Source organism: Companilactobacillus allii (assembly GCF_001971585.1).
GTDB classification, from domain to species: Bacteria; Bacillota; Bacilli; order Lactobacillales; family Lactobacillaceae; genus Companilactobacillus; species Companilactobacillus allii.
The window spans coordinates 1,614,802-1,728,192 of sequence record NZ_CP019323.1; the positions used below are offsets into that span (position 1 = coordinate 1,614,802).

At 34.2% G+C, this 113,391-nt stretch carries 144 protein-coding genes, 4 tRNA genes and 2 other annotated features (2 of these 150 cut by a window edge); of the genes, 133 read left to right on the top strand and 15 right to left on the bottom strand.

Annotated features, from left to right (window positions below; translation table 11 throughout):
* The 3 genes from BTM29_RS07765 to BTM29_RS07775 all read right to left on the bottom strand — a co-directional run.
* Positions 1-5 carry the 5' portion of a hypothetical protein gene (locus tag BTM29_RS07765; protein WP_076615743.1) on the bottom strand. The gene continues 1,072 nt to the left of window position 1, outside the view, so only the first 5 of its 1,077 coding nucleotides appear in the window; its start codon is at positions 3-5; its stop codon lies beyond the left edge, outside the window.
* A 64-nt stretch (positions 6-69) separates the two neighbouring features.
* Positions 70-468, bottom strand: coding sequence for a M48 family metalloprotease (locus BTM29_RS07770; protein WP_076615746.1), 399 nt, complete (start codon positions 466-468; stop codon positions 70-72).
* 3 nt (positions 469-471) lie between these two features.
* Positions 472-804 carry a helix-turn-helix domain-containing protein gene (locus BTM29_RS07775; protein ID WP_076615749.1) on the bottom strand — a complete coding sequence of 111 codons (333 nt, stop codon included), beginning with the start codon at positions 802-804 and terminating at the stop codon, positions 472-474.
* Positions 805-1,215: 411 nt separating this feature from the next.
* Between BTM29_RS07775 and BTM29_RS07780 the strand changes: the two genes are divergently transcribed.
* The 3 genes from BTM29_RS07780 to BTM29_RS12810 are packed head-to-tail and all read left to right on the top strand — an operon-like array spanning position 1,216 to position 2,385.
* Positions 1,216-1,419: a helix-turn-helix domain-containing protein gene (locus BTM29_RS07780; protein ID WP_076615752.1), complete on the top strand. Its 204-nt coding sequence runs from the start codon at positions 1,216-1,218 to the stop codon at positions 1,417-1,419.
* A gap of 18 nt (positions 1,420-1,437) precedes the next feature.
* Complete coding sequence (locus tag BTM29_RS07785; RefSeq protein WP_076615755.1) at positions 1,438-2,220, top strand: phage antirepressor; 783 nt, start codon at positions 1,438-1,440, stop codon at positions 2,218-2,220.
* 3 nt (positions 2,221-2,223) lie between these two features.
* On the top strand, positions 2,224-2,385 hold the full coding sequence (locus BTM29_RS12810; RefSeq protein ID WP_157886445.1) for a hypothetical protein: 162 nt from the start codon (positions 2,224-2,226) through the stop codon (positions 2,383-2,385).
* Here the strand turns inward: BTM29_RS12810 and BTM29_RS12815 are convergent.
* Positions 2,377-2,535: a hypothetical protein gene (locus tag BTM29_RS12815; RefSeq protein WP_157886446.1), complete on the bottom strand. Its 159-nt coding sequence runs from the start codon at positions 2,533-2,535 to the stop codon at positions 2,377-2,379. The genes BTM29_RS12810 and BTM29_RS12815 overlap by 9 nt on opposite strands.
* Before the next feature lie 64 nt (positions 2,536-2,599).
* On the opposite strand from BTM29_RS12815, the gene BTM29_RS07790 reads away from it, so the two are divergent.
* Together BTM29_RS07790 and BTM29_RS13075 are read left to right on the top strand one after the other, a co-directional pair.
* A complete protein-coding gene (locus tag BTM29_RS07790) occupies positions 2,600-2,860 on the top strand; it encodes a MerR family transcriptional regulator (protein ID WP_076615759.1) in 261 nt (86 codons plus the stop codon).
* 24 nt (positions 2,861-2,884) lie between these two features.
* Positions 2,885-3,010 (top strand): hypothetical protein, encoded by a 126-nt coding sequence (locus tag BTM29_RS13075; RefSeq protein ID WP_257787684.1) that lies wholly within the window; start codon positions 2,885-2,887, stop codon positions 3,008-3,010.
* A 107-nt stretch (positions 3,011-3,117) separates the two neighbouring features.
* Here the strand turns inward: BTM29_RS13075 and BTM29_RS07795 are convergent, their stop codons facing one another.
* Positions 3,118-3,753, bottom strand: coding sequence for a hypothetical protein (locus BTM29_RS07795; protein WP_076615762.1), 636 nt, complete (start codon positions 3,751-3,753; stop codon positions 3,118-3,120).
* A gap of 145 nt (positions 3,754-3,898) precedes the next feature.
* On the opposite strand from BTM29_RS07795, the gene BTM29_RS07800 reads away from it, so the two are divergent.
* The 55 genes from BTM29_RS07800 (at position 3,899) to BTM29_RS08055 (ending at position 39,923) form a co-directional block, all read left to right on the top strand.
* Positions 3,899-4,156, top strand: coding sequence for a hypothetical protein (locus BTM29_RS07800; RefSeq protein ID WP_125673037.1), 258 nt, complete (start codon positions 3,899-3,901; stop codon positions 4,154-4,156).
* 12 nt (positions 4,157-4,168) lie between these two features.
* Positions 4,169-4,384, top strand: coding sequence for a hypothetical protein (locus BTM29_RS07805; protein WP_076615770.1), 216 nt, complete (start codon positions 4,169-4,171; stop codon positions 4,382-4,384).
* Positions 4,385-4,864: a siphovirus Gp157 family protein gene (locus BTM29_RS07810; protein ID WP_076615774.1), complete on the top strand. Its 480-nt coding sequence runs from the start codon at positions 4,385-4,387 to the stop codon at positions 4,862-4,864. It begins immediately after the preceding gene.
* Complete coding sequence (locus tag BTM29_RS07815) at positions 4,836-5,372, top strand: NUMOD4 domain-containing protein (RefSeq protein WP_083685954.1); 537 nt, start codon at positions 4,836-4,838, stop codon at positions 5,370-5,372. Before BTM29_RS07810 ends, BTM29_RS07815 begins: the two co-directional genes overlap by 29 nt.
* A 122-nt stretch (positions 5,373-5,494) precedes the next feature.
* On the top strand, positions 5,495-6,748 hold the full coding sequence (locus BTM29_RS07820; protein WP_076615778.1) for a DEAD/DEAH box helicase: 1,254 nt from the start codon (positions 5,495-5,497) through the stop codon (positions 6,746-6,748).
* On the top strand, positions 6,745-6,990 hold the full coding sequence (locus BTM29_RS07825) for a hypothetical protein (protein ID WP_076615781.1): 246 nt from the start codon (positions 6,745-6,747) through the stop codon (positions 6,988-6,990). Before BTM29_RS07820 ends, BTM29_RS07825 begins: the two co-directional genes overlap by 4 nt.
* Entirely contained in the window at positions 6,990-7,757 is a 768-nt protein-coding gene (locus BTM29_RS07830) for an AAA family ATPase (RefSeq protein WP_076615784.1), read from the top strand. The genes BTM29_RS07825 and BTM29_RS07830 overlap by 1 nt, the downstream gene beginning before the upstream one ends.
* Before the next feature lie 2 nt (positions 7,758-7,759).
* Positions 7,760-8,323: a DUF669 domain-containing protein gene (locus tag BTM29_RS07835; RefSeq protein ID WP_076615787.1), complete on the top strand. Its 564-nt coding sequence runs from the start codon at positions 7,760-7,762 to the stop codon at positions 8,321-8,323.
* A 66-nt stretch (positions 8,324-8,389) separates the two neighbouring features.
* Positions 8,390-9,187, top strand: a complete 798-nt coding sequence (locus BTM29_RS07840) for a bifunctional DNA primase/polymerase (protein ID WP_076615790.1) — start codon at positions 8,390-8,392, stop codon at positions 9,185-9,187.
* The gene (locus BTM29_RS07845; protein WP_076615794.1) at positions 9,184-10,443 is read left to right on the top strand and encodes a virulence-associated E family protein; all 1,260 of its coding nucleotides are present in this window, start codon (positions 9,184-9,186) and stop codon (positions 10,441-10,443) included. The genes BTM29_RS07840 and BTM29_RS07845 overlap by 4 nt, the downstream gene beginning before the upstream one ends.
* A 281-nt stretch (positions 10,444-10,724) precedes the next feature.
* Complete coding sequence (locus tag BTM29_RS07850) at positions 10,725-11,060, top strand: VRR-NUC domain-containing protein (protein WP_076615797.1); 336 nt, start codon at positions 10,725-10,727, stop codon at positions 11,058-11,060.
* Complete coding sequence (locus BTM29_RS07855; protein ID WP_076615800.1) at positions 11,047-11,238, top strand: hypothetical protein; 192 nt, start codon at positions 11,047-11,049, stop codon at positions 11,236-11,238. Before BTM29_RS07850 ends, BTM29_RS07855 begins: the two co-directional genes overlap by 14 nt.
* 62 nt (positions 11,239-11,300) lie before the next feature.
* Positions 11,301-11,732, top strand: coding sequence for a hypothetical protein (locus tag BTM29_RS07860; RefSeq protein WP_076615803.1), 432 nt, complete (start codon positions 11,301-11,303; stop codon positions 11,730-11,732).
* 70 nt (positions 11,733-11,802) lie between these two features.
* Positions 11,803-12,213, top strand: a complete 411-nt coding sequence (locus tag BTM29_RS07865) for a hypothetical protein (protein WP_076615806.1) — start codon at positions 11,803-11,805, stop codon at positions 12,211-12,213.
* The gene (locus tag BTM29_RS07870; protein ID WP_076615808.1) at positions 12,213-12,629 is read left to right on the top strand and encodes a hypothetical protein; all 417 of its coding nucleotides are present in this window, start codon (positions 12,213-12,215) and stop codon (positions 12,627-12,629) included. The genes BTM29_RS07865 and BTM29_RS07870 overlap by 1 nt, the downstream gene beginning before the upstream one ends.
* 2 nt (positions 12,630-12,631) lie before the next feature.
* Entirely contained in the window at positions 12,632-12,832 is a 201-nt protein-coding gene (locus BTM29_RS07875) for a hypothetical protein (RefSeq protein WP_076615811.1), read from the top strand.
* An 88-nt stretch (positions 12,833-12,920) separates the two neighbouring features.
* Positions 12,921-13,340 (top strand): ArpU family phage packaging/lysis transcriptional regulator, encoded by a 420-nt coding sequence (locus BTM29_RS07880; RefSeq protein ID WP_076615814.1) that lies wholly within the window; start codon positions 12,921-12,923, stop codon positions 13,338-13,340.
* Positions 13,341-13,694: 354 nt separating this feature from the next.
* Positions 13,695-13,766 (top strand) — tRNA-Ile (locus BTM29_RS07885).
* Positions 13,767-13,995: 229 nt separating this feature from the next.
* Positions 13,996-14,069 (top strand) — tRNA-OTHER (locus BTM29_RS12820).
* An 80-nt stretch (positions 14,070-14,149) separates the two neighbouring features.
* Positions 14,150-14,359, top strand: a complete 210-nt coding sequence (locus BTM29_RS07890) for a hypothetical protein (protein WP_076615816.1) — start codon at positions 14,150-14,152, stop codon at positions 14,357-14,359.
* Positions 14,360-14,373: 14 nt separating this feature from the next.
* Positions 14,374-14,751, top strand: coding sequence for a hypothetical protein (locus BTM29_RS07895; protein WP_056950744.1), 378 nt, complete (start codon positions 14,374-14,376; stop codon positions 14,749-14,751).
* On the top strand, positions 14,738-15,250 hold the full coding sequence (locus BTM29_RS07900) for an HNH endonuclease (RefSeq protein ID WP_076618830.1): 513 nt from the start codon (positions 14,738-14,740) through the stop codon (positions 15,248-15,250). Before BTM29_RS07895 ends, BTM29_RS07900 begins: the two co-directional genes overlap by 14 nt.
* Positions 15,251-15,346: 96 nt before the next feature.
* The gene (locus tag BTM29_RS07905) at positions 15,347-15,838 is read left to right on the top strand and encodes a phage terminase small subunit P27 family (protein WP_076615819.1); all 492 of its coding nucleotides are present in this window, start codon (positions 15,347-15,349) and stop codon (positions 15,836-15,838) included.
* The gene (locus BTM29_RS07910) at positions 15,839-17,713 is read left to right on the top strand and encodes a terminase large subunit (RefSeq protein ID WP_083685957.1); all 1,875 of its coding nucleotides are present in this window, start codon (positions 15,839-15,841) and stop codon (positions 17,711-17,713) included.
* A 12-nt stretch (positions 17,714-17,725) separates the two neighbouring features.
* Complete coding sequence (locus tag BTM29_RS07915; protein ID WP_054642048.1) at positions 17,726-17,920, top strand: hypothetical protein; 195 nt, start codon at positions 17,726-17,728, stop codon at positions 17,918-17,920.
* Positions 17,921-17,948: 28 nt separating this feature from the next.
* The gene (locus BTM29_RS07920) at positions 17,949-19,154 is read left to right on the top strand and encodes a phage portal protein (protein ID WP_076615820.1); all 1,206 of its coding nucleotides are present in this window, start codon (positions 17,949-17,951) and stop codon (positions 19,152-19,154) included.
* The gene (locus tag BTM29_RS07925) at positions 19,117-19,722 is read left to right on the top strand and encodes an HK97 family phage prohead protease (protein ID WP_076615822.1); all 606 of its coding nucleotides are present in this window, start codon (positions 19,117-19,119) and stop codon (positions 19,720-19,722) included. The genes BTM29_RS07920 and BTM29_RS07925 overlap by 38 nt, the downstream gene beginning before the upstream one ends.
* Complete coding sequence (locus BTM29_RS07930) at positions 19,712-20,938, top strand: phage major capsid protein (protein WP_057892382.1); 1,227 nt, start codon at positions 19,712-19,714, stop codon at positions 20,936-20,938. Before BTM29_RS07925 ends, BTM29_RS07930 begins: the two co-directional genes overlap by 11 nt.
* A 2-nt stretch (positions 20,939-20,940) precedes the next feature.
* Positions 20,941-21,297, top strand: coding sequence for a head-tail connector protein (locus BTM29_RS07935; protein ID WP_076615824.1), 357 nt, complete (start codon positions 20,941-20,943; stop codon positions 21,295-21,297).
* Positions 21,272-21,625, top strand: coding sequence for a phage head completion protein (locus BTM29_RS07940; RefSeq protein ID WP_076615827.1), 354 nt, complete (start codon positions 21,272-21,274; stop codon positions 21,623-21,625). The genes BTM29_RS07935 and BTM29_RS07940 overlap by 26 nt, the downstream gene beginning before the upstream one ends.
* On the top strand, positions 21,612-22,046 hold the full coding sequence (locus BTM29_RS07945; RefSeq protein WP_076615829.1) for an HK97 gp10 family phage protein: 435 nt from the start codon (positions 21,612-21,614) through the stop codon (positions 22,044-22,046). Before BTM29_RS07940 ends, BTM29_RS07945 begins: the two co-directional genes overlap by 14 nt.
* Position 22,047: 1 nt before the next feature.
* Positions 22,048-22,413, top strand: a complete 366-nt coding sequence (locus tag BTM29_RS07950) for a DUF806 family protein (protein WP_076615832.1) — start codon at positions 22,048-22,050, stop codon at positions 22,411-22,413.
* Positions 22,414-23,052 (top strand): major tail protein, encoded by a 639-nt coding sequence (locus BTM29_RS07955; protein WP_076615835.1) that lies wholly within the window; start codon positions 22,414-22,416, stop codon positions 23,050-23,052. It abuts the gene before it with no gap.
* Between the two features lie 17 nt (positions 23,053-23,069).
* Positions 23,070-23,483, top strand: a complete 414-nt coding sequence (locus BTM29_RS07960) for a phage tail tube assembly chaperone (RefSeq protein ID WP_076615837.1) — start codon at positions 23,070-23,072, stop codon at positions 23,481-23,483.
* Between the two features lie 47 nt (positions 23,484-23,530).
* A complete protein-coding gene (locus tag BTM29_RS12825) occupies positions 23,531-23,707 on the top strand; it encodes a hypothetical protein (protein WP_156314048.1) in 177 nt (58 codons plus the stop codon).
* A 3-nt stretch (positions 23,708-23,710) separates the two neighbouring features.
* The gene (locus BTM29_RS07965; RefSeq protein ID WP_076615839.1) at positions 23,711-29,038 is read left to right on the top strand and encodes a phage tail tape measure protein; all 5,328 of its coding nucleotides are present in this window, start codon (positions 23,711-23,713) and stop codon (positions 29,036-29,038) included.
* The gene (locus tag BTM29_RS07970; protein WP_076615841.1) at positions 29,031-29,888 is read left to right on the top strand and encodes a phage tail domain-containing protein; all 858 of its coding nucleotides are present in this window, start codon (positions 29,031-29,033) and stop codon (positions 29,886-29,888) included. Before BTM29_RS07965 ends, BTM29_RS07970 begins: the two co-directional genes overlap by 8 nt.
* Positions 29,885-31,213, top strand: coding sequence for a prophage endopeptidase tail family protein (locus BTM29_RS07975; RefSeq protein ID WP_076615843.1), 1,329 nt, complete (start codon positions 29,885-29,887; stop codon positions 31,211-31,213). Before BTM29_RS07970 ends, BTM29_RS07975 begins: the two co-directional genes overlap by 4 nt.
* A complete protein-coding gene (locus BTM29_RS07980) occupies positions 31,206-32,129 on the top strand; it encodes a phage tail protein (protein ID WP_076615846.1) in 924 nt (307 codons plus the stop codon). The genes BTM29_RS07975 and BTM29_RS07980 overlap by 8 nt, the downstream gene beginning before the upstream one ends.
* Positions 32,126-32,464 carry a hypothetical protein gene (locus BTM29_RS07985; protein ID WP_076615848.1) on the top strand — a complete coding sequence of 113 codons (339 nt, stop codon included), beginning with the start codon at positions 32,126-32,128 and terminating at the stop codon, positions 32,462-32,464. Before BTM29_RS07980 ends, BTM29_RS07985 begins: the two co-directional genes overlap by 4 nt.
* Positions 32,465-32,468: 4 nt before the next feature.
* Positions 32,469-33,029 carry a hypothetical protein gene (locus BTM29_RS07990; RefSeq protein WP_076615851.1) on the top strand — a complete coding sequence of 187 codons (561 nt, stop codon included), beginning with the start codon at positions 32,469-32,471 and terminating at the stop codon, positions 33,027-33,029.
* A 15-nt stretch (positions 33,030-33,044) separates the two neighbouring features.
* Positions 33,045-33,824: a BppU family phage baseplate upper protein gene (locus BTM29_RS07995; RefSeq protein WP_076615853.1), complete on the top strand. Its 780-nt coding sequence runs from the start codon at positions 33,045-33,047 to the stop codon at positions 33,822-33,824.
* The gene (locus BTM29_RS08000; RefSeq protein ID WP_076615856.1) at positions 33,824-35,041 is read left to right on the top strand and encodes a hypothetical protein; all 1,218 of its coding nucleotides are present in this window, start codon (positions 33,824-33,826) and stop codon (positions 35,039-35,041) included. Before BTM29_RS07995 ends, BTM29_RS08000 begins: the two co-directional genes overlap by 1 nt.
* Positions 35,042-35,053: 12 nt before the next feature.
* Positions 35,054-35,533, top strand: coding sequence for a hypothetical protein (locus BTM29_RS08005; protein ID WP_076615859.1), 480 nt, complete (start codon positions 35,054-35,056; stop codon positions 35,531-35,533).
* Between the two features lie 25 nt (positions 35,534-35,558).
* Entirely contained in the window at positions 35,559-35,840 is a 282-nt protein-coding gene (locus BTM29_RS08010) for a flagellar hook assembly protein FlgD (RefSeq protein ID WP_076615862.1), read from the top strand.
* Positions 35,841-35,905: 65 nt separating this feature from the next.
* Entirely contained in the window at positions 35,906-36,046 is a 141-nt protein-coding gene (locus BTM29_RS08015; protein ID WP_083685959.1) for an XkdX family protein, read from the top strand.
* 50 nt (positions 36,047-36,096) lie between these two features.
* Positions 36,097-36,399: a hypothetical protein gene (locus tag BTM29_RS08020; protein WP_076615865.1), complete on the top strand. Its 303-nt coding sequence runs from the start codon at positions 36,097-36,099 to the stop codon at positions 36,397-36,399.
* Positions 36,396-36,608 (top strand): phage holin, encoded by a 213-nt coding sequence (locus BTM29_RS08025; protein WP_076615868.1) that lies wholly within the window; start codon positions 36,396-36,398, stop codon positions 36,606-36,608. The genes BTM29_RS08020 and BTM29_RS08025 overlap by 4 nt, the downstream gene beginning before the upstream one ends.
* The gene (locus tag BTM29_RS08030; RefSeq protein ID WP_076615871.1) at positions 36,608-37,648 is read left to right on the top strand and encodes a GH25 family lysozyme; all 1,041 of its coding nucleotides are present in this window, start codon (positions 36,608-36,610) and stop codon (positions 37,646-37,648) included. Before BTM29_RS08025 ends, BTM29_RS08030 begins: the two co-directional genes overlap by 1 nt.
* Before the next feature lie 102 nt (positions 37,649-37,750).
* Positions 37,751-38,011, top strand: coding sequence for a hypothetical protein (locus tag BTM29_RS08035; protein WP_076615874.1), 261 nt, complete (start codon positions 37,751-37,753; stop codon positions 38,009-38,011).
* 62 nt (positions 38,012-38,073) lie between these two features.
* A complete protein-coding gene (locus BTM29_RS08040; RefSeq protein ID WP_076615877.1) occupies positions 38,074-38,775 on the top strand; it encodes a Fic family protein in 702 nt (233 codons plus the stop codon).
* A gap of 1 nt (position 38,776) precedes the next feature.
* Positions 38,777-38,905: a hypothetical protein gene (locus tag BTM29_RS13080; protein WP_257787685.1), complete on the top strand. Its 129-nt coding sequence runs from the start codon at positions 38,777-38,779 to the stop codon at positions 38,903-38,905.
* A gap of 138 nt (positions 38,906-39,043) precedes the next feature.
* A complete protein-coding gene (locus tag BTM29_RS08045; RefSeq protein WP_076615880.1) occupies positions 39,044-39,418 on the top strand; it encodes a hypothetical protein in 375 nt (124 codons plus the stop codon).
* An 11-nt stretch (positions 39,419-39,429) separates the two neighbouring features.
* Positions 39,430-39,609 (top strand): hypothetical protein, encoded by a 180-nt coding sequence (locus tag BTM29_RS08050; protein WP_076615882.1) that lies wholly within the window; start codon positions 39,430-39,432, stop codon positions 39,607-39,609.
* 95 nt (positions 39,610-39,704) lie between these two features.
* Positions 39,705-39,923, top strand: coding sequence for a hypothetical protein (locus BTM29_RS08055; protein ID WP_192844188.1), 219 nt, complete (start codon positions 39,705-39,707; stop codon positions 39,921-39,923).
* Positions 39,924-40,314: 391 nt separating this feature from the next.
* Here the strand turns inward: BTM29_RS08055 and BTM29_RS08060 are convergent.
* A tRNA-Gly gene (locus BTM29_RS08060) sits at positions 40,315-40,385 on the bottom strand.
* Positions 40,386-40,551: 166 nt separating this feature from the next.
* On the opposite strand from BTM29_RS08060, the gene BTM29_RS08065 reads away from it, so the two are divergent.
* The 7 genes from BTM29_RS08065 to BTM29_RS08095 all read left to right on the top strand — a co-directional run bounded on the left by BTM29_RS08065 (position 40,552) and on the right by BTM29_RS08095 (position 47,997).
* Entirely contained in the window at positions 40,552-41,025 is a 474-nt protein-coding gene (locus BTM29_RS08065) for a hypothetical protein (RefSeq protein ID WP_076615886.1), read from the top strand.
* Between the two features lie 243 nt (positions 41,026-41,268).
* Entirely contained in the window at positions 41,269-41,469 is a 201-nt protein-coding gene (locus tag BTM29_RS08070) for a cold-shock protein (RefSeq protein ID WP_025024889.1), read from the top strand.
* A 388-nt stretch (positions 41,470-41,857) separates the two neighbouring features.
* Positions 41,858-43,087 carry an arginine deiminase gene (gene arcA, locus BTM29_RS08075; protein WP_076615889.1) on the top strand — a complete coding sequence of 410 codons (1,230 nt, stop codon included), beginning with the start codon at positions 41,858-41,860 and terminating at the stop codon, positions 43,085-43,087.
* A 27-nt stretch (positions 43,088-43,114) separates the two neighbouring features.
* A complete protein-coding gene (gene argF / locus BTM29_RS08080; protein WP_076615892.1) occupies positions 43,115-44,152 on the top strand; it encodes an ornithine carbamoyltransferase in 1,038 nt (345 codons plus the stop codon).
* A 22-nt stretch (positions 44,153-44,174) separates the two neighbouring features.
* A complete protein-coding gene (gene arcC / locus BTM29_RS08085; RefSeq protein WP_076615895.1) occupies positions 44,175-45,116 on the top strand; it encodes a carbamate kinase in 942 nt (313 codons plus the stop codon).
* Positions 45,117-45,370: 254 nt separating this feature from the next.
* On the top strand, positions 45,371-47,065 hold the full coding sequence (gene argS, locus BTM29_RS08090) for an arginine--tRNA ligase (protein WP_076615898.1): 1,695 nt from the start codon (positions 45,371-45,373) through the stop codon (positions 47,063-47,065).
* Between the two features lie 44 nt (positions 47,066-47,109).
* Positions 47,110-47,997 (top strand): prenyltransferase, encoded by an 888-nt coding sequence (locus tag BTM29_RS08095; RefSeq protein ID WP_125673038.1) that lies wholly within the window; start codon positions 47,110-47,112, stop codon positions 47,995-47,997.
* Between the two features lie 163 nt (positions 47,998-48,160).
* Here the strand turns inward: BTM29_RS08095 and BTM29_RS08100 are convergent, their stop codons facing one another.
* Positions 48,161-49,051, bottom strand: a complete 891-nt coding sequence (locus BTM29_RS08100; protein WP_076615904.1) for an RluA family pseudouridine synthase — start codon at positions 49,049-49,051, stop codon at positions 48,161-48,163.
* 88 nt (positions 49,052-49,139) lie between these two features.
* Here BTM29_RS08100 and BTM29_RS08105 point away from each other — a divergent pair, with 88 nt between their 5' ends.
* From BTM29_RS08105 to BTM29_RS08125, 5 genes are all read left to right on the top strand, one after another.
* Entirely contained in the window at positions 49,140-51,221 is a 2,082-nt protein-coding gene (locus BTM29_RS08105; RefSeq protein WP_076615907.1) for a PBP1A family penicillin-binding protein, read from the top strand.
* Positions 51,222-51,230: 9 nt separating this feature from the next.
* Positions 51,231-51,572 carry a YlbF family regulator gene (locus tag BTM29_RS08110; RefSeq protein ID WP_076615910.1) on the top strand — a complete coding sequence of 114 codons (342 nt, stop codon included), beginning with the start codon at positions 51,231-51,233 and terminating at the stop codon, positions 51,570-51,572.
* An 80-nt stretch (positions 51,573-51,652) separates the two neighbouring features.
* Positions 51,653-52,813 (top strand): metallophosphoesterase family protein, encoded by a 1,161-nt coding sequence (locus tag BTM29_RS08115; protein WP_076615913.1) that lies wholly within the window; start codon positions 51,653-51,655, stop codon positions 52,811-52,813.
* A 2-nt stretch (positions 52,814-52,815) separates the two neighbouring features.
* Positions 52,816-55,263 carry an ATP-binding protein gene (locus BTM29_RS08120; RefSeq protein WP_076615916.1) on the top strand — a complete coding sequence of 816 codons (2,448 nt, stop codon included), beginning with the start codon at positions 52,816-52,818 and terminating at the stop codon, positions 55,261-55,263.
* Positions 55,263-56,198, top strand: coding sequence for a 3'-5' exoribonuclease YhaM family protein (locus tag BTM29_RS08125; protein WP_076615918.1), 936 nt, complete (start codon positions 55,263-55,265; stop codon positions 56,196-56,198). Before BTM29_RS08120 ends, BTM29_RS08125 begins: the two co-directional genes overlap by 1 nt.
* Before the next feature lie 62 nt (positions 56,199-56,260).
* On the opposite strand, the gene BTM29_RS08130 is transcribed toward BTM29_RS08125, so the two are convergent.
* From BTM29_RS08130 to BTM29_RS08140, 3 genes are all read right to left on the bottom strand, one after another.
* A complete protein-coding gene (locus tag BTM29_RS08130) occupies positions 56,261-57,148 on the bottom strand; it encodes a peptidylprolyl isomerase PrsA (protein WP_076618835.1) in 888 nt (295 codons plus the stop codon).
* Positions 57,149-57,262: 114 nt separating this feature from the next.
* Positions 57,263-57,562: a hypothetical protein gene (locus tag BTM29_RS08135; protein ID WP_076615920.1), complete on the bottom strand. Its 300-nt coding sequence runs from the start codon at positions 57,560-57,562 to the stop codon at positions 57,263-57,265.
* A gap of 1 nt (position 57,563) precedes the next feature.
* Positions 57,564-57,992, bottom strand: a complete 429-nt coding sequence (locus tag BTM29_RS08140; RefSeq protein ID WP_076615923.1) for an HIT family protein — start codon at positions 57,990-57,992, stop codon at positions 57,564-57,566.
* An 87-nt stretch (positions 57,993-58,079) separates the two neighbouring features.
* Between BTM29_RS08140 and BTM29_RS08145 the strand changes: the two genes are divergently transcribed.
* The 3 genes from BTM29_RS08145 to trmB are packed head-to-tail and all read left to right on the top strand — an operon-like array spanning position 58,080 to position 60,687.
* Positions 58,080-58,811 (top strand): ABC transporter ATP-binding protein, encoded by a 732-nt coding sequence (locus BTM29_RS08145; protein WP_076615925.1) that lies wholly within the window; start codon positions 58,080-58,082, stop codon positions 58,809-58,811.
* Complete coding sequence (locus BTM29_RS08150; RefSeq protein WP_076615928.1) at positions 58,811-60,037, top strand: ABC transporter permease; 1,227 nt, start codon at positions 58,811-58,813, stop codon at positions 60,035-60,037. Before BTM29_RS08145 ends, BTM29_RS08150 begins: the two co-directional genes overlap by 1 nt.
* A gap of 5 nt (positions 60,038-60,042) precedes the next feature.
* The gene (trmB, locus tag BTM29_RS08155) at positions 60,043-60,687 is read left to right on the top strand and encodes a tRNA (guanosine(46)-N7)-methyltransferase TrmB (protein WP_076615930.1); all 645 of its coding nucleotides are present in this window, start codon (positions 60,043-60,045) and stop codon (positions 60,685-60,687) included.
* A gap of 11 nt (positions 60,688-60,698) precedes the next feature.
* Here trmB and BTM29_RS08160 read toward each other — a convergent pair whose 3' ends face one another.
* Positions 60,699-61,013 (bottom strand): hypothetical protein, encoded by a 315-nt coding sequence (locus BTM29_RS08160; RefSeq protein ID WP_076615932.1) that lies wholly within the window; start codon positions 61,011-61,013, stop codon positions 60,699-60,701.
* Positions 61,014-61,145: 132 nt separating this feature from the next.
* Between BTM29_RS08160 and BTM29_RS08165 the strand changes: the two genes are divergently transcribed.
* The 26 genes from BTM29_RS08165 (at position 61,146) to BTM29_RS08290 (ending at position 85,533) form a co-directional block, all read left to right on the top strand.
* The gene (locus BTM29_RS08165) at positions 61,146-61,472 is read left to right on the top strand and encodes a thioredoxin family protein (protein WP_076615933.1); all 327 of its coding nucleotides are present in this window, start codon (positions 61,146-61,148) and stop codon (positions 61,470-61,472) included.
* Positions 61,473-61,489: 17 nt separating this feature from the next.
* The gene (gene ytpR, locus BTM29_RS08170) at positions 61,490-62,122 is read left to right on the top strand and encodes a YtpR family tRNA-binding protein (RefSeq protein WP_076615936.1); all 633 of its coding nucleotides are present in this window, start codon (positions 61,490-61,492) and stop codon (positions 62,120-62,122) included.
* Between the two features lie 8 nt (positions 62,123-62,130).
* Positions 62,131-63,465 (top strand): UDP-N-acetylmuramate--L-alanine ligase, encoded by a 1,335-nt coding sequence (gene murC, locus BTM29_RS08175; RefSeq protein ID WP_076615938.1) that lies wholly within the window; start codon positions 62,131-62,133, stop codon positions 63,463-63,465.
* A gap of 96 nt (positions 63,466-63,561) precedes the next feature.
* Positions 63,562-64,965 carry an MFS transporter gene (locus tag BTM29_RS08180; RefSeq protein WP_076615942.1) on the top strand — a complete coding sequence of 468 codons (1,404 nt, stop codon included), beginning with the start codon at positions 63,562-63,564 and terminating at the stop codon, positions 64,963-64,965.
* Between the two features lie 148 nt (positions 64,966-65,113).
* Positions 65,114-67,771 (top strand): DNA polymerase I, encoded by a 2,658-nt coding sequence (gene polA, locus BTM29_RS08185; protein ID WP_076615945.1) that lies wholly within the window; start codon positions 65,114-65,116, stop codon positions 67,769-67,771.
* A gap of 20 nt (positions 67,772-67,791) precedes the next feature.
* Positions 67,792-68,631: a DNA-formamidopyrimidine glycosylase gene (mutM, locus tag BTM29_RS08190; protein ID WP_225972246.1), complete on the top strand. Its 840-nt coding sequence runs from the start codon at positions 67,792-67,794 to the stop codon at positions 68,629-68,631.
* Positions 68,628-69,221: a dephospho-CoA kinase gene (gene coaE / locus BTM29_RS08195; RefSeq protein ID WP_076615952.1), complete on the top strand. Its 594-nt coding sequence runs from the start codon at positions 68,628-68,630 to the stop codon at positions 69,219-69,221. The genes mutM and coaE overlap by 4 nt, the downstream gene beginning before the upstream one ends.
* A 21-nt stretch (positions 69,222-69,242) precedes the next feature.
* Positions 69,243-69,728 (top strand): transcriptional regulator NrdR, encoded by a 486-nt coding sequence (gene nrdR / locus BTM29_RS08200; RefSeq protein WP_076615955.1) that lies wholly within the window; start codon positions 69,243-69,245, stop codon positions 69,726-69,728.
* Positions 69,729-69,739: 11 nt separating this feature from the next.
* Positions 69,740-71,122, top strand: coding sequence for a DnaD domain protein (locus BTM29_RS08205; protein ID WP_076615958.1), 1,383 nt, complete (start codon positions 69,740-69,742; stop codon positions 71,120-71,122).
* Positions 71,123-71,124: 2 nt separating this feature from the next.
* The gene (gene dnaI / locus BTM29_RS08210) at positions 71,125-72,030 is read left to right on the top strand and encodes a primosomal protein DnaI (RefSeq protein WP_076615961.1); all 906 of its coding nucleotides are present in this window, start codon (positions 71,125-71,127) and stop codon (positions 72,028-72,030) included.
* A 290-nt stretch (positions 72,031-72,320) separates the two neighbouring features.
* Positions 72,321-74,267: a threonine--tRNA ligase gene (thrS, locus tag BTM29_RS08215; protein ID WP_076615963.1), complete on the top strand. Its 1,947-nt coding sequence runs from the start codon at positions 72,321-72,323 to the stop codon at positions 74,265-74,267.
* A 54-nt stretch (positions 74,268-74,321) separates the two neighbouring features.
* Positions 74,322-74,429 (top strand) — a sequence feature (ribosomal protein L20 leader region).
* Between the two features lie 26 nt (positions 74,430-74,455).
* Positions 74,456-74,986, top strand: a complete 531-nt coding sequence (infC, locus tag BTM29_RS08220; protein WP_076615966.1) for a translation initiation factor IF-3 — start codon at positions 74,456-74,458, stop codon at positions 74,984-74,986.
* A 14-nt stretch (positions 74,987-75,000) separates the two neighbouring features.
* A complete protein-coding gene (gene rpmI, locus BTM29_RS08225) occupies positions 75,001-75,198 on the top strand; it encodes a 50S ribosomal protein L35 (protein WP_025024860.1) in 198 nt (65 codons plus the stop codon).
* A gap of 36 nt (positions 75,199-75,234) precedes the next feature.
* Positions 75,235-75,591 (top strand): 50S ribosomal protein L20, encoded by a 357-nt coding sequence (rplT, locus tag BTM29_RS08230; RefSeq protein WP_076615968.1) that lies wholly within the window; start codon positions 75,235-75,237, stop codon positions 75,589-75,591.
* 321 nt (positions 75,592-75,912) lie between these two features.
* The gene (locus BTM29_RS08235; protein WP_076615971.1) at positions 75,913-76,440 is read left to right on the top strand and encodes a YqeG family HAD IIIA-type phosphatase; all 528 of its coding nucleotides are present in this window, start codon (positions 75,913-75,915) and stop codon (positions 76,438-76,440) included.
* On the top strand, positions 76,427-77,554 hold the full coding sequence (gene yqeH, locus BTM29_RS08240) for a ribosome biogenesis GTPase YqeH (protein ID WP_076615974.1): 1,128 nt from the start codon (positions 76,427-76,429) through the stop codon (positions 77,552-77,554). The genes BTM29_RS08235 and yqeH overlap by 14 nt, the downstream gene beginning before the upstream one ends.
* A gap of 9 nt (positions 77,555-77,563) precedes the next feature.
* A complete protein-coding gene (locus BTM29_RS08245; protein WP_076615977.1) occupies positions 77,564-77,878 on the top strand; it encodes a YhbY family RNA-binding protein in 315 nt (104 codons plus the stop codon).
* A gap of 27 nt (positions 77,879-77,905) precedes the next feature.
* Positions 77,906-78,544: a nicotinate-nucleotide adenylyltransferase gene (locus BTM29_RS08250; protein WP_076615979.1), complete on the top strand. Its 639-nt coding sequence runs from the start codon at positions 77,906-77,908 to the stop codon at positions 78,542-78,544.
* The gene (yqeK, locus tag BTM29_RS08255; RefSeq protein ID WP_076615982.1) at positions 78,537-79,133 is read left to right on the top strand and encodes a bis(5'-nucleosyl)-tetraphosphatase (symmetrical) YqeK; all 597 of its coding nucleotides are present in this window, start codon (positions 78,537-78,539) and stop codon (positions 79,131-79,133) included. Before BTM29_RS08250 ends, yqeK begins: the two co-directional genes overlap by 8 nt.
* Positions 79,134-79,144: 11 nt before the next feature.
* Entirely contained in the window at positions 79,145-79,510 is a 366-nt protein-coding gene (rsfS, locus tag BTM29_RS08260; protein ID WP_076615984.1) for a ribosome silencing factor, read from the top strand.
* Positions 79,500-80,228, top strand: a complete 729-nt coding sequence (locus BTM29_RS08265) for a class I SAM-dependent DNA methyltransferase (protein ID WP_076615987.1) — start codon at positions 79,500-79,502, stop codon at positions 80,226-80,228. Before rsfS ends, BTM29_RS08265 begins: the two co-directional genes overlap by 11 nt.
* Positions 80,229-80,236: 8 nt before the next feature.
* Positions 80,237-81,340, top strand: a complete 1,104-nt coding sequence (locus BTM29_RS08270; RefSeq protein ID WP_076615990.1) for a nucleotidyltransferase — start codon at positions 80,237-80,239, stop codon at positions 81,338-81,340.
* A complete protein-coding gene (locus BTM29_RS08275) occupies positions 81,340-81,897 on the top strand; it encodes a YceD family protein (RefSeq protein ID WP_076615993.1) in 558 nt (185 codons plus the stop codon). Before BTM29_RS08270 ends, BTM29_RS08275 begins: the two co-directional genes overlap by 1 nt.
* A gap of 71 nt (positions 81,898-81,968) precedes the next feature.
* Entirely contained in the window at positions 81,969-83,390 is a 1,422-nt protein-coding gene (gndA, locus tag BTM29_RS08280) for an NADP-dependent phosphogluconate dehydrogenase (protein ID WP_076615996.1), read from the top strand.
* Between the two features lie 344 nt (positions 83,391-83,734).
* A complete protein-coding gene (locus BTM29_RS08285; RefSeq protein WP_076615999.1) occupies positions 83,735-84,421 on the top strand; it encodes a response regulator transcription factor in 687 nt (228 codons plus the stop codon).
* 29 nt (positions 84,422-84,450) lie between these two features.
* Positions 84,451-85,533 carry a sensor histidine kinase gene (locus BTM29_RS08290; RefSeq protein ID WP_225972190.1) on the top strand — a complete coding sequence of 361 codons (1,083 nt, stop codon included), beginning with the start codon at positions 84,451-84,453 and terminating at the stop codon, positions 85,531-85,533.
* A 31-nt stretch (positions 85,534-85,564) separates the two neighbouring features.
* Here the strand turns inward: BTM29_RS08290 and yidC are convergent, their stop codons facing one another.
* Both yidC and BTM29_RS08300 read right to left on the bottom strand, forming a co-directional pair.
* On the bottom strand, positions 85,565-86,575 hold the full coding sequence (gene yidC / locus BTM29_RS08295) for a membrane protein insertase YidC (RefSeq protein WP_076616005.1): 1,011 nt from the start codon (positions 86,573-86,575) through the stop codon (positions 85,565-85,567).
* A gap of 60 nt (positions 86,576-86,635) precedes the next feature.
* Positions 86,636-86,944: an acylphosphatase gene (locus BTM29_RS08300; RefSeq protein ID WP_225972191.1), complete on the bottom strand. Its 309-nt coding sequence runs from the start codon at positions 86,942-86,944 to the stop codon at positions 86,636-86,638.
* Positions 86,945-86,974: 30 nt separating this feature from the next.
* On the opposite strand from BTM29_RS08300, the gene BTM29_RS08305 reads away from it, so the two are divergent.
* From BTM29_RS08305 to BTM29_RS08365, 13 genes are all read left to right on the top strand, one after another.
* Positions 86,975-87,736, top strand: a complete 762-nt coding sequence (locus BTM29_RS08305; protein WP_076616011.1) for a TrmH family RNA methyltransferase — start codon at positions 86,975-86,977, stop codon at positions 87,734-87,736.
* A 279-nt stretch (positions 87,737-88,015) separates the two neighbouring features.
* Positions 88,016-89,062, top strand: coding sequence for a phenylalanine--tRNA ligase subunit alpha (pheS, locus tag BTM29_RS08310; RefSeq protein ID WP_076616013.1), 1,047 nt, complete (start codon positions 88,016-88,018; stop codon positions 89,060-89,062).
* 4 nt (positions 89,063-89,066) lie between these two features.
* Positions 89,067-91,475 carry a phenylalanine--tRNA ligase subunit beta gene (pheT, locus tag BTM29_RS08315; protein ID WP_076616016.1) on the top strand — a complete coding sequence of 803 codons (2,409 nt, stop codon included), beginning with the start codon at positions 89,067-89,069 and terminating at the stop codon, positions 91,473-91,475.
* 54 nt (positions 91,476-91,529) lie between these two features.
* Complete coding sequence (mltG, locus tag BTM29_RS08320) at positions 91,530-92,678, top strand: endolytic transglycosylase MltG (protein ID WP_076616019.1); 1,149 nt, start codon at positions 91,530-91,532, stop codon at positions 92,676-92,678.
* 105 nt (positions 92,679-92,783) lie between these two features.
* Positions 92,784-93,260 carry a transcription elongation factor GreA gene (gene greA, locus BTM29_RS08325; RefSeq protein WP_076616022.1) on the top strand — a complete coding sequence of 159 codons (477 nt, stop codon included), beginning with the start codon at positions 92,784-92,786 and terminating at the stop codon, positions 93,258-93,260.
* Positions 93,261-93,311: 51 nt separating this feature from the next.
* Positions 93,312-93,608 carry a HesB/YadR/YfhF family protein gene (locus BTM29_RS08330; RefSeq protein WP_076616025.1) on the top strand — a complete coding sequence of 99 codons (297 nt, stop codon included), beginning with the start codon at positions 93,312-93,314 and terminating at the stop codon, positions 93,606-93,608.
* A gap of 40 nt (positions 93,609-93,648) precedes the next feature.
* Positions 93,649-95,748: a peptidoglycan D,D-transpeptidase FtsI family protein gene (locus BTM29_RS08335; protein WP_076618838.1), complete on the top strand. Its 2,100-nt coding sequence runs from the start codon at positions 93,649-93,651 to the stop codon at positions 95,746-95,748.
* Positions 95,749-95,837: 89 nt separating this feature from the next.
* The gene (rpmG, locus tag BTM29_RS08340) at positions 95,838-95,987 is read left to right on the top strand and encodes a 50S ribosomal protein L33 (RefSeq protein ID WP_076616028.1); all 150 of its coding nucleotides are present in this window, start codon (positions 95,838-95,840) and stop codon (positions 95,985-95,987) included.
* A 48-nt stretch (positions 95,988-96,035) separates the two neighbouring features.
* Positions 96,036-96,593, top strand: coding sequence for a 5-formyltetrahydrofolate cyclo-ligase (locus BTM29_RS08345; RefSeq protein ID WP_076616031.1), 558 nt, complete (start codon positions 96,036-96,038; stop codon positions 96,591-96,593).
* Position 96,594: 1 nt separating this feature from the next.
* Entirely contained in the window at positions 96,595-97,269 is a 675-nt protein-coding gene (locus tag BTM29_RS08350; protein WP_076616034.1) for a rhomboid family intramembrane serine protease, read from the top strand.
* A complete protein-coding gene (locus BTM29_RS08355; protein WP_076616037.1) occupies positions 97,262-97,492 on the top strand; it encodes a YqgQ family protein in 231 nt (76 codons plus the stop codon). The genes BTM29_RS08350 and BTM29_RS08355 overlap by 8 nt, the downstream gene beginning before the upstream one ends.
* Complete coding sequence (locus tag BTM29_RS08360; RefSeq protein WP_076616040.1) at positions 97,489-98,451, top strand: ROK family glucokinase; 963 nt, start codon at positions 97,489-97,491, stop codon at positions 98,449-98,451. The genes BTM29_RS08355 and BTM29_RS08360 overlap by 4 nt, the downstream gene beginning before the upstream one ends.
* Positions 98,452-98,462: 11 nt before the next feature.
* Complete coding sequence (locus BTM29_RS08365; protein WP_076616044.1) at positions 98,463-98,867, top strand: rhodanese-like domain-containing protein; 405 nt, start codon at positions 98,463-98,465, stop codon at positions 98,865-98,867.
* A 74-nt stretch (positions 98,868-98,941) separates the two neighbouring features.
* Here BTM29_RS08365 and BTM29_RS08370 read toward each other — a convergent pair whose 3' ends face one another.
* Positions 98,942-99,136, bottom strand: coding sequence for a DUF3042 family protein (locus BTM29_RS08370; protein WP_076616047.1), 195 nt, complete (start codon positions 99,134-99,136; stop codon positions 98,942-98,944).
* A gap of 86 nt (positions 99,137-99,222) precedes the next feature.
* Between BTM29_RS08370 and miaA the strand changes: the two genes are divergently transcribed.
* The 4 genes from miaA to BTM29_RS08390 all read left to right on the top strand — a co-directional run bounded on the left by miaA (position 99,223) and on the right by BTM29_RS08390 (position 101,929).
* Positions 99,223-100,149, top strand: a complete 927-nt coding sequence (miaA, locus tag BTM29_RS08375; RefSeq protein ID WP_076616051.1) for a tRNA (adenosine(37)-N6)-dimethylallyltransferase MiaA — start codon at positions 99,223-99,225, stop codon at positions 100,147-100,149.
* The gene (locus tag BTM29_RS08380; RefSeq protein ID WP_076616054.1) at positions 100,142-101,395 is read left to right on the top strand and encodes a methionine gamma-lyase family protein; all 1,254 of its coding nucleotides are present in this window, start codon (positions 100,142-100,144) and stop codon (positions 101,393-101,395) included. Before miaA ends, BTM29_RS08380 begins: the two co-directional genes overlap by 8 nt.
* A 56-nt stretch (positions 101,396-101,451) precedes the next feature.
* On the top strand, positions 101,452-101,721 hold the full coding sequence (locus BTM29_RS08385; RefSeq protein WP_076616057.1) for a hypothetical protein: 270 nt from the start codon (positions 101,452-101,454) through the stop codon (positions 101,719-101,721).
* 134 nt (positions 101,722-101,855) lie between these two features.
* A tRNA-Arg gene (locus tag BTM29_RS08390) sits at positions 101,856-101,929 on the top strand.
* Positions 101,930-102,179: 250 nt separating this feature from the next.
* On the opposite strand, the gene BTM29_RS13085 is transcribed toward BTM29_RS08390, so the two are convergent.
* Positions 102,180-102,308, bottom strand: a complete 129-nt coding sequence (locus BTM29_RS13085; protein WP_257787686.1) for a hypothetical protein — start codon at positions 102,306-102,308, stop codon at positions 102,180-102,182.
* Positions 102,309-102,683: 375 nt separating this feature from the next.
* Between BTM29_RS13085 and BTM29_RS08395 the strand changes: the two genes are divergently transcribed.
* The 15 genes from BTM29_RS08395 to recN form a co-directional block, all read left to right on the top strand.
* Entirely contained in the window at positions 102,684-104,063 is a 1,380-nt protein-coding gene (locus BTM29_RS08395) for a carboxylesterase family protein (protein WP_076616060.1), read from the top strand.
* Between the two features lie 153 nt (positions 104,064-104,216).
* On the top strand, positions 104,217-104,480 hold the full coding sequence (locus BTM29_RS08400) for a hypothetical protein (RefSeq protein ID WP_076616063.1): 264 nt from the start codon (positions 104,217-104,219) through the stop codon (positions 104,478-104,480).
* A gap of 88 nt (positions 104,481-104,568) precedes the next feature.
* A complete protein-coding gene (locus tag BTM29_RS08405) occupies positions 104,569-106,149 on the top strand; it encodes a glycosyltransferase family protein (RefSeq protein WP_076616066.1) in 1,581 nt (526 codons plus the stop codon).
* 44 nt (positions 106,150-106,193) lie between these two features.
* Positions 106,194-106,260 (top strand) — a sequence feature (ribosomal protein L21 leader region).
* Between the two features lie 10 nt (positions 106,261-106,270).
* Complete coding sequence (gene rplU, locus BTM29_RS08410; RefSeq protein WP_076616069.1) at positions 106,271-106,582, top strand: 50S ribosomal protein L21; 312 nt, start codon at positions 106,271-106,273, stop codon at positions 106,580-106,582.
* A 2-nt stretch (positions 106,583-106,584) separates the two neighbouring features.
* The gene (locus BTM29_RS08415; protein ID WP_076616072.1) at positions 106,585-106,929 is read left to right on the top strand and encodes a ribosomal-processing cysteine protease Prp; all 345 of its coding nucleotides are present in this window, start codon (positions 106,585-106,587) and stop codon (positions 106,927-106,929) included.
* A 13-nt stretch (positions 106,930-106,942) separates the two neighbouring features.
* A complete protein-coding gene (gene rpmA, locus BTM29_RS08420; RefSeq protein ID WP_076616075.1) occupies positions 106,943-107,215 on the top strand; it encodes a 50S ribosomal protein L27 in 273 nt (90 codons plus the stop codon).
* A 138-nt stretch (positions 107,216-107,353) separates the two neighbouring features.
* Complete coding sequence (efp, locus tag BTM29_RS08425; protein ID WP_076616078.1) at positions 107,354-107,917, top strand: elongation factor P; 564 nt, start codon at positions 107,354-107,356, stop codon at positions 107,915-107,917.
* Between the two features lie 23 nt (positions 107,918-107,940).
* On the top strand, positions 107,941-108,360 hold the full coding sequence (locus BTM29_RS08430) for an Asp23/Gls24 family envelope stress response protein (RefSeq protein ID WP_076616081.1): 420 nt from the start codon (positions 107,941-107,943) through the stop codon (positions 108,358-108,360).
* Between the two features lie 5 nt (positions 108,361-108,365).
* The gene (nusB, locus tag BTM29_RS08435) at positions 108,366-108,773 is read left to right on the top strand and encodes a transcription antitermination factor NusB (protein WP_225972192.1); all 408 of its coding nucleotides are present in this window, start codon (positions 108,366-108,368) and stop codon (positions 108,771-108,773) included.
* A gap of 44 nt (positions 108,774-108,817) precedes the next feature.
* Positions 108,818-109,681 carry a bifunctional 5,10-methylenetetrahydrofolate dehydrogenase/5,10-methenyltetrahydrofolate cyclohydrolase gene (locus BTM29_RS08440; RefSeq protein ID WP_076616084.1) on the top strand — a complete coding sequence of 288 codons (864 nt, stop codon included), beginning with the start codon at positions 108,818-108,820 and terminating at the stop codon, positions 109,679-109,681.
* The gene (gene xseA / locus BTM29_RS08445) at positions 109,668-111,032 is read left to right on the top strand and encodes an exodeoxyribonuclease VII large subunit (RefSeq protein ID WP_076616087.1); all 1,365 of its coding nucleotides are present in this window, start codon (positions 109,668-109,670) and stop codon (positions 111,030-111,032) included. Before BTM29_RS08440 ends, xseA begins: the two co-directional genes overlap by 14 nt.
* Positions 111,019-111,258, top strand: coding sequence for an exodeoxyribonuclease VII small subunit (locus tag BTM29_RS08450; protein ID WP_076616089.1), 240 nt, complete (start codon positions 111,019-111,021; stop codon positions 111,256-111,258). Before xseA ends, BTM29_RS08450 begins: the two co-directional genes overlap by 14 nt.
* 2 nt (positions 111,259-111,260) lie before the next feature.
* On the top strand, positions 111,261-112,109 hold the full coding sequence (locus tag BTM29_RS08455; RefSeq protein ID WP_083685963.1) for a polyprenyl synthetase family protein: 849 nt from the start codon (positions 111,261-111,263) through the stop codon (positions 112,107-112,109).
* 27 nt (positions 112,110-112,136) lie between these two features.
* A complete protein-coding gene (locus tag BTM29_RS08460) occupies positions 112,137-112,964 on the top strand; it encodes a TlyA family RNA methyltransferase (protein WP_076616091.1) in 828 nt (275 codons plus the stop codon).
* A 10-nt stretch (positions 112,965-112,974) separates the two neighbouring features.
* On the top strand, positions 112,975-113,391 hold the start of the coding sequence (gene recN, locus BTM29_RS08465; RefSeq protein WP_076616094.1) for a DNA repair protein RecN. 1,281 nt of this gene lie beyond the right edge of the window; only the first 417 of its 1,698 coding nucleotides appear in the window; its start codon is at positions 112,975-112,977; the stop codon falls past the right edge of the window.

The window sequence follows — 113,391 nt, forward strand, 5'->3', positions numbered from 1 at the left end:
TCCATTAACTTTTCCCCCATAAATATATATTTAATCAGTATAAGTATATCAGAAGGGATGTATTAAAAATCACATTACAGCCATTTTTCTTTTGGCAATATATTCATATTTTAATGGAATACAGAATTGCTGAATGAACATAATATAGCTATTGAAGTGGATATCATAATCTTTACAATATTGTAGTAGTAAATCTATGGCTACTTTATTAGCAGCACTTTCAGCATTAATTTTTCCCACACTAGACTTGTCATACATATAGCAAGAATCACCATTAAGCATATGACCAATCTCATGAGCTACCACCATTGGTAGTTCCTCTTGCTTGTACCAATTCGTATTAATAAACATCATGTTACGTTCTGGTATAGCTAAGGAAGGCCAATCAGAATCTATTCCATTAAGTAATTCGAATCCTATGTGATGATCTAATGCGTAATTCAGTAAGTAAGTTGTAACATCACTCATATATTATTTTCCCCCATCTAAGATACGTCTAATCATTTCTAATTCCTCTGGTGGTATTTCTCTACCACCATAGCTCATGATAGTGTAGTCATCTTGCATAGCATCTTTAATATCTACTTTTTTAGACTTAGCGTTAATAGTAGAATTATCGCCAGCTAGGTCATTATATGAAACTCCAAGTATTTCAGCAATTTTTGTTAAAGTCTCTAATGAGGGATTTTTTCCTTTATTATATTGATAAATCATATTTTTACTTAATCCGGCTTTAAGTGCCACATCTTGAAGGTTCATATTTCTTTTTTTTGCATATTTTTTTATGTTCTCATACACCGTCATAGCAATGGTTCCTCCTATTTTAAATAGGATGAATTTACACCTATGGAATAAAAACGTTGCATATTTTTACACCTGTGGTATTATTAATTCATCAAGTAATTGAGCGACAGAAACAAACGACCACCGATACAATGCTTTGGCGAGAATTGCGGTAGTAATAGGGTTTAAATTGCTTATTTAATATGCCTTAATATTACACCAGCACTGTTATTTTGGCAATAACTTGATGAAAAAATAACAGTAAAGGAGGTAGGAAATATGGATGATCAAAAGTATTGGTTTTTATTAGGAATATCTACCATTCTTTCAATATTTGCTCTGGTGTTAGGCATTCTGCAGTTGATAGGTTAACTTCATAAGGTTCGAATATATGGAATAACCAAATTATAACAATAGAAAGGAGTTGATTACATGCCAGAACAACAATTCGCAAAGGTAGCACATGATATTGAACGATCAATTAAGGTCGCATTGCTTAATCGAGATATGACTCAAAAAGAGTTAGCTGAATTGATTCATGCTAATCCACAACAACTAAATAGAGCCATTAAAGGTGACATGACACCTAAGTCACGTGAACTACGTGAACAAGTAGCACGAGTTTTAAATCTATAAAAAAGAGGGGAGTAAGTAATGAACAACTTACAGGAATTTAATTTTAAAGGAAACAATGTACGAACAGTGCAAATTGATAATGAACCATATTTTGTTGGTAATGACGTTGCAAATGTTCTTGGATATTCCAGAAGTAGAAAAGCTATTCAAGATCATGTGGATAATGATGATAAATGTGACGTCCCAATTCAGGACGCCATAGGTAGAAATCAGAATACAACAGTCATCAATGAATCAGGTCTTTACAGTTTGATTCTTTCAAGTAAGTTACCAACAGCTAAGGAATTCAAACATTGGGTAACGTCAGAAGTTCTACCGTCAATCAGAAAGCATGGCGCTTATCTAACTGATTCAGCAATTGAGAATACGCTAACTGATCCAGATTATTTGATTAGATTAGCTACACAACTTAAGACAGAACGTGAAGGTAGATTGATTGCGGAGAAACAAGCTAAGGAAATGAAACCTAAAGCAATTTTTGCAGATTCAGTGACAACAAGTAATTCAACAATTTTGGTTGGTGAATTAGCAAAGATACTAAAGGGCAACGGTGTGGAGATTGGTCAAAACAGATTGTTTAAATGGTTACGTGAAAATGGCTATTTAATAAAGCGTCACGGTGCTGACTACAATTCTCCAACACAAAAATCAATGGATATGGGATTATTCAAGATTAAAGAATCCAGTCATGTAAATGGCAATGGTGTAACCGTTGTTACTAAGACACCTAAAGTAACTGGCAGAGGCCAACAATACTTCATTAACAAGTTTTTAAATATAAATGTCTTATTGGAGGTGTAACACATGGACAAATTCAATTATGTAAAAGAACTTTGGTACTTAGATTCTAAAGCTGAAATTAAAACGAGCTTACAGGAACGTCATCTGACATTCGAGCAAGCTCAAGTAGTTCTTGAAGACACTATTAGAGATTTAAACAACGAGTCAAAGTCAAGACTACTTTAAATCTGGATAATGGCCTTCAAATTGATCTAATGAATGTTTATAGGCTTCTTCAAAAATATCAAGCTTAACTGGGTCGTGTTCTTCATTGCTAGAAATTACAGCGGCTTGTGCAAAAGCCATTGCCATTTGATGTTCACGTTCAGAAACCATATTCTTTTCGCCTCGAATGTATGTGGAATAACTAAATTATACCAGCATAAAGGAAGTGAATTACATGCAAACAAGACCGATTGAAATACTACTAAGTGAACAACAGTTAACAGGTATTCAGAATCAAATTTATTCAAAAGTTTCAGAAGCAGTTGAGCAATCAAGCCAATCAAAAACTTGGATGAAACAATCAGATTTACCTAAATATCTGCCTATTTCAGATAACACAATTCGAGAACATTTGAAAGACCTGCCGTTCCATGTCGTAGGTGGCACAAAGTTTTACAACAAAAATGAAGTAGATCAATTTCTATTAACAAAATAAAAACAAGCGTGGGAGCAAAGTTTTATGAGAAGCATATCAATACCAGCTATCGTGTGGGTGCCAGTGGCAGTTTGGTTCGTTACATACGAGCTGACTAAATTTCATGGTATTAAAGGTTGGCTGAAAGAAAATACAGACTTTTATATGTAAGGAGGGATGTTATGAATGCATTAAAAAAAGCCATTACAGGAATACATGAGTGGCTTAGAGATTTCGATTTTGACTGGGAAGTAGTGGGAATGATCCTACAAGGAATATCAGTACTTTGCTGGATCTATATTGCTTTCTTCGGCAGCAATTAGGGTTTTACGGTAATCTTTTAATTTCTTGTTCTTGATAACGGTATCGGCATAATCAATTTTAACTTTAAATTTAAATTTTTTATATGGTGTTTTTATTATCACACGTTCTTTTCTCGTCTTATGAGTATCACTTTTTTTATCCTTATAAAAAAAATAAAGTAGTGAAAGATTTACAACATCATAGCAATCTAATCTAATTGGAAACTTATGTTTAGCACTAGGTATTAAAAGAAGCAATGGTTGACCCTTAAATTCTTTAGAAGGATTTTTAAATATTAATTCATCATTCAATTTAAATCCCTTTTTTAATTCAATGCTTTCAATAGTTATAGGGAGGTTTCTTTCATTCTTAATTACCAATGAAATAGCAACTAAATCTGTAGACTTTGCAATGCTTTCGGAAGAAGTAATTGGGTTAGACTCAACAATTAATTTTGAACTGTTAGCCCAATATGAATCAAAAACTTTATCTTTTTCACAACCTAGTTTCGGTTTTTTTAATAGATATCCAATTGCCTGAAGCGACAATCCCAAAGTACCTGTAATAGCACCAATCATAGCAACAAAATTTGTTGGAGCATCAAAACGCATTATAAATTCCCCCATAAATAAATTAATTATATCAGAGGAGGTAACCATATGAACGAAGATTATCCAAAACTAACAAGCAAGAAGTACGATCCAATTCGTGACACTGAACCATACGATGTCATGATTGATGACAAACTGACGGGAGATGAACCACGTGAATGAAGACATTGTTCGAATTGACCAGGCTTTAAAACGATTGTCCACGATTAGCGAGACTATCGGATATGCCGATTGCAATAAGGAAATCATTAGAAACAACATGGTCTTAGCTACAAATGATGATGATGCAGAAGCATATTCTAACGGTCTGGAGCGAATGGAAGAAAGTATTGAAGACTATGAACATGAGCGAGAAAACGCTGTACAAGATGTCAAGGATGCATTCGACCACTATTACTCATAAGGAGGTGAGAGCATGAACGACTTAGAAAAGCTAGTTGATCTATCTATTCAATTCGGACAGATGAGGGTTCTAGTTAATCGTGAACCGACTCACTGGTACGTACATGAATTTCTTAGATTAGCTGGCGAAATGAACGAACAAAAAAAGTCGCTCTCAACGGCAATTGAGAACGACAAACTAACTATATTAATCAACAAATCAATTATATCACAGAGGGAGAATGAATAAATGGCAACATTATATGAATTAACGGGTAGTTATCATAAGTTACTTGAATTATCAGAAGATACAGACCCAACGCTTTTCAGTGACACGATGGATTCTATTACAGATGCTATCGAGGATAAGGCCGTTGGTTACGCAAAGGTTGATAAAGAGTTAGATAAGGACGAACAAGCATTAAAAGATGAAGCTAGTAGGTTATCAGCACGTGCTAAATCTATTGCTACCAATCGTAAGATTTTAAAGCAAAACTTACAAGAGGCTATGGAAACTACAGGAAAAACTAAGATCAAAACAAATGAATTTACTATTTATATTCAAAATAATGCTCCATCTGTGAGAATTCCTGATGAAAGTTTGATTCCAGCTTACCTAACTAAAACTGTGGTAGCACCAGACAAAACTAGAATCAAACAACTATTAAAGGAAGGAAAAGATGTGCCTGGTGCTGAATTAAGTGTCAGTTCATCTTTACGGATTAGATAAATTGAAGGAAGTTTGGAAACCGGTTTATGGATTCGAAAGGCTATATGAAGTTTCAAATAAAGGCAATGTAAAAAGTTTGTATAGGTATAAAAAACGTCTTGTTCCTTTCAAACAGAAAAATGGATATCTCTCTATAACTCTTTATAAAGACGGTAAAGAATACTTTAAATTGGTTCACAGACTAGTTGCACTATCTTTTATTCCTAATCCTAGTAACAAAAAACAGGTAAACCACATTGATGAAAATAAAACCAACAATTGTGTCGACAATCTAGAGTGGATGACTCCCAAAGAAAATATGAATTATGGAACAGCAAGAGAAAGAACTAATAAGTCACAAGGACAATCGGTTATTCAAATGGATCAATTTGGAAATATAATCGGACACTTCGACACTGAAAATGAAGCGGCCATTTTGTCCGGTGCAAATAGATATAAAATTTCCGCTGTAATCAATGGTCATAGAAATTTAGCCGGTGGATATAAATGGATGAAGGCAGGTGAGTAGCAGATTGTTTCAATTAAGAGACTACCAACTTGAAGAATTAAATAAGATTTATGATTCTTTCAATCATGGACATCGTTCAATAATTGTACAATCCCCTCCCTAGAACTGGGAAAACAGTTTTAATGGCTGAAATCGCCCGCCGAGCGACTGACAAGGGCAACCGTATTTTATTTGTTGTCCATCGTAAAGAAATCGTGGATCAAGTTGTTTCGACATTTAAAGCACAAGGCGTTGATATGTCACTCGCAAAAATAGGAATGGTTCAAACAATTACTAGACACGTAGACAAGTTAAAACCACCCTCAATTATATTTGTCGATGAAGCACACCATGCGCTCGCTAAGAGCTATAGACGAATACTTGATAAATTCCCACAAGCCTTAAAACTATTGTTCACAGCTACGCCATATCGATTGAATGGGCAAGGATTTGAAGACGTTGCAGATGATTTAATAATTGGCAATCCTATCAAACAATTGATTAAAGAAGGATTCCTGGCGCCAGTTGATTACTATGCACCTAAACAGTTAAATTCATCGCAATTAAAGGTCAAACGTAATGGAGAGTTTGATGAAAAATCAATTGAAGATGCGTTCAAACCGAAAGTTTATGGCAATGCCGTTAAAACTTTCAAGAAGTTAGGTGGTAATAAACAGGCTATTGCATACACCTACAATGTGGCAAGTGCTGAACGATTAGCAAACGAATTGAATGGTAATGGAGTAGTAGCAAAAGCCGTTAGTGGTAAGACACCTAAAGATGAACGGGATTCAATTATTAATGATTACCGAAATGGAAAAATTCAAGTAGTAACCAATGCTGAACTTTTCACAGAAGGTTTAGATCTACCGAATGTGGATGTGGTAATTATGCTACGTCCTACGCAGTCACTATCACTCTATTTACAATTTGCAATGCGCTGTATGAACCCACGCAAAGGTAAGACAGCAATCATTATTGATCATGTTGGAAATGTTAATCGTTTTGGACTACCGACAGAGCCGCATAATTGGACGCTAGAAGGTTCTAAAAAAGGCTCTAAAAAAGGCTCTAGTGAAGCCGTCAAGCCCGTTACAGTTTGCCCCAAGTGTTTCTCGACATTCTATCGAAAAGGCGATACATGCCCATTCTGTGGAGCAAACTTGGTAGAAGAAAAAGAATTAGAAGTAGTTGAGGACGCCAAACTTGAAAAGGTCAAAGAAGAGCGTGTTCGCAAAGCCAAGCTGATCATGGAAGATAACATAATTAGTAACGTTGCTGACAAACGAATTAACGATTTAAAAAACATTGAAGAAGTAAAAGCGTACGCAAAGCTTAACAATTATAAGCCAGGTTGGATTTACTTTTACGGAAAGAAAAGAGGATTCATTAAATGATGCGTAGTACAGAAGTTTTAGTTGAAGACATTAAAAAGCTTGGCTATGAGACAGGTTTCGGTTCAAGCAATCCAGATAGACCGAATCAACAATTATGGGTATACAAGCCAAGTAATTCACATCCAATAGCTAAAGTTTCATTGATACTCAATTGTCGAGTCAACACAATGTTTAACGGTGTTGGTAAGAATGAAACAAAGTTACTTAAATTATTAGTTAAATATTCAATCAGGGGGAAATAATGTCAATACTACCAGTTAACGAACCACATACGCCGATTGACACACCACGCAATTTCTTCATATATGGTGCCACCATGTCAGGCAAGAGTTACTTAGCAGAACACTTTCCAAGTCCATTATTCCTGAATACTGATGGTAATTCATTAGCACAATCAGCGCCAGCCATCCAAATCAGGAACATCAAGAATGCTAATGGACGTGGATTAAAACAAAGTATTATCACGCAACTAGATGAGATAATTCGAGCATTACAGAATGAACATCATACATATGAAACAGTAGTAGTAGATGTTATAGATGATGTCTGTGTGATGCTAGAACAAGCCATCTGTGCTGATGAAGGAGTTCAAACATTGGCAGATATTGGATATGGTAAAGGATTTTCAATGTTCAATACTGTATTGCAAGAAATGGTAATGGATCTAAAAGCATTGCCTTTGAATGTAGTTTATATCAGTCGAGCAATTACTGAAGGCGAAGGAATTCAAGCACATGAAATTCCTAGTCTTAGAACTAAGTATTATAACATTGTAAATGGTAATGCCGACTTAGTTATTTACACACAACGAATTGGTAAGAGATATATCCGCAAAGTCACAGATAGACGTAAAGAGTATATCCGTGAACAGATTGATGACCCTAAAATCTTAAGGATTTTGGATAATGTACCAGGTGTTTATGATAAGCCGGTTCAAACATCAATTTCAGAACAGAACAAAATTATTAAACAACAAGAAGAACAACAACAAATTGAGGGAGATAAATAATTATGAGTTTATTAGATGCTAAAAACAACGCTTTAAGAGGATTCGATGCTAAAAATGATGATCCAAACGCAATGGAACAATTGCCAAGTGGTGATTACAAGGTAATTTTTAAAGGACTTGAACATAAAGCGTCAGCTAAAGGTTGGGAACACTTGATGATCACTATTCAAGTTTTAGAAGGTGACCACTCTGGAGAAATGGACTTCAATAGATTCTCACTAGAAGCACCAACACCAGATAACATCGTGTCAGCAAGTATCAAATTGATTGCTAAATTATCCGTAGCATTAGGATTCACATTAAAAGATGAAGACTGGGAAAACTATGACACCCTAGCTTCCGCATTTGAAAGCTTTAAAGGCAATGCAGTCGAAATGAATCTAAGTGTTAGACCTAACAAGAAAAATCCTGATTTTCCTTACAAGACTTACAATTTCAGCGGTATTCCTGATGATCCATTCAATGCTAAGAATGCACCAGAAGTTAAAGATAGCGATTTACCATTCGGAAATACACCGACAGATAGAATTAACCAAACGCCAGACAATTCAGATAGACCATTCTAGAACATTAATCAGTGCAGTATCACTTAAAAGTATGCCAAATGGGTGGGATGCCCAATAGGAGGGAACATGAAAAATTTAGTTAATTATGCTGTTGCCTATGCAGAAAAAGGTTTGAGTGTTCTCCCAATGTTTGATAAGAGACCACTAGTTAAATTTGCAGACAAGCCAGCATTTACTCCTGAAGAAATTAAAAAATTATGGAATAAATTCCCGTATGCGCAAATAGCAATCAGGACCACTAACTTCTTTGTAATTGATATCGACAAGGCTAAAGCACACGGACATGACGGTTTCAAATCTATTAAAGAGTTTGAACATAAAGATCTATTAGTACCAACATTGGAACAAGAGACTGCATCAGGCGGTAGGCAATTGATATATTTCAAACGTCCTGATGTTGAAGTTAGCCAGCATATTGGATGGTTACCAGGTGTGGACATCAAAGCACATATTAATAATTATGTTTTGATAGCTCCAAGCGAGAATAAAGGACATCAATACAAGTGGTTGAATCACAACCCTATTGTTACTCCTAGTCGTGAATTAATTGAACTGATCAATAAAAAGCCAGTTGAAAAGGATGACTACGATCCTGGTAATTATAAATTCAATGACGATAAAACGGCGACATCAGAATTGTTTGAATCAATCGTTAACGGATTAGGCGAAACAGGTGGCAGAAACAACGCCTTAGCGAGTTTTGTAGGCGGGCTACTATTCCGTAACGTGGACGTTAAAGCTACGTATAAGCTAGCCAAAACAGCTAATAATAACACTCCAAAATCATTACCACCTAATGAATTTGAAAGAACATTTGAATCAATGGTAAAAAAAGAAATTAGACGGAGAGGAGGTACTAAATGAGCTTAGAAAATGAAATCGATACATTAGCAGAAATGCAAAAAAAGGGCGGTAAGAAAGTAGTTAACATGCCTATCCCATTTGAACTTAATTCTAATGAGAATCCTAAGGCTAATAGTTTAAGAAACGTTGGATTGATATTAGAACGAGATCCAGTGTTAAAAAATATCTTTGCATTCAATGATTTCACTCACGAAATCGGAGTAGTTAAAGATGTACCCGAATTGAATATCAAGAAAGGCCAAATGATTGATGATTATGACCCAGCAATATTGAGATACATAGAAGATCATTACCACCTTTTGTTCAACCGAAATCTGTTTCAAATGGCTGTAACCAACGATGCACGCCAGCGGACTTACAACCCAGTAACTGATTACTTTGATTTCTGCTACACAGAATGGGACGGCAAGAAACGAGTTGCCGATTTCCTACCTAGATTCTTAGGCGTAGAAAAATCAGAGATAACAACATTGATAACTAAGTTATTTTTCGTTGGTGCCGTCACAAAAGCATATGAGCCAGAAACAAAATTCGACTTTGTTCTTGATCTAGTGGGAGGACAAGGAGCCGGTAAGACAACATTCTTAATCAAAATGGCTAAAGACTGGTATACAGACCAATTTGCAGATTTTAAGGATAAAGATGGTTATTCGATCATGTTAAGAAGCTTGATTGCTAATGATGATGAAATGACTGCCACAAACAATAGTAGTTTTGAAAGTTTAAAGAAGTTCGTTTCGGCTCAAGAATTGGAATTTAGACCACCATACGGCAGGAAATCAATCCGCTATCCTAAGAATTTTGTATTAGCCAGGACAACCAATGAAATGACTTATTTAAAGGATCGTACTGGTGAACGTAGATTCTTGCCGGTTAAGGTGGACGAATCACGTCAAAAGGAAACACCGTTTTATGATTTGACCGACAAAATTATTGATGAAATGTGGGGAGAATTCGTTAGCTACTATCAACACGATTTCAGTTTTGGACTTACTAAGAAACAAGAAAAAATGTTAACGAAACATCGTGAAGATTTCATGTATGTGGATGAAGTAGAAGAAGGAATTGATGAATTTCTTCAAGAAACAAGTGAGACATTCTTAAGCAGTAATCAGATTGGTAAATATCTTGGCGAAGACAATTTAGTCAAAAATCGCAGATTATCAAAAAAGATTAAATATGTAATGGATAACAAAGATGATTGGGAATATGTAAAAAACCCAAAACGTGGATATAAGGCACTAAATAGGCACTAATAGGCACTAAAAAACGGCTTAGTGCCTAAGCTGTAAACTTAGAGCGACAAAGGATATATAGATATATAGGCACTACAGGCACTAATTATATATATAGGTTTATATATTACTTATCTATAAATGTACAAGGGTATAGAGTTTTTAGTGCCTAGTGCCTAAATCGGGGTAAAATCCTTGGGAGAGTAAGAAAGCATAGTGCCTAAGTTAGTGCCTGCTAGTGCCTAGAATTTTAAGGAACGTTGATATAACAGCGTTTATATAAGGCACTAAAAAGGAGTTATATGAGAGAACAACAAATACAGAACGATATTCGTGTTGCAGTTAGTCAAGATCATTGCCGAATATTTAGAGCAAACGTTGGAAAAGTAATGATGAAGAACGGGCGGTGGTTTGATACAGGATTTCCACCTGGTTATCCAGACCTACATGGATACAAAATCTCTAACGGGAAAATGTTTTATATCGAAGTTAAGACACCAACTGGAAGACCTAGACCAGACCAAATACAATTTCATAATCAATTGATGTGTGATGGAATCATTCACGGTATAGCACGTTCGCCAGAAGACGCATTAAAAATAATTGATGAGGAGCTAGTGGGTTATGGATTTAAATAAAAAGAGACTATACGACAATTTAATTGATGATTTTGCCTATGTAAATCGTGAACTAATAAATAAACAATTAGATGGCGAGATTCCTAGCAGTTTTGAAACATCAAAAGCAGCTGCTATCTTAGTTGCAACATGTAATCACAATTTAGATTTGGGACAGTTATCAAGTTATATTAGATAGCAATCAGCACTAAAACCACAACATATCACAAATATACATCATGACATATAGAGGAGAAAATTATGACTAAAAGACAGTTGGATAGTAAATACAAGGACTTGGTTAACTATGTGAGAGAGAATCTTGATGGAAAGTTTTTAATCGAAATTATTAATGATTTCGCAAGTGAAAACTCTGATATGACGATAGGCATTTTGGATGATTTGAATTTAGATCCTGATGATATTGAATTTGATGAAATAATTCAAATTATTACTGATATCTATAACAACGATTATGAATTGGATGAATCTAAACACGCGTATAGATTGAATGACATTGATGCCGTTGATGGCGCCATATACGTAACACTTGTACGAGGATTCTTTTACTTTTCGACATTTTACGCTCCACATAATAATCCAACTCAGAAACTAACTGATGAACAGTTTCAAAAATTTTTAAGCCGGTTTCCTAAATTTACAGCTGATATGTTTCAACGTTTGGAGGTATAACTAATGGAAATTACACGAGCGCGAAACGCACTAAAAATGGCTACAGATTGATTAAATTGGAGGATTAATTATGAGAATTTTAAAAGGTTACAGCAAAGAAGTACGAAAAGAGCTTAAAAATATTAAAGGATATACTTATCCACTTGCACTTTTAACAGATGAGGATTTTGAAGATACTTGTCCAAACTTAAACTATCTAATTAGAAATATTGATGTTGAAAATGATGATAAACAAACGTTGCAAGACATTGCCGATTATATTAATGACAAAGCAGACTTTGATGAGCAATTATATTATGTGAGATTTGCTAGTGATCCTGATTTTTCATATTTGAATCGTGGCATAAAAGATGATCATTTATTTATTAGTAATAAAGGCAATTGGAGTGGGTATCAAACAAAATTCACAATGGATGAAATTGAAGATCTTGGTGATAAATATGTACCATTTGCTATTCCAGTTAGTGAGGTAAATGAATAATGACAGAAGAAAAAAGAATTATTAATTGGAATGCTGGCATGCAAAATGACTTTCATTATTTAGCAACCGACTCTGAAAATGGCGCATGTCTACTTTATAATTTCATGAGCGTTGACGACGAAGATTATCCTTCATTAGGAGATTACTTCAATCCATTGAGCGATGAAAATAAAACGCAATTCGCTCAAGATTTAATTGACCTTTACACTGGTAAGGCTAAATTCTCAGATAAAAAATATTATGTTCATTTGATTGAAGGCGATGAATACTCTTATCTAAATATCAACTCGGAAGGGGGAGCAGAGTTAGGTACTAAATTTGGATTTGGTCATTGGAAAACTAAGTTCACAATTGACGAAGTTGCTGCTATGAATCCACAACTTGTACTATTTATGGAAGAGGTAGAGGACTATTAATTATGACGGATGATAATTTAGCAGTCTATCAAATGCGAGAAAATAGATATAAGAATAAAGAAATAGCAGCTGCTATGCATAAAGAGCTTTTTTATATAGAAGACATAATATGTCAAAATAACAGGATCGGTAAAAAATTATATAGAGAAGACGATGAATGGCAGCGATCGAATGCCAAAAGGAATAAGCACGGGTTCAAATAGATTAAATAAAAAAAGCCACTCACAAAGTGAGTAGCTAATTAATTGGTTCAAGCAAATCAATTATATCACAATGTGGAGGGCTATATTAATGGGGTTATTTCCAGAATTAAATGAAGATCAAACAATTAAAAACGTTAAATACTATTTTGAACACGAGTTTCCTAGATTAAAAGCACGTGCACATATGGATATAACGTCTATACAGTCCCCTAGTTTTGAAAATGTTGGGAGTGCTGGAAATACTATTAATACTCAAGAAAATAAAGTTATGGATCAATTGAGAGCACAGGAATTGGTTGTTGCTACTTATAAGACAATTAAGAATTGCCCCGACGATTATAGATACAAAACTATTCTTAAATATCGCTATTTATATGGCCAAAGTAATATCGATACCATGGAGGTGGCAGGATATGCTTCAACAAGATATAATGAGTGCAAAAATAATGCATGTTTATATTTTGCCGAAGCGTTTGCAGATTATTATACTATGCAAGTTTTCATTTAAAAAAAGCGGTCAAACAGCGGTGTAACAGCGTTCATCGACCGGAAAGCAATTGATGTATATTAGTAGCATAGATGATTGGCAGAAATACTAATTGTCACCCTCATTACTATGTTAAATTGCGTATTGGCATTCGCATTTAACCGACATTGTAGGAGAGTGTGGAAACTCTCTTACTTCTGTGAGAATGTGTTGGACAAATCAATAGAGACCAAGCAATATAATATAAACGCTCTGATTGATTTCGGGTTCAATTCCCGATTCTTACATTGTGAGTGTCAGCTCACACTATTGTATTTTAATTTTAATTCCTCCTTTATTTTATTTTGATGACTGGCTGTTGATCCAGTCATTATAGTTTGATAGCTCAATAGGTTAGAGCAACCAACTTATAATTGGTAGATATAGGTTCAAGTCCTAATCAAACCATTGGCCGGCGGAAAAACGGTCATAAAATATAAAGGAAAACCTCAACTTTCCTTTTTGTAAATAACAACAGTAGCTAGTGGTGCAAAGGGTAACGCTAAATTTTGATGATGGTGCATGGTTCGATTCCATACCTGGCTATATATTAGCCGTGAAGCTTATATTAACTATTCGTACGTTAGTTGACATTGCGATAATGTGAAGCAGACGTGTAACTCACAAGGCTAATTGTAGTGTGGTAGCTTCTTAATTGAAGCGCTCTTTAAGTAGAGGGATAAACCGTGGGTTCGAATCCCACTCACACTATATTAAAACTGAACGCGTACTTAGTACGCTACTAGCTGATAGGTTAATTCCTATCGGCTTTTTATTTTGGAGGAAACAATATGTTAAAGATTAAATATTATTATTTTGAAAAAGGTTCATTGGTTTCAAACGATGCTTACATTAACCCTAATCTTATTTCGTCAATTACTAAAGGATATAAAAAGTATAGGAAACTTTATTACGTGAATATTGATGGACATACTTATTCAGTTAAAGAAAAGAGTTTAAATAAAATTTCAGATTATTTAGGCTATAAGTTTAAGTTGTAATCGGAGGCATAAATATGAAAGTAATCATACATCCTAATGAAGCACCAATTATATATGACGACTTAGGTAAACGTATTGAGGGAATATATAACTTTGATTATCATTACGTGACTGAGGGTGCTAACTCTAACCCTTCTGGTACTAATACTATGAGTCTTTATTACTGGTCCGATGATGATATTAACTACCAAAGCATGTTACATCAAGGCTGGGATAAATATAACAGTAAAGAATATGTGACTACACCAAAGGTTAAACCACAAGGAATACTTCATTATGTTCCCAACAATTTTAATGCGTATCTTACTAAAGGAGACTTTGAGGTGCTTGAGAAGATAAAACATGATCGTTCTATTACCAGAGAAAACAGTATTCATAATGACCTTCGTTAGAAGATGTAAGCATAGTGGCTGTCATAACTTAGTGAGTGGTAACAGTCCATTCTGTAATGAACACGCAGCAGACCTATCAGCATATGAAGAGCGCATAGCGAAGCAACGCTCACACATTAAGAGACATCAGCAAGAGTACAATGCTACTGCTCGTGTTGCTAATGGTGAACGCAAGAAGCGTGACAGCTTCTATCACTCAAGAGAATGGAAGCACATCCGATTGTCTGTACTTGAGCGTGACAACTACGTTTGTCAATACTGTTATCGCTTTGGAATCGTGAGACCAGCTAATACAGTTGACCATATCGTACCAGGTCAAGTAGCGCCGGAGCTTATCCGAGACACTTCTAACTTAGCTACAATCTGCCGTGGATGTCACAGTCGTAAGACAGATTGGGAACACAAGTTTTATCACACAGGATATAAAAACAATAATCAAAAAATACAAAAAGATATTTTATTAAAAGATATTTCAGAATTACCGAACTTTTCAAAATAGACCCCCGCCTAGTGTCTCTAGGGAGACAGCTCGCATAGTGGGCATGAGCTTTAAAAAAAGTCCGAAAATTAAACTTTTAACGTAGGAGGTGAGAAGTTGAACCCAAGAAACGCAGGTAGAAAGCCTAATTTAGCTGTTGTAGACCCACGACATCCAGAACAAAAGGCACGTCAAACTGCCGTCAAACAAGCTAGAAAAGGGCTTAAAAAGCTACCTAAGCGAGCACCAAGTTATCTAATGCCAGAAGCTAAGAAATTGTGGAAGACATTAGTGCCAAAACTAGAATCAGTCGGATTAGTTAGTGTTCTAGATCAAACTAATCTCGAATTATTCTGCACACAGTATGCTATGTACTTAGATGCAGTCAATAGTATTTCAGAACATGGTCAAGTTTACATGGATGAGAATGGAAATCTTAAAAAGAACCCAGCCGTTGGTATTGTTGACAATTGTTCGAAGGCTTTAAGAAGTTTAGGTATGACTTTGGGAATTGATTTTAACTCTTACTCTCAACGTATAGGAGTTAACGGAAATGATTCTAACAGCATTGACATTCAAAAAGAATTAAAGAAGTTTGGGGGTCAGTAGATGGACTTATCAAAAATAAAGCGCAGTCAACGGCCACTTGAACTTCTGAAAGAATATCAATCGAGAGATTTCAGTGATATTAAAGCAAAGTATAAAGACGAAGGTACAAAATATGCTTTTAAAGTCCTAGATTTGGAAGTTATTTCTGGTTACAATATGAAACTTGCAGCATATAGACAATTGCGAGACCTTCAATGCGTTGAAGATTCAACTTATAGCTATCCTTATTACTATGACGTTGAGAAGTGTCAACAAGTTTTAAACTTTGCGGACATTTGTCCCAACGTTGATACAGGGGAACCAGTTCCTTTAATGGACTGGCAAAACTTTATACTTTGCTTAATGTTCGGTTGGCGAGAAATCAAAACAGGAAATAAACGTTATGGTTCGGTTATTATTTCTGTTGCTCGTGGACAAGGGAAAACTTATTTAATGTCTATCATTGCTTGCTATTCGTATTTAATTGAAACTATGGGACTGGATAATCAGGATCTCATGGTTACTTCAAACATTACTGATCAGGCAAGAAAGATCTATGGCTATATTTCAACGATGATGAATAAAATCATTGATAAGAATGTCGTATTTAATGAATTAAAGAAACAAACTGATTTAGATGTTCAATACAATAAAGTGATCCAGCGCAAAACTAACAATAGGTTATTACAACTATCAGCGGAGAGTGGTAAGTTTGATTCTTACCACTTTTTGTTTGCTGTCTATGACGAAGCTGGAGAAACTAATCACTCTGTTGTTACTAGTAAAATTACATCCGGTCAAGTTAAAGTTCCTAATTCGCAGTTCACTCAAATTTCTACTGCTTATCCCGATTCTACAGTTCCTTTTAAACAAGAGGAAGATTCTATTATTAAGATTATGGAACGTGACGATCATGAAGAAGGCGACCGTAAGTTAGTTTTAATTTGGGCGCAAGATAGTGAAGATGAAATGAACGATCCTGAAACTTGGGCTAAAAGTAATCCTTTACTATTACTACCAAGCGAGCATGATAATTTAATGTCAGGTTTGAAACAGGAACTTGATGATAAGCGCTTGTCGGGTGAGGAGTTTAGATTTGCTAATAAGAATTTAAATCTATGGTTAGACTACAAAACTAATTCATATATTGATTTAGACGACTGGGAAGCTACTACTTCTACTACTGATTTTGATATTAAAGGTAAGGACGTATACATCGGCTTTGATGCCAGTCTTACATCCGATAACACTTCATTAACGTTCATCTTTCCTTATAAAGAGAACGGCATGGAACGGTATCATATCATGCAACATTCATTTATTCCGTGGAAGTTAATGGGTTCCATTTCAGCGAAGGAAAAATCAGATGGTATTGAGTATCGTAAGTATGCCGAACTAGGCTATTGCACCATCACTAATAATGAACGTGGACTTATTAATTTAGATCAAGTCTACACGTGGCTTATGACATTCGTAGAGAAAAATAAATTAAATGTATTGTTCTTTGGTTATGATGCTTTAAGAACCAACAATTTCACTCAAGCATTAAACGACAAGACAGACTGGAACATTATGCCTATTAAACAAACATCATATGTTTTAACTGAATCAATTAAATACATTCAGGATAGTTTCTTTCATAGAAATATTTCACATGAAGATGATGAAATTATGAAAAAAGCGTTAATGAATGCTGATGTTGGTGAGAATAGAGCAGGTATGGAGATTGGAAAGTCCAAGCAGTCATTAAAGATTGATGTGGTTGATGCTTTGATTGATGGAATGTATCAAGCAATGTATTACTTCAATGACATGCGAAATCGTGACGACCCGCTCTCTAGATATTCTGATGATGATATTAAAAAATATTTGAATTCAGGTAAATTTAGTTTTTAAGAAGGGAGACCAATGGTTAAAAATCTAATAGCAAGATTTAATATTTTTAAGCGCTGGCTTCTAATTAATTTAGATACAGTGCTTTTTTTATTGGCAATTTTAATTGTTGATATAAATACATACCACTTTGGAACGATGATTGGTAACTATGTTTTGGGTGCCACTTTAATAATTGTTTCATTGATTTTGAATAAGCCTACTAAGTAACCGCCTACTATAGAAAGGAGGTGAATAAATGATATTTAGATCATTAAGACCGTCTAAGGAACCTTATACAGCATTGGGCAGTGGATATACAGGATTAGGTTATTCAATTAAAGATAACAAGATTGTTTTTAATTCTGATTTTGTATCTGCTAGGGATGCTTTAAAAAATTCCGATGTATTCGCAGTTGTAAATAAATTGGCAGAAGACATGGCTAGTGTACATTTTAAAACTAATAATCAATACACAAATAAGATTTTAACTAATCCCAGTCAATTAACTAATAGTTTCTCTTTTTGGCGATCAATGTACGCTCAAATGTTGTTATCTGGTAACGCCTATGCATTAATCTGGGGCGATAAATCAGGTAGAAGTGATCACTTAGAATATTTGAAACCATCACAAGTTGACATTTATAAATCGGCAGATGGGACTCAACTAACCTATAACATTAATTTTCCTGATACAGAAGAGCAAGACTTGAATTCAGTTCCTGCTAGTCAAATTATTCATTTAAAAAGTGTTTCGCTAGATGGTGGTTTGATTGGTATTTCACCATTACGTGCTCTATCTAAAGAAATGCAACTTCAAGATGCTAATAAGGGTTTAGCGCTAGGTGCTATGAAAAATGGTCTTAACATAACTGGCCTTTTAAAAATCAACAAAGGCGGATTGCTTGAAGGCGAAACAAAAGACAGTGTTCGTAGAGCTTTCGAACAACAGGCGGAAAATGGACATATTGTTGTCCTTGACGACTTGGAGGATTATCAATCATTAGAAGTTAACCGTGATATTTCTAAGCTACTCTCTTCCACAGATTGGACCAGTGAACAGATAGCTAAGGTCTATGGAGTTCCCCAGGATTATTTAGGAAGTGAATCAGAACATTCAAATATTGAAATGGTAGCTATCCAATACGCTCAAACAATTGGTCGTTATATTCGTGGAGTTGTTTCAGAATTCAAGCAGAAATTAAATGGTGAGATTGACTACGATGTTAATGCCATTTCTGATATTGACGGGCAACAAGTTGAAAAACGTGTTAGAGGGCTTGTTACCGATAGGGTTATTGGTTATAAGACCGCTCAAAAGATTTTAATTCGTAGTAACTCTGATCTGTTGACTAAAGAGGACATCGTTTCTGGTGATGTTCCGTTTCAATCGGGAGTATCTAAACTGAAAGGAGGTGATAATACAGATGACAAAGAAAACAATGGAACAAAGAGCAATCAATGACAGCAATTTTAAAGTTGAGAAACGCTCAGAAGATGATAATTTCAATACGTTGTCAGGGTATGCAATTGTTTTTGACCAACCAAGTGAAAACTTAGGCGGATTCATTGAGTACGTTGATCGTTCAGCATTAGACAATGTGGATATGAGCAACGTACAACTACTTTATAATCACAATATGGATAACATTTTAGCAAGAGCGGATAGCAGCACTTTGTCACTTTCAGTAGATGACAGAGGGCTGTTTTTTAATGCTCAAATTCCTAACACCACGCTTGGCAATGATGTTGCTGAAAATGTTAGAAATGGTAATTTAAAAGGCTGTAGCTTTGGTTTCACTATAGATGGTGATGATTGGTCTGACTTAGATGAAGATACCGCTACAAGGCATATCACACAGATTGGCGACCTATTTGAACTATCAATAACACCTATGCCTGCATATAAAGAAACATCAGTATCAAAGCGCTCTCTATCAGAGTTTGAGAGCAAGAAAAATAATAAAGAAACGTCTAACAACATTAACGAGTTAGAACTATTAGAAATGGAGATAGATTTATATGAAAACTAAAGAAGAACTTCGTAAAGAAATTGACGAAGCTAAAGAATTTATTCGTTCAAACGATAATAAACAAGAAGATAAGGATAAAAAGGTCAATATTCTTAAGGATTTAGTTAGAAGCTTTAAACAAACACAAGACTTAGAGAACTTGTCTAACGAACTAAAGGATGACGATGAGGATAAGGAGGACCGCTCTAAGAAGTTTCCGGAACAAGGTGCTAAGCGTTCTAAGGTAACTGAAGATAAGGACCCATTGAAAGAAATGCGTTCAGCTGTAAATAATTATCTACATTCAGGCGGTACAGTTCGTTCAGACAAACTTCAATTCACAGAAGGTAAAGACAAGGATCTAATTATTCCAAGTGAACTTACACGTGACGCACTAGATGGTATTAAGTCAGCCGATGTTAAACCAACTATTCCAACTGCAATTTCATACATTCCTCAAGATGAAGTTAAAACAGTTGTTGATTTAGGAAAATTTGTAAATCACAAGTCTGTTGCTACTGCCACAGGTTCATATCCAATTCGTAAAAAGGCTACTGCTAAGTTAAACACAGTTGCTGAATTGGAAGAAAACCCTGAACTTGCTAAACCAAACTTTACAGATGTTAAGTTTGCTGTTGAAACAAGACGTGGAGCTGAACCAGTATCACAAGAATCAATTGATGATTCAGCCGTAGATTTGATTCCATTCTTAGTAAATGATGCTAACGAACAAAAGGTTAATACAACAAATGCAGATATTGCAGCAATTTTTGAATCATTTGCACCGCTAACAATTAAGACACTCGATGACTTGAAACATATTAATAATATTGATTTGGACCAAGCCTACAATCGTTCAATTGTTGCCACTGGTTCATTCTATCAATGGTTAGACACATTAAAAGATGGTAATGGTCGTTACTTGCTACAAACTGATGTTAAATCTGCTTCTGGCACATCTATTTTAGGTATCCCTGTATTTAAGATTGACGATAGTTCATTCGGTGCTAAGGGCGATGCACATGCATTTATCGGTGATTTAAACCGTGCTATTTTCTATGCTGATCGTGCTCAAATTACAGCTCGTTGGGTTGATGATCGTATTTATGGTCAATATCTACAAGTTGGTACTCGTTACGACATCGTTAAAGCAGATGAAAATGCTGGCTATTTCCTAACTGTGGATACTAAGACTGCTACTGCTGCTGATACATCAACCGTAACTGCTGGTAAGTAGTCATGGCTAGTTTATTAGGTGATTTGAAGCTTAGTTTAAGGATTGATGCCGATGATACAGAAGACGACACGATTTTGAATCGTAATTTGACTGCTGCTGAAAATTATATTAAAGGCGCTGTTGGTAATGATGATGATTTGATGAAGGGATTTTATGATCTTGCAAATGTTAAAAGCTCTTATGAAATTGCTGTTATCGCCTTAGCTAGTTCATATTACACATTTAGGTCATCGGGAATTACTGGACGTGTAAACAATGTTGATATGAACAACGGTTCAATTATTGCTCAATTGCGAGGCAAGTATTTAAAAGAAAAGGAAAGACGTGAGGCTAATGGTTCAGAATATCAATCCCAGTAGATTGAAATATCGGGTTAGTTTAGGTAAAGCTGGATTTGTAGAAACTCCACAAGGAACTAATAGACCTGACTTTGAAGAAATAAGAAGTCTTTGGTGTGGTATTTATACGATGTCTATGACACAGCAAATAACATTATTGGGTTCACCAAATTCATTTGATTTAGTTCTTATCATTAGACATCAATCTGATGGATTAAAAGACGTTAAATACGTACGTTTTAAGGACCAGTTGTATCAATTAGTTGGTAGTTCCCCGGACTTTGATGATTCACCACGTTCATTTGACTTAATAACTTTAAAAAAGGTAGATAAGATTGGAATTTCTTGATGGTTTAGAAAAGCTTGATAGCGAATTGTCAAAACTCTCTCTCACTCCTAATCAAAAGAAACTAATGACTAAAGCTGGTGCCGAAGTTTATAAGGAAAGTCTTAGAAATAACTTGAACAATAGTCTACATAAAGGTCCACATTCACGCAGGTCAAATATAAAGTTGGTAGATGATATCGGACTTAAATATAAGGCTGGTGATGGTGCAACTTATGTGGGCTTTAAAAATACAGCTGGTCATTATGGCTATTTAGCTAGATTTTTAAATGATGGTTATATGGCTCATGGTGGTAAGGGTGCCAGAGAGCACACCACTAAATATGTTACGGGATTGCATTTTCAAGAACGAACGATCAATGAAACTAAGACTTTGATATTAGCAGCAGAAGTAAAAAAATATAAAGAGATGTTAGGAGACTAACATGATTGCAAAGCAAGTTAAGGATATTTTGCTAAAACGAGCGGATGAGTTGAAAATTAACCCGTCCTATTTTTTTACCCAAAATATTCCCCAAGATTACACAGAAGTTGACGAAACAACGATTCTTATATCTGAGATTAACAGCATCTACTCAGGTCGAGCTAGTGATGTTTCTACCACTAAAGAAAGCAGGATAGAAATACAGATTTTCTATCGTGGAGATACTAGCCCAGATATTACAGAATCAATAATTAATCAAGAATTAGAAAAAAATTGGTTCTATCAATACGACTCGTATCCGGACGTTGATCCAGATACGGGCTTTTTGACTAGAACCATGAAATACGAAAAAACGGAGGTCATTTAAATGGCATTATCAGGTTTTGAATCAGCACGTATCGGTATCTATACCGATAATACTGAAACAATTGACAAGGACAATATTTTTACAATTGAACCTAAAGAAAAGGGTTCAGTAGTTAGTGCAACAATTTCAAATTTATCACCAACTATCACACCCATTTATGGGTCTGATCAAGAATGGAAAGCAGGTTCTAAGGGACATGGTGCTATTTCAGTAGCATTTATTGCCAATGCAATTCCACAAGAGATCAGACAAAAGATTTTGGGAATGACAACTTTCGATGGTGGTATTTCGGGTATTGGTAAGAAAACAGAATCACCATATTGTGTTTTTGAAATGATTTCACATGACGCAACAGATGAAAGCATGGGCGCTCATTTAGCTTTAGTTAAAGGAACATTCCACCTTACTACTGTTGCTCCAAAAACAAACACAAATACAACTGTATATGATCAAGAGCAACTTACATTTAGTGCTACTGATCGTGATTCCGATGGTTTTGCATACTTTGAAGTTTTGGAAGACGAAAAAAATTACGATGCTAGCAAGTGGGAAACAAAAATTTTTGGTATGCCACTAACAACAAATGGTGCCACTCCTGCTCCAAGTACTTCAGGCACATCATCTGCTCAACAAGGATAGAAGGGAAAGATTAATCAATGTCTAAAGAATTCGTATACATCAATGCGTTCGGCCGTCGCTTTACGGTCAAGAAAAGTAACAAAAATTTGAGACTTTCTTATGCGTATTACACAAATTTAAGTAATAAGAACAAAAACATGATGGCTGTAGCTGATGAAACAGACAACATTGAAACTAAAGATTTGGGGGAACGTGAAGTTGCTGAACAAATCATGAATAGTTTTGATACTGCTTCTAAAGCTGCATTAGATTTACAAAATGTTCCAGTTGATTTTATTAAGGAAATTTTGAAACTAAATCCTAAACAAGTATCAATGCTTGACGACATGACTACATCGGAAACAGGTGCTTTGGCGGGTCGAATTGCTCACGGTGTCACTTCGGATGATGAGGATATTGACCCAAAAAAACCACGCAAGAGGAACAAGTAGATCCATTTACTGTTTATCAAGATTTTTTAAATTATGAAAAACAAATTATGCAAGAAACAGGTTGGGACCTAGAAACAGTTGAATCCCAGCCATTTTTTGTACTTGCAGAAATTTTGGATGATAAACGTGAATCTAATAACCCTAATAATTCTGTTGGTCCAATGAGTTTGACTGACTTCATTAAAACGGGTGGTGTTTCTTCAATTTTAGAGAAAGGAGGTTAATAAATGGCAAGAGATATGGAACTAAATACAGGTATCCATATTGATTCGATTCAAGCCGAAGGCTCTCTCCAGTCTCTAAGAAATCAAGTCAAAGCATTAACGTCTGAGTGGAAGATTAATGAGCAAGTCCAACGAGCTAATGGTGATTATCAATCAGCATATCAAGCAAAGACCGAAGGACTAGGGCGAGCTATTGAAGGACAGACTAATTATCTTAATCGATTAAAGTCTGAAATGAGCAACCTCGATAGAACTACTACAGAAGGTAGTCAAAAATTTAGTCAATATACTAATCAAGTTAATACAGCTACACGTCAATTAAATAACATGGTTATGCAACAAGAACGTGCCAAATCTACTTTGGACTTGTATACGACTGGTATTAAAGAACAAAAGCAAGCAATGGAAAATGCTAAGAACGTTTCTCAATCACTTGTTGAACGTTATAAAGCTGAAGGCAAAGAGATTAAGGCATCAGCGACCGAAAGAACGGCACTGAAAACACGTATCCAAGAGCTTAATTCTTTATACTCAAAGGAATCAAGCGAGCTAGAACGTGTTAAAAAAGAATCTGGTGAAACATCTAAGGAATACGCTACACAGACTAAACGTGTTAATGAACTTGGTACTGAAATTGCTAAAAGCCGTACTCGCTATCGTGAGTTAGGCAGTGAACTTGGTGGAATGGGTACACATTTCACTGGTATTAGGCAAGCGGCTGCTACTTCTAAAACCGCTATTGGCAAAATGAATGGCAGTATAAAGAATAGCATTAGTCATATGAAGAATATGGCTATGACGGCAGGTATAGCGGGTGCAGCGGTTACGGCTATGTTTGTTAGTGGTGCTAAAAAATCTGTTGAACTTGAAAATAGTTACAAACAGATTACTAACTTAGCTGAAACTGGTGGCGAAAAGGTAGTGGAAGCTACTAAGAACGTATCCAGAATGCAGGAAGACGGTCAAAAGTATGCTTTAAAGTATGGTAAGTCACAACAAGAAATTGCAGATGGCTACGAAGACTTAATCAAGCGTGGATATGACACTAAACAAGCATTGGGTGCTATGAAGTCTGAATTACAAGCTTCTGTTGCTTCTGGTGATGATTTTAAAGACGTTGTTAAAGTCTCATCTCAAACGCTTGAAGCATTCGGTATGCGTACTAATTCCACAGCAGGAATGGTTAAGAATACTAAAATCGCTGTTAATGATTTAGCATATGCAGCCGATATGACAGCCACAGGATTTAGTGACTTGGGTGTAGGTATGTCATATGTTGGTTCTACTGCTCATCAAGCTGGATTTAGTTTATCTGAAACTTCTAGTGCAATGGGAATTTTAAGTAACAACGGTCTCGAGGCGGATAAAGCCGGTACTGGATTACGTAAGGTGATTAACTCACTTGTTTCACCAACCAAGACAGGTGCTTCTGCACTTCAAGAATTAGGATTAAGTACCAAGGATTTTACCGATAACAAAGGTAATATGAAGTCCATGACTGACATATTCAGTTTATTGCGTGACAAGATGCAAGGCATGGGCAAAAACAAGCAAACTGATATTTTCCATGATTTATTTGGTACAACAGGTCAACAAGCCGGTTTAATCTTGGCTGAAAATGCTAAACAGTTAGGTGAATTGAACCAAAAGGTTGCTGATTCCGCAAAGAATGATTACGTTGGAAAGCTATCTAAAAAGAATAGTGAAACAGGTAAAGTTGCATTAGATAGATTAAAGCAATCCGTTAATGCTATTACCATGACAATTTCGAGTGCTGCATTGCCAGCCATTACAGAAATTGGTGATAAGTTAGCTAAAGCAGCAGGTACTAAAGAGTTTGGAAATGCTGTAAAAGGTGTTGGTAAATGGGTTGGAAATCTAACTGATAAAGTAGCTGATTTCTTTACTTACTTAGGCAAACATTCCAATGATTTAAAGGGTATTACAGGTTCGCTAGGAATAATTGTTAAAGATATAGCCGTTGGTGCTTGGGATACGTTTTATGGGATTATTAAGGGCATCGGTAAGGCATTTAATTTAGTTCATACCAATGGTAAAAAAGCCGAAGACCCACTAAAAGTTTTAAACGAATTTGTAAGTGGCATTGCTAAGCATGAACAGGCTCTAAAAACTATTGGTGGTCTTCTTGTAACGATGTGGGCCGTTGATAAGATGGCTAACTTTACAGTTAAACTTGGTGATGTTGTTAAATCCTTAGATATTTTAAAGGGAAAACTTAAAAGCAATGAAATTCAACAAGCTGCCAGTGAAGCCGGCGAGAGTATCGGAGATAATGTTACCAAAGGTGTTGAATCAAAACTAGAAGATACTGCCACTGGTAATGGATTAACTACACTTGGTAAATCTATGATGGGGAAACTATCACTAGGTATGGGTGCTGTTCAAGTCGGATTTGATATTGTTGGTGCTATCAAGGCTAAGAATCCAGAGGAACGAACCAAAAATGCTGGTGGTGCTATTGGTACATCACTTGGCTTAGGAATCGGTGCCGTTTTAGGTGGCCCAGTTGGTGCAATGATTGGTACTGAACTTGGTGATCAAATTGGTAAAAGTGCAGCTCCTAGTATTGAAAATCTATTCAAAAATGGATCTTTTAATAGCAAAAACTCCTTAGCATATATGAAAGAGCAACGTGAAAACGCTAAGGAGAATTTAGCTAATACAAATAAAAAGGCTGATTTTGGTAATCTTTTTGAAAATAAATTTGATCAGAAAAAGGCCGATGCAGATGCCGCTAAGAATTATGCTGAAGAAAAGGCTGTTTTTGATAAGTGGAATAAAAAAATTGAAGATTATAAAAAAGAAAAATCTAAATCTTCTAAGAATACATCCACTTCTAAAGCAATCGAAGATGTAGCTACGACACATGTATCTAAAACAGATATTAAGAACGTTAAAGCTATGGTGCCAGCTATTAAAGATTACGAAAAAGCACTTTCAGGTTTAAAGAAGTTTTTAAAGAACAATAGTCCAGCCAAAGAACTTTCTAAAATTGATTCTAGTATTCAAGGCTCAACTAAAAAATGGAGTAGCTTAGCTAAGCCTATCAGAGATATTGGAAATGCTTTTAAGACCTTAACTTCATTTAGTAAGTCTATGTCAAAAAAAGATCCCTTTGCTTCTTTAAATAAAGATTTACCAAAATTAGAAAAGACTCTTAAAAATTCAAAAATCTCGAAATATCTTAGTGATATGAATAAAGATTTAAAGAAAAATAAACTTTCATCCACACTAGATAGTATGACTAAAAGTATTAAAAAGGATACTAGTGAATGGAATAAATTTGATAAGCCTATCGAAAAAGTAAGTAAGTCCTTTAAAACTTTAAATTCATTTTCTAAGTCTATGAAGAAAGATCCATTTGAAAGTTTTAATAAAGATTTAAAGAACTTAGAAGCCACGTTAAAGAAATCTAAACTTTCTAATTATTTAAATGATTTATACAAACAATTAAAGAAAGATAGACTTTACAATCAGTTTGATAAGATGTCTAAAAGTATTAAGGACAATACTAAGACGTGGACTAAATTTGCTAAACCAATTAGAGACGTTCAAAAAGCTTTTCAAGAGCTTAACAAATTCACTAAATCCTATGGAAAGTCTGATCCTTTCTCAAAATTAAACGATGATATTGTAAATCTTACTAAGACTTTAAATAGTAACAATATTGGTAAGCTTTTAAAGTCTCAAATAACTGAAGCTAATAAGGCAACCTCTAATGTTACCTTTGATAAAGACTTCAAGACTGATACGGATAACATTGTGGACGCCCTAAAATCATTCAAGACTAACTTTGATAAGTCTTGGAAAGATGTGTGGGCTAATACAGGTTCCGAGGAAAAGGACGGATTAGCCAAAGTTGTAAGTGATTACAGCTCTAAAATGAATGCCATTTCTAAGAAAGAAACTAGTTTTTCTAGCGACTATTTAAAAAAATGGAGTTCATGGTTAAAATCTGTTACAAGTTCGTTTAAGACTGCTTTTAATTCGTTACCTGGTCTTGCAAGTAAATCATTAAGCAAGGTTATTTCAGAGGTTAACAAAGGTATTGGTGGAGTTAATTCAGTAATTACTGATTTTGGTGGTAAGTCATTAAACCTAGCAAAATATGCTGTTGGTACCGCTGGTACTCCTGGTGGTAATTTAGCTGTTGTCGGTGAGCAAGGATATGAGCTTGCTTATGACAAAGCTAATGGAATTTATCCAGTTGGTTTAAAAGGCGAAGAAGTTCGCTATTTGGGCACTGACACGGCAATCCTTCCACATCATTTATCAGAGCAGTTTATGGGAATGGTTGCCAATCTACCACACCATGCAAATGGTAAGGGAGATACAAATAAAGCTTCCGAAGATATGACTGATTATGTCTTTGAGCATTTAGACGAATTAAAAAAAGACCCAGTTCCATTTTTAAAGAAGCCTTACTTTGAGAAGGCTAACTTTAGTGGAAATGAGTTTATTAATCGTTTCGGAAATGCTATTTCAAATGGTTTTCTAAAAGCTATTGCTGAACCATTTAAAAAGACATTGGCCGATATGGACTTTAGTGGAGCTGGCGGTGCTAGACCAGCCAAGTCTTATGGTCCAATGATTAAAGCTGCTGCTGCTTACATGCACCAGAAGATAACTGATTTTAACGTTGATATGATTGAACGTATCATCGCTAATGAATCAGGTGGTGATCCCAATGTTACTAATAATTGGGACAGAAATGCGAAAGCTGGTACACCATCAACTGGTATCCTTCAATACATCCTACCTACATTCTTAAACTACGCTATGCCAGGACATACTAATATCCACAATCCTTTGGATCAGTTAATTGCGTTATTCAACGATGCTACATGGCGTTCTGATATGGGTATGGGATATAACGGTAAGTATGGTGAATGGCGTGGTTCAGCTAGTGGACCTTCTGGTCCAAGACTAATGTATGATGGTGGTTTTATTAATAAGCCAACAAGTATTATTGGTGGAGAAGCTGGTCCCGAAGTTATGATTCCTTTGAACAATAAAATGAGAGCTGTTCAAATCTTACAACAAGCTAAGAACACAATTGGTGGTCCTGATGATTCTAATGTGACTGCATCGGTTGATACGGCCAGAGTTGAAAGCAATCAACAACAACAATTGATGATGACACAAGTCATGGTTAAATTATTGAGCAAAATTGCTGATGGTTCAATGGCTTCTGACGTTTCAAACGGTGGTACATCATTAAATGATATATCCAGCATGTTAGATAAAATTGGTTTATCTAATCGTAAGATGACTAAGTTCCAAGTTAAAGGAGGTACTGCACTTGCCTAAAAGATTATCAGATGGACATTATAGACAAAACTCATTATTAATAAAATCTGATGGACAGAATGAGTTTGAAATAAGCAATTATCGTGGATTGATATTCACAAGGCTTACAGTTAGTTCACCTCAGACGGTCTCAAACTTAAAGACCAATGCAGGTGTAGATGGACAAGTCCAAACTGGTCCTGTATTGTACACCTCACGCACGGCAAAGGCTGACTTTTTGCTAAGAGTTGATGATGGGACTGATTTAGAAAGCCGATTCCATGAATTTTATAATAAATTCTTCAATCGGGGTTTAGTGAGAGTTCGTCAAAGTTATGACATTGGTCGTTGCTTCTATGGAATACCTAAGCCATTTTCTTATACTGATGTAGGATTTTACGATAAAACATTTTCAGTTGAATTTGATATTCCTAGTGCTTATATGTATTCAGTAGTTAGATCAACAGATTTTCCAATTGATCCAAGCAAAGAAGATTTAGTTTCTAATAATTTGAACCTCCCAACAACTGATTTAAACTTCACTCATTCACAAGGAACCTTTAAAATATTTAATCCGTCCGATTTCGATATTCAACCTTATGAACAGAACCATGAACTAAATATTATTTTTAAAGGTTATGGTAGTCCTAGTTTAACTAACACAACTACTAATAATACTTTCTCAATGAACTCAAGCGTTTCTTCAAGCGATTCTCTAGTTTTAAAAGGTGTTCACCCACTACTTAATGATGATTCTTGTGAAATAGAAACCAATCACGGTCACATCAATTTAAAGAAAGGATGGAATAATTTCAGCTTGACGGGCTTTAGTGGTACTGTCACGTTCGATTTTCCTTTTATATATCTATGATCAATTTTAAAAAGTATAGAGTTCAAGATAGAGAAGGCAAGTATGATGAAACACTTACTTGCATTGATAGAGAATCATTGAGCAATTCAGAAGAAATGAATAAGACCAATCAAATAGATTTCACAGCGATTAATGATAATTCTATAGGTTATCAATTGTTGCAAAATGAAAATTATATTGTATTTGATGGTCAAAGATATCGTATTAAACAGGCTGAAAAGGACGATGAGGGGTATGACTTCAAACGAACTGTTTCAGCCACACATGTCTGGTTTGATTGCCAGTATGTTTATCAATACGATAAGATCAAAGGTACTAAAAAACTTTCAGCCAACGATTTGATGAGCTTCGTTTTTGATCAAAACGAACTCGGTAATCATGGGTTTACTTGGAAAGTTTCTGGTACAACTGATAAATTAACGTTTACAGATTATGGTGAAAAATCAGGACTTGAATGTGTAAATGATTGTATTGAAAAATTTAATTTAGTTGTTGTAGCTGATAACAAAAATATTACTTTAATTCCTATGAATGATTGGCAACATAAGGTTAATAAGTCGTTCAGATATATTAACAACACACCAACTTTTACGGCCAACATTGATACCACAGAAATTCAAAATATTGCTAGGGTTTACGGCAAAGCTAATGCGCCTGTTACCTCACCAATCGGTACAGCTATTGGAACTATTAACACAATGGAAACTAATGGTGCTCCTGTTGTGGACGATCCTAATAAGCCTATTCACACAGTTCAGAACCTGCCTAATGGTACTAAATGGGTAATGGACAGCAAGGTAGTAGCTAATGGTGAAACATGGTATAGAGTGTGCACGAATGGTTGGGTTAACGAAAAGTACATCGTATTTGATAAGAATGGCGATGTTCAGCCAGAAAATCACATTATTACTGAAGTGACTGGACAAGGAACAATTAAGACTTCCACAGACTCACTAAAGGAAGATACTTCTGGTGGCAAAATTCTACCAGTTGGTAATGCTGTTGGTACTGTTAATACTATGGTGAGTGGTGGTGCACCTGTGCTGAGTGATCCATTGAAGTCTAATTCAATAGTTAATCACTTGAACAATGGGTCAACATGGGCTATTGACTATAAAAAAGTTGTTAATGATACAACCTATTATGAGGTTGCTGCTAATCAATGGGTCGACTCACAATATATTAATTTCGATAAAGACGGAAGCGTGAAACCAGAAGATCACACTATTACACCAGTAAGTGGTCAAGGCACTGTTAAGGCGCCTGAAGCTGATAAGAGTAGTGATACTGATTCTAATAAGGACGGTGATAGTTCAGATGAGTGATTCTACAGAAGATACCTCAATTGTTTATGTCTATGATTCACCGTTTACACCTCAAAACAAGACTGGCCGGACACTTGCTCCCGGAACACAGTGGTTTATTAATGCCTCAGTTTCAGATGGTGCTCAAGGTAAGTCATGGTATCAAGTCGGAACCAATCAATGGGTAATGCAGGATCAATTAGATTTTTCAGGTAAAACAGATGTTAGTCCATCTGATGTAACTCCAACAGAGTCAATTATTTACGATTCACCTTGGACGCCACAACATGAAGTTGGTAGAAAGCTTGCTAATGGTACTCAATGGAAAATAAACGGTGAGATTACTGATGGAGCTAATGGTAAGACATGGTATCGTGTGGCTACAAATGAGTGGGTCTGTTCTGATAATTTTATATTTACTGGTGATACAGATGTTGAACCAACGGAAGTTAAGAAGTCAGATGATGATAATTCAGAAGATGATCATTCTACCGATTACTTCCAGCCTTTTATAATTCGAGATGAAAAATCAATACAAGAATGGGGCGAAAGACCCGGTCCAGCAATAACTAATAATGACATTGAAGATCCCGAAGAAATGAGAAAATATGCACTGTCTCAAATGAAGACAGAGCCAACTGTTGATATCACAATGACTTATTCAGGTAAAGATACTTTTAGTATTGGAGACATGGTTTATTGTGATATAGAACCAGAAAGCTTCACAACTTGGGTGACGGTAGTAAGTATTAAATATAATCCGCTAAGTTACACAAATACTTATGAGGTTACATTAAATAATACGTCCCAAACACTATCGGATTATGAGTTATCAATTCAAAGTTCTTTAGTTAACGCTAGATACAATGGAGCTGTTTCAATCTCAAATGGAATTATTGCAAGTCCATTTATTACACAGAAAGTAGGCGAGGTATGATGGAAGATATACGTAGGATTCCTGATCCAATAACTGGTAAATATTATTACCCGCAAACACATTATTTAGCCGTGGTTGACTTAGACAATCATATTAAAGAATTAATGAATCAAAATAATATATATGCGACATACGTTAAGGACATGAAGTTAATTAATGCTTCGGGTCCTTTTTATTTTGATGAAAATACATTAAATAAACCCGCAAATATCCCAAAAGGATACCTACGGGCAACATTTATGGATGAAAAAAATGGAATTGTAGAAATTATTACAACAAATAATTATTACGAAATTACAGACGGTGAAATGTCTGTATTAAAAGAAAGGGCGTGATCAATTGTATCTACCAGACGGAGTAGTAGATTCAGAATTTCCAGGCTTGAGTATGCAGTCTAAAGATGGAAAGACAGCAGTTTTGAGTTTTGATAATGGTGAGAAAGTAATTATTTCAAAACAAAATTCTGATGGCACTACTGATTCAGAAGTATATAATTTTAAAGCTGTAACTGATGAAACGGTATTCCCACCAGTTCCTGACTTACCTGATTATTGGCACAATGTTGATTTAGACAAATGGAATGGTGTTATTGACAGCAATTCTAAAGACAGTTTCAATAGCAATAGTGATCAGATTCAAAAATCTATCAATTCATTATATGAATATGAAACTGATCAAAGAAATTTTTTTGCAAAGCTTAAAGATACGTTAAGCGACTTTAAAGGGTTTGTTGAAACAATTATTTCTGCTAAAACGGCGGAGTTTTTAAGTAAGTTTTCTGATCAATATTATAAAAAAGATGAAATTGATAACGAAGTACGTATTTTGCAGTCACAAATAGATCATTTAAAAAATGAAAATCCTACTTCTAATGGGATTAAAAAACCAGGAGTATTTTAGAAAGGAAGTAAAAATATGGATGTAACGACAGATTTACCAATTCCTCAAATTATGATTTTTGATATTGGTAAAGAAGAAGCATTTTACTTAGATAGATTAGATTCATCTGATGAAAACAATATGAACAGTCCTCAAAGTGTTTATATGCGACAGATTACAAAACGGGTTATGCCGATTCTTCTAGCTAAACAAGGCGAAGGTGGTTTGGGTACCGTTGATGTTCAGATGTTGAATTACGGTAATAAATTGGATCTAACAGGCTGGCATGGAGAATTCGTTGGAACAGATTCAGCAGGTATTCCGATTACAACTGATAATAATTTTGATTCCAAAGATCCAACCACAGGCTTAATCAGTTTTTCATTACCAAAAGAAGCAACTATTCATGCAGGAGATTATCGAAACGCCTATTTCAAATTTAGGGATAGTAATTTTAATGTTGTTAAAACTTTATTTTTCAATGTGCGAATTTTAGAAGACAGTAATTTTTATCCTGATGAACTTCCTCATAAGGAATACTGGGGCGAGGGTGAAAGAGCTTTATACGAGTTGGGACAGCTTCAAAATTCATATACAGATTTAGTTATGAACAACATTCAGAACTTAGATGATATTGTTTTGGCAAAGTTATCTGACTACAACAGCCGCATGTCTGTTATTGAAGAGGCTATCAAGAACAACGATTTTACTAAGGCTATTCAAACAGCTTTAAATAGTGATTTCACTATTGGTCAAGTTGATCCTGATATTGAAAAGCATTGGCAATATATAGAATCAGAATTGGAGGCAAATTAATGGTAAACGTGATTGATAATGAGGCAAGAAAACGCAGTAGCATGATGCCTGTTGGAATTAAAATAATTGATGACAAAGGAGACGTAGCTCACACTGCAAAAACAGATTTAGACACTAATTACATTTCTTTAGAATCAAAATGGTTTGGCTCTTCATCAAACAATACTGGTGGCAATACTGGTGGTAATACTGGTGGTAACACTTATCCAAATCAACCATCAGCTGGTGCCGATTATTATGCTGGATCGCTTGCTGATGGTGAGATTACTGAACGTTATCTTTTATATCAACGTGATGAGAGCGTTGCAGAAGATCCTAAAACGCCAAAAACAGTTACTTTATTAAAGGATGTTGGTACAAAATTTAATATGGCTGGAGATGGTGCCACATTATTGTTACATCTTCAAAAAACATTGATGACTGCCGGTGCTAAAGGAACAGTTTCAGATATTGAATTGAATTATGATACTAATAATGTTGCTAAAGAAGGATATTTTACTACTACATCAGTCTATCCGGTATATATTAAATCAACTGATTTAGCTACAACTAATGAGTTAGATATTCCAATTAACGGAATTGGTGAGAATTTGAGCAGTAAAAACTTCTTAGCACCGCATCTTAAATTGAAGTTTAACGGCGATGGGACAATGACATATTACAGTGTTACCGGATATGATACTGATGGCAATACAACTGGTGCCAACTACGAGGTTGTAGTAGATGCTATCGCAACATTCTCAGTTCAAACTGCAGTTGCTCAATTACCAGCTTCAGTTTATTTTTTTAATGGTTCGACGGACAGTGATGCTACACTTTCTGGAGCAAGTGATTTTTATGAAAACGCAATGGATGGATTGGAGCTGAACTTAGAAAGCAGCTATTCTGTAAATATGAGCGCGTATTCCTCAAGAAGCGCTTTTTTTGATTTTAATTTGAATGACATTGGTTTAAGCTCACCGATTAGGATTCCTAAGGATAAATTGATTGTTGGTTTAACATTAAATAATGTGTTTAAAGGCATAAAAATAATCGATTACAGTGAATATGTAGATGGAGTTGGTGGTGTTTCAGTTAATGGAATTGGTAAGAATTCAATCAAGATTATGGATAAATCAATTAGTATTGATATCTCAGTAAACGTTAAGCCAACTGATAAAAATGGTTCAGTCAGCCAGGAATTAAGACTAGCTAAGGTTTCAACATTTAAAAATTAGGAGGATGTACATATGATAATCGCTGTTAAACTTGATCAGAATAATCAGATTGATAATGTTAATTTGACCGATGAGGACACTGCATTCAGACAGTCAAAAGTAGCAGGTTGGTTGCTTGTCAATGCAGACTCTTCTTTCTCTATTTCAAATAGAAATAAATGGACAGTTCGAGAATCAGATAATGCTTTGGTCCACATTTCAACAGGCATGACACCAGATGAAGAAACTAAAAAGTCACTAGTCGAGTTAACTAAACAACAATTAAATGATAGTTTGACGAAGACACAACTCCAAATGGCATTGACAACTTTGACCAAAGAATATATTGAAGATAAAGCTAATTCTAGAATGGTTACCACTGAACTAACTAATCGGATAGCAGAACTAACCATCAAACTGGATAAAGTAATGGGTATTGATCCAACTCCAGAAACTCCAACAGAAGTTAAGTCTGTAGCAACTAATGATGGAGCAACCATTACAGCACAATAAAAATTAGAAAAAGGAAGTTTTAATTATGGCAGATCGTTCAAAAGATATCGAAGTAGTTTATGACAAGGCAGGAAACAAAATTGGCGAAAGCGAAGTCGGTGTAGCTAGCGTTGCTGTTACAGGACTAGCAGCAGGTACAGTAGTTGCTGATGGCGACTATAAAGTCACTTTCAAAGATTCAGTTACAGGCCTCGAATCAGAAAAAGTTGATGTAAAAGGCTGGACAGTTCTAACACCAGCACCTGAAGCACCAACAGACGTAACATCTACAGCTACAGCTGATGGCGCAACCATCGCAGCTAAGTAGCCAATAAAAGCATGCTCCCTTACTGGTAGTGGTGGAGGTTGGAATAATTTTAAGGAGGAATTATTATGATAGAAGCATTGAAAATGGAATTTGGATGGGGAACTTTGAAAGCAAGCGACATTGTGGATTATGTTCCCATTGTCATTTCAGTTGAGGATTATAAATACATTACTGGACAAGAATATCAAGAAAATAAAAAGGGCTAGCCGTTTGGCTAGTCTTTTTTGTTGTATAGAAAAATGAGAGAAGGTGAACTATGCCACCACACTTATTAATAATTAATACGATTGAGGATGCTGCTAGTGCCATTTCAATAATTGCTGCGATTGGTACATTTTTAGTATGGGTATTTAATCGACTGGTAATTAAGCCGTTATCAGATTCAATGAATCGTTTATCGGATGAAATTAAGGATTTTAAGAATGATTCAAAGTTCGAACATGATGAGTTTAGAAGCCATCTCGAACAACTTGATGATAAAGTTCATACGCATGATGAAGATATTGTTTCGTTGCAAGAAAAGGTTCATACACTATTTAATCGAGGAAGTTCAAAATGAAAAATAAATTAACATTAGACACACATTCACGAGTTTGGTGGATTTCAATTGTTTCATTAGTTTTAGTTTTAGCTCAGCAAATTGGCCATTTGTTTGGCTGGGAAATTACTAGTGACGAGGTTAATCAAATTATGGCTATCGTTAACACACTATTAGCTATTGCCGGATCACTAGGATTAATCTATGATACTTCAAAGGAGGCTAAGTAATGGCTAAATATTTTGCAGATGTTTCAGCGTACCAACGTGACGATTTAGCATTTTTCCAAGGATTCGTTAACGCCGGTGTTCCTTCCGTACTCATAAAGGCAACTGAAGGCAGTGCGAAAGGAACAAATTACGTCAATCCAAAGCTGTTAAATCAAACTCGTAACGCATTAAAAGCGGGAATGAACGTTGGATTCTATCATTTCTTTCATGCTATTAGTGATCAGGATGCGGTTGAGGAAGCTAAATTCTTCGAGTCCAAAGTGGTTGAACTTGGATTTGATAAGGACACTCCTTTATGCTTAGACGTTGAAGATAGCAAGTTAGATACATCTAAAGTCGCTCAATATGTCGATTCATTCATTAATTATTTGACTAGCAAAGGATATACAAACGTATTCCAATATTCGATGGCTTCTTGGTTCCATGGAATTTTGAACGCAAATGCTCATCCAACATGGGTAGCTAGTTACGGATCGAATGACTGCGGTTCCAGAGGCAATATAATCGGCTGGCAATATACTTCGGACTGGGGTGGTGGTTCACAAGATATGAGTTTTGACTGGGGTATTTTTGACAAAGTTAAAACTTCAAAGCCAGTTGAAAAGCCTGTTAAATCAACAATTGTCAATGTTGTTACAGCTTTGTCAGGCAACGTCAAAGGCTATACTACGTATAACTCACAAGGTATTGCCGACAAGGACACAAATATTACGCCTGACAGCATGTGGAAATCTAATAATATAGAAGTAATCAATCAAAAAGCATATTTCCAAATTGCTACAGATATTTATTTACCTCAAGATGTCACTACTTTAAAAGGCAAACTGATTATTAATTACGTCACTGGTTACGGTGTTAATGCATACGATTCAAATGGTAATTCAATTAAGGATTCCAATTTGAAATTTAAGTCAGGGACTGAATGGAAAGTTACCGATATTTTGACCGATATTAAAAACATTGGATTGTGCTATGAAGTTGCTCCAAATACATTTATTCCTGTTAAATATCAACAAGGTTCAGGTTTCACCGGTAAATAATTTATTCAACATTTTTTGTGGTTACATTTTTAATAACTTGTTATATTTATGATATACCTGAAGTAGGTATAACTAAAAAAACTTCATAAAGGCGGCTACCAAATGAACGATACTATCTTTGATACGCGCACCGATATTCTAATTAGATGTTCTGTTTTGACAGACAAGTTAGCAATATTTGATTTATTTGAAAAAAATGAACAAGATCAAAATAAAGAAGTTTTTTCAGTTTTATATTGTGGATTACAAAAAATGGTCATATTACCAAAAATGACTGCTTCAGCATTAAAATTGTATATTGAGCTTTATCAAGCTGGTGGCAACGAATCCTTAAAAAGTATTAAAGCGATAATCGAAGTTTAAACTAATATAGCCAACTGCCTAAATTGATAGGTGGTTGGCTTATTTTGTGATATATTTACTTTATGAAGGAATATAAAATAAAGTATAGAAAAAGTACCTATCAAGGTGTAATATATTGGACTTATAGAAGTGACGAAGAATTTAAAAACTTGTTACGAATAATGCACAGGCAATTAATGGAAAAATTTCGTATACCAAAAGGAGCATCTTTAAGTGTCTTTTCAAAGCAAGTTGATGCGAGTCATGGTAAAATAATTGCAGAACTAGATGGCATGAAGTTTAAACAATATTTGGTAGTAGGCGTAAGTACGATATATTTAAATATTAACGATTTTATTAAATTCAATTCGGATTCCCAAAAAATTTTTAAAGAAAGTGGAGTTTATGGCAAATATGGCGTAACTGATATTGGAACACTACAATATACGGTGGACAATGTTAAAAATTCTATTTCCTTTGGGAAAGATATTTGTCCAACAATTATAAGCAAGGCCTCTAAATATTGGTATAGAACAGCGTATTATCAAGCATTTTCTAATGGAAATAAACGTACAGGTCTTCTTGCAGCGATGGTTTTCTTGTATTTAAACTTTTATATATTTGATAGTAGAGATGTTGATATAGAATCAGATTTATATAAAAAAGTCTCCATGAATATTGCTAATAAAAAAATGTCAGAGTATGATGTTTATGCTTTTATTTGGAATAATGTAAAGTATGATATTGACAGATCTACTGAAAACTTCATTATGAGAGGTAAATAAAATGAAAAACTTAAAAGAAACAAATATTTATACAGATGAAACTATAAAAAAGACTAAAGAAGAGGCTTTGAACAATATTTTGAGTCAGCCTAGTATAATTGAGGCTTTGAGAAAATTGTCAACAGAATAGTAAAGAACCCATCATCTATTAATTTAGGTGGTGGGCTTTTTTTATTTGTCTAATTAGTAAAATAAATTATAAAAACATTGTATTACACGCATAAGCGTGTATAATAGAACTTGTAAAGAGATAAAGGAGATCACTAAAATGACAAAATCACAAATTTTTAAAAAAGCTCATAAATTCGCAAAAGAAATTGTTGAAGAAGTAGGCAACTATATGATAGCTCTAAGTTTTGCACTCAAAGCTGTCTATAAAGAAATTAAAGATTCGTTTATTAACGTCAATAGTGATCAATTTAATTTAATTTATAATAAACTGATGTATAGTGCAGATTATTCAGGGGCTGAATTATGGGGAAACGCTGCTAGCTCTGTCGTTGAAATCTGTCACAAAGTAGGAGCATATTATGGTTTTGAATCTTACATTGTTATTAACGATGAAAAGAAAGAAAAACTTGCTAAAGTATTTATCTCAGAAGCAAAATGGGATTATGCAACAGAACATGGATATGAAATTTAGGAGGAAATTTAATGGCAAAAATGTCAGATGCAAAAATAAAAGCAAATAAAAAATGGGACGAAAATAATAAAGAAAGAAAAAACTATATTAATAAGCGATCAATTGCAAGAAACTTTGTTAAAAAGTCAGCTACTAAAGATGATTTAACTGAATTAAAGGAATTGATTGAAATTAGAGAAAAAGAGTTTTAATTTTCCTTGTATTACACGCATAAGCGTGTATAATAGAACTTGTAAAGAGATATAACTAAAACACAAAGGCGGAATTTAAAATGAAAAAATTAGATATGAACGATTGGACTTTAAGAAAAGAACTAGACGGCTCAAGTGTTTATCAAAATAAACTTAATAAAAATGAATATGCTATTGCGGATGAATTTAACGAACCAAGAATTAGAGTATTTACCGATAATACAGAAATTGAAAAATTATTAGATAATATTGATGAGATAGGATTTACTGGAAATTACTATACATATGCAAATAAAATCTCATTGTTATTTTAAAAAAATGATAAAGTATGGTTTACCGAAGCTATCCAAGATCAAAAGGATTCATTTAATTCGGGGGAAGCATATCCAGACGTTCTCATGATTGCCAACGTCATTCAGAAATTAAATGATTTAACAACAAAGGATAAGTCATTAATGCTAGAAATGTATTTTACTTATTTTAGTGACGAGCTAGATAGAAAATAATATTTGCATTTTGTGAAATAAAAAATCGCTAGTCAATTAAGACTAACGATTATAATTTGCATTCCCACTTTATTTTTTTCGTGACACACTCGTGACACACTTTTTTCATAATTATCTGTGATACATCGAAACTTTTAAAATATAAAATGTTGATTTATCAGCATTTCGGGGGTTATCGAAACGTATCGAAACTTATATAAGCGAACTACGAGAATCGAACTCGCGACACTAGCTTGGGAAGCTGGCATTTTACCATTAAACTAAGTTCGCATGGGTTAACAACTACTAATTATACAATAGAATATTACAAAATGATAAAATTTTTGTAAATTTAGTGACAAAGTTGTAATATAAATTGATTTTTTAGTGTCGTTACCATAAAATCAAGACTGTTGGTATGAAAATATCGAGAAAAGTTTTCTCAAGGAGATTGATTATGAAAAAAGCATTGGTTGCAATCTTAGCGTTTGTTTCAATGTTAAGTATTGCTGTTGTAGCAACAGGCTGCTCAAACTCAAAGAAGAGCCAAGCAGAACAATATTCAGCAAAGAAAATTACTAAGGCCGAGATTAAAGGACAAGACTATGTCGGTGTAAGCAAGGACAATAAGGATGAGTATTTAACATTCTTCACTGGTAAAAAGGATAAGACAGTTCAATTCGTCCGTGTTAGTAAAGACGGATCAAAGAAAGTTATAACTAATTTCCAAAAAGCTAAGTTAGTTATGAATAAGAAAAATCCTAAGAAATTTAAGATAGATGGTTTTAGAATTATTGCTGAACCTGATTTTGAATGGAATTTTGTCAAAGTAGGTAAAACAACAATTAAATCTCCAGATGGTAAGAAGTGGAAGTTATATCAAGGTAGTCACAAGAAAGCTATTAAAGAAGTACAAAAGAACGGTAAATAGTACTATAGGTACATGTGTGTTATAAAATGTCGAAAGCGGGGAATTATGTTCTCAGTTTTCGATTTTTTTTTATTATTTAATATTATTTTTGAAATAACCTTGCCAATGCCGTAAAAATGTCGTATATTATACATATTGTGTTGGTAGTTAAGTGTAAGTATAAAAGTTCGTTATGAATGATATTCTTGAACTTTGCTTTTAAATACAAAATTAAATGCGCGAAGCGCGGAGGTTTCATTCATAATGGAAAACGGAACAGTTAAATGGTTTAATGCAGATAAGGGATTTGGTTTTATTACTCGTGAAGATGGTAGTGACGTATTTGTTCACTTTTCAGCTATCCAAGGCGACGGATTCAAGACATTAGACGAAGGTCAACACGTTACTTTTGATGTAGAAGATAGCGATCGTGGACCACAAGCAACAAACGTTACAAAAAACTAATTAAAGCTTTTTGAAGGACAGCCTCTACAGTAGGTTGTTCTTTTTTTGTACTTAAAACTTGTTATATAAATTATAACCATATAAACTTAATGAAAATAATTAATAAGAAGGCGATATACGATGTTTAAATTTCAAACAAAGTTAGGCTCATTAATAGGAACCATTGGTGGCAGTGTTTTAGAAGGTATATTTGTTTTTCGAGATAAAATTATTGGTTAACAAGTAGAGATTATAGAAACTAATAAAAGGGTGGAATTTACGTACGTAAGTAAATTCCACCCTTTTTTGTTGTGATACTTTGACAATATGTATGTAAACGCTTGCAAACGGATATACAGTACTATATTGTGAAGACAAGTACCAAATACTTAAAAAGAGGAGTGATTTTATGACTAAACCAATTCATGTAACATCGGAAATTGGCAAACTAGATGTTGTGTTATTGAAACGTCCATCAGAAGAAGTCGAGAATATAACACCGGATACAATGTCTCGATTATTATTCGACGATATTCCATATTTGCCAATAGCTCAAAAAGAACATGATAACTTTGCACAAATACTGCGTGATTCCGGTACAGAAGTACTTTATCTGGATGATTTGGTAGCTGAAGCAATTGAATCAGGTGATGTGAAATCTTCATTTCTTGATAAAATGTTGTCTGAATCAGGTTACGCTAAAGGTTGTGATCACGATGCTTTGAGGGAGTATTTAATAAACTTGGATACACAATCTATGGTTAAGAAACTAATGGTTGGTGTTCGTAAGAATGAAATAGACTTTACTCCGACTGATTTAGTTAGCGCTGCTGAGGATGCAGACTATCCATTTTTCCTAGATCCAATGCCTAATCTATATTTCACTAGAGATCCTGCAGCTGCCATTGGTGAAGGTATAAGTATCAACCACATGACTTATTCAGCTAGACAGCGTGAATCGATGTTTATGGAATTGATCATTGCCAAACATCCACGTTTCGCTGATAAAGGAGTACATGTATGGAGAGATAGGAATCATACAAAAAGGATTGAGGGTGGCGATGAATTAGTTCTAAACAACCACGTACTCGCCATAGGCGTTTCGCAAAGGACCTCTGCTACAGCAATTCAAGATATTGCACGCAATCTGTTTAAAGATACAAGCGGCTTTGACACAGTCCTTGCAATCTCTATTCCTCATAATCACGCGATGATGCATTTAGATACTGTATTTACCATGATTAATTATGATCAATTCACAGTTCATCCTGGTATCTTAGGAAAAGGTGGAAAAATTGATACTTGGATGATTCACCCGGGAAATGGTGATGAACTAGTAATCGAGCATGGTCATGATTTGAAGGATGCACTAAAAAAAGTCCTTGATCTTGATGACTTAGACCTAATTGCTACAGGTGGTGGAGATCCAATTGTTGCACCTAGAGAACAATGGAATGACGGGTCAAACACATTAGCGATTGCACCAGGTGTCGTTGTAACCTATGATAGGAACTACGTATCAAATGAAATATTAAGACAACATGGGATAAAGGTTATCGAAACCATTTCAAGCGAGTTATCTCGTGGTCGTGGAGGTCCACGTTGTATGAGTATGCCGTTGGTTCGTGAAGATATTTAATTTTTATAATAATAGGAGGAATTTAATTTGGATTATCAAGGTAAAGAAACATCAGTGTTTCAAGGTAGAAGTCTTTTAGCTGAAAAATATTTTACACCAGGAGAATTAGAATATTTAGTTGATTTTGGATTACATTTAAAGGCCTTAAAAAAGAAGGGCATTCCTCATCATTATCTTGAAGGAAAGAATATCGCCTTATTATTTGAAAAAACATCTACACGTACTCGTTCAGCATTTACAACTGCTGCAATTGATCTAGGTGCACATCCAGAATTTCTAGGTTCAAATGATATTCAGTTAGGTAAAAAGGAAAGTGTTGAAGATACTGCAAGAGTTCTTGGCAGTATGTTTGATGGTATTGAGTTTAGAGGATTTAGTCAAAAAGTCGTTGAGGATTTAGCAAAATTTTCAGGTGTTCCAGTTTGGAATGGTCTGACTGATGAATGGCATCCTACACAGATGATTGCTGATTTCATGACCATGAAAGAAACATTTGGCACGCTTAAAGGAAAGACCTTAACATTTGTTGGTGATGGACGTAATAACATGGCTAACAGTCTTTTGGTAACCGGTGCGATGCTTGGCGTTAATATTCATATAGTTACTCCAAAGGAATTGTTCACAGATGACTCTGTAGTTAAATTAGCTAAGGAATATGCAGAAAAATCCGGCAGTGAGCTTATGATAACTGATGATATTGATAAAGGTGTGAAAGGCTCAAACGTTATTTATACTGACGTTTGGGTATCAATGGGTGAAGAAGATCAGTGGGATGAAAGAATTAAACTTTTGACACCTTACAAAGTAACCATGGATATGATGGAAAAGACTGACATGCCAGATGGACAAGTTATTTTCATGCACTGTTTACCAGCATTTCATGATGTTACAACACAATATGGACAAAATATTTATAAGAAATATGGATTGACAGAAATGGAAGTTTCTGATGAAGTATTCAGAAGTAAATATGCACGTCAATTTGAAGAAGCTGAAAATAGAATGCATTCGATAAAAGCTATTATGGCAGCCACATTGGGCAATTTATTCATTCCCAAAGTTTAAAACTTATTAGAAAAGGATCAAAATGACAAAAGAACGTATCGTAGTTGCACTTGGTGGTAATGCAATTTTAAGTACAGATGCCAGTGCGAAAGCTCAACAAGAATCAGTACTAAAAACATGCGAGTCACTTATCGAGTTTATAAAGGATAATGATGAGCTCATTATTACCCATGGAAATGGTCCCCAAGTTGGGAATCTTTTGTTACAACAAGAGGCATCTGACAGCACTGCTAATCCAGCCATGCCACTAGATTCTTGTGGAGCAATGACACAAGGTAGTATTGGATATTGGCTTCAGAATGCCATGAATACAGTTTTAAAGGAAAATGGTTTGAAAAGACAAGTTGTTACCGTAGTCACTCAAACGATTGTAGAAGCTGATGATCCCGCCTTTAAAAGCCCATCTAAACCGATCGGTCCCTTTTATGCTAAGAAAGAGCTTTCGGAAATAAAAAATAAACACCCCAGGTGGGAATTTATTGAAGATTCTGGAAGAGGATATAGAAGAGTTGTACCATCACCAAAGCCAGTTGAAATAGTTGAATATCCGACAATCAAATCCATTACTGATGCTGGAATAATTCCTATTGTTGCTGGAGGCGGTGGTATTCCGGTTATTAAAGAGGGGAATAGGTTAATTGGTAAAGAGGCCGTTATTGATAAAGACTTTAGTGCATCAAAAATAGCTCAACTAGTAGATGCGGATAAATTAATAATCCTTACTTCTAAAGGTGGTATTTTTTATAATTTTGGCAAAGCAAATCAAAAAGAAATTTTTGATGTTTCAACTAAGGAAATACAAGCTCATTTGGATAAGGACGAATTTGCAAAAGGAAGCATGCGACCAAAAGTTCAAGCAGCGATGGATTTTGTAAATAATACTGGTAATGCTGCTGTAATAGGTGCTCTAGATGATGTTAAAGAAATCCTGTCTGGTGATAAAGGCACATTGATTCACAAATAAGTATTGTTATTGATAATTTTATGTGCTAACATAACTTGTGCAAAAGAAGGAATAATTAATCGTTAGATTTTAAGCGAGATCAGGGTTTGGTGAGAGCTGATCGAATCAAAGATTAAGTCGTAACCTTCTTACAATTAAATAAATTTAATAATGAGTGGATATTAATCAATTAGAGTGGTACCGCGGGAAATCTCGTCTCTTTCAATGAAGTAGTTTATTGAAAGAGGCGTTTTTTTCATCCGGAGGAGGAAAATATGGATTCAAAGAAGTTAATAGTAAGTACATTAATGAAAGTTTTACCTGACGAAATTACTGAAGAACAAATTGAAAAATTAATTGAAAAACCTAAGACATCTGATTTAGGTGATTATGCTTTCCCAACGTTTATCTTGGCAAAGTCATTACACAAAGCACCAAATATGATTGCGGAAGATTTAGTTGGACAAATTGATTCTACAGGATTTGAGAAAGTTGTTAATACTGGCGCATATATCAACTTCTTCTTGGATAAGGCTGAGTTTGCCAATGCAGTATTACATGACGTTTTAAGTAAAAATGATAAATATGGTAATCAAAACGAGGGTATGGGTGGAAATGTTCCCATCGATATGTCATCTCCTAATATTGCAAAGCCTATGTCAATGGGACATTTACGTTCAACTGTTATTGGTAATTCAATTGCTAAAATTGAAAGTAAATTAGGTTATCAACCAATTAAAATCAACCATTTGGGTGACTGGGGAACTCAATTCGGTAAGTTGATCGTTGGATATAAAATGTGGGGTTCAGAAGAAGAAGTTGAAGCTGATCCTATAAATAATTTATTGAAGTATTATGTGCGTTTCCATAAAGAAGCCGAAGAAAAGCCAGAGCTTGATGATCAAGCACGTGCTTGGTTCAAAAAGATGGAAGATGGAAATGAAGAAGCACTTAAATTATGGTCATGGTTCAAAGAATTATCATTAAAGGAATTCAATCGTATCTATGATCGTTTAGGAGTTAAGTTTGACCACTATACTGGTGAGTCATTTTATAACGATAAGATGGATGCAATCGTTGAGACTCTTGAAGAGAAGAATCTATTAGTTGAGAGTCGTGGTGCTGAAATCGTTGATTTATCCGAATATGATTTGTCACCTGCTTTAATTAAGAAGACTGATGGAGCAACACTTTACATCACTCGTGATCTTGCAGCCGCTAAGTATCGTAAGGATACATTTGACTTTGTTAAATCACTATACGTTGTTGGTAGTGAACAAAGTGAGCATTTTAAAAAGCTTAAGATTGTTTTGAAGAAGATGGGATACGATTGGTCAGATGATATCCATCATATCGAATTTGGTCTTATTACAACTGGCGGTAAGAAGCTTTCAACTCGTAAGGGACGTGTTATTTTATTGGAGAATGTCCTTCAAGATGCTGTTGAATTAGCTAAGAAACAAATTAATGAAAAGAACCCTAATTTGAAGAATAAAGATGCTGTTGCTGAATCTGTTGGTGTTGGAGCTGTTGTCTTCCATGATTTGAAGAATGAAAGACGAGACAGTTTTGACTTTAATCTAGAAGAAGTTGTTCGTTTTGAGGGTGAGACTGGTCCTTATGTTCAATATACTAATGCACGTGCATTGAGTATTTTAAGAAAAGCTGGCAACATTGATTTTTCTGAAAATGATGAATTATTAATTGATGATCCAAATGCTTGGGACACAATTAAGTTGTTACAAGAGTTCCCAGAAGTTATTGCCCGTGCCGGACGTATATATGAACCATCAGTTATTGCTAAATATTCATTGAAACTTGCTAAGAGCTTCAATCAATATTACGCACATAGCAAGATCCTTGCTGAAGATACTGGATTGAAAGCAAGATTATCTGTTGTTAAGGCAGTTTCCATTGTTTTACAAGAATCACTTAACTTATTAGGTGTTAAAGCACCAGAAGAAATGTAGGTTAGTATAACTTGAGTCGAAAACTATTTGTTGAATTATCTGAAATGAAAACTACAGTTCTCGATATTTTATGGTTTATTCTTGCAGTAAGCTATGCTTATTTGAAATTTAATACCTTCAATTTTATTAATGGAGTATTGGCGCTGATAGCGGTCTTGTTTATTCACTTAATAATTAATTTTCATAATAATTATATGGATTATCGCAATTCCAAAGATCTTGATTATCGTCAAAAAACAAGCACCATTGGTATTAATCGTGAGTCACTGGCAGTAGTTAAAAAATGGATGTACGGTTTGACCATTTTTCCATTATTAATAGGGGCATTTCTAGTTTATAGATCGAGTTGGTTAACGTTAGTGATTGGAGTCATTCTCGTTGGCATTGGTTTATTGTATTCTGGAGGTCCCAAGCCACTTAATTCAACAATGTTTGGAGAGATAGTGGTGGCTATTGCCATTTCCATTTTCGTTCCGTTGATCTATTCTTATTTGGGACTAATCGGGATTGGAAAATTTGATTCTAGTTCGGTAATTGATATCGTAATTATTTGTTTACCAAATACATTTGCAATATTTGCCGCACAGTTATGTAATAACATCTGTGATTTGGAATCTGATGTAAAAAATGGTCGTCATACGTTGGTATATCGTATAGGTAAAACCAATGCATTAAGTTTATTTAAAGCTAGTTGGGCCTTGACCTTCCTGTTAATTCCTATCTTAGCTTTGTTACAAGTAGTACCTTACATTACGCTGTTAGCGATACTACTTTATCCCTTTATTTGGGATAAGTTCCAACCATTTTTAAAGGAACAAGTTAAAACGCAAACTTATCCTTTGGTAATTAAAGCCGTAACATTACTAGTGACTGTATATATATTTTTAATTGCTGTCGGGGCTATTGAAAATATCTTAAGGTCATATTTGTAGGTTATGGTAATCAGAAAGATAGCCCTAAAGAATCACTCCTAAAACTTCTTTCTGAACAAAAAAAGAAGTCAGCTAATTTGTCGGGAATTGGCTGGCTTCTTTTTTATTTTCAGAAAAATAATAAAAGTAAAGAATCACTCCTAAAACTTCTTGTAAATATTGCTTACGTAAAATTATTTTGAATAAAGCTGACAAAAAAATCGGGTATGTCTGCTTCTGTAGTTTGTATATCTTCAGAAAACGGCTTTACAAAAATAAGTTTATAAGCGAACAATAATAGATTACCATGTTTTCCCTCAGGATTATATAGGTTATCGTTAACTATTGGCCAATTATTAGCAGATAAGTGAACTCTTAATTGATGTGTTCTACCAGTTAGAAGATTCAGTCGCAATAAGGCATAATTATTGTTTTGTTTTATGACTTTATATTTGGTGATGGCGTCTTGACCATCTTTACTTACTATACGTTTTCTTTTATCATTTGGATCTAAGCCGATTGGCAAGTCTATAGTTCCAGAATCATTTATTGGTGCATTCAATTTTACAATTGCCAGATACTCTCGGCGAAGAGTTTTTGAACTAAGTTGACGGTCAAAAATAGGGACAAGGTAAGGTGTTTTGGATATTAGGACCAACCCACTGGTGTTCATATCTATTCTATGAACCATGAATGGATGACTCTGTGGAGCTAAATATGATTCCACATCGTTCATTAACGAATTATTTTCAGTTGGTAAATTGGGATGTGTTTTTATACCAGCTTTTTTATTAACGATAATTACATCAGAATCTTCGTAACAGATATTTATTTTGTTTTTACCAGGTAGATATGTCTGATTTTTGGATCGTGGCGGAAAGTCAAAATTCAGAGTGATTATGTCATCGTTTTTAATTATAGTATTAAATGGTAGATATTTTCCGTTTATATAAATGTCTCTTTGAATACGAAAAAAATGTTGCCATTTTTTGGGAATTAACCACTTTTGCAATAATTCTCGAATATTAATATCGATTCCATTATTGCCATGATACTTGATTTTCCGGCTATACATTGATTGAATTCTCCTTAAAAGATTTTTAGTATTTTAAAAACACCATCATAATGTGATAAAATTTGTTCTTATAGCAGAGGTATTAACAATGAATAATAATAATGGTTTTTGGGGTTGGTTAAAACCAAAATTACAAATTGTATGGCATTTTGTAAGGAAGTATTGGAGAAGATTCCAATTAACTCGTTGGTTAATTTTACTATTCCTAACGCTAGTACTAGTTTTGAGTGTGATTTGGACGTATGACGCCAAGACAGCTAACGTTGAAGATTTGAAATCATCATTACAGACTAAGACAACAGTCTACGATAAGGATAATGATGATGCTGGTGAGTTATATGCTAGCAAGGGAACGTATGTGAGTTTAGATAAGATTTCTAAGAATATTCAAAATGCAGTTATTTCTACTGAGGATAGAACATTTTGGACTAATCCTGGATTTAGTATTAAAGGATACGCTAGAGCTATTTTGGGTATTTTAATTTATCATCGTATTACCGGAGGTGGTAGTACTTTAACACAACAATTGGCTAAAAATTCATTGTTGACTCAAAAGCAAACTCTTTCTCGTAAGGGTGAGGAATTATTTTTGTCAATTGAGATCAATCGTGTGTATTCTAAGAAGAATATTTTGGCCATGTATCTTAATAACGCCTATTTTGGTAATGGTGTGTGGGGAGTACAAGATGCCTCCGAAAAATACTTTGGTAAAAGTGCCAGTGAATTAAATGCTGGTGAAGCGGCTGTTTTGGCAGGTACATTAAAAGGTTCAACGATGTATAATCCAATAGATAATATGACAAATTCCAAATCTCGTCGAAACTTGGTTCTTGATTTGATGGTTGAAAACAATAAGCTTACTTCATCTCAAGCCACTTATTATAAAAATCAGCCAATAACTTTGAATGATAACTATAATAATAGTAATTCATATAAATATCCTTATTTCTTTGATGCAGTAATCGCTGAAGCAGTTGATAAATATGGCATTAGTGAAGATGATATTTTGAATAAGGGATATAAAATCTATACGACATTGGATCAAAGTATTCAAAAATCCATGGAGAATTCATTTGATAACAGTTATCTATTCCCAGCTAATGCAACGGATGGTACCAAGGTTCAAGGTGCCTCAGTTGCAGTTAATCCAACAAATGGTGGAGTGTTGGGAGTTGTCGGTGGACGTGGTGATCACACGTTTAGAGGTTTCAATCGTGCGACCCAAATGAAGCGTCAACCAGGATCAACTATTAAGCCATTGGCCGTTTATACTCCGGCTATTGAAAATGGTTATAGTTATGATTCACAACTACCAGATCAAGTTACAAGTTTTGGTAAAAATAAATATACACCAACTAATGCTGATGGATTATATCAAGATGAGATTCCGATGTATAAGGCCTTGGCACAAAGTGAGAATGTACCAGCGGTCGCATTATTGGATAAGATCGGCGTTAAAAAGGGTGTTTCGTCAGTCGAAAACTTTGGAATTAAGGTCCACAAGAATGATCAGAATTTAGCATTAGCTCTGGGTGGATTGGAAACAGGTGTCTCACCATTGCAGATGGCAAGAGCCTATACAGCCTTTGCTAACGAAGGTAAATTGTCCGAAACTCACTTCATAAGAAAGATTGTTGATTCAACAGGGACAGTTATTGTTGATAATACAGACAATTCAACTAAACAAATTATTAGTAAGGATACTGCTAAAGAGATGACAAGTATGATGCTTGGTGTCTATAACGAAGGTACTGGTAAAACTGCCAAGCCGACTGGTTATAAGATTGCTGGTAAAACAGGTAGTACCGAAGTACCTAGTTCATATGGTTATGCAGGGACCAAGGATCAATGGATGATAGGCTATACACCAGATATTGTCGTGGCCAGTTGGATCGGGTTTGATCAAACTGATAAAGATCACTTCTTATACGGAGTCAGTGAGACTGGAGTAGCTTCGTTGTTTAAGTCTGAAATGACAAATGTTTTGCCATATACAGACCAAACTAGTTTTGGAGTGAAAGATGCTGCAACCATTGCCAGTGAAGATAGTGATAGCGATAATAATGATGATAACAATGACATCGTTAAATCTTTCCAAGATGGAGTAAATAACGTTAAAGACAAAGCCTCGGAATGGTATAATGATGTTAAGAACTTTTTTGGTCAATAGGAGGACTGTATGAATATTTATGATGGCGCCAATCAATTGGAACAAGATTTGAGAAATACTCAAGAGGTGGCAGATCTCAAACTTGCGTTTGAAGCTGTTAAAGCTAATGAATTGGCTTACAAACTTTTTGACAAGGTTCAAAATAAACAATTTGAACTTCAACAAAAACAAATGCAAAGTCAAGAAATTACTGATGACGATATCGAATCAATGCGTCAATTGACAGATCAACTTCAAAACTATAGCGAAATCAAAAACTTGATGGACAAAGAACAAAAAATGAATTCTATGATGGAAGAATTGAACAAAATCATTTCTAAACCAATCGCAGAAATCTATCAAGATAAATAGAATATAGGTATTAAAAAGAAGCTGAGACGCGTAATTGGTCCCAGCTTTTTTCTTGTAAAGAACTTGTAAAGGAGATAATTATGAAATTCATACATGCCGCCGACCTACATTTAGATACACCTTTTATTAGTATTAATAACTTTTCAGAAAAACTACAGAGTCAATTAAAAAAATCCACTTATACTGCTGCTGATAAGGTTTTTGAAACTGCAATTAAAGAGCAGGTTGATTTTATTATTTTGGCTGGGGATGTATTTGATAATACTGAGCGTAGTTTAAACGCACAGATGTATCTGAAAAATAAGTTTGATGAGCTAAATAAATATAATATTAAAGTATATATGATATATGGTAATCATGATTATTATAGGAATGCCTTTTCAGTGATAGACTTTCCAAACAATGTAACTGTATTTAGCGATGAAATAACTACTGAAAAATTGATCACTAAGGATGGATTAAGTGTGGGAATAACTGGATTTAGTTATTATCGCAACCATGTTACTGATGATATGGTTAGTAATTATCCAACACGTAGTACATTTGATTACCAAATTGGAATTTTGCATGCTGGAATTGGTGACAATAATTATGCTCCCTTTACGGTAAATGAGTTATTAACTAAAGGATATAACTATTGGGCCTTGGGACATATTCATAAGCGTGAGATTCTTAATAGAGATCCTTATGTGGTTTATCCAGGGGACACGCAAGGTCGTAATCAAAATGAACTGGGTGAAAAAGGCTTCTATTTAATAAATGTTGAGGGAAATGTTTCCAAATTAACATTTGTGCCTAGTTCAGTATATATATGGAAAAATGCAGAGATTAATGCTTCAGAGAATAGTACGCTAAATGATCTGACTGACAAGATATCTGATTTGTTGTCAGAAAATAGTCTGCTGACCTTGAACATTACAAATGCGCAACGTCTGAATGAAGAAGTAATTAAGTCTATTGACCGTGGTGATGTTTTGAACCAATTTGCAAAGACTAGTAATTCAGCAATATTGTATAAAATATATTTGAAGTTTAGTCGTAATCAGGAACATACTAAAATTGATCAGAAATACTGGGATGATAGTGCAAGCGATATTTTTGATTTAGACGATATTAAGGATATGGATAATAAGCTTTATAGTGAAGACATTATTCGTGATCATATAAACGATCCTGGCTTTTTAGACCATATTAAAGAAATGACAAAAAATAATATTAATAAAAAATATATTGGAGACTAATCGTGAAATTAACTAAAGTTAAAGTTTACGGTTTCGGAAAATGGGTCGATAAAGAATTTGATTTTAATTCAGATTATCAAGTTATATTTGGACCTAACGAGGCTGGCAAAACAACTTTGTTGACCTTTATCAAAAGTGTTTTATTTGGATTTGCATCAGCGCGTGGGGATGATAAATATCAACAATATAAACCAAGAAAATCAAATAGTTATGGTGGAGAACTTATATTCACTGATACAGATGGAACGATTTGGACAATAAGACGTGTAGACGGACAATTTGGTGGGGAACTAACTTTGTTTAGAGATGATCAACAAGTTCCTGAAACTCTGTTAGCAGATAAGATAACTGGTGGGTTTACAAAAGAAGATTTTGAGAATACACATGTCCTAGATGCTAACAATATCTTGTCCATTTATAAATTAAACGAAGAACAATTGGAAACCGAGATTCTCACCGTAGGAACAGTTGGAAGTAAAGAATGGCTACTTAGTGCTGAGGGGTTTGAAAAGCTTGCTAATGGCATCTATAAGCCACGTGGACGTAAACAAGAACTCTCAGTGCAACTAGAACTTCACAAAAAGCTGATTTCTCAGAAATCAGAGTTCAAAAATCAACAACTTGCTTATCAACAGGTTACTAATGAACTTAATACGACCGAAGAAGAATTCAGTGAAAATAATCAAGAATATCAAGAAGCACAAAAAAAATCAGCCAGTCTACAAAATTTGTCGAGTAAATGGCCAAAGTATCTTGAATATTTAGATTTAATAAGACGTGGTAATGAAGTTGAAAATCCAATTTCGAATCAAGATTGGGAACAAGTTATAAAGATTAATCAACAACTTGCCATATTAAGTCAAAATAATTATTCAACTGGGAAAAATCAATTAAGCGACAGTGAAAATAGAATCCTTGAAAGTTATCAGAATAATAAAAATGATTTGGATTATTTGAGTGCTAAAAAGAATAGTATTCGTGATCTTCAGTATCAAAAGCAGAATTCAAATGAACAATTAAAGAATAATGATTCCCAAATTGACAACTTAATAGCTACACATACAGACTATAAAGAAACGATGAAAATCTTAACAGATGAACAGCTCAAACAATTAGATGAAAATCATGATACTAAGAAAAAATCAAACAGTAATATATTCGTGATAGTACTGATTGTTATTGGTCTAATATTATTTATCGCATCAGGATTTTTGAGATTTGTAGGTATTGTTATTGGACTAGTTGGATTAGGTCTTGGATATTATCAAAGAAAAGTAGCAAGTGACAGTATATCTACTAATGAATTGTCCTTTTTAAGTGAAAAGGGTTATCAAGGCATGACCATAGATCAAGTGAAAGAATTGCAGCCGATTATTTTACAGCTTTATAGTTTGCGTAATAAACAAAACGCAATTGAAAATACTTTGAATAATATTCAACTAGAATTAGATAAGTGGAAACAATACTTGAACGATTTTGGTTTATTGGAAAATGGCAGTACAGACTATGCACAATCGGTTGATGATTATTTTAGTCGACTGCAAAGAATTAAGACCAAGTCGGATATGATCACCAAGAGTAATTCGGATTTGTTGGCGTCACAAAAATCTAACCAAGAAAAAATTTCTGATTTAAATGATCAATTGGATTCGATTTGTATGAATTATTCGACTGCTTCATTTGAGCAATTAGAAGATCTTCATACAAAACAACTTGCTAGACAAACTACATCTAATTTAGTTGATCAGCATAAGGCGATTATTGGTGATGACATGGATGTATTACAAAAGTTCACAGATTCAAACGACTTGAATCAACAATTGTTAAAATCAAAACAAGAGTTAAGTGATTTGGAAGAGGTAAACAATAGGCTAAACAGACAGGTTGGCTCCATCAAGAATCAACGTGAGCAGATTTTTAATGATGATGAATATCAGAACTTAATTAGTGAATTAAGTCAAAACGAAGCCAATATAATAGAACTATACGATGAATGGCTGGCAGATAAATTGTCCAGCAAGTGGATTCATCGTATGCTCAATATTGCTAGTGAGAATCGATATCCCAAAATGTTAAAGCGAGCAAGTCAGTATTTTTGCTTATTGACTGATGATAATTATGTAGATATAAAATTCAACGTTGATAATAAAAAAACCTTGAAAGTTATAAGACGTGATAAAACGAAATTTGATGTACATGAATTATCAAGAGCAACTACCGTTCAATTGTATATATCATTGAGATTGGCATTTGTCACAGAAATATCTAATTTAATAAATTTACCAATATTAATTGACGATGCCTTCGTAGACTTTGATAAAATTAGGACTAGTAAGATGTTTGAGCTAGTTAAAGAGGTGTCTAAAGTAAACCAAATTATCTATGTAACGGCCAATATGGTGCCTGATGTAGCAAGTGATCATGTAACTAATATAAAAAGGGGTAACTAATGAAAAGAATTATTGATTATAAGAATGGCGAAACTATGAGTTTAGAAGCAATTATTAAGAAGTCTGACTTTCGTTTAGCTAAAAATGGCAAAAACTTTTTATCACTAGTATTTGAGGATAAATCTGGGCAGATTCCTGGTAAGTATTGGGATGCTAACGACGAAAATGCGAAGACATTTAAAGTGGGGACTGTTGTTCAACTAGATGGTAAAAGGGATATATACCAGGGTAAGCCACAAGTAATTATCAACCATTTGGGAGCTCTTGAAGCTGATACAGTTGATATGTCTCAATTTGTTCAAACGGCTCCAATTAAAAAGGCTGACATGGAAAATGACTTTGAGGATATTTTCTTGGAGATAACTAATGGTGCTTGGAACAGAATCGTTAGATATTTATTTAAAAAATATCATGATGAATTCTTTACTAGTGCTGCCGCCAAAAGTAATCATCACGACTTTCAAGGTGGACTTGCATACCATACTTTAAGCATGGTTCGTCAAGCTGAAAATATTGCGGATCAGTATAAGCAGATTGATCGTGCATTATTGATTGCTGGAGCTTGTTTACATGATTTGGGTAAGACTATTGAATTATCAGGTAATCTTGATATTGAGTATACCTTTGAGGGTAATATGTTAGGACACATTACAATTGTCGATGAAGAGATAGTTAAAGCCGCACAAGAAATGGATATAAGTCTTGAGTCTGAAGATATGATTTTACTTAGACATATGATCTTGTCGCATCATGGTTTATTGGAATATGGATCACCAGAACGTCCTAAGTTATTGGAAGCTGAAGTATTGCATAATATTGATGAGATGGATGCAAGTATTAATATGATCACTAAAGCCCTAGATAAAACTGAGAATGGTAGTTTTTCAGAGCGTATTTTTGGATTAGATAACCGTTCATTTTATAAACATTCATAATGATGGTACAAAAAAAGAGATCGATTTTTAAAATCGGTCTCTTTTTATTTAACTATTTTTAATTATTTAGAAGAGCTTGATGATGAAACATATCCTGAAAGAACATCTTTCAAATCACTATCCTTGATAGATACATCAGCTTTCTTCAATACCTTAGAAATAACCTTTTGCATTACAGTTGAATCTTGCATCCAGCTAGCATAAATCTTAGATTTAAGTTCTGCTGTGTGATCGCTCATCTTACCCTTGGCAGTCTTCTTGTCAAGTTTGATGATGCTGTAACCATAACTAGTTTTAACAGGTGTTGATGTATAATCGCCAACGTTATCTAGTTTATATGCGGCTGTCTTAAAGTCTGAGTCAACGCTTGTACTGTCGTTATCAAAGGCGTCCATCTTACCACCATTGTTCTTTGTGGCTGAGTCTGTTGAATACTTCTTAGCAAGTTTGCTGAAGCTTTCACCATTTTGTAGCTTTTCGATAACTGTAGTAGCAGTAGCTTTCTTAGCAACTAAGATTTGTGAAACGGTAATCTTAGGTTGGTAAGATTTCCATTCTTTCTTAAGTTGGGCATTTGTAACTGTCTTATTCTTCTTTAAAGCGACTTCTGTTAGAAGATTTGTACGAATATTCTTCTTGAATTGAGCAGTAGTCATACCGTTTTGTGAAAGAATAGAACTGAATGAAGAACCATATTGGCTCTTGTACTTGTTATATTCCTTAGTTACTTGCTTAGTTGAGACCTTTTTACCATATTGATCTTCTAGAGCTTTGGTAATGATCATTGTTTGAAGTGTTTGTTTACCTGACGAAGAACTCTTCATTTCCTTGTAGTATTGTTCTTGGGTAATTCTTCCACCCTTTAGTGTAGCAACTGTCTTATTACCTGAACATCCAGCAACAACTGTTACCATCAATAGGCCGGCTAAAGCTAGGACCCATTTTGTCAAACGTTTGTTCATCCTTTACACATCCTTATTTAATATGTCTTCAATTGAAAAGACTACCATAAAATTACTGAAATAGTTAATCTATTGGTGAAAAAATCACAGAAAATTCATATTTTACTTGCCAATGTTTTGTAATTCTGAGACATTGTCCTGCATTTCAGAAATAGAATTGTTAAGTTTTTCAATATCTGGTGCAATATCTTTTGAGTAGTCTGATATATCAGATTGTATACCAGAAACCACTTCAGGTACTATTGACAAATTGTCTTTTAGTTCGACAAATGTATTCTTTAAATCTTTTATATTATTGAATAACTTGTTACTATTAAGGGTAGACTTAGTTTTTTGTGATTGAAAAATTTGAAATGTTGTACCTGAGATGGCACCAATAACAAATCCAGTAAAGAATTTCATTTTAATCCTCCAGATTTTTCTTGATATTGTCAGCGCGCTGTTGTAATTCTTCATTTGAAGCTTTACCAGTATTGTCGCCCCAATGCATTGAAAAGGCGTCGTCTTTTGAATAGCGAGGTACTAGGTGGAAGTGGGAGTGCATTACACTTTGATATGCGATTTCGCCATTATTTTGACAAATATTCATACCAATAATGTCAGGATTAGATTCTTTGATTGCACGAGCAATCATAGGTATTTTCTTGAATACTTTTTGAGCTAATTCTTCATCATATTCAAAAATGTTTTGGACATGTTTCTTAGGTACCACCAAAGTGTGGCCAGGAGTTACTTGAGAAATATCGAAGAATGCCTTAATATCGTCATCCTCGTAAATAGTAGTACTAGGAATTTCATTATTAATTATTTTGCAAAAAATGCAGTCGTCCATATAAAAATCTCCTTTCAAAAAACATATAATATTAACTAACATGCTATCATAACTAGGAAACTAAAAACAGATATAGGTGGTTTATCTATGACTTTAGAGATAAAAGAATTGACCGGAGGTTACGGTCAAGTTTCAGTGTTGAAAAAAGAAACATTTACAGTTGAAGATGGACAAGTTGTCGGACTTATTGGTCTTAATGGTGCAGGTAAATCAACAACTATTAAACATATAATCGGGCTATTGACACCTCGTGGTGGTCAGATATTGATTGATGGGTTGAGTTTACACGACAATATAGAGGCATATCGAAAGAAAATCGCATATGTGCCTGAGATGCCTATTTTATATCCTGAATTAACCTTAAGAGAGCACATCGATATGACGATTATGGCCTACGATCTCAATCGAGATAAAACGTGGGAAAATGCGAATACGCTATTAAAAACTTTCAGACTTGATAATAAATTGGATTGGTTCCCACAAAATTTTTCAAAAGGTATGAAACAAAAAGTGATGATTGTTTGTGCCTTTATGACTGATGCAAGATTGTTCATTATTGATGAACCGTTTACTGGTCTTGATCCTTTAGCGGTAAATGACTTATTAAATATTGTTGAAGCAAAGAAAAAGGCAGGTTGTTCTGTCTTGATGTCTACTCATGTTTTGGCTACTGTCCAAAGTCATGCAGATAAGTTTGTTTTATTAAATCATGGTCAAGTTCGTGCTGATGGAACGCTGGATCAATTAAAGGATAAGTTTGATATGAAAGACGCTAATCTTGATGATATTTATATTAAGATGTCGCATGAGGATTTATAATGAATGAACTTTGGAAAAATAGGTTAAGAAGACATCAACTTGATCAATTAAAGTATTTGAGATTGATTTTCAATGATAACTTTGTATTAGCGTTTATTGTTCTAATTGGTGCGTTAGGATTTTGGTATTCCAACTTACTGGGAACAATAAATGGTGAGTTAGTATTCGGCAAACCAATAGTTATTTTATTAGTATTATTGATTACCCAGGTTGGTAAAATTGCTACTTTACTGGAAGATCCAGATAGTACTTTTTTGCTGGTAAAGGAAAATGAATTTTATCAATACTTTAAATCAGCAAGAAATTATAGTATTTTATTACCGGTTGTAGCAATCGTTGTAGTGAATTTCTTATTGTCACCATTTGCATTTACTGGTGCAGGTTTGAGTATATTAGATATTTGCCTTATTGCACTAGGATCAGTATTTTTCAAATGGATCTTTCTAAATTTGGAAATGTTTAATATTTATGGGAAAAATAAAATATCGGGAATAAATTTAAAATTAATTATTAATATAATTCTATTAATTTCATTGGTATTTTCTGTATACTTATTTAGTTCGGTTACTTTGATAATAGGAATTATTGGATTTATATATACAGAAACTCAGAATAAGAGTATTTGTAATTCTGGACAACTACAATGGCAACAATCTATATCTAACGAAAACCAAAGAATGTTCAGAGTAAAAAGATTTTATAATTTATTCACTGATGTTCCAGGTGTTAACAGTAAAATTAAGCGTCGTAAGTGGTTAGACTTTGTATTCAATGGTATTAAACCAAGCCATAAGAATACATATTTGTACTTATTTGCACGTGGATTTGTTAGAAACAATGAATATATCGGTTTGTTTTTACGATTGACAATAATTCAAGCAATAATGCTGGCTTTAATTGATAATTTTTACATTTCATTAATTGTAGAAATGTTGTTTATTTATCTAGTTGGTTTCCAATTGAAGCCATATTTCAAAGATGTGATGCTAAATATGATGCAAAGATTGTATCCAGTATCAGGTAAGGATAAAATCAACAGTTTTACTAAATTGAGTTCATTTGTGCTGTGTATCCAATGGATCGTCAGTGCAATTGCTTTGATGTACAAGTTTGGATTGAGTATGAATAGCTTGATTATTATTGTTGCGGGATTAGCTGTACTGGTATTTGTCAGTTACTTCTATATTCCAAGACAACTTAAAAAATATATAAACGGAGTGTACTAGATTTTATGAGACTTAGAAACAAACCTTGGGCTAAAGATATGATTAATGATAATTTGGATTTAATTTCAGTTCAGCCTGAGAATATGCCGGGAAAATGGCAAGATAGATTTGAAAAACAACAACCACTATTTCTTGAACTTGGTTCAGGAAAAGGTGGTTTTATTACTGAATTAGCTAAGAATAATCCACAGAATAATTATATAGCGATGGAAGTACAAGAAGGTGCGATTGCATTGTTACTAAAAAAGCAAGTTGAAAATAAGCTTTCCAACTTGCAACTATTATTGGCTAATGGTGCTAATTTGACTGACATGTTTGCTGAGGGTGAAGTCAGTGGCATGTATCTTAACTTTTCTGATCCATGGCCAAAGACACGTCACGAAAAGCGTCGATTGACTTATAAGTCATTTTTGGAACAATATAAATATGTATTAGAAAAGGATGGATATATTCAGTTCAAAACCGATAATCAAGGATTATTTGAATATTCATTGATTAGTATGAATAACTTCGGGATGAACTTTGAGGATATATCTTTGGATCTACATAATAACGAGAAGTTAAATGAGGATAATATTCCAACTGAATACGAAGAAAAGTTCTCAAAAAAAGGCTTCAGGATAAATTACCTGAAAGCCAGTTTTAAATAAGTATATTTTAATTATTGAACTTTTTTGATATTTAGTAGTTCACCTGTTACGGCATCAGCAATGAAGTGGTATTGAGCAACATCGAAATCATCCATTGTTGTAACTCCACCAACTATGCCCCAAGAAGCTTGACCATTGACATTAACGCGTTGGTAGAAGGGTTCAACCCATGAGCCTATAACTTTACTGTCTTCGCCAAGAACAGACTTAACTTTATTAATGATCTTTTCACTATCTAGGTGATGCTTTACTAAAATTGTAGCGCTAGCTCCTGCAACAAGTGCTGTACATGCAACAAGTACTGAACCGATACCTTTTTTACTCATAATAAAATCACTCCTTGATGTTTGTTTTAATCATATATTACCACTATTATATATTAATTCCCTAGCTAAGAACATTTAAATTGACCCTTTGAGCAAGAAAAAGTATCTTAATAAGGAGAGGTGTAGTAAATTATGAAAAATTTTGAAGATTATAATATAGAAGATTGGCACCAAGTTACTAAAGAAGGTAAATATATTTTATTCTTTCACGCTGATTGGTGTCCAGATTGCAAGTTTATTGAACCTAAATTACCTGAACTAGTTGCTGAATATCCAGACTTTGAATGGATTAGTTTTAACCGTGATAATAATATGGATATTGCACAAGAATTAGGCATTATGGGAATTCCTAGTTTTGTTATCATTGAAAATGGAAAAGAAATTGGTAGACTAGTAAATAAAGATCGTAAAACTAAAGAAGAAGTTGAGACCTTTATTAACGGTGTAGTTAACAAATAAATTTTAGTGAGGAAATAATGCTATTAAGTTTTTATAATCCAGATGTCCTAGGCGACATTTTAATCGTTGAAGTAGTAGATGATACAAACGTTACACAAGCAGTAGCAAAAAAAGGCAATACTGTGAGAATTTATAATGATGAAACTAATGAAACTATTGGTTTCAATTTTTTTGGCCTAGGTAAAGATCTTGAATTGAACACTAAGGGACAAGTATTCCTTAATGATGATCAAGTTTCATTACTTAACAAAAAACTTTCTGCAGATGGTTTCTCTGACACATTGGAAGTTGATAATAAACCAAAGTTTGTTATTGGACATGTTGATGAAATCAAAGAACATCCAGATTCAGATCATTTACATATTACACAAACAAGCGTTGGCTTAGATAAGCCAGTTCAAATTGTTTGTGGTGCAGCAAATATTGACCAAGGACAATTAGTCGTAGTAGCATTACCAGGTGCAGTTATGCCCACAGGTAGTGAAATTTGGCCAGGTCAATTACGTGGTGTAGATAGTTATGGAATGATTTGTTCTGCAAAGGAATTAGGTATTCCTAATGCACCTAAGAAGCGTGGTATATTAGTACTTGATGACGGTGTAGCTGGACAGGCATTTGATTTTGAAAAAGCAGAAAAAATGTTCAATTAGGAGTAATCATGAAAGAAAATACAGACTATTATTTCGTTGGTATTAAAGGAACAGGAATGAGTGCGTTAGCACTTATCTTAAAAGATTTAGGATATGAGGTTCAAGGTTCTGATATTGATAAATATACATTTACTCAAAGAGGCCTAGAACAAGCAGGTATCAAAATTTTACCTTTTGCGGAAGAAAATATTCACGAAGGTCTAACAATTATCAAGGGTAATGCGTTTGATGATGATCAAGTTGAAATAAAAAAGGCCAAAGATTTACATCTACCAGTCGTTACTTATCCACAAATGGTTGGTAAGTTGGTTTCTGAATATACTTCAATCGGTATTGCTGGTTCACACGGTAAAACAAGTACAACTGGTTTGTTAGCACATACTTTAAGTGGTATTGCCAAGACATCTTACCTAATTGGGGATGGTACTGGTAAAGGAGTTAAGGATGCTAAGTTCTTTGTTTTTGAAGCTGATGAATATCGTCGTCACTTCTTAGACTACTCACCAGATTATTTGATAATTACAAATATTGATTTTGATCACCCAGATTACTTCTTTGGTGGTATCAATGATGTAGTTGATGCTTTTGAGTCAGAATCACGTAAGACCAAAAAAGGTATTTTCATTTGGGGAGAAGACACACACGCTAAGTCTATCAAAGCTGATGTTCCAATTTATTATTATGGATTGAACGAATCAGATGATATTCGTGCAACAAACATAAATAGAACTGTTAAAGGCTCATCGTTTGATGTCTCCATTAAAGGTGAAAATATCGGTAATTTTGAAATTCCTTTGTATGGTGAACATAACGTTCTTAACTCATTAGCTGTTATTGGTGTTGGTCATATGGAGAACCTTGACCATGCATTGATCAATAAGGAATTGCAAACATTTAGTGGTGTTAAGAGACGTTTCAGTGAAAAGAAAGTTGCTGACATGGTTATCATTGATGATTATGCGCACCATCCACAAGAAATTAAAGCAACAATTGATGCTGCTAGACAAAAGTATCCTGACCGCGAAGTAATAGCTGTATTCCAACCTCATACATACACTAGAACTCTTGCCTTAATGGACGATTTTGCTAAGTCATTGGACCTTGCTGATGAAGTCTATTTGACAAGTATCTTTGGTTCAATCCGTGAGAAACATGGAGATATTACAAGTAAAGATCTAGGTGATAAGATCCATAAAGGTGGAGACGTTCTTAAACTTGAAGATATGTCACCATTATTGGATTATCATAATGCTGTTATTATTTTCATGGGTGCAGGGGATGTTCAAAAGTATGAAACTGCATATGAACAAGTTTTGAGTAATTTGAATCCTAATCAACAATAATTATTAAGTCAATATTTAAATTTCAGTAAACTGTAACGGAGATATCGTTGTTTTTGGCGATATCTCTTTTTATTTTGAAGAAGTGAGGAAGAAAACGTGGAAGAAGTAGTACCTACGCGTGTTAAATTATCTATTGCTGCAGTCGGACTTTTATCGTTCATCAGTATTTTGGTTGAGACATCAATGAATGTTACTTTTCCAACCTTAACAAAGGACCTAAATGTCACCTTGGGGACTGTTCAATGGCTAACAACAGGCTATTTATTATTAACAACAATTATTATGAGTACCACGGCATATATTTTGAAAAGGTTCGATCCTTTAAAAATATTCTGTGTCGCTATTTCGTTTTGTTTTGTGGGATCAATTGTATGTATGACTGCCCCATCATTTCCAATATTACTAACTGGCCGTTTATTGCAGGCTGTATCAGCTGGGTTATCAATACCTCTAATGTTCAGTGTTATTTTTGATGAGGTACCTAGCAGTAAGATTGGTATTTATACTGGGTTTGCTAGTATTATTGTTTCACTGGCTCCCGCACTAGGGCCTACTTATGGTGGTATTGTCAGTGGAGTGTGGTCTTGGAGAGCTATATTTATTGGGATTGCTCCATTAATTATTCTTGTTGCAATCTTAGGAGTATTGACGATTCGTGGTACTGCTAAAGGCGTAAAGGGAATCGCATTTGATTACCTAAGTGTCCTGGGATTATCCATTATTTTTTCAATGATTTTGTTTACGTTTGATCAAGCTGGGAGCCATGGATGGATATCCAGTCAATTTGGTATTTGGATCGTCATCACGTTGCTTATAATCATTGCTTTTGTAATTTATAATTCTCATACGAATAAACAATTAATCGATTTTTCTATTTTAAAGAATGAAGTTTTGAGATTTAGATTATTTGGCTATTTTGGATTACAGTTTATTAACATTGGACTATCATTTTTGTTGCCGATTTTTGCTCAAACAGTCTTGAATATGGATTCTAGTCATGCAGGTATAATTCTTTTACCAGGATCGTTATTGGGCGCAGTTGTTGGTCCAATTGCAGGGTCTATTTACGACAAAAAGGGTCCAACTATACCAATGATGATAAGTGGTGTACTTGTGACATTAGGAAGTGGACTGTTCTTTTTCTTAGGTAATGATTTAACCTTTATTAGCATAATTATTTTATATTCAATTTTGAGAATAGGTTTTAATTTTGGATTCGGTACTTCATTGTCTGATGGTAGTATGCAGGTCAAGGGCCGTAAAAAGTCTGATCAAAATTCCTTATTCAGTATGATGCAACAATATGCTGGATCTTTAGGAACTAATATATTGTCAGTCGTGATTTCTGCTGTTGCTGTGACAAGTAAAACGACCAGTACAGTAATTAATACATTGTCAGGTGCCAAGATTGATTTTGCATTGCTAACGATATTGTCATTGTGTATCTTAATAATAAGCATTATTGTTGCGATTAAATTTCCTCAAAAAAAAGAGAAATAAAATACGATCGGTTATTCGAGTATTCAATACTTGAAAACTGATCGTATTTTGTTTCGTTTTTAATGCTATCTATAGGCACAACAACTGTTACTAAGTTCTAGTATTTGTTAAAATAGAATAGAATAATTTCGTTCTAATGGGAGAAAAAATGACGAAAAACAAAAAATTACTTTTAATTGATGGAAATAGTGTCTCGTTTAGGGCATTTTTTGCCATGCACAATGTATTAGATAAATTTGTTTCTGACGATGGTATCCATACAAATGCCATGTACGCCTTTAACAATATGCTTGATATTATTTTGAGGGAAGAAAAACCAACACATGCTTTGGTGGCTTTTGATGCGGGTAAAACTACTTTTAGAACTGAGATGTTTTCAGATTATAAGGGTACTCGTGCTAAAACTCCACCAGAATTAATGGAACAATTACCGTTAATTCAGGAAATGTTGAATCTTCGTGGTATCAAAACCTATGATTTGAAGAACTATGAGGCAGATGATATTATCGGAACAATGTCGCGTAAAGGTGAGATTGAAGGGATGGATGTTTCGATTATAACTGGAGATCGTGACTTGACTCAATTAACAACCGATAAGGTTACAGTCCGTGTAAACGTTAAAGGAGTTACTGAAACAGAAGCCTATACTCCAGAACACGTTAAAGAAAAGCTTGGGATCACACCAGATCAAATCATTGATATGAAGGGTTTAATGGGAGATAATTCAGATCATTATCCTGGAGTTGAAAAGGTGGGAGAAAAGACTGCTATTAAATTATTGAATCAATATGGAACTATGGAAGGTTTATATGAACATGTTGATGAAATGAAGAAAAGTAAGCTAAAGGAACATCTGATCAATGATAAAGCTCAAGCATTTTTAAGCAAGAAATTAGCCACGATTAACTGTGATGCTCCCGTAGAATTAAAAATCGGTGACCTTGAATATCAAGGTGATAACCAGGAACAACTAATTAAGTTCTATCAAAAAATGAATTTTAATTCTTTCCTAGAGAAAATGGATGTTGAAGTTGAAAGTAGTACTAAGGAACTTCCCAAAATAGAATTCTCTGAATTAAATGATGAAGCCATTGAGAAAATTTATAATTATGAACAACCACAAACCCTTATTGTAGAGAGTTTTGGAGAAAATTATCACGTTTCACCGATCATTGGATTGGTAATTGAAAGTAACGGTCATTATTATGGTACGACAGATATTGCTATTTTAGAAAATGACAAATTAAAAAATTGGCTTGCAGATGATAGTAAAGAAAAATATATCTTCGATAATAAAAAAACAGTTGCTTTGTTACGTAGATATGGTTGTGAATTAGCCGGTATTAGCTTTGATATGTTATTAGTTTCATATTTATTGGATACTAATGACAATAAAACAGATATTGGTATTGTTGCTCAAAATTATGGACATCAATTACCTACTGAGGATGAGTTTTATGGTAAAGGTGTTAAAAAAGCTATACCTGAAGATGAACAAATATTGTTGAATTTTCTTTGTCAAAAAGCTCAAGTTATCAATATTTTACATGATAAGATGTTTTCAGAATTGAAGGCAAATGATCAGGATAGTTTATATGATGAGATTGAATTACCTTTATCAAATGTATTGGCAAGTATGGAGATCAAAGGTGTCAAAGTAGATGCAACACGTTTGAAAGAAATGCAAAATGATTTTGCCAAGAGACTGGACGATATTGAACAACAAATTTATACCGAAGCAGGTCAAGAATTCAATATAAATTCACCTAAGCAATTAGGCGTTGTCTTGTTTGAAGATTTGAAGCTTCCAGTTATTAAAAAGACTAAAACAGGTTATTCAACTGCTGTTGATGTACTTGAGAAATTAAAAGATAAATCTGCAGTAGTTCAAAAGGTATTAGATTATCGTCATATTTCTAAGATAAATTCTACATATGCTGTTGGTTTACAAAAGTTTATTCAACCTGATAATCGAATTCATACAATTTATCAACAGACTTTAACTCAAACAGGTAGATTGTCATCTATTGAACCAAATCTACAAAATATACCGATTAGAGTCGAGGAAGGTCGCCAGATAAGGCGAGCCTTTGTACCACAAGACGATGATTGGGAGATGTTTTCTGCTGATTATTCTCAAGTTGAGTTACGTGTCCTGGCACATATTTCTGGAGACGAGAATATGCAAGAAGCATTTAAGGAAGACTATGATATCCACGCCCATACAGCAATGAGAATTTTTGGGTTAGATAGCACAGATGAAGTTACTCCAGATATGAGACGTAAGGCTAAGGCAACTAATTTTGGTATTGTGTATGGAATTAGTGATTATGGCTTGTCACAAAATATCGGTATAACTCGTAAAGAAGCTGCACAATTCATTGATTCATATTTTGAACAATATCCAGGTGTTAAGAAGTATATGGAAGATATTGTTAAATTTGCACGTGAAAATGGCTATGTTGAAACAATCATGCATCGTCGTAGATATTTGCCAGATATTCATTCGAAGAATTTTAATATTAGAAACTTTGCGCAACGTACAGCAATGAACACACCGATTCAAGGTAGTGCTGCTGATATTATTAAAGTTGCCATGATTAATATGCAAAAGAGAATTAAAGATGAGAACCTGCAAGCTAATTTGTTATTGCAAGTTCATGATGAAATGATTTTTGAGGCACCAAAATCAGAAATCCCATTGTTAGAAAAAATAGTTCCAAGTGTTATGGATTCTGCCGTAAAAATGGATGTTCCATTAAAAGTTGGATTTGCACACGGCAAGAGTTGGTATGAAGCTAAATAAATTAGTAAAATTTGAATGAAGTGGGTGAAAATATGCCTGAGATGCCAGAAGTAGAAATAGTTAGACGTGGATTGATGTCTCAAATCCAAGGTCGAAAAATCACAAATGTGGAGATAAGGTATCAAAATCTAATTACAGGTGATGTATCACAATTTATTGATATGGTAACTGGTAGCGTTATCGAAGATATTGGACGTCGTGCTAAATTTTTATTGATTCATTTAGATAATGGATTTACAATCATTAGTCATCTTCGAATGGAAGGTAAATATCGTGTATCGAGTGATCCAAGCATGATAGATAAACATTCACATGCAATATTTACTTTGGATAATGGTCAAAAGCTGATTTATAATGATGTTCGAAAATTTGGAAGAATGCAGTTATGGAGAACGTCTGATCTAATTGATAACAGATCAATCGCCAAATTAGGGCCGGAGCCGTTATCTACTGAATTTACTTTTGACAATTTAAAATCACGAATACTGAGACATAGAAGAGATATAAAAACTGTCTTACTAGATCAGTCAGTTATGAGTGGATTGGGTAATATTTACGTTGATGAAGTATTATGGAATGCATTGATTCACCCTGAAACTAAGGCAAACCATCTAAGTGATGAAGATATTAAAAATATTTTGAAGTATTCTAATGAAGAGATGAAGATGGGAATTGCTGAAGGTGGATCAACTGTTAGATCATACTTGGATTCAACAGGACATGCTGGTCATATGCAAGACTTTCTCCATGTTTATGGTAAAGAGGGTACACCTTGTTCAAGATGTGGTAATAACATTGAAAAAATCAAAGTTGGTGGTCGCGGTACGCACTTTTGCCCACATTGTCAGGTAGTTAAATGAGTAGAATATATGGATTGACGGGTGGAATTGCTGCCGGTAAATCCACTGTGCTCAAGTTACTAAAGGAAAAGGGATGCGTTGTTTACGACGCTGATCAAGTGGCAAGGGATGTTGTAAAACCAGGAACAATCGGTTTGTCTCAAATAGTCGCTGAATTTGGTGATGATATTTTATTACCGGACAAAACTTTGGATAGAAAAAAATTAGGCTCAATTGTTTTCTCAGGAAAATCACAACTTAAAAGACTAACAAATATAACTGGACCATTGATTCGTGAGCAAATTCTACATACAATAGAAGAAGTTCGTAAATCAAACGATAAAAAAATAACCATATTTGAAATTCAATTGTTATTTGAATCCAAGTACCAAGAATACTTTTCAGGAGTTATTAGTATTTATGTACCTATGGATATTCAACTGAAGAGATTGAAACAACGTGATAAGATTAATAATGAAGATGCTATTCAAAGAATCGATTCACAAATGTCAATGGACAAAAAAAGGCAACTTGCTGATTTTGTAATTGATAATTCTAAAGATTTAGACTTTTTAAATAAAGAAATAGATGATTTACTCAAAAAATTATGATATAGAAAAGAGGCTGATGATATGATTTGTCCACATTGTCATCATGATTCATCAAAAGTTGTTGATAGTCGTCCAAGTGATGAGGGACGTGCAATAAGACGTAGGCGAGAGTGCGAGTATTGCGGAACAAGATTCACAACTTTTGAGAGAATTGAAAAATCTCCGTTATTGGTAATTAAGAAGAATGGTAATCGTGAAGAATTTAGTCGTGAAAAGTTGTTACGTGGATTAGTACGTGCTGCTGAAAAAAGACCAGTTACGATTGATCAAATGAATGGTATTGTTGATAAGGTCGAAAATCAAATTCGAGCTACTGGTGAAAATGAGGTTGGATCACAGACGATTGGTGAATATGTAATGAAGATACTTGCTGACGTTGATGATGTTACTTATATTCGCTTTGCTAGTGTTTATCGTGAATTCAAAGATATGAATGGATTCATGAAAGAAGTTCAGGAAATGATGGCCAATGATGGCAATGAAAATAAATCAGATAAGAAGAATTAGGAAGTGTTAAGTTGGCCAAAGAGTTTAATTATGATTCGGCAAAATTCACTCCATTAACAGGATACTGGTGTCTTCCACATGGACAAATAAACGATTATGAACGTCATGTATTGACGGATCTTTATTTGCCATTACTTGGAACGAGGGCATTCAGTATTTATTTGTTATTGTGGGAAAAGATTCCTAACAAGGAATTGATTAGTGATCGTCAAGGTCATAACGAGTTACTTAGTTTATTAGATATTGATTTACAGACTTTTTATAGTGAACGGATTAAAGCTGAAGCACTCGGTTTGATTCGCACTTATCAAAAAAAGGATAATATTGGAGAATATTATATTTATCAGCTTTATGAGCCGTTATCTCCCCGTGAATTCTTCAAGGATGATTTAATGAGTATTTTTTTGTATGAACAAATTGGTGATAAAAGTTATAAAAAATTAGTAAAAAAATATTTCCAATCTAATGAAATTTTGAATGATGCAAAAGAGACCAGTAAGGATTTTCTAGAGGTATTCCAATTAGGCAATGAAGACTTGATCAATACTCCATCTGCTGTGAACGATGCTCAAAATGAATTTGATAAAATCAAAGATAAAAAACAACCTGAAATCAAACAGACTGCGATTCCTGAATTAGATTGGAATCTTATTGGTGATAGAATTGAGCAAATTGCTAAAATCAGTAGAGAAAATCTGCTTGAAAATCAACAGCTAGTAATTGATTTACATGCGTTTTATGGAATAGATGAAATTGCATTAAGTGATGTGATAGGTCAAACCAGTGATATTGTAAATCACAAAATTGATCCGATAAGATTAAAGAAATCAGTACAGGATAGATTTGCCCGTAATGCTAATATCTCTGTTAAAAATACAGAAGTTAAAGAATCAGATCAATCCAATCTAGATGAATCCAACAATAATTTGAATCGTGCAGATAATTTATTAGTGCAACAAGCTAAATCTCTTGCACCAGCCGACTTTTTAGCTGCAGAGAAACAAAAAAGTGGTGGATTTACTGGTGCTGCTGAATCACGCGCTTTACGTGATATGGCCATGAAGACTTATTTGTCACCATCTGTATTGAATATAATGGTTGACTATATTTTGAAAAATTCACCAACTTTGACGGTTGCTTTGATGGAAACTGTAGCTAACGATTGGCAACAAAATCATGTTGATACTCCTGAACAAGCTTTGCAAAGATTACACGACTTTCAAACGAAACCACGTAATCCAAAACGCCGTTACAATAATAAAAGTAGTCGTCGTGTTGAACAGGGAACTGATTGGAGTAAGGTAGTATCTAAGTCATCTGAAAGTGACGATGCTAAAAAGAAACAAGATGAACTACAGGAAAGACTCAGAAAAATGAGAAGTAAGGACAACTAGCTATGGAAAAATTGGGAAACAGTATATCTGAGTTTTTAAAATCCAGAGATTCAGATAAAAAGTACAGTCAATTGATGGAACAAGCTTTTAATGATAAAGATGTACAAGATTTTATAAATAAAAATAAAGACAAAATCAATCCTGAAGCAATTGAGGTTAGTGCGGCTAGTATTTATGAATTCTACAATCATAAGGTGCATCCCAACGAATTGTCTAAGGGATATGTCCCACAATTAGTTGTAAGTAATCACAATATTGAAGTTGTTTATGCTCCAAATAAGAAGACTCAGGTTCAAGAAAGAAAGAGTAGTTATGAGTCTAAATTTGTATTGCTTAATATGCCTAGTGATATAAGGAAAGCCACATTGGATGACTATGATGGGTCCGGTAGGTTAGATGCTTTAAGTGCTTCTGTTGACTTTATAGAGAACTACGACGTAGGTAATTTTGTTCCAGGACTTTATTTGGCTGGAGATTTCGGTGTCGGTAAAACTTACTTATTGGGTGCAATTGCTAATGAATTGATCAAAAAAGATGTAAAGACAACTATTATGCATTTTCCAACTTTTGCAATTGAAATGAAAAATTCAATTGGTCAAAATAATGTTTTGGCTCAAGTAAATAAAGTTAAAGAAGCAGAAATTCTGATGTTAGATGATATTGGAGCGGATTCAATGTCTAGTTGGATCCGTGATGAAGTTCTTGGAGTCATTTTGCAATATCGTATGCAAGAAAATATGCCAACATTTTTTTCATCTAATTTCACAATGTCTAATCTGGAGAAACACCTGTCTATTAATCAGCGTGGAGAAGAAGAGCCAGTAAAGGCACAGCGAATTATGGAACGTATAAAATATCTTTCAAAAGAAGTCATTGTTAGTGGTCCGAATAAAAGATTTCAAAAATAGTCTTGCAAAATGATCATAGAAATGTTTCAATGAACTCATGAAAGACAACACTTCGGTTCTATTCAGGGAGGGTGCGTTTACTGAAAGCTTACCCATTACTGAAGTTACCACTTTCATTAACAACTGTATAAGTGTCGGTTACTTTATAACCAGTAGAGTGGAAACTGTTTTTGTACAGTTTTAATGTGGGTGGAACCGCGTAGAAATGCGTCCCTAAAGTATGTATACAACATATATGTGTATATACTTTAGGGACGTTTTTTTGTTGCCAAAAATTAGGAGGAAGACATATGTCAAAAATCAAATTAACATTTCCAGATGATTCTGTTAAGGAGTTTGATGAAGGCACTACTGTTCTAGATGTTGCTAAATCAATTAGTACATCACTTGGAAAAAAGGCTGTTGCTGGTAAATTAAACGGTACTTTAATTGATATCGAACGTGAAATAAAACAAGACGGTAAGATTGAAATCGTTGCCGGCCAAGATGATGAAGATTCACTTAAGGTTTTGAGAAACACTGCTAGTTTAGTATTTAGCGCAGCTGCAGCTGAATTTAAGAAGGGACTTCACTTTGGTGAAAAAGCTTCTAATGATGATGGCTTCTATGTTGATACTGATGATAAAGATGGACAAATCAGTGTTGATGAATTAGAAAAAATTGCAGATGGTATGCATAAGATCGTTAAGAATAATGACAAAATTGAACGTGTATTGATGGACAAATCAGAACTTGTTGAAATGTTCAAAGATGACCCATACAAGTCATCATTGATTGATGCAATCGAATCCGTTCAGATTCCAGTTTATAAATTAGATGGATTTGTTGATTTTGGTTATGATGCACTTCTTCCAAGCATGAAAGATTTGAAACACTTCAATCTATTGTCAGTTGCTGGTGCTTATTGGCAAGGTAAGTCAAGTAACCCAATGTTACAAAGAATCTACGGTACAGCCTTCTATAAGGAAGACGACCTTGAGGCAGATACAAAACGTCGTGCTGAGATTAAAGAGCGTGACCATAGAACAATCGGCCGTGATCTTGACTTGTTCTTTGTTGATCCAGAAGTTGGTGCTGGTCTTCCATATTGGATGCCAAATGGTGCTACTATCCGTCGTGTTATTGAAAGATATATCATCGACAAGGAAGTTGCATGGGGTTATCAACACGTTTACACACCAATCCTTATGAACTTAAATGCCTATAAGACTTCAGGTCACTGGCAACACTACCGTGAAGACATGTTCCCACCAATGGACATGGGTGATGGCGAGATGCTTGAATTACGTCCAATGAACTGTCCTTCACATATTCAAATTTACAAACATCACATTCGTTCATATCGTGAATTACCAGTTCGTATAGCCGAACTAGGTATGATGCACAGATACGAAAAATCTGGTGCCTTGAGTGGATTACAACGTGTACGTGAAATGACTTTAAATGATGGTCATACATTCGTTGCTTTAGATCAAATTGAGGAAGAATTCAAACGTACACTTCAATTAATGGTAGAAGTTTACAAAGACTTTGATATTACAGACTATTCATTCCGTCTAAGTTACAGAGATCCAGCTAATACTGAAAAGTACTTTGATGATGATGAAATGTGGAACAGATCACAATCAATGCTTAAAGCAGCTATGGATGATCTTGGCCTTAAGTATTATGAAGCAGAAGGTGAAGCTGCATTCTATGGTCCAAAGCTTGATGTTCAAACAAAGACTGCTCTAGGTAATGATGAAACATTATCAACAATCCAACTTGACTTCATGCAACCAGAACAATTCAAGTTGACATATGTCGGCTCAGATGGTGAAGAACATAGACCAGTTATGATTCACCGTGGTATCGTTTCAACTATGGAAAGATTCATTGCTTACTTGATTGAAATGTACAAGGGTGCCTTCCCAACATGGCTAGCTCCAACACAAGTACGTATTATCGCTGTTAACCAAAAATTACATGGTGGTTATGCTGAAAACTTGCTTAAAGAGTTACGTGCTAAGAATATTCGTGCAGAGATCGATGATCGTGATGAAAAGATGAATTACAAGATTCGTGACGCACAAACAATGAAAATTCCATATACAGCAGTTGTTGGTGATCAAGAAATGGCCGATGCTACTGTTTCAGTAAGAAAGTATGGAGAAGATGATTCAGCTTCAGAAATCCTACCAATGTTTGTTGATAGTGTTGTTTCAGATATCAATAACTTCAGTAGAAGTAATGGATAATTATTAAATAATTGTTGACAATGATATCAATCTACAGTATCATTATTAACTGTTGAGATTAAGCAGAAGCGCCCGCTTCTCACCTAAGCTATATGCCTCTAGGTTAATACGATTATGTAGATAATAGTGGGCGTGCGTATGCGCCCACTTTTTTAGTGGGATCAGAATTTTTCCGGAGGTGACTACTCATAGCAAGAGATCTGTTAATAAACGATCAAATCCGTGCCAAAGAAGTACGATTAATTTCTGAAACAGGAGATCAAGTTGGTGTTAAACCAGCAGCAGAAGCCCAACGTTTGGCTGATGCAGCAAATATGGACCTTGTCCTTATGTCCCCAGGTGCCAAACCACCTGTAGCCAGAATTATGGACTATGGTAAATATAAGTTTGAACTTCAAAAGAAAGATCGAGAAGCACGTAAGAAACAAAAAACCGTTAGTTTAAAAGAAGTTAGACTAAGTCCTACTATTGAAGCAAATGATTTCAATACTAAGGTCAATAATGCCAAAAAGTTTTTAGCTAAAGGTGATAAGGTCAAGGTATCTCTTCGTTTTAAGGGTAGAGCAATTACTCATAAAGAGATAGGTAAAAGAGTTTTAGATCGTGTAGCTGAAGAGACTAAGGATGTTGCTAATGTAACAACTAGGCCTAAGATGGACGGTCGTAGCATGTTTTTAATGCTTGATCCAATTGGTTCCAAAGATAATAAGAAAAAATAGTGGAGGGGTTTCTAATGCCTAAACAAAAAACACACCGTGCATCAGCTAAGAGATTCAAGAAAACTGCTAATGGCGGTTGGAAAAGAAGCCATGCTTATACAAGTCACCGTTTCCACGGTAAGACAAAGAAGCAACGTCGTCAATTAGCTAAACCAGGAATGGTTAATGCTAGCGATATGAAACGTATTAAGCAAATGCTAGCTACATATTAATTAATTATTTATTTGTAATTTAAAGGAGGAGTCATTATGCCACGTGTAAAAGGTGGAACAGTAACTCGTAAGCGTCGTAAGAAGGTATTAAAATTAGCTAAGGGATATCGTGGTTCAAAACATATCACTTTTAAAGCTGCTCATACACAAATCATGGTTTCATACCGTTATGCATTCCGTGATCGTCGTCAAAGAAAACGTGATTTTCGTAAGTTATGGATTGCCAGAATTAACGCTGCTGCAAGAATGAACGAAATCAGTTATAGCAAATTAATGCATGGTTTGAAATTAGCTAATGTTGATATCAACCGTAAAATGTTGGCACAACTTGCTATTGAAGATCCAAAAGCATTCACAAGTTTAGCAGATACAGCTAAAAAAGCTTTAGCTTAATAAAAAACGTAATTTGGGTATCCCAAATTACGCTTTTTTTATAAAGTCGTCAGTGAATTAAATGATAACTTGTTATTTGTTAACATTGTTTATTGGACGATGTAGACAGATAAATGGTTAGTTAAATGAAGTATTTTGCGTTATAATATTTTAAATAGCTAGATGACTTGTAAAGCACAGTTTCATTTTGAAATTGTGCTTTTAAATTGTTTATTTAGTTTAATATGTAGCTGTTTCAGAAAGGTGATTATTTTATCAATTAAGGGATAATTGATAAATATCTTTATACCTTTCTTTACTAAGTATAAATGAGGATTAATAATGTTTAAACCATATGTTATGTTGAATAAAATTACTGACCTTGAGGTTAGTGATTTAAAAGAATTGAATGTTACTACCATAATGACTGATCTAGATAATACTTTGTTACCATGGAATAGTAACGATTATGATTTGACTCTTCGTAAGTGGCTCAATAAAATGAACAAGGCAAATATTGAAGTTATGGTTGTTTCTAATAATAGTTATGAGCGTGTTGAAAAGGCGGTATTGGATTTGCCAGTATCAATTGTTGCTCGTGCTGTTAAGCCTTTACCATTTGTAATTATGCGTCACCTAAAGATAGAACATATTTCACCACAAAGTGTTTTATTTGTAGGTGATCAGATCATGACTGATGTTTTGGCTGGTAATATGTCTGGTTTAAAGACTGTGCTTGTTAAGCCATTAGTTGAAACAGATGCTAAAAAGACTCGAGTTAATAGATTCTTTGAACGACCTATTTTGAACTTTATAGAAAAACATGACACGAATATGTATTGGAAGGATTCATTAAATGACAGAAACTAGTGAAAGATTGTATTGCGTTGGTTGTGGAGCTGAGCTTCAAACTGAGGATGATACAAAACCAGGATTTATTCAGAATTCAACATTGAAGAAATATTTGGAGAATGACTCTGAAGATGATTCTAGAGAACTTTTATGTAAGAGATGCTTTAGATTACGTAACTATAATGAAATTACTGATGTTAATATAGAAGATGACGAGTTCTTGAAGCTATTGGATTCAATTGCTCAAGAAGACGGTTTGATTGTGAACGTTGTTGATATCTTTGATTATGAAGGTAGTGTAATCCCTGGACTACAGAGATTTGTTGGTGATAAGGATATACTTGTTGTCGGTAATAAAGTCGATTTACTACCTAAATCAGTAAACACAAATCGTTTATTAAACTGGTTGCAACAAAAGAGTAAGGAAAATGGAATTAAGTCAATTGATCAAATAATGGTTTCAGCTGAAAAAGGTATTAATGTTGATAAGTTGATGAGAATGATCGATAAGTACCGTAAAGGAAGAGATGTGTACGTTGTTGGTACAACCAACACTGGTAAGTCGACTTTAATTAATCGAATTATTGCTCAAAGTTCAAATGTCAAAAATTTGATCACAACATCTCGTTTCCCTGGTACAACCTTGGATCGTATTGATATTCCATTGGATGATGGACACAATTTAGTTGATACACCAGGTATCATTCACAAGTATCAACTAGCTCATTATTTGAATGATCAAGATTTAAAAATAATTACACCTAAAAAGCCACTACGTCCTTCAACATTCCAATTGCGTGATGGCCAGACAATATTTGTTTCTGGAATAGCAAGATTTGATTTTCTGGATGAAAAATCAAATGTTGTATTTTATGTCAGTCAAGGATTGTTGTTACACCGTACTAAAACTGTTAATGCTACAGAATATTACGAAAAACATGTTGGTAAGGATTTGACTCCACCAACTGATGTAGACGATTTTCCAGTATTAAAGAAACACGAATTCACAGCTCACAGAAGATCAGATATTGTTGTTTATGGTCTAGGTTGGGTAACTATACCTGAAAATACTAAAGTACGTGTGTATGTACCAGAGGGTGTCAACGTTTCAATACGAGATGCCATCATTTAAGGAGAACAGATGATAATTAAAGGAAAAAAGAACAGCTATTTAAGAGGACAAGCTCAAACAATTAAGCCATTGATTCAAGTTGGTAGGGAAGGCATTAGTGATAACCTTTTACAACAAATAGAAACATTGGTTAATACAAATGAGTTGCTCAAAATTTCATTGTTACAAAATACAATGGTTGAGCCTAAAGAATTGATAACAGCACTTATGGAATTGGATGATCAAATTGTTCCAGTTCAAACAATTGGTTCAAAGGTGATTATTTACAAAAAAGCACCTAAAATCAAAAATCGTAAATATTCATTAGAATTAGAAAAAATTTAATTTTTTTATTGGATATAGTGATGGAAAATGAATACAAAAAATCAATTATTAACTAAAGTGAAACCACAGTTTAATACTAATCAAAAGAAAAGACATGTTGGAATCCTAGGCGGTACTTTTAACCCGGTCCATTTGGGACATTTGGTTATTGCTGAACAAGTATATGAACAATTGTGCCTGAATAAGGTATTATTTTTGCCGGATAAAATACCACCACATAAAAATGTCAAAAAAGAAAACCCATCTATTAGTAGTGATGAACGTATTGAAATGATCAAGATGGCTATTCGTGATAATATTCATTTTGATTTGGATTTAACTGATATAAACCGTGGTGGTGTTAGTTATACTTATGACACTATCAAGCTATTAAAGCAGTACAATCCAGATACTGAGTATTACTTTATAATAGGTGGAGATATGGTCGAGAACTTACCTAGCTGGTCCCATATTGATGAACTTGTAAATATGGTACATTTCGTTGGTGTCTGTCGAAAAGGTTTTGAAAAAAAATCAAAATACCCTATACTTTGGGTAAATACGCCTGAACTTGAAATTAGTTCTAGTATGATAAGAGACCGTGTGAAAAAGGGTCAATCTATCAAGTATTTGGTTCCAACTGAAGTAGAGGATTACATAAAAGACAGGGGGTTATTCCTTGACTGATTTTAATTATGAAGAAGTTAAGCATGATTTTGATCGCGATGCTGTATTAGATAAGATGAAGAAAAATCTTAGTGATTTTCGCTATACACATTGTTTACGTGTTGAAAGTGTATCACGTGAATTAGCCGTTAAATATGATGCCAATGTGGAAAAGGCAGGATTAGCGGGATTACTTCATGATTATGCAAAAGAGCGTTCTGATGATGAGTTTAAGCAAGTCATCAAGACTAAACATTTAGATTCTAATTTATTAAACTATAACAACGCAATTTGGCATGGAATAGTTGGTGCAGAAATTGTTAAGGACGAGTTGAATATTGCTGATGAAGATGTTCTTAATGCAATTAGGCGCCACACTGTTGGTGCCACTGAAATGACACAGGTTGATAAGTGTGTATTTGTCGCAGACTTTATTGAACCAAAGCGTGATTTTCCAGGAATCGACGAGGCTAGAGAGTATGCTGAGGAATCAATAGATTCTGCAGTAGCATTTGAGCTGAAGCATTCGATTGCACATTTAATAGATAAAAATCGAGAAATATATCCAGCAACATTTGTAAGTTATAATTACTGGATTAATAAACTATAGGAGATCTTTAATTGAATTCAAAAGAAATTATGGAAACTGCTGTTAAAGCAGCGGACAATAAACATGCTAATAACATTAGTGTATTAAATATTAGTGAAGTAAGTATTATGGCAGACTATTTTGTCATTATGGATGCAAGTTCACAACGACAAGTAGATGCTATTGTTCAAGAGGTTTTGGACCAAATGGGCAAGAATAACGTAGATATAAGTCATGTTGAAGGTAAACGTGATTCTAAGTGGGTCTTAATTGATTTACATGATGTTATTGTGCATGTATTTATATCTGAAGAACGTGGATTTTACAATCTAGAAAAACTTTGGTCAGATGCACCAGTAGTTGATGTTTCAAACTTGGTAACTGAGAATGATATATAATTCATTCGCACGTGTATATAATGAATTAATGGATGATGACTTATACAAGAATTGGGCAAGTTACGTTGAGAATAATACCAATGATGCAAAGACTTTATTAGATGTTGCATGCGGAACTGGTGATTTAACCATCCAACTTGCTGATAAGTATCAGGTAACTGGAACTGACCTATCAGAGGAAATGCTCAAAATTGCTGAAAAAAAGGCTAAAGATAGTAATGTCTCAATACCATTTGTTCAAAGCAATATGATGGATCTGTTTGAAATGGGCAATTATGACGTGATTACGTGTTTTGATGATTCGATTTGTTACTTAAAAGATGAAGATGAATTAGCCATTACATTCAATCAGGTTTATCAACATTTGAATGAGGGTGGAAAGTATCTATTTGATGCTCATTCTCTATATCAGATGGATGAGTTATTCCCAGGATACATGTTTAATCACAAAGAGGAAGATTCTGCCTTCATGTGGAGTAGTTATGAAGGTGAAGTTCCTCACAGTATTGAGCATGAATTGACATTCTTTGATTGGGATGAAAAAATTGGTGGATACAAAGCAAATACAGAAATTCATCATGAAAGAACTTATCCAATTAAAACGTTTATAAGGATTTTGGAAGATGTCGGATTCAATAATATTTCCGTTAGTGCTGATTTTGGTAAATCAGAAGTCAAACAAAAGTCTAATCGCTGGTTCTTTTCGGCAGAAAAATAGAGGTTCTTATGGCAGAAATTTATGGATTTGTAGCAGAATTTAATCCATTTCATAATGGTCATAAAATTTTTATTGATTCAATCAAAAAAAAATATCACCCTGACGTCTTGATTGCCGTAGTATCTGGTAATTTTGTGCAGCGGGGTGATTTTGCGATTGTTGATAAGTGGAGTAGGGCTCGTATGGCAATTTCTAGTGGAGTTGATTTGGTAATTGAATTACCGTTTGCATATTCTGTGCAACCAGCTGATCTATTTGCTAAAGGCAGTATAAAACTTTTAAATGAATTAGGCGTCAATAACTTGGTATTTGGAACTGAAACGGATTTGAATTTCAAGCAATTGGCAACTGAAATATTAAAAGTTGATACCAAATTTGTTCAGGATTATAAGAGTTCGTACGCTACTAATTTGAATGACTTATATAAAAGCTCTGGTTTGGATATATTACAGCGACCCAATCAATTGTTAGGTCTCAATTATGTTCAAGAAATAATTAAAAATGACTATAATATGAACGTAAAGACAATTTTACGAAAAGCTGATAATTACAGTGCTACACAGATCAGAGACCATTTATCAAATAATGAATCTATAAGTGGACTAGTGCCTGATATTACTGAAAGTGAACTAGATATTTCAAAAAGTTTAAGTTGGGATAATTATTTTGAACTTCTGAAATATCAAATTTTGAGCAGTTCACCGCAGGAACTTCAACAAATTTACCAAATGGTTGAAGGATTAGAATATAAATTTATAAAAGAAATTGTAAATTCAACTGACTTTACTGATTTTTTGATGAATCTCAAATCAAAAAGATACACATTGTCACGTCTTAGAAGACTATGTTTATATACTTTACTAAATGTAAAGAAAACTGAAATAACTAAGGTTTTTGAGTTACCATATTTACGAGTATTAGGATTTGATGATGTTGGAAAAAAGTATTTGAATACCTTAAAGAAAAACGTTGATGTTCCTTTGATAACACGTGTTGGCAAAAAAGAATCTAAACTTTTGTCGCTTGAAGTTAAAGTTGATAAAATTAGAGGAATAATTGATGATCAAGAACAGGATTTCGGTAGAATACCGATTATGGAAGGAGAAATTTAATGCTAAATTGGGATGTTCAAGATGTACGCAAGTACAAAGACAAACCCTTTGCTTTTGACGAAGAATTAGATTTAAAAAAAGAATTAATGGAACGATCAGAGGATATTTCTAGTGTTGGCGTTGCAAAAATCAGTGGGCAACTTTTCAATGATAATGGATTAGTTATTTCAGATATTAAAGTAGATGTTCCTGTTACAGTGCCATCTACAAGAAGTTTGGAACCAGTTGAGATACCATTGAAGTTTAGAATCAATGAAGCATATAATATTGACGATATTGATACTGAGGATATTGATGAAAATACTATTATCATTCCCATTGATGATGATCATCCGACAGTGAATGTTTATGAATCTATTTTGGATAATATATTGTTAAATATTCCAAGTCAGGTTTTAACTAAAGAAGAAATCAATGGTAAGAATATGCCTTCAGGTAACAACTGGGAAGTTATTTCTGAAGAAGATTATCAAAAGCAAAAAGAAGAAGATAAGCAAATTAACCCTGAATTTGCTAAATTAAAGAATTTATTTAAAGATAATGAGGAAAAGGAGTAGTTTATATATACTCCTTTTTTGTTTTTTTGTTATTATTAATATGTTATGTAATTAAAGTTGGAGGTAAAAAGATGGTAAAACCACAAATTGGTGTTATTGGCATGGCTGTCATGGGTAAGAACTTAGCCCTAAATATTGAAAGTCGTGGTTACGATGTTGCAATCTATAATAGAACAGGTTCTAAAACGGAAGCTGTTGTTAAGGAACATCCTGATAAAAAATTATATCCAAGTTATACAATTGAGGATTTCGTAGATTCACTTGAAAAACCTCGTCGTATTCTTATGATGGTAAAGGCCGGGGCTGGTACTGATGCAGTCATCAACCAACTTATCCCTTTGCTTGATAAGGGTGATGTTCTTATTGATGGTGGTAACACGTTCTTTGAGGACACAATTTCAAGAAACAAGCGTCTAGATGAATCAGGTATTAATTTCATCGGAATGGGTGTATCTGGTGGTGAACTTGGTGCATTACAAGGTCCTTCACTAATGCCAGGTGGACAAAAAGAAGCTTATGATTTGGTTGCTCCTATTTTGGAACAAATTTCTGCTAAAGCTGATGAAGACGGCGCTCCTTGTGTATCATATATTGGACCAAATGGTGCCGGTCACTATGTAAAGATGGTTCATAATGGTATTGAATATGGTGATATGGAATTGATTTCTGAGAGTTTCAATTTGTTGAAACACTTGTACAACAATGATTTGAACAAAGTTGCCGATGTGTTCAAGGATTGGAATAAAGGAGAATTATCAAGTTACCTTATCGAAATTACTGCTGAGATCCTAACAAGAAAAGACGATGAAGGCAGTGATGACTTTATCGTTAATAAGATTATGGATAAAGCTGGTAACAAAGGTACAGGTAAGTGGAGCTCACAAAGTGCCCTAGAACTTGGTGTTCCACAATCATTAATTACAGAGGCCGTATACTCACGTTATATTTCTGCATATAAAGATGAACGTGTTAAGGCAAGTAAAGTATTGGCTGGACCTACAAAGAAAGTTGACTTTAATGTCGATGAATTAGTTGAAAAAATCCGTAAGGCTTTGTACTTCAGTAAGATCATGAGTTATGCTCAAGGATTTGCACAAATGAAAGCTGCTTCAGATCACTATGATTGGGATCTACAATATGGCGAAATCGCTCAAATCTGGCGTGCTGGATGTATTATTAGAGCTCAATTCTTACAAAAGATCACTGATGCATATGATACAGATGCAAAGCTTGATAACTTATTGTTAAATGATTACTTCAAGGATATTGTTGATAAGTATCAATCAGCTGTTCGTGATGTTGTAAGTTACGCCGTTCAAGCAGGTATTCCTGTTTCAGGATTCATGTCAGCTGTAACATATTATGATCAGTATCGTTCTGAAGTATTACCAGCTAACTTAGTACAAGCACAAAGAGATTACTTTGGTGCACATACTTATGAGAGAACTGATAAACCAGGAATTTTCCACTATACTTGGTATAAAGAACAATAGATTTTAGAAAATAAATTTTAAATAAAGTCGTGCTATTGAAATTCAATCAATAGCACGATTTTTTATTTTGGAAAATATTTAATTTAAAATCATTTTGCATATTCCATAACGGAGTCATATCAGCACTTTGCAAGTAGAATTAGTAACAAGCTTAATTCGTAAGAGTATTCCTAATTTAAGTGATAAATGAATGTACAATTATGTAATTTTTACTTTAAAATAAAAAACTTGTCTTCTTTTAATTTTTGCTATATGTTAAAATCATTAGTGCATTGCCTTGAGAGGGCTCAATCCACTTAATAATTAAGTGATAATTAAAATAATTTAATATACAGGAGAATGGTATGGCTAAGATACTTGTTATTGAAGACGAAGAGAACATGGCCAAGTTTGTTCAATTAGAACTTCAACATGAAAATTATGAAGTTACAGTTGAAAAAGATGGCCGAACAGGTCTTGATGCTGCTATAAGCGAAGAATGGGATTTAATTTTGTTAGATTTAATGCTTCCAGAATTAAACGGAATTGAAGTTTGTCGCCGTGTGCGTCAAGAAAAAAACACACCAATTATTATGATGACTGCACGTGATTCAATCATTGATCGTGTATCTGGATTAGATCATGGGGCTGATGATTATATTGTTAAACCCTTTGCGATCGAAGAATTATTGGCAAGAATTCGTGCGTTATTAAGACGTATTGATTTGGATATTGATGTTACTAGAAATAATGATCAAGTTTTGAAATATAAGAATTTGGTTATTGATAAGACTACTCAAACATTGAAACGTAATGGTGAAGTTATCGACTTGACTAGACGTGAATATGATCTATTGAGTGCCTTGATGGAAAATGTTGGCACAGTGTTAAGTCGTGATGACTTACTAGAACGTGTATGGGGAACTGGTAGTAGTACAGAAACTAACGTCGTTGATGTTTATATTAAATATCTTAGAAATAAGATTGATCGTGGTGGTGCGCCTAGTTATATTTCAACTGTTCGTGGTAAAGGATATGTGATGCGTCGATGAGGATTTCCATTCGATTTAAATGGACAACGATGATTTCTATTGTTATTTTAGCGGCTTATATTGTGGTCGCTATTCTAGCCATGCGCACGGTTGATGAAATCGCCACCCCTGAGGTAATTCACTCATTTGAAACTAAATTGATAATTGCCGGAATAGTTGTATTTGTTGTAGGGATTGTCTTGAGCTTTTTTGCCGTTACTCAGGTTTTGAAAAATCTTAAGGTTATTAATAATACTATCGATGATCTTAATAAAAAACCTGATTCTGATTCACGTATCAAGATTCGTAAAAGAAATGATGAAGTGTACGATTTGACAGTTAATATTAATAAAATGTTGGATCGCATGCAGGCATATACTAATCAACAAAAAGAATTCGTTGAAGATGTTTCACATGAATTAAGGACTCCTGTAGCTGTTCTTGAAGGACATTTGAGTATGTTACAACGCTGGGGAAAAGATGACCCAGAGGTTTTGAATGATTCAATTAATTCTTCATTGCAAGAATTAAAGCGAATGCAATCCTTGATTCAAGAAATGCTCGATCTCACAAGAGTTGAACAAATTGATAGTGACTATTTGGATCAAACTACGGAGATCAAACCCTTATTCACACAAGTTTATAATGATTTTAAAATGATACATACAGACTTCGTTATTAATTTTGATGATGACATTCGTGAAGGTAGTATGGTTAAAATTTATCGAAATCACCTAGAGCAAGTTTTGGTGATTCTTCTTGATAATGCCTTTAAATATTCAGCGGATCGTAAGGAAATTAGCTTATCAGCTTCAACTAATTCAGAAGTTCTCGAAATTGCCGTACAAGATTATGGCCTTGGAATCGCTAAAAATGACGTTAAACGTATTTTTAATAGATTCTACAGAGTTGACAAGGCACGCTCTAGAAAGCGTGGAGGGAACGGATTAGGACTTTCTATCGCTAAAAGGTTAGTTGAGATCTATCATGGAACTTTAGAAGTTGAAAGTGTCGTTGGATCTGGTACCGTATTTAGAATTGAATTGCCACTAGTTCAGGATTCTGATGAAGAGAATGATTCAGAAGAAAAGGCGAAGGCACGTTCAAAGAAAAAGAGAATTGAAGCCAAATAAAAAGCACTTTGGGAAAATCCCAAAGTGTTTTTTATTTTTTCTTATTATCTTGTTGTTTACCTTTGTTTAATTCACGTAAATTCTTGTGAAATTCAGAAGGTGTCTCATTTCCACGTTCATTATCTGGATCTAGATTTGTTGAATCATCTGAAGAAGTTGTTTCTGATTTACCAAGGATTGCATTTAATGATTCCTCAGTAACTACGACGCTAACTGGATGATTCTTTAATCTTGCATCTGCTTCACGCTTGATCTTAGGCATTATGATGTAGTTTGTAATTACTTGTTGAATTACGATTACGACACCACCAACCAAGAAGTAAAGTGCTAGGGCTGCTGAAGAAATCATTGAGATAAAGAATGTCATCATAGGACTCATTAATAACATTGTTTGCATTTGTTTTCTCTGCTCTTGAGGAACAATCTGCAATGACATGAATCCTTGAACAACGTAGAACAATGTAGCAATTATTGTAATGACCATACTTGGTTTACCAAGTGGTAATGAAAGAAAAGTCGCATTACCAATTGCTTTAGAATATTGTACGGCTTGATAAATACCAATCAACACAGGCATCTGAAGAAGCAATGGAAGGCATCCTAAACCACCAGTAAGACTTAGGTCGTTTTTCTTATAGACTTCCATCATTAATGCACTTATCTTTTGTTGTGTTGCTGGATCTTTTGCTTGCTTTTGCTTTTCTTGAATTAATTTCAATTGTGGTTGAACAGCACGCATTTTTTCTTGTTGTGCTGTAGATTTGTATTGTTGATTCAAGGAAAGTGGTAATAAGATAAGACGGACGATAAAGGAAATTATAACAATTCCCCAAGCATAAGCATTCGTTCCACCGATAGCTTTTGCTGTGGCCAGAATTAAGTTTTGGAACGGTGTTCCGATCCATTTGTAGATAATTCCGTAAGGCCCACTAGTTGGAGCATGTAAGGTCGTACCGGTACGTTGAGCACATCCGGTAAGAACCAAGGCCAGCACAGTCACAAGTGACAGCACCGAAACATATTTGACCAATTTTTTATTCAATTATAAACAAACCACCCTTTTACTCATATAAAAGTAATATACGTTAACTTTATTGACGTTTCAACCAATGACAGTGAATTTCTTATAAGATTTCAAGTCATTAGAAAAATTATAGTCCATATTGTCAACTCTGCCAAAGGGTGCAGGCGAAGCTTTCATTTTACTTAAAAAAATATGTAAAACACGTTCATCAGCCTGTGCTTCGATACTGACCGAGCCGTCCATTTCATTTTTGACTGTTCCAACCACACCCATTTCGAGTGCCACCCTTAAAACTGAGTAACGAAATCCGACTCCTTGTACTAATCCACTAACATTAATGGAAAGATGCATCATATTTATCACCTCAATCAACGAATATGTTACCATTATAACGTATAAAATAAGGGGAATAAATCTATGAAATATATTGAATCTAAAAAAAATGAAGATATTAAGCAAATTAATAAATTGTCTTCAACGAAATACATCAAAAAAACTGGTACATATTTGATTGAAGGTTTTCATTTAATACAAGAAGCCGATGCTAATGACCAAGAGTTTGTTAAGTTGTTAGTAACTGAAAAGCAAGAGAACGATCGTCTTGCAAAGAAGTATCGTGATATAGCAGTTGGAATTTCTGATGATATTGCTGAATCACTATCTGAAACAAAAACACCTCAAGGTATCTTTGCAGTGATAAAGGTTCAAAATACTGAACCACTCACTGATATGCACGGCCAATGGGTTATTTTAGACGATGTTCAAGACCCAGGAAATGTCGGAACTATCGTTAGAACTGCTGATGCTGCCGGTTATGCAGGCGTAATAACAAGTTTGAATTCTGCTGACTTTTACCAACCTAAGGTTCAACGTTCAATGCAAGGTAGTCAATTCCATTTACCAATCTATCGCATGGATATGCAAGATGTATTGAAACTTGCTAAGAAGTCAGGACTTAAAGTCTATGGTTCAGAAGTTAATGACCGAGCACTTCCATATAAAAAGCTAGAAAATAGTGAAGATTTTGCCTTAGTTATGGGTAATGAAGCTCATGGATTAAGCAAAGAAGTATTGGTTCAAATGGATGAAAATATCTATATTCCAATTCTTGGTAAGGCTGAATCATTGAATGTTGCCGTTGCAGCTGGAATTTTGATGTATGGATTAAAAGCAATTTAAAACTTGCGAAACTTTCTATATTTTGTATAATTGGCATATAATATATTTGTAAAACGTTGATGAAAAATAGTAGTCGTGGAGTTTATTTCAGGAAAGACCAGTTACTGAGAAGGTCTAATAAATTAAGCGGTGAATTCACTTTCTGAGTTTTAAAGACTGGTTTACTATATAAAACCCTTGAGTGCATGCATATTTGTGTGAACTAGGGTGGTACCGCGAGTCCTCGTCCCTTATTTTGGGATAGGACTTTTTTTATGCACTGAATTAGGAGGAATTAGAATGTCATTAAATGATAAATTAAAAGACTTACGCACTAATGGTATTGATGAAGCCAGTAGAGCTGAAAAAATTCAAGAGTTAAATGATTTAAGAATTAATTTATTAGGCAAAAAAGGACCAATCACAAAAGCACTTCGTGGAATGAAAGACGTTCCAGCAGAAGAGCGTCCTGAAATAGGTACTCTTGCTAACAACGTTAAACAAGATATCCAAGCCGCCATTGAAGAAAAGATGGAAGAATTAAATCGTAAAATGGTTGCTAAAAAGCTGGAAGAAGAAACAATTGATGTCACACTTCCTGCACAATCTAACAAATATGGTACAAGACATATCTTGAATCAAACGATTGAAGACATTGAAGAATTCTTTATTGGATTAGGTTATCGAGTTGATGCTGGTAATGAGGTTGAGGAAGATCATTATAATTTTGAACGTTTAAATATTCCTCAGAATCATCCTGCTCGTGATATGCAAGATACTTTCTATTTGACTGATGAATTATTGATGCGTACACAGACTTCTGCTCAAGAAGGTCGTGATATGGAGTCTCATGATTTTTCAAAGGGTCCGTTGAAAGTTATTTCACCCGGTGTTGTATATCGTCGTGATGATGATGATGCAACTCATTCTCATCAATTCCACCAAATTGAAGGTTTAGTTGTTGATAAGAATATTTCTATGGCAGATTTAAAGGGAACTCTTGAAGCGCTATGTCGTCACGTCTTTGGACCAGATCGTGAAATTCGTTTCCGTCCAAGTTACTTCCCATTCACGGAGCCAAGTGTTGAAGTTGATGTTTCTTGCTTTAACTGTGGTGGTAAGGGATGTCGTATCTGTAAGTACACTGGTTGGATTGAAGTATTAGGTGCTGGATTAAGTCATCCTAATGTTCTTGAAATGTCAGGAATTGACTCAACAGTTTATAGTGGATTTGCCTTTGGTCTTGGACCTGAGAGATTTGCTATGCTCAAATATGGTGTAAATGATATCCGTGATTTCTATTTGAATGATGTCAGATTTTTAGAACAATTCAAAGGAGTAAATTAAAATAATGAAAATTTCCGTTAATTGGTTGAAAGAATATATTCCTGTTACTCATACAGTTGAGGAAATGGCGAATAAGATTTCTCTAACAGGTATTGAATCTTCTCCCGTTCATAATGATGAAGGCCTTGATAAATTAGTCGTTGGTCATATTACAAGTATCAAAAAGCATCCAGATTCAGATCATTTGAATGTTACTACTGTATATATAGGTGAAGATGAGGACATCCAAATTGTTTGTGGTGCCCCTAATGTTGCTGATGGTCAATATGTTATCGTTGCTTTACATGGCGCACATTTACCAGAAGGGAAACGTATCAAACGTGGCAAGATTCGTGGTCAAGAATCAAACGGTATGATTTGTGGACTAGACGAAATCGGTGTCCCTGTTAAATATGTTCCAGAAGCTTATCACAATGGAATTTATGTTTTCCCAGAAGTCGTTGAACCGGGTAGTGATGCATTGTCAGTTCTTGGACTGAGTGATGGAATGATCGATATGGATATTACACCAAATCGTGCTGATACCTTGGGTATGCGTGGTGCAGCTTGGGAAGTTGGAGCAACATATAATGAAAAGCCAACATTCAAGACTCCAAAAATTGATGATTCTAAAGTAAAAGAAAATACAGATCTAACAATTGAAGTTGAAAATAAAGAACTTGTACCTGACTTTATGACACGTGTACTTAAAGATGTAAAAGTTACTGAAAGTCCACTTTGGATGCAACGTAGATTATGGAATCAAAATATTCAACCTGTTAATAGCGTTGTTGATGCTGCTAATTATACGATGATTGAATATGGTCAACCTATTCAAGCTTATGATTTGGATAAACTTGAAAACAATTCGATTACAGTAACAAATGCTCACTCAGGTGATAAATTTGTAGTAGACGATGGTACAAGTAAGGTACTTAATAATAATGATCTAATCGTTAAGTCTGGTGATAAGATTTTGGGACTTGCCGGTGTAGCTGGTGGGATTGAAGCTCGTGTTACTACTGAAACTAAGAATATAGTTTTGGAAAGTGCCGTATTTGATGGTACAAGTGTGCGTAAAGCAGCACAAAGACATGACTTACGTGGTGATGCCTCTAATAGGTTTGAAAAGGGTGTTGATAATGGAGCCGTCTCGGACTCTTTGATTCGCGCTAGTCAATTGATTGATGAAAATACTACTGTTGGAGAAATTTCTCAAGAGATTGTTGGATCTTATACAAAGGCTAATCCAACGATTATCAAGGGTAAAGTGTCACATATAAACCATTTGATGGGAATTGAATTATCTTCAGATGAAATAGTATCTATTCTGGATAGATTAGGATTTGACACAGAGCTTAATGGGGATGATTTAGTTGTTACAGTTCCTACAAGACGCTGGGATATGAGTATTGAAGCAGACGTTGTCGAAGAAGTAATCCGTATATATGGTTATGAAAACCTTAAAGGAACACTTCCTAAGGGAATGGAAACAGCAGGTGGATATTCAGCTAAACGTGAATTTAGCAATAAATTGCGTAATGTATTATTAGGTCAGGGAATGGACGAAGTTATCAACTTTGCTTTGATGAATAAAAAAGAAGCAGCTGATTTCAATGTTATTAATACTAACTATACAAAACTTCTTCACCCCATGACTGAAGACCATGAAGTATTGAGAACAAGTTTGATACCAGGCTTGATCAAGAATGTTGCATATAATCAAGCTAGAAATAATAATGATATTAGTATTTTTGAGCAGGCTAGAATTTTTGACCGTGAAAATGGTGTTGATCGTCCCAAAGAAATAGAATATATTGCTGGTGCCATAAGTGGGAATATATTTATGGATTCATGGAATACAAGTGCCAAAAAGGTTGATTTCTATGACGTTAAAGCTATAGTTGAAGAATTATTGTCATTCACAAATATTGATGCAAGTTTTGATTTTGTGGCAACAAACAAAATTTCTAACTTGCATCCAGGGCAAACAGCTGAAATAATAGCAGATGGACAATCTATTGGTTTTATTGGTAAACTACATCCAGACTATCAAAAGGAACAAAGTATTGATGATACTTTTGTTTTTGAATTAAATGTAGATACACTATTCGGTATGGAGAAGCGAAACGTTCAGGCACAATCCGCTCCTAAATACCCAAGTGTCAGTCGTGATCTTGCTATTTTAGTTGATAAAGATATTGAAAGTGGAACTCTTGTTAAAGATATCTTTGAAAATGGTGGCAAGTATTTGTCAGAAGTAAATATATTTGATGTTTATCAAGGCAAAAATATTAAATCAAATCATAAGTCACTTGGTTATCATTTAGTATTTTTGAATTCCGAAGCTACATTGACAGATGATCAAGTTGAAAAGGCTTTCGACATAATCAAGGACAGTTTGGTTCAAAAATTTAATGTAGAAATTAGATAATTGCGTTCAAACTAATGGTATAATTCTAATTAAATTAACTCGGGAGGCTGTGTCTTGAGCCAAAAGGATGAGAAAAAAGAAGCATTAAAACACGAGTCAAAAGAAAAAATAGAGACTCGTGCAAAGGAACGTTCAGTTGCTAATCATATTGCGTACTGGATTGTTGGAGTTATTGCAGTACTTGCTGTTGTAGTTGCTATTATCGGTTTTAACTATGTTAATAGTTCACTACAGCCATATAATTCTAATAATAAAGAAGACGTTGTAGTAAGAATTCCAATTGGATCTTCTAGTAAAGAAATCGCCAAAAAATTAGAATCAGACGAAGTGATTAAAAGCGCAACTGTCTTTAATTTCTATATTAAGGCTCAAAATTATACCGATTTTCAAGCTGGTTACTATACCTTTAAACAATCTATGCCATTAAGCCAGATTGTAAAACAGCTACAAAAAGGTGGCAGCTCTGAACCTACAGGTACTGCGTCTGATACAGTTCTAGTACCTGAAGGTATTACAATTGATCAAATTGGTGATAGAATTCAAAAAAGTACTAGTTTTAAGAAGAAGGATTTCTTGAAGTTGATGAAGAACAAAAAGTATCTAAAACAACTTCAAAGTAAATATCCTCAATTGTTGGATTCGACAATGAGTAAAACAAATGTTCGTTATCATCTTGAAGGTTATTTGTTCCCAGCAACATATGGTGTATATAAGGGATTAACTCTTAAAGAGTTAGTAAATCAAATGGTTCAAAAAGAAGATGAAGAACTTCAACCATATTATTCAACAATTAAAGAAAAGGGATATACTGTACAACAGGTATTAACTCTTGCATCGTTAGTTGAACGTGAGGGTGTTAAGAAGACTGATCGTAGAAAGATTGCGGGTGTATTCTTTAATCGTATGGACGTAAATATGCCGCTTCAATCTGATATTTCAGTTATGTATGCTTTGAATACTCATAAGACCAGATTGACTAACAAAGATACTAGTGTAAAATCTCCATATAACTTGTATAAGAATACCGGTTATGGACCTGGACCTTTCAATACACCTAGTTTACAATCTATTGAGGCAGTACTTGATCCTGCCGATAGATCTGAAAATTATTTATACTTCTATGCTAACTTGAAGACTGGGAAGGTCACCTTCTCACATACTCTTGCAGAGCATGAAAGTGGTTATGCTAAGACAGGTCAATAGTTAAAAATTTGTATATAATAGCAAATGTCATCTAATCTACCGGTTAGATGACATTTTGAAATTAAAAAATAATAATGAAAATAAAAAAAGTGAGGAATTTTAAGAATGGCAGATAAAAGTTACCCAATGACAGCAGAAGGTAAAAAGAAGCTAGAAGAGGAACTTGAAGATTTAAAAAAGGTAAAACGTCCAGAGGTTATTAATCGTATAAAAATTGCTAGAAGTTTTGGTGATTTGTCCGAGAACTCTGAATATACTTCAGCTAAGGACGAACAAAGTGTTGTAGAATCACGAATTTCACAAGTTATTGAAATGTTACAATATGCTAATGTTGTTGATACTGATGACATTGCACATGATGAAGTTTCTGTTGGTAAGAAAGTAACTGTTCAAGAAGATGGCGAAGAACCCGATGTATATACAATCGTAGGTTCAGCTGAATCTGATCCTGATACAGGTAAAATTTCTAATGATTCACCAATTGCTCAGTCATTAATGGGTAAACATGTTGGAGATGTTGTTACAGTTGAAACACCTGTTGGTAGTTATGATATAACAATAAAAGCCGTAGAAGTTGCATAATGTAATCGTTTTCTGATATGTTTATTTCAGACATTTGATGAGGTGGGCAAAATGAAAATTGAGTTAACAGATAAAGCACAAAATTGGTTCAAAACAGAATTGGACTTAGTACCTGGAGATGGTGTACATTTCTATGGTAAGGTATATGGCAAGACGATGGTTCATGAGGGATTTTCAATAGCTATGCGCAAAGAAAAGCCTGTGAAACCTGAGTCAAGTACAGTAATAGATGGAATCACTTATTTCATTACTGACAGTGATACCTGGTTTTTTGCCCGTTATGATCTGTTGGTCGAATATGACCCAGAACTAGATGGACCTGAATATATTTTTAAATCTAATGAATAATGCTTTATAGTATTTTGAAGGGAAACCTATGAGAAGAGTACTGGATATAATAAAGAAAAGAACAGGTAGTCAAGCCAAGTCTACTATTCCATTTAGACTGAACCTGCTTTTTTTTATTGTCTTTGCCTTGTTCGCACTTCTAGTTGGTCAATTAGCCTACCTACAAATCGTTTATGGTGGCAAATTTGAGGCTGAAGTTAATAGAACAGATAAGACAGTAATGACAGGAAGCGTACCACGAGGAATGATCTATGACTCTAAAGGACGATTGTTAGTTGGTAATTCAACAGAAAATGCAATTACTTATACTAAGAGTTCCGGAGTTAAATCTAGTAATATCTATACCATTGTTAATAGATTGACTAAGTATGTTTCAATCGAAAAGGAAACTTTGTCAGATCGTGATAAGGCTGATTATATTTTAGCCGCACCGAATAAAGAATCTAAAGTTGCAAAGCAGATGCCAAAGTCTTGGCGTGTTGATTCAAATGGAGATTCTTTGACTAACACTCAGATATACAATAACGAAGTTAAGTATTTGAAAAAAGAAGGCATTCATTTAAGCGATGCAGAACTTTCTAGAGCAACTTTGTATAAAAAGATGAGTGCCGCATATTCACTTTCTACTGTTTTCTTGAAAGATAAAGACTTAACCTCTAAAGAAATCGCTGAAGTCAGTGAGCATTTAACAGAGTTACCTGGTGTAAGTATTGGAACTAACTGGAATCGTGAATACCCACAAGGTAAGTCAATTGCAAGTATTATTGGTGGAGTATCAACTGAGCAACAAGGTATTCCAGACGATGAATTGAACACTTTACTTGCATCTGGTTATTCAAGAAATGATCGTGTCGGTACTAGTTATCTTGAAAAGAGTTACGAATCCATTCTAGCTGGTACAAAGAGTGAACGTGAAGTCCAAATAGGAGCCAATAATCAAGTTAAAAAGAGTAAGGTAGTTTACAGTGGTCAAAAGGGTGGAAACTTAAATTTGACGATTGATTCTAAGTTCCAAAAGAAAGTTCAAAGTGCACTATCAACTGAATTTGCTGCAGCACAGACTGCTGGAATTACTCAGTATTCTGATGGTGCTTATGTTGTTGTAATGAATCCTAAGACTGGTGCAATTATGGCAATGGCTGGTACAAAAAATGATCCACAAACTGGTAAAACGTCAGAAGATGCACTTGGTGTAATCAATAGAACCTTTGTTATGGGTTCTGCTGTTAAGGGTGCTACGGTTTTAGGTGCTTTAATGGATGGGGTTATAACACCAACTAATAATACGATTGCTGATAATCCTATTTATTTGCCCGGTAGTGCTGTTAAGAAGTCAGTTTATCCAGTTGGTACATATAGTAGTTTAACGGCTGAAAAAGCCTTACAAGTGTCCTCTAATGAGTATATGATGGCTCTTGCCATGAAAGAGGGTAACGCCAAGTATGAACCTAAAGTCTCTATGACTATGGATTCTGATATTTTCTCTAAGATGAGAGGATACTTTAACCAATTCGGTCTAGGAGTTAAGACTGGTATTGATATTTCTGGTGAAACTGCTGGTATTGAAGGTTCAACTAGAAATAGTGCTGGTCAATTAAAGACAGGTTCTGCACTGGATTTAGCTTATGGTAACTATGATTCTTATACATTGATTGAAATGGCTCAATATATTTCAACAATTGCTAATGGTGGCTATAGATTAAAACCATATATTGTTCAGTCTATTCAAAAGACTAAGAATAATGGTGACAAAGGTGCCTATGAATCCGTTACAAGTCCTACTATTTTGAATAAGGTAGGATTTACACAGTCTGAATTGAACGTCGTTAGAAAAGGTATGTATGACGCAGTTCATGGATCAGATTATTGGACTACTGCTACAAGATTGAAGGATTTAACACCGGCTGTAGCTGCTAAAACAGGTACTGCCCAATCGTTTTACTATAATCCGGATGATCCTAATAACTCTGATCCACCAGAAACAATTACAACTAGTCTAGTATCATTTGGTCCATATGATGACCCTAATATTGCTATGGCCATTGTGTTCCCAAATCTTACTAGTGAGAGTGGATCATATCCACAATTAGTTGCAAAACAAATTTATACAGATTATTATAAGATGACGGGTCAAAGTTAATCTAAATTAATACTTTAAAAATATTGATAAAAATGGTATATTTGACTAGTTGAATTTTAGAGAACTATTTATGAAAGGATGTTCCAAACATGAGAGTAAATATAACTATGGAATGTACATCATGCCATGAACGTACATATCTAACAAACAAAAGCAAGCGTAATAGCCCTGATCGTCTAGAACTTAAAAAATATTGCCCACGTGAGCGTGTTGTTACATTGCATCGCGAAACAAAATAAACAACAGGTTAAAATTCCTGTTGTTTTTTTTTACTAGGGAGGTAACTTTTGGATAAAGTCAGCTTCAGAAAAAAGCAGATCGATATCATGGATGAATTCATGAAATCTGATCAAGCTCAAAAAGAAATTAATGATATATATCTTCAATTATTTGAAGATGCTGGATTTATTGCAGCGCAAAGTGTTGGGATTACAATGAGTATTGAAAATGAAATTCCAACGTTCCCAATAATTAAGAAGTGTTGGAATTTGGGTAAGAATGTTTATATTCCTAAAACATTTAATGATTACTCAATGACCTTTGTGCAATATACTCCAGATACAGAATTAGAAACTAGCACTTTTGGTGTTAGAGAACCTAAGAATTATAAAGATAATAATTTAAATCCTCCGGAGTTGATTATTACTCCAGGATTAGCATTTTCAGAAGATCAAAAAGCTAGGTTAGGTTTTGGTGCTGGGTATTATGATCGTTATTTATCCCAGTATCCAACTAAAACAATTGCTTTGGCGTTATCAAGACAATATTATTTAAAGACACAATGGCCGGTCTATGTTTTAGATAAGTCTGTAGATCAGATTATTTCAGTGTCAAAGGACAAGTAGTATGAGAGATTATCAACAAGAGAAACCGTATGTAACCTGGTTCTTATTAGCCTTGACTCTTGCCGTGTTTGTCGCAGAAACAATCAGTGGTGGTTCTGAGAATGTTAATACTCTGATCACCTTTGGTGCTAAGACGAATAACTTGGTTCAAGAAGGTCAGTGGTTTAGGTTAATTACACCGATGTTTGTTCATATTGGTATATTACATATCTTAATGAACGGTTTTACAATTTATTATGTTGGACAAATATTGGAGCCTATGGTAGGCCACGTTAGATTTTTAATTATTTATCTATTGAGTGGTATTACAGGTAATTTAGCTAGTTTTGCTTTTGGTTCAAGTAATGCTATTTCAGCAGGCGCTAGTACATCTCTTTTTGGTATGTTTGCTGCATTTTTGGCGTTATCGGTAATCTATAAAGAAAATCAATTTTTAAGTGAGCTAGGTAAGAGTTTTCTTGGATTGATAGTAATAAATTTATTGCTTGATCTAACAATGTCCGGAATTGATATTTGGGGTCATTTAGGTGGTGCAGTCGGCGGTTTTCTTATCGGATTGGCCTTAGGACTACCTGGAATAAAACGTCCACAAATAATCTTTCGTGTACTTGCTATAGTAATCATTGCTGTTATTTCTTATTTTATGTATATAAAGGGTATGATAGTCTATGGATAAGTTGAGCTTTAGAACCCTGTATGACGTACAACAGCTTCTTAAAAGATTCGGTACCTATGTTCATTTAGGAAAAAGAATATGGGATATTGAACTTATGTCTATTGAGGTTAAGCGCTTGTACGAGAATGGAATGATAGAAAAAAATACCTTCATCAATGCTCAAATGGTTTTGAAATCAGAGCATAGAAAAGAAGAGAAAATAGAAAAGGACAGATTAAAGTGACAGAAAAGAAATTAATCGGTGTTGACCTTGGTGGTACAACAATTAAATTTGCAATTCTAACAGCTGCAGGTGAAATTCAACAAAAGTGGAGTATTGAAACAAATATTCTTTCTGATGGTCAGTTAATTATTCCTGATATTATTGAATCAATTAATCATCATATTAAAATGTACAGTATGGAAGCTGATCAATTTAGTGGTATTGGATTGGGTTCACCAGGTACTATTAATGCTAAAGAAGGTACTATCAAAGGCGCCTTTAACTTAAATTGGAAAAATGAAGTTTATCCTGTTAGAGATATTGAAGCAGGTACTGGTATTCCCGTAGTTATTGAGAATGATGCAAATGTTGCTGCTCTTGGTGAAAGATGGCAAGGTGCTGGTAATAACGCTGACGATGTAGTATTTGTTACATTAGGTACAGGTGTTGGTGGCGGTATTATTGCTGGTGGTCAATTGATTCATGGTGCTAATGGTGCTGCCGGTGAAATCGGACATGTTACTGTTGATCCACATGGTTTCATGTGTACATGTGGTAAAAGAGGTTGTCTTGAAACAATCGCTTCTGCTACAGGTATTGTTCACGTTGCTAGAGATCGTGCATCTGAATATGCTGGTGATTCTGAGCTAAAGATTATGCTTGATGATGGACAGGATATTTCAGCTAAGGATGTATTTGACTTGGCAAAGAAGGGTGACGATCTTGCATTGATCGTTGCTGACTATGTATGTGATTCACTAGGATTCGCATTAGCTAATATTGCTAATTCATTGAATCCTAAGTATGTGATTATTGGTGGAGGCGTTTCTGCTGCCGGTGATTTCCTACTTAAAAAGGTTGAAAAAGCCATGCGTGCTAATGAGTTTGCAACTATTAAGGATTCAACAAAAGCTAAGTTAGCAAGTCTTGGAAATGGTGCCGGTGTTATCGGTGCAGCGTCATTGATTAAAGTTGATTAGGGGTTTTTTGAATGCAAATTATTAATACTATTTTGTACATTGTTGTAATAGGATATTTAGTCTATCTAGCTGGTTCATGGTTGTACTACTTTATAAAAGGTAGACAAATTAATGGGGCACTTAGTGGTGAAGAATTCGAATCTACAATGAGAAAAGCTCAAATCATTGATTTAAGAGAAAAGAATACCTTTGATGCTAAACATATTTTAGGTGCTCGAAATCTTCCATATACACAACTTAAGTATAAAGAAGATGAACTTAGACCGGATTTACCAGTCTATCTTTATGAGGATCGTAAATCAGTTAGCATTCGTGCTGCAGTAAAACTACAGAAGAAAGGTTTTACTGATATTAAATGGTTAGATGAACGTTTTTCAGATTGGGAAGGAAAAACTAAGAAAACTAACAAACTCTAAGATTAATGAATTTGAGGATACTAAAAAGGAGACTATGACATTGTGTCAAGTCTCCTTTTTGTTAATCTATATTTTTAACCTTGATGTGCTTGCAAGCTCTTACGATTTGCACGACGACGGTTTTCTTCGATACGATCATTTTCAGCATCCTCTGGTTCGATAACAGTCTTCTTAAATGCATGAAGTGCACCGTATACTGCAGTAGCTGTAGTAATTGAACCGAATAGGAATCCTTTAACAAAGCGTAAATGTTTTTGTTTCTTTGCCATAATATTATGTACCTCCTATCTTTAGTACTCATTATGGCTTATTTCTTGCAAAATATCTATAAAATACATAGCAGAGAGGCGATTTTTTGAAAAAAGTTATTGCGGTAGTGGGACCAACAGCTGTTGGTAAAAGTGCTTTAGGTTTAAAATTAGCACAAAAATTTAATGGTGAGATTATTTCTGGAGATTCAATGCAGATATATCGTGGTCTTGATATTGGTACTGCAAAGGATTCAAAAGAAGAATTGTCTCAGGTACCACACCACTTAGTTGATATCAGTGATGTTACTGATAGATACACAGTGAAGGATTTTCAAAGTAAGGCAATTCAGATTATCGATAATTTATCTCAGGAAAATAAGAATTCATTTGTCGTCGGTGGAACTGGATTTTATTTAAATTCATTAGTTGAAAATATGAATCTAGGTGGAGTTGCCGAGGGTAACGATGAGTTGCGTAAAGAATTACTTGATGTTGAAAATAAATCTGGCATCAATGGATTAATAGAGATTTTAAAAAATGAAGATCCACAATCTATGGAACTCATTGATCTTGCAAACCCTAGAAGGATTATCCGTGCGATTGAAATTCATCGAATTACTGGTGAATCCATGTCTAATCAAAGAGATGGTAATAAATGGGCAAAGTTTTATCTAATCGGATTAACCGATGATCGTGCTAAATTATACGATAGAATCAACAAAAGAGTAGATAAAATGGTTGATATGGGCTTATTAGACGAGGTGAGGCCGATTTATGACAATCGTGACCAAATACCGCAGGCTAAGAATGGAATTGGTTACAAGGAATTATTTCCTTATTTCGAGGGTGAGGCTGATTTGAAATCATGTCTTGAGGAAATTAAAAAAAATTCACGTCATTTTGCTAAAAGACAACTTACATATTTTCGTAATCAGATGGATGTTGATTGGTATAATATTAGTGATGAGCCTGATTACCAAAGTAAAATTGAGAGTAAGATTACTAATTTCTTAGGGGGATATGATGAGTAAGTGGAATGATGATTTTCCAGTTGAATTAAAAGAAGCAATCAAACAAGTTGATAACCGCATTGCGGGTAAGCTTTTGGATATAGATGATCAAGTTTTAGATAATCAAGACAAGGTTTTAAAAGCCTTTAGAAAAGAGAACATTGATGAGAGTAGCTTGTTAGGAACCACAGGCTATGGGGATGATGATCGTGGTCGTGATCAACTTGAAGCAGTTTATTCAGATGTTTTCCATACGGAATCAGCACTGGTACGACCACAGTTCGTTTCTGGCACGCATACTTTAGCAACAGCCTTGTTTGGAATGCTTCGACCAGGAGATAACTTATTATATGTTACTGGTAAACCATACGATACCATGCAAGAAGTGATTGGTATTGCGGGTAATAAACGTGGTTCACTGATTGATTATCAAATTAACTTTGATTATGTTGAAATGGATAATGATAGTGTTGACTTTGAAGCAATGAAAAAGAAAATTTTGGAGCAAGACCCCAAGGTCATAGCAATTCAGCGTTCACGTGGTTATTCAACTAGAAAAAGCTTAACAGTTGCCGAAATTGCAACAATTGTTAAAGAGATCAAGTCAGTTTCTAAAGATGCAATAATTTTTGTAGATAATTGTTATGGTGAATTTTCTGAGACTGTTGAGCCCACAGAAGTTGGGGTTGATATCATGGCTGGTTCATTAATAAAGAATGCTGGTGGTGGTTTGGCCAAAACCGGTGGGTATATAGTTGGTAGAAAGGATTTAGTAGAATTAGCGAGTTATCGTCTTACTGCACCTGGAATCGGTGGCGCAGAGGGTGCTACTGTTGATAGATTGGCAGAAATGTTCCAAGGTTTCTTCCTTGCACCAAGAGTTACCGGTAATGCCATAAAAGGCGCCATTTTTGAGGCAGCATTGTTTGCAAAGATGGGATTAGATGTCTCCCCAAAATGGAATGAAGACAGAACTGATCTAATTCAAACAATTAATTTTAATGATCCAGAAAAAATGGTTAAGTTTGCTAAATTAGTTCAAACTTATTCACCTATTGATTCAAACGTTTCTCCAGAACCAAGTGAAATGTCTGGTTATGAGGATCAAGTTGTAATGGCTGCAGGTACTTTTGTTTCTGGAGCCAGTGTTGAATTTTCAGCAGATGGACCAATGCGCCCACCATATATCATTTACATACAGGGTGGCTTAACATATGAACATGTTAAAATTGCTATATCTAATGCATGTAAAGAATTATTTTTTTAATAAAATCTGCTTGCTAAATAGAACATATGTTCGTATAATATTCTTGAGGTGATTTTATGCAAAGCGTGATTCTCAAAAACTTTATTGGTGAGTTCAATAAACGGTATGATAAAGATACATATAGGGATTTGGTTGTAGTGAATAACAGTTTGTTAGATCAGTCTTCAATTGTAATGCGAAGTTTTGATTTGACCTTAAAGACAACCATTGAGAAACAAATATTTGGTGTTTCACCAATGAATTCCAGCTTATTAACCGGTTTAGTTAAAGATGCTGAAAAAACTTTGCCAATTAATGATATCGGAATTCAATATCGTAGTGTATAATACTTAGAGTCTGCTAATGGCGGGGCTCTTTTTTATTTTAAAAGAGTATTGTTCAACTGAAAATAAAAAATTTAGTTTTTTTATTTTTTTCGTTGACAACTATATGTACTATTCCCTATAATAGTACGAGTGATGTCGCAGTGGCTCAGTTGGATAGAGCAACGGTCTTCTAAACCGTAGGTCGTGAGTTCGAATCTCACCTGCGACATAATAAGCATATGTGAACCATATGCAAAACATGAATAAAAAGGTCGGTAGATGTTGTTAACTCAGCATTCACTGACCTTTTTTGATATCTATATTATTTAAACGAAAAAAGGACAAAAAAAAAAGCCGCCTGCTGAGAACAGACGACTCGATGTTACATAGTGTATTTACGGGACCAATCCGTAAGTACACTTTAGTATACCATAGAAGAGATATCTGAAACGAATTACTTTAAATATATTTGGATTGGCTTATCTATTACCGAACAGCATGGTCTTATTTTCGTTTTGTAACTCAGATAAGATCTCTTTTTCATGAACCGTCAATTCTTGGCGCGTGCGTGGATGTAATAACGATTTGATGAATTCAATTAACTTCATAGTCGTAACCTCCAAAATTAAGTGTTTACGAAATAATTAGATTTTAATATCTGTTTAAACAGATATTAATTAATTGAATTATAACAAATGTGTTGTTATATACAAAAATATTGATTATACAAAAATAAATTGTAATTTATAACTATAAATTAGATTATATTCGTAAATTTATTTGCCTACTTATTTGCACTCATTTTGATTAAATGCACTACACAATATCCAGTATATTTAAAACATGAAAATTGTATTTAGAATTTGATTAAATTCAGTGTTTAGTGTACATATAGTCAATTCTTGTTATGAATAAAATATTAGTTTACAATGTTAGACAATATTAAAGAATCAATAATATTTATGGGCAAGGGATGATTGTGAATGAAGGAAGTTATTGAAACTACAACCGGAACATATCAGGGCTTTGAGAAAAATAAGCACGTAAATTTTTTAGGCATACCATTTGGATATGCTAAAAGATTTAAACGTGCCAAAAAATACGTTTCAAATGATTTGAAAAAGCTGAATTTTGCCATTCACACTGGAACTCAGCCTATGCAGGAAAGTGCATTAGAAAAATCAAATATTTTTTATAGTGAGAATTGTTTGAATCTAGATGTTTCTACTCCAAATATTGATGGTAAATATCCAATTGTTATCGAACTATTCGGTGGAGGATTTTTGCGTGGTGGTAATGCGACAAAAAATTTACCATGGTTAGACAAACAGCCAATCGTTCATGTTATGCCAAATTATCGTTTGGGATTATTTGGTTGGTCAGTAGTCGATGATGGAGATACTAACGTTGGATTATCTGATCAATTAATGAGCATACAATGGGTAATTGATAATGCCGCAAAAATCGGTGGAGACGTGAATAATATCAATTTGGTTGGACTATCAGCCGGTGCTAAATCTATTTCTGCTTTAATGGCGTCTAATTCAGACATATTAGATAATATTAAAAAAATAATATTATTTAGTGGTTCACTACAGACTATTAGAGATATGAAAACAGCTCAGAAGGTTACCAAAAGGATTTGTTCAGATAATAATATTTCAAATAGTCGAGAATTGTTCAATCTGACTGATGATGGATTATTAACAGTTCAAGTTAATTCTACAAAGGACCATATCCCAACTAATTGGTTTGGACCTGTTATAGATGGAGATTTAATTTCTGATAAGTGGCAGGATGTATTAATTGAAAGATTGAAGAAGACAGATTTTAAATCGTTAATTAGTGCTGGAATTAATGAACAGGCTTTATTAAGTCAGTATAATTTGGCTACTTTGAAAACTAAGATTTGTCAGGATTTGTTTGGTACAAATGCTGAGATATTGTTGGATCAATTACCTGCTTCAGGTAATCAAAAATCGGCCTTGGTCAAACTTATTGGAGAGGCTATGTATAGCTTCCCGGCATTCAGGACTGAAAAACTTCTTTCGGCTAATGGTGGGGATGTATATGGGAATTACTTCTCAGTATTTGATGGTCGCCATGGTGGAAATATTCAATATTTATCTGTTCCAAAAGGGGAGTTGAATATTGAATATCGAAAGAACCGTCAATTGTATGGTCAGTTAATTATGGATTTCTTATTAAGTAACAAGCCATATAACGATAAAATCAAGTTTGAGTGGCCGCTTTTTGATAAGAATCAATTAGTTATGCAGTTGGATTCAAATGATATAAGTAGTGTTTCGTTGATTGATCATGACTGGATCAAAGAATTTCCTTGGCAAACTTATAAATTATAAAAAGCTGTACTTGTGAAACCTTATGTATAGGCATTTTGAAAATATATGAAAAAAATAATATTGCAATGTTCGTGTTTTCATTTTACAATATACCCGTTGTGCTTAAAGTTTAAGTATTAGTTGATAATACTTAGGATTTTAGAGGTGGGGTACTTGAAAAGGGAGTATTCGTTTTTTATAACAGTTTCTTTTATAGTTATTGATTTAATCATATCTTTATTAACTAGATTTAATGTCGTTAGCACCTTTGTTGGAGTTACGACTGGAGTTTTGTTAATTGCTATATTAATTTTAATAACTAGAGTTTTTACCAAGTTGGATATGAAAAAGGGTAAAACTGCATTTTCATTTCTAGCGGCAGTCTTTGTATTATTGATTTTTGGTCCATTATTGTTGGTTTCTTCTGTGGCCGTTTAACAAATAAATATTATTTGGGATTGAGACTTATGCCGTCTCAATCCTTTTTTAGTATAATTAAAGATATATTTTGTGTGAGGTATCAAAAATGTCGAATAAAGTATGGAAAAGAACTATTTTGGGAACTACTTTCATCTTGATAAGTATTGCTTATACGTTTCTACTTGCCATCCATGGAAAAGCTAATGAGAATCTTATTTTTGAGGTTCAACACATCAATAGCTTGAAAAATATTTTTTCATCACCAACAAACTTTAACTATTGGGGGCACACAGGAAATCTCGTTAGCTTATTTTCACCGTGGTTAAGTTTAATTGTATTTTTACCACTGTTTCAGATAGGCAATACAGCAATTAGTTATCTATTGGCTTTTGGAATTGTTACGTTATTGACCTTGATCAGCTCGTATTATTTCGTTAATAAATTGTCCGACAATACGTTGCAGGCATTTGTTTTTGCGGTTATTTATACATTTTCGATAACTAGATTGAATTTAGTCTTTGATAATAACTTTTCAGATTATTTGTTGATGATATTTTTACCAATTCTTTTTTATGGATTATTCAGGATCATTGAAGGATTTAATGCAGATTGGCCACTATATGCACTTGGAGTTGCTCTTGTCGGTTTAACAAATCCGTGGATGATTCTTAGTGTATTTGTAATTTCTGTGATAATGATTATTTCCGCTGCCATATTTAAAGAGACACACAGCGTGAAATATTGGTTTGGAATATCAATTTCGATTCTGGAATCCTTTGTTGCGGTATTAATTTTAACGTTGGGATACACGCTTCCCCTAATTGAACATGGGTTTAGTCAATCTAGTGATTCTAAATCGTTTATACAAGTGAGCAAATTTAATTTTTCAAATTATTATGATGGATCACAAAATATATATTTAATTGTTGCTGCTATTACACTTGTGTTGTGTATGGTAATAATTTTTAGAGCTAAAAGTTATTTGATATATAAGACTGCAAGTATCGGCATTATTTTTTCTATGATTTTATCTTCAGATATTATCAATTGGAAAATTTTTGGATCTTTTGATCTAAGTAGGGTGACTTTTTATTTTTGGATAATTTATAGTGTCTTACTATGTTTAATGATTAGTTACCTGTTATCTGAAATGGTTGAAAATAAATCCTCATTATTTAAACTAGCCACATTAATTTTTACTGTGATTTTGAGTTGTACTATTTTTTATATGAATTTTCCTAAACAAAATGGTGATTTATTTAATACAAGAATAAAGTCTAATGAGTCAGTGACATTTCATTATTCTGAAAGAAATATGAAGCACAAAGATGATTTAAAAGATTTTTTGATCAATAAAAAACTCGAACGTGTTCAATACACAACTACATCTAATTTATTCGAATTCAGGTATTACAATCCAGCTACGGTAACAATTGATGTTCCAATACTGGCGTATAAAAACGCAAATGTACAAATAAATAATGAGAATGTAAAATTTAGAGAAACTAGTCGTGGGACTATTCAAATAAGAACTAAACCAGGTGCAAATATTGTTCAAATTAGTTACCAATACACTGTGATTTCAAGGATTGCAATGTTAATTAGTGTAATTGGATGGATACTAATTATGGTGCTTATTATTAACAAAGGTAAATGGTATATAGGAAAACTTAGTAATAATGGTTGAAAAATATTGTAATATTTGCTATATTTTATTAGTTGCAATCACTATTGCATCTACAACCGCTCAAAATTAGGTTAAAGCATTTGCACCTAACTGGCGAGTCTTAGAAAGGAGTGTACACACTATGTACGCAATTATTAAAACTGGTGGTAAGCAATATAAGGTTGAAGAAAATGACTCAATCTTTATTGAAAAACTTGATGTTGAAGAAGGGGACGCTGTTACATTTGACGATGTAATTCTTGTTTCTGACGGAGACAGTGTTAAAGTTGGAGATCCTGTAGTAAAGGGTGCTTCAGTTACAGGTAAAGTTGAAAAACAAGGTAAGGACAAGAAAGTTGTTACTTACAAATACAAACCTAAGAAGCATTCACATACTAAAACAGGTCACCGCCAACCATATACTAAGGTACTTATTGACAGTATCAAAGGTTAATTATGATTAAAGCGAGTTTTCACCAGAATGAAAAACAACAGATTGATTCATTCCTAATTAAAGGACATGCAGATTCAGGGCCTTACGGTCAGGATTTGGTTTGTGCGGCTGTTTCGGCAGTTACTATAGGAACAATCAACAATCTGGAGAAGCTTACTAAGGCCAGTCCTCAGGTTGTTCTTGATGAGGTCAACGGTGGCCATTTAGGCTGTCGTTTTGATAAAGAGGTATCTCACGATACAGCTTTGTTATTGGATAATTTATTTTATATTCTTAAGGATATTCAAGGTAGTTATCCAAAGAACATCATTGTTCAAACAAAAAATAATATAATAGATCTTGCTTAAGGAGGTAAATCTCATGCTTAAAATGAATTTACAATTTTTCTCTCACCACAAGGGTGGTGGATCAACTTCTAACGGCCGTGATTCAGCTGGTCGTAGATTAGGTGCAAAACGTGCTGATGGACAACCAGTTAGATCTGGTTCAATCATCTATAGACAACGTGGAACTAAGATTCATCCTGGTGAAAATGTTGGCCGTGGTGGTGACGATACTTTGTTCGCACTTAAAGATGGTGTTGTTAAGTTTGAAAGACTTGGCAAAGATAGAAAGAAAGTTTCTGTTTACTAATTCTTATATCTTACTTAAAAAGAGGACATTGTCCTCTTTTTTTTATATAATGAGCTAGAGATATTGCCATTAATAGTGAAATATTGGTAAGATAATAAGTAAAGTGTTTTTAATGTTTATCAATCGAGGAGAATAAAAATGTCAATTTCAGTAAATGATTTTAAAAACGGTTTGACAATCGAAGTTAAAGACGGAATATGGCGTGTTGTTGAATTTCAGCATGTTAAGCCAGGTAAGGGTAGTGCCTTTGTACGTTCAAAGTTAAAGAACTTGAGAACTGGTGCCGTTCAAGAAATGACTTTTAGATCAACTGCCAAAGTTGAAAAAGCTAATATTGAAAATAAAAAAATGCAATATTTATATGCTGATGGTACAAACCATGTATTTATGGATACAACTACATATGAACAACTTTCACTTCCCCAAGAAGAAATTAAAGAACAATTGAAATATTTGAAGGAAAACATGGAAGTTAGTGTATTGATGTATGGTGGTGAAACTATCGGTGTTGATTTACCTAATACTGTTGACTTGAAAGTTGCTTCAACTGAAGCATCAATTAAAGGTGATACACAATCAGGTGGATCAAAACCAGCTACTATGGAAACTGGTGTTGTTGTGCAAGTACCATTCTTCGTTAATGAAGGTGATATGCTAACAATTAATACACAAGATGGTACATATATTTCACGTGCTAACTAATTTTTGATTATGGAGATAAGTTTATGGCTGAACAAAAGTATGTTTCTCTACAACAAGATAGTGGAAAAGTAAAAGGTAATGTTGAAATCTCACATCAAGTTATTGAGATTCTCTTAGGCATCGCTACTAATCAAGTAGAGGGTGTTTATGAGATGCGCGGTACACTTTCCAATAGAATTGATTCTCTTTTTGGTAGAATCAACCATGGAAAAGGTGTCGATGTAGTTTTTGATGATGATAAGATTTCTGCAGATGTATTCGTATATTTAGAATACGGCGTATCAATTCCGAAAGTATCATTAGAAATACAAAAATCAGCCATTGAACAACTTGAATTCATGACGGATTTGGCTTTGAAAGAAATTAACGTGCATGTTGTAGGTTTAATCGCTAAGAAGGAATCTGGCGAGTTAGAACGTGTAACAACGGATAAAAAGGAATAATACTAGTGAGTATAAATAGACATAATATTAGAGAACTTGCCGTTCAAACACTTTTTTCCATTGAGACTACAAAAGATGATCCAGACACAGCTATTGCGTCAGTAATGGAGCTTTCCGACTTAGAGAACCAAGAGGTGCCTGATTATTTAAAGTTTTTAGTTTCGGGATCAATTGAAAAGCAAGATGAATTAGATAAAGAAATATCTAAGTATTTGAAGAATAAATGGACTGTTGGACGTCTTTCAAGAATTGACCGTGTAGTTTTGAGGGTCAGTCTGTTTGAAATGCAAAATAGTCTGGAAGTACCAAAAAAGGTTGCAATCGACGAGGCAATTGAACTTGCCGGTGATTACGGCGATAAAGATTCAAAGGCTTTCATAAATGGAATTTTATCTAACTTTGTTGAAGGGTAAAGGCTGGTCTTTTTGGACCAGTCTTTTTATATGGTGAATTATAAATGAAATTATTAGATGGAAAAAAGGTAGCTAGTGCATTAGACGAATCAATGGGTAAACGTGTTGAAGAATTAAAAGAACAAGGTATTACACCAGGATTAGCCGTTATACTAGTAGGTAGTAATAGCGCTAGTTCTGTATACGTTAGAAATAAGAAACGCCGTGCGGAAAAATTAGGCTTTGATTTTCAACTGATTCATTATGAAGATACCGTCACAGAAACAGAGATTTTAAATAAAATTGATGAATTAAATAATGATGATTCTATAGATGGATTTATAGTACAATTACCATTACCAGATCAAATTGATGAGGATAAGATTATCCAAGCAATTGATCCTAAAAAAGATGTTGATGGATTCTCTCCTATTAATGTTGGTAATTTATGGATTGGGGACTCTACTATTAAACCAGCAACTGCTGATGGAATTATAAAGATGTTAGATTATTATGACGTGAAACTTAAAGGTAAAAATGCAGTTGTAATCGGTAGAAGTAATATTGTCGGTAAACCTGTGGCAGCATTATTACTGGAACGTAATGCGACTGTTACTATTTCACATATATTCACTAAGAATTTACCTGAAATTGCAAGCAGAGCGGACGTTTTAGTCGTGGCAATTGGTGACCCCAAATTTATTAAGGCTAACTATATTAAAGAGGGAGCTGTTGTGGTTGATGTTGGAATGAATCACGATGAAAATGGCAAACTATGTGGAGATGTAGACTTTGATGATGTATTGGATAAGGTAAGTATGATATCACCAGTACCAGGTGGTGTTGGTCCGATGACGATTACTTCATTGATGGATATGACGATTGTATTAGCTGAAGAAAGAGCAAAAAAAGTAAATGGATCAAAATGATAATTCACAATATTTAACGATAACGGCATTGACACAATATTTAAAAAGAAAATTTGATGTGGATCCATATTTGGGACACGTCTATTTGATGGGAGAAATTTCCAACTTTCGTCCACGTCCTAATTCTCATCAATATTTTTCATTGAAAGATAATAAAGCCAAAATTTCTGCAATTATGTTTAAGTCAGCATTCAGTAAAGTGAAATTTGTACCTGAGGAAGGTATGAAGGTACTTGTTCGTGGCAGAATCTCATTGTATGAAACAAGTGGTACTTATCAGATATATGTTGAGTCGATGGAACCAGATGGCCTTGGAGCGTTATATTTGGCACTGGAGCAATTGAAGAAAAAACTTGCTAAACAAGGTGTATTTGATTTACCTAAAAAAGAAATTTCTAAATTTCCTAAAAGGATTGCAGTAGTTACTAGCCAATCAGGTGCTGTTATACATGATATTATGACCACTGTAAAAAGACGGTATCCAATTACACAACTAGTCTTATTTCCAGCTCAGGTGCAAGGTAGTGAAGCAGCAACTACAATTGTTAAACAAATAAAACGAATTAATGAAATCGGTAATTTTGATACAATTATTATTGGCCGTGGTGGTGGATCAATTGAAGATTTGTGGCCATTTAACGAAGAAATAGTTGCGCAAGCAATAGTTTCCAGTAATATACCTATAATTTCCTCAGTTGGTCATGAAACAGATACCACGATTGCTGACATGGTGGCTGATTTACGTGCAGCAACACCAACAGCAGCAGCTGAATTGGCAACCCCTGTTTTACGTGATGTATTGGCTCATCTACAAGATTTGAATTTAAGAATGTTTAATGCAGAAAATAAAATCATTCAAAATTATCGTGATCAAGTAAATAATTATGCACAAAATGTTTTCTTACAACACCCTGAGCGAATCTATGAAGTTTATTTACAAAAAGTAGACAGTCTTTCAAGACAATTGAGACAAGCATTTCAGGATATAATTTATAGTAATAAGCAGTTGTTGTATGATAATGAAAATCGTCTTGTTAAGAGTTCTCCTCGCGATAAACTACATTATTATGATACGGTAGTAAATAATTTGAACCAGGAAATGTTGACATCAATTAGACGATTGATCAATTCTAAAAAAAATAGTTTTGGAAGTACTATCTCGGCGCTAGATTCTTTAAGTCCGTTAAAAACTTTGAGCCGTGGATATGCCATTCCAACTAATAAAGATAATAAAATACTAAAGACTGCCAAGGACTACAATATCAATGCTGAAGTTGATTTAAGGGTTGTTGACGGAACCATTACTTTAGTTACTAAAGATATAAGTGAGGATAATAATGGCGGAAAATAAAAAAACTTTTGAAGATAACTTAGCGGATCTAGAAGCAATCGTAACTAATCTTGAGGCTGGCGATGTACCTTTGGAAGAAGCAATGGAGAAATTTAAAAAGGGTGTTGTTTTAAGTAAAAGTCTTGAGAAAACATTGAGTAATGCAGAAAATACAGTTACAAAAATAATGCAGACAAATGGCGATGAAAAAGACATGCCCGATGATTCAACAGAGGATAAGGAATAGTTATGGAAATAAAGAAATTTACAGAATTTCATGAAGCAATATTACCTGAATTCAATGAATTTTTGATAAATAAATTAACTATGGAAATTAAGCAGCCTACTTTACGTGATGCGATGATCTATTCAGTTAATGCTGGTGGTAAGAGAGTCAGACCGATATTGATGTTAGCGGTGATTTATTCTTGTGGCGTAAAGAAAGAAGACTTACCTAAATATTTTGATATTGCGGGTGCCATAGAGCTAATTCATACCTATTCTTTAATTCACGACGATCTTCCTGAAATGGATAATGATGATTATCGACGAGGCAAACTTTCAAATCATAAGAAATTTGGAACTGGCCCAGCTGTTTTAGCTGGGGATGGCTTGTTGACACAGGCGTTTTATTGGATTGCAAAGTCTGATTTAGATACAAGTAAACGAATGGCAGCCGTTAGGATTCTATCTCACAATGCTGGTCCCATGGGAATGGTTGCTGGTCAGATGACTGATATAACCAAAGAAGACAAAAAGTTATCTGAAAATGAGTTAACAGAGTTGCATCGTCAGAAAACTGCAGATTTAATTGTTGCTGCGATAACGATTGGCGCTTTTTGCGCTGATCATAGTTTGTCGAAGAATTTAGTGGATTATGCAAATAAAATTGGCTTAGCATTTCAAGTCAAAGATGATTTGGATGATTATGGTAGTCTGGAAGATGCTGATAAAAATACCTTCCCTAACTTAATTGGAAAAGAAGCCACTGAAGATAGGCTTAATAATCTAGTTAAGGATGCTTTGAATGCAGTGTTAAAAGAAGAAAAGTTTGATAAGAATTTGATGGTAAGCTTTTTAGATTATTTCAAAAATTAGTTTTAAAACAAGATTGGGTGAAAAAGATTGGCAAAAAAAAGGGTAGATGTATTATTAGTTGAGCAAAATTTATTTGAATCACGTGAACAAGCAAAACGTTCAATTATGGCGGGAGAAGTTTATAATCAGGATAATTTAAGATACGATAAACCTGGTGAAAAAATCGATCCTGACACCATTCTTCATGTTGTTCAAGGTGCACATAGTAAATATGTTAGTCGAGGTGGATACAAGTTAGAAAAGGCAGTTGAGTCTTTTAATATCGACCTTGATAATAAGATTTGTTTAGATATAGGATCATCAACTGGTGGATTTACTGATGTAGCATTACAAAATGGTGCTAAATTAGTCTACGCATTGGATGTTGGCTATAATCAACTGGCTTGGAAAATGCGCAGTGATGAACGTGTCGTTGTAATGGAGAGGGTAAATTTTCGTTACAGTAAACCTGAAGATTTCCATGATGGATTACCTGAATTTGCTATGACTGATGTTTCCTTTATTTCTTTGGAATTAATTTTGCCACCAATGTTTAATATCATTCTTCCTGGTTCTGAAGCAGCTTGTCTGATTAAGCCACAGTTTGAGGCTGGACCTGAAAATGTCGGAAAGCACGGAATTGTTCGTGATCATAAAGTTCATAAAATGGTGCTTGAAAAAATCCTTAATTTTGCCAAGGAAACTGGATTTATAGTTAAAGGATTGGATTTTTCACCTATTAAGGGTGGAGAAGGAAATATTGAATTTCTAATGCATATTCAAAAGCCAGAAGAAGAAGATCAACCCGGCAAAATTTTAGACACAGTTTCAATTAGTGATACTATGGATGCTGCTTATTCAAGTTTGAATAAATAGGTGAATAAAAATGCTGAAAGAATTAATAATTAATAATTTTGCTATTATTAGTGAGTTACAAATTGATTTTAAAAATGGAATGACTGCCTTGACTGGTGAAACTGGTGCAGGTAAGTCTATTATTATTGATGCTTTAGGTTTATTAGTTGGTAGTCGTTCGTCTGTTGATTTCATACGCACGGGTAAAGACAATTTAAAGGTGCAAGGATTATTTGAAGTTAATTCAAGTAGTCCTGTTTTTGCTCTAATGGATAAATTTGGAATCAGTCATTCTGACAAATCTATTATTGTCAAACGTGAAATAAATCGTAAAGGTAGAAACGTCTGTCGATTAAATGATGAGTTAGTTAACACCAATACCCTGAAAGAAATTGGTAAGTATCTAGTTGAAATACATGGTCAAAACCAACAGCAAGAATTATTGGAT

Coding starts and splice junctions, on each gene's coding strand:
- xseA (WP_076616087.1), top strand. CDS start 109,668: ATGGATCAAAATGATAATTCACAATATTTAACGATAACGGCATTGACA.
- BTM29_RS08035 (WP_076615874.1), top strand. CDS start 37,751: ATGAACGATACTATCTTTGATACGCGCACCGATATTCTAATTAGATGT.
- BTM29_RS07910 (WP_083685957.1), top strand. CDS start 15,839: ATGGACTTATCAAAAATAAAGCGCAGTCAACGGCCACTTGAACTTCTG.
- BTM29_RS08070 (WP_025024889.1), top strand. CDS start 41,269: ATGGAAAACGGAACAGTTAAATGGTTTAATGCAGATAAGGGATTTGGT.
- BTM29_RS08350 (WP_076616034.1), top strand. CDS start 96,595: ATGAGAGATTATCAACAAGAGAAACCGTATGTAACCTGGTTCTTATTA.
- BTM29_RS08105 (WP_076615907.1), top strand. CDS start 49,140: ATGAATAATAATAATGGTTTTTGGGGTTGGTTAAAACCAAAATTACAA.
- BTM29_RS07895 (WP_056950744.1), top strand. CDS start 14,374: ATGAAAGTAATCATACATCCTAATGAAGCACCAATTATATATGACGAC.
- BTM29_RS08040 (WP_076615877.1), top strand. CDS start 38,074: ATGAAGGAATATAAAATAAAGTATAGAAAAAGTACCTATCAAGGTGTA.
- BTM29_RS08025 (WP_076615868.1), top strand. CDS start 36,396: ATGAAAAATAAATTAACATTAGACACACATTCACGAGTTTGGTGGATT.
- BTM29_RS08110 (WP_076615910.1), top strand. CDS start 51,231: ATGAATATTTATGATGGCGCCAATCAATTGGAACAAGATTTGAGAAAT.
- BTM29_RS08005 (WP_076615859.1), top strand. CDS start 35,054: ATGATAATCGCTGTTAAACTTGATCAGAATAATCAGATTGATAATGTT.
- BTM29_RS08370 (WP_076616047.1), bottom strand. CDS start 99,136: ATGGCAAAGAAACAAAAACATTTACGCTTTGTTAAAGGATTCCTATTC.
- BTM29_RS07865 (WP_076615806.1), top strand. CDS start 11,803: ATGAGAATTTTAAAAGGTTACAGCAAAGAAGTACGAAAAGAGCTTAAA.
- BTM29_RS08265 (WP_076615987.1), top strand. CDS start 79,500: ATGATATATAATTCATTCGCACGTGTATATAATGAATTAATGGATGAT.
- BTM29_RS08450 (WP_076616089.1), top strand. CDS start 111,019: ATGGCGGAAAATAAAAAAACTTTTGAAGATAACTTAGCGGATCTAGAA.
- coaE (WP_076615952.1), top strand. CDS start 68,628: ATGAGTAGAATATATGGATTGACGGGTGGAATTGCTGCCGGTAAATCC.
- BTM29_RS08015 (WP_083685959.1), top strand. CDS start 35,906: ATGATAGAAGCATTGAAAATGGAATTTGGATGGGGAACTTTGAAAGCA.
- BTM29_RS08285 (WP_076615999.1), top strand. CDS start 83,735: ATGGCTAAGATACTTGTTATTGAAGACGAAGAGAACATGGCCAAGTTT.
- BTM29_RS08330 (WP_076616025.1), top strand. CDS start 93,312: ATGAAAATTGAGTTAACAGATAAAGCACAAAATTGGTTCAAAACAGAA.
- BTM29_RS08440 (WP_076616084.1), top strand. CDS start 108,818: ATGAAATTATTAGATGGAAAAAAGGTAGCTAGTGCATTAGACGAATCA.
- BTM29_RS07805 (WP_076615770.1), top strand. CDS start 4,169: ATGAACGACTTAGAAAAGCTAGTTGATCTATCTATTCAATTCGGACAG.
- BTM29_RS07810 (WP_076615774.1), top strand. CDS start 4,385: ATGGCAACATTATATGAATTAACGGGTAGTTATCATAAGTTACTTGAA.
- BTM29_RS08150 (WP_076615928.1), top strand. CDS start 58,811: ATGAATGAACTTTGGAAAAATAGGTTAAGAAGACATCAACTTGATCAA.
- BTM29_RS08145 (WP_076615925.1), top strand. CDS start 58,080: ATGACTTTAGAGATAAAAGAATTGACCGGAGGTTACGGTCAAGTTTCA.
- arcA (WP_076615889.1), top strand. CDS start 41,858: ATGACTAAACCAATTCATGTAACATCGGAAATTGGCAAACTAGATGTT.
- BTM29_RS07850 (WP_076615797.1), top strand. CDS start 10,725: ATGAGAGAACAACAAATACAGAACGATATTCGTGTTGCAGTTAGTCAA.
- BTM29_RS08030 (WP_076615871.1), top strand. CDS start 36,608: ATGGCTAAATATTTTGCAGATGTTTCAGCGTACCAACGTGACGATTTA.
- BTM29_RS08300 (WP_225972191.1), bottom strand. CDS start 86,944: ATGGTAACATATTCGTTGATTGAGGTGATAAATATGATGCATCTTTCC.
- BTM29_RS07975 (WP_076615843.1), top strand. CDS start 29,885: ATGATCAATTTTAAAAAGTATAGAGTTCAAGATAGAGAAGGCAAGTAT.
- BTM29_RS08385 (WP_076616057.1), top strand. CDS start 101,452: ATGCAAAGCGTGATTCTCAAAAACTTTATTGGTGAGTTCAATAAACGG.
- BTM29_RS07955 (WP_076615835.1), top strand. CDS start 22,414: ATGGCATTATCAGGTTTTGAATCAGCACGTATCGGTATCTATACCGAT.
- BTM29_RS08365 (WP_076616044.1), top strand. CDS start 98,463: ATGCAAATTATTAATACTATTTTGTACATTGTTGTAATAGGATATTTA.
- BTM29_RS07795 (WP_076615762.1), bottom strand. CDS start 3,753: ATGCGTTTTGATGCTCCAACAAATTTTGTTGCTATGATTGGTGCTATT.
- BTM29_RS07875 (WP_076615811.1), top strand. CDS start 12,632: ATGACGGATGATAATTTAGCAGTCTATCAAATGCGAGAAAATAGATAT.
- ytpR (WP_076615936.1), top strand. CDS start 61,490: ATGCTATTAAGTTTTTATAATCCAGATGTCCTAGGCGACATTTTAATC.
- BTM29_RS07835 (WP_076615787.1), top strand. CDS start 7,760: ATGAGTTTATTAGATGCTAAAAACAACGCTTTAAGAGGATTCGATGCT.
- murC (WP_076615938.1), top strand. CDS start 62,131: ATGAAAGAAAATACAGACTATTATTTCGTTGGTATTAAAGGAACAGGA.
- BTM29_RS08165 (WP_076615933.1), top strand. CDS start 61,146: ATGAAAAATTTTGAAGATTATAATATAGAAGATTGGCACCAAGTTACT.
- BTM29_RS13085 (WP_257787686.1), bottom strand. CDS start 102,308: ATGAAGTTAATTGAATTCATCAAATCGTTATTACATCCACGCACGCGC.
- BTM29_RS08250 (WP_076615979.1), top strand. CDS start 77,906: ATGAATACAAAAAATCAATTATTAACTAAAGTGAAACCACAGTTTAAT.
- BTM29_RS07860 (WP_076615803.1), top strand. CDS start 11,301: ATGACTAAAAGACAGTTGGATAGTAAATACAAGGACTTGGTTAACTAT.
- BTM29_RS08125 (WP_076615918.1), top strand. CDS start 55,263: ATGAAAAGAATTATTGATTATAAGAATGGCGAAACTATGAGTTTAGAA.
- BTM29_RS07820 (WP_076615778.1), top strand. CDS start 5,495: ATGGCTGAAATCGCCCGCCGAGCGACTGACAAGGGCAACCGTATTTTA.
- BTM29_RS12825 (WP_156314048.1), top strand. CDS start 23,531: ATGCAAGAAACAGGTTGGGACCTAGAAACAGTTGAATCCCAGCCATTT.
- BTM29_RS08235 (WP_076615971.1), top strand. CDS start 75,913: ATGTTTAAACCATATGTTATGTTGAATAAAATTACTGACCTTGAGGTT.
- BTM29_RS08010 (WP_076615862.1), top strand. CDS start 35,559: ATGGCAGATCGTTCAAAAGATATCGAAGTAGTTTATGACAAGGCAGGA.
- BTM29_RS07840 (WP_076615790.1), top strand. CDS start 8,390: ATGAAAAATTTAGTTAATTATGCTGTTGCCTATGCAGAAAAAGGTTTG.
- BTM29_RS08045 (WP_076615880.1), top strand. CDS start 39,044: ATGACAAAATCACAAATTTTTAAAAAAGCTCATAAATTCGCAAAAGAA.
- BTM29_RS07845 (WP_076615794.1), top strand. CDS start 9,184: ATGAGCTTAGAAAATGAAATCGATACATTAGCAGAAATGCAAAAAAAG.
- BTM29_RS07855 (WP_076615800.1), top strand. CDS start 11,047: ATGGATTTAAATAAAAAGAGACTATACGACAATTTAATTGATGATTTT.
- BTM29_RS08305 (WP_076616011.1), top strand. CDS start 86,975: ATGAAATATATTGAATCTAAAAAAAATGAAGATATTAAGCAAATTAAT.
- BTM29_RS07965 (WP_076615839.1), top strand. CDS start 23,711: ATGGCAAGAGATATGGAACTAAATACAGGTATCCATATTGATTCGATT.
- BTM29_RS07915 (WP_054642048.1), top strand. CDS start 17,726: ATGGTTAAAAATCTAATAGCAAGATTTAATATTTTTAAGCGCTGGCTT.
- gndA (WP_076615996.1), top strand. CDS start 81,969: ATGGTAAAACCACAAATTGGTGTTATTGGCATGGCTGTCATGGGTAAG.
- BTM29_RS07880 (WP_076615814.1), top strand. CDS start 12,921: ATGGGGTTATTTCCAGAATTAAATGAAGATCAAACAATTAAAAACGTT.
- nrdR (WP_076615955.1), top strand. CDS start 69,243: ATGATTTGTCCACATTGTCATCATGATTCATCAAAAGTTGTTGATAGT.
- BTM29_RS07890 (WP_076615816.1), top strand. CDS start 14,150: ATGTTAAAGATTAAATATTATTATTTTGAAAAAGGTTCATTGGTTTCA.
- thrS (WP_076615963.1), top strand. CDS start 72,321: ATGTCAAAAATCAAATTAACATTTCCAGATGATTCTGTTAAGGAGTTT.
- BTM29_RS08405 (WP_076616066.1), top strand. CDS start 104,569: ATGTCGAATAAAGTATGGAAAAGAACTATTTTGGGAACTACTTTCATC.
- BTM29_RS07785 (WP_076615755.1), top strand. CDS start 1,438: ATGAACAACTTACAGGAATTTAATTTTAAAGGAAACAATGTACGAACA.
- BTM29_RS07800 (WP_125673037.1), top strand. CDS start 3,899: ATGAACCACGTGAATGAAGACATTGTTCGAATTGACCAGGCTTTAAAA.
- BTM29_RS08115 (WP_076615913.1), top strand. CDS start 51,653: ATGAAATTCATACATGCCGCCGACCTACATTTAGATACACCTTTTATT.
- pheT (WP_076616016.1), top strand. CDS start 89,067: ATGAAAATTTCCGTTAATTGGTTGAAAGAATATATTCCTGTTACTCAT.
- BTM29_RS08290 (WP_225972190.1), top strand. CDS start 84,451: ATGATTTCTATTGTTATTTTAGCGGCTTATATTGTGGTCGCTATTCTA.
- BTM29_RS08000 (WP_076615856.1), top strand. CDS start 33,824: ATGGTAAACGTGATTGATAATGAGGCAAGAAAACGCAGTAGCATGATG.
- BTM29_RS08055 (WP_192844188.1), top strand. CDS start 39,705: ATGAACGATTGGACTTTAAGAAAAGAACTAGACGGCTCAAGTGTTTAT.
- pheS (WP_076616013.1), top strand. CDS start 88,016: ATGTCATTAAATGATAAATTAAAAGACTTACGCACTAATGGTATTGAT.
- BTM29_RS12815 (WP_157886446.1), bottom strand. CDS start 2,535: ATGGTTTCTGAACGTGAACATCAAATGGCAATGGCTTTTGCACAAGCC.
- rpmG (WP_076616028.1), top strand. CDS start 95,838: ATGAGAGTAAATATAACTATGGAATGTACATCATGCCATGAACGTACA.
- rpmA (WP_076616075.1), top strand. CDS start 106,943: ATGCTTAAAATGAATTTACAATTTTTCTCTCACCACAAGGGTGGTGGA.
- BTM29_RS07925 (WP_076615822.1), top strand. CDS start 19,117: ATGACAAAGAAAACAATGGAACAAAGAGCAATCAATGACAGCAATTTT.
- BTM29_RS07825 (WP_076615781.1), top strand. CDS start 6,745: ATGATGCGTAGTACAGAAGTTTTAGTTGAAGACATTAAAAAGCTTGGC.
- BTM29_RS08095 (WP_125673038.1), top strand. CDS start 47,110: ATGAAAACTACAGTTCTCGATATTTTATGGTTTATTCTTGCAGTAAGC.
- BTM29_RS07985 (WP_076615848.1), top strand. CDS start 32,126: ATGATGGAAGATATACGTAGGATTCCTGATCCAATAACTGGTAAATAT.
- BTM29_RS07775 (WP_076615749.1), bottom strand. CDS start 804: ATGACGGTGTATGAGAACATAAAAAAATATGCAAAAAAAAGAAATATG.
- BTM29_RS07870 (WP_076615808.1), top strand. CDS start 12,213: ATGACAGAAGAAAAAAGAATTATTAATTGGAATGCTGGCATGCAAAAT.
- BTM29_RS07790 (WP_076615759.1), top strand. CDS start 2,600: ATGCAAACAAGACCGATTGAAATACTACTAAGTGAACAACAGTTAACA.
- BTM29_RS08135 (WP_076615920.1), bottom strand. CDS start 57,562: ATGAAATTCTTTACTGGATTTGTTATTGGTGCCATCTCAGGTACAACA.
- BTM29_RS08160 (WP_076615932.1), bottom strand. CDS start 61,013: ATGAGTAAAAAAGGTATCGGTTCAGTACTTGTTGCATGTACAGCACTT.
- BTM29_RS08270 (WP_076615990.1), top strand. CDS start 80,237: ATGGCAGAAATTTATGGATTTGTAGCAGAATTTAATCCATTTCATAAT.
- BTM29_RS13080 (WP_257787685.1), top strand. CDS start 38,777: ATGAAAAACTTAAAAGAAACAAATATTTATACAGATGAAACTATAAAA.
- BTM29_RS13075 (WP_257787684.1), top strand. CDS start 2,885: ATGAGAAGCATATCAATACCAGCTATCGTGTGGGTGCCAGTGGCAGTT.
- greA (WP_076616022.1), top strand. CDS start 92,784: ATGGCAGATAAAAGTTACCCAATGACAGCAGAAGGTAAAAAGAAGCTA.
- BTM29_RS08050 (WP_076615882.1), top strand. CDS start 39,430: ATGGCAAAAATGTCAGATGCAAAAATAAAAGCAAATAAAAAATGGGAC.
- BTM29_RS07995 (WP_076615853.1), top strand. CDS start 33,045: ATGGATGTAACGACAGATTTACCAATTCCTCAAATTATGATTTTTGAT.
- trmB (WP_076615930.1), top strand. CDS start 60,043: ATGAGACTTAGAAACAAACCTTGGGCTAAAGATATGATTAATGATAAT.
- rplU (WP_076616069.1), top strand. CDS start 106,271: ATGTACGCAATTATTAAAACTGGTGGTAAGCAATATAAGGTTGAAGAA.
- BTM29_RS12810 (WP_157886445.1), top strand. CDS start 2,224: ATGGACAAATTCAATTATGTAAAAGAACTTTGGTACTTAGATTCTAAA.
- BTM29_RS08245 (WP_076615977.1), top strand. CDS start 77,564: ATGATAATTAAAGGAAAAAAGAACAGCTATTTAAGAGGACAAGCTCAA.
- BTM29_RS07935 (WP_076615824.1), top strand. CDS start 20,941: ATGGCTAGTTTATTAGGTGATTTGAAGCTTAGTTTAAGGATTGATGCC.
- BTM29_RS08275 (WP_076615993.1), top strand. CDS start 81,340: ATGCTAAATTGGGATGTTCAAGATGTACGCAAGTACAAAGACAAACCC.
- BTM29_RS08395 (WP_076616060.1), top strand. CDS start 102,684: ATGAAGGAAGTTATTGAAACTACAACCGGAACATATCAGGGCTTTGAG.
- BTM29_RS07940 (WP_076615827.1), top strand. CDS start 21,272: ATGGTTCAGAATATCAATCCCAGTAGATTGAAATATCGGGTTAGTTTA.
- BTM29_RS08455 (WP_083685963.1), top strand. CDS start 111,261: ATGGAAATAAAGAAATTTACAGAATTTCATGAAGCAATATTACCTGAA.
- yqeH (WP_076615974.1), top strand. CDS start 76,427: ATGACAGAAACTAGTGAAAGATTGTATTGCGTTGGTTGTGGAGCTGAG.
- BTM29_RS08100 (WP_076615904.1), bottom strand. CDS start 49,051: ATGTATAGCCGGAAAATCAAGTATCATGGCAATAATGGAATCGATATT.
- arcC (WP_076615895.1), top strand. CDS start 44,175: ATGACAAAAGAACGTATCGTAGTTGCACTTGGTGGTAATGCAATTTTA.
- rplT (WP_076615968.1), top strand. CDS start 75,235: ATGCCACGTGTAAAAGGTGGAACAGTAACTCGTAAGCGTCGTAAGAAG.
- BTM29_RS08355 (WP_076616037.1), top strand. CDS start 97,262: ATGGATAAGTTGAGCTTTAGAACCCTGTATGACGTACAACAGCTTCTT.
- BTM29_RS07950 (WP_076615832.1), top strand. CDS start 22,048: ATGATTGCAAAGCAAGTTAAGGATATTTTGCTAAAACGAGCGGATGAG.
- rpmI (WP_025024860.1), top strand. CDS start 75,001: ATGCCTAAACAAAAAACACACCGTGCATCAGCTAAGAGATTCAAGAAA.
- BTM29_RS07900 (WP_076618830.1), top strand. CDS start 14,738: ATGACCTTCGTTAGAAGATGTAAGCATAGTGGCTGTCATAACTTAGTG.
- BTM29_RS07980 (WP_076615846.1), top strand. CDS start 31,206: ATGAGTGATTCTACAGAAGATACCTCAATTGTTTATGTCTATGATTCA.
- BTM29_RS07930 (WP_057892382.1), top strand. CDS start 19,712: ATGAAAACTAAAGAAGAACTTCGTAAAGAAATTGACGAAGCTAAAGAA.
- BTM29_RS08140 (WP_076615923.1), bottom strand. CDS start 57,992: ATGGACGACTGCATTTTTTGCAAAATAATTAATAATGAAATTCCTAGT.
- argS (WP_076615898.1), top strand. CDS start 45,371: ATGGATTCAAAGAAGTTAATAGTAAGTACATTAATGAAAGTTTTACCT.
- BTM29_RS07780 (WP_076615752.1), top strand. CDS start 1,216: ATGCCAGAACAACAATTCGCAAAGGTAGCACATGATATTGAACGATCA.
- efp (WP_076616078.1), top strand. CDS start 107,354: ATGTCAATTTCAGTAAATGATTTTAAAAACGGTTTGACAATCGAAGTT.
- dnaI (WP_076615961.1), top strand. CDS start 71,125: ATGGAAAAATTGGGAAACAGTATATCTGAGTTTTTAAAATCCAGAGAT.
- BTM29_RS08065 (WP_076615886.1), top strand. CDS start 40,552: ATGAAAAAAGCATTGGTTGCAATCTTAGCGTTTGTTTCAATGTTAAGT.
- BTM29_RS08020 (WP_076615865.1), top strand. CDS start 36,097: ATGCCACCACACTTATTAATAATTAATACGATTGAGGATGCTGCTAGT.
- BTM29_RS08415 (WP_076616072.1), top strand. CDS start 106,585: ATGATTAAAGCGAGTTTTCACCAGAATGAAAAACAACAGATTGATTCA.
- BTM29_RS08430 (WP_076616081.1), top strand. CDS start 107,941: ATGGCTGAACAAAAGTATGTTTCTCTACAACAAGATAGTGGAAAAGTA.
- BTM29_RS07830 (WP_076615784.1), top strand. CDS start 6,990: ATGTCAATACTACCAGTTAACGAACCACATACGCCGATTGACACACCA.
- BTM29_RS07770 (WP_076615746.1), bottom strand. CDS start 468: ATGAGTGATGTTACAACTTACTTACTGAATTACGCATTAGATCATCAC.
- BTM29_RS07960 (WP_076615837.1), top strand. CDS start 23,070: ATGTCTAAAGAATTCGTATACATCAATGCGTTCGGCCGTCGCTTTACG.
- BTM29_RS07920 (WP_076615820.1), top strand. CDS start 17,949: ATGATATTTAGATCATTAAGACCGTCTAAGGAACCTTATACAGCATTG.
- polA (WP_076615945.1), top strand. CDS start 65,114: ATGACGAAAAACAAAAAATTACTTTTAATTGATGGAAATAGTGTCTCG.
- BTM29_RS08380 (WP_076616054.1), top strand. CDS start 100,142: ATGAGTAAGTGGAATGATGATTTTCCAGTTGAATTAAAAGAAGCAATC.